Here is a 115,343-nt window from a genome sequence, read left to right on the forward strand (position 1 = left end):
GCAGACCAGGATGGTGAGGTCGTCCACCATCGCCCGGGCGCTGTCGATCAGCATCTGATGGCCGGCATGGGGCGGCATGAACTTGCCGAGCAGGAAGCCGCGGGTCATGTCGGCGCCCGGTCCATCGTGCGGCGCCAGGCGATCAGGCCCCATAGCGCGATGAAGAAGAAGATGGCGTAGAGGATCGACGTCGCGATCAGGCCGCGGCTCCAGAACAGGCCGGTGGCGAGGGCATCGACCGCCACCCACAGCAGCCAGCTTTCGACCTTGCGCTGCGACTGCAATATCTGTGCGGCGACGCTCATGCCGGCGATCATGGCGTCGGCGAAGGGCGCGGCGGCATCGGTGAAGCGGGCCATGCCCATGCCCCAGGCCAGGCTGGCGAGCGCCGTGCCCGCGATCCAGGCGAGGCGGGCCGGCGTGCCGAGGCGGACCACCGCTATGCCGCCATCGGCGACCTTCTCGCTATGCACCCAGTTCCACCAGCCATAGGCATTGATGATCAGGAAGAAGATTTGCAGCAGCGCGTCGCTGTAGAGCTTCGCTTCGAAGAAGACGAAGAAATAGAGCGCGACCATGGCGATGCCGAAGGGATAGTTCCACAGCGAACGGCGCGCCACCAGCACGACATTGATCAGGCCGAGCGCCGCTGCGACCCATTCGATGATGGTCATGAACCGCCCGTCAGTGGCAGGCGCTGCAGGTGCCGCGCACCTCGATCACCGGACGCACCGGCGCGAAGCCGGCCTTTTCCGCCACCGACCTCAGCGATCCGGTGATGGGATCATTGTCGATATGCGTCACCTGGCCGCAATTGTCGCAGACCAGGAAGATGCAGTCATGATGGCAACCGGGATGCGCGTTGGCGATATAGGCGTTCGCGCTTTCCACCCGCATCGCGATATTGTTCGCCACGAACAGGTCGAGGATGCGGTAGACGCTGTTGGGTGCGACCCGCTTGCCGCGCGCCTTGGACACGGTGTCGGCGATATCATAGGCCGATGCCGGCTTTTCCTCGGCCGCCAGCGCGTCGAAGATGGCCGCGCGCATCGGCGTCCACTGCTCATCCTTCGCCTCCAGCGTTGCCTGCGCCGCGTCGGCCAGCTTCTTGCCGGTGGGTTCCTGATGATGATGGTGCGAATGATCTGCCATGGCGATTATCTAGGCGTGTCCAACTGCGGCGGCAAGTGGCTGGCTCAGCCGCGCTGCCAATAGGCAAGGGCCGCCCAGAGCCAGCCGCCGATCATCATCGCGCCGCCGATCGGCGTCACTGCGCCCAGCCAGCGCGGGCAGCCCAGCGCCATGGCATAGAGGCTGACGGCAAAGATCGCCGCGCCGATCAGCAGCAACAGGGCGCCGCCGCGCGTGATACCCATGATCGTCAGGACGGCGACGGCATGGATGAGCTGATAGAGGCCGCCGGTGCGCAGCCACTCCGCCGCCTGCGGGCTGGCGGCGCCATGGGCGCCAAAGGCACCGGCAGCAATGGCAAGCGCTGCCGACAGGGCGGCCAGAATGGCGATCATGCTTCTTCTCCATCTCCGCGCGCGCGCAGGCGCATGCCCCGGCCGGGGCGGTACATCAGATCCTTGGCCGCCAGCAGATTGCCATGCTCGATCTGCAGGGCGAGGCGCTGGCCGTCATTCTCGCGATATTGGCGTTCGACTTCCTCGACCTCTTCCGGCGGCACGCCCAGCGTCTGCATCGCCTGGACGCCCATGCAGATGGCCGATTCGAACACTTCCCGCACCACGCCGGCCAGTTCGATATCCTGCATCGCCAGGATTTGGCGACGATCGAACACGCGCGCCATCAGCGCGGCCTGGGGGAAGGCCTCGGCAATGGGCTGCAGCACGCGTCCATCCAGCGAGGGATCGTCGATGCAGAAGGCGATCAGCCGGGCTTCGTCGGCACCGGCGCGGCGGAGCAGGTCGATCCGCGTGCCATCGCCATAATAGACCTTCATGTCGAAGCGGCTCGACACCTCGATCTGGGCAGGCTTCTTGTCGATCAGCACCACGCCGAAGCCATGGCCCATAAGCATCTGGGCCACGGTCTGGCCGAACCGGCCATAGCCCACGATGATGGCGCTGCCGCGCGGCGCATCCTCCGGCCCCGGCAGATCATCACGATCCTTGGGCTGGGCGAATTCGAAGCGGCGGGCAAACAGCATCAGGAAGGGCGTGGTCGCCATCGAGAAGGTCACGATCGCGCTGAACAGGCTCGCCGCCTGCGGCGCGATCAGATAGGCATTCTGCGCCTGGGCAAAGAGGACGAAGCCGAATTCACCGCCTTGGGAGAGCAGCAGGCCGGCGCTCAGCGCCTGTTGCCAGGCCATGCCGAACAGCCGGGCGAGCAGGGCGATGATCGCGGTCTTGGCGGCCACCAGCATCGCCGCCATGCCGATGACGAACAGGGGATTGGCGGCGACGGCGCGCAGGTCCAGCACCATGCCGACGGCCAGGAAGAAGAGGCCGAGCAGGATCGAGCGGAACGGCTCAACGTCGGACTCGATCTCGTGGCGATAGGGCGAGTCGGCCAGCATCACGCCGGCGACGAAGGCGCCAAGCGCGGTCGAGAGGTGCAGGCTGTGCATCACCGATGCGGCCGCCAGCACGGTGAACAGGCCGACCGCGACGAACAGTTCGCGCTCGCCCTGCCGGCCGACCAGATTGAGCAAGGGGCGCAGGATGAAGCGACCGGCCAGCACCAGCCCGGCGATCGCGGCGACGGTGTAGCCCGCCAGCACCCATCCGGGCGGCCCGCCCGCGTCGGCCGGATTGCGGGAAAGAGCCGCGACGATGGTGATCAGCGGAACGATCGAGAGATCCTGGAACAGCAGGATCGAGAAGACCTTCTCGCCAAAGGGCGAATTGATGCGGCCGCTGGATTTGAGGCTCGGCAGCACCTGCGCGGTCGAGGAGAGGGCGAGCGGCAGGCCGAGTGCGATCGCCGCGCCCCAGGTGAAGCCGGTCGAATAGAAGATGATGGCGATGAGGGCGAGGCCGCACAGCACGACCTGCGCCAGGCCAAGCGCGAAGATGTCGCGCTTCAGTCGCCACAGGCGCGCGGGATGGAGTTCAAGGCCGACGAGGAAAAGCAGCAGGACGATGCCGATTTCGGCGATGGCGAGCTTCGATTCCGCGCCGCCGACCAGACCCAGCCCTTGCGGTCCGACCAGCGCGCCAGCGACCAGATAGCCCAGCACGGCACCCAGGCCGAAGCGGCGGAACAGCAGGACGAAGGCAACGGCGACGCCGAGCAGGATCACGCCTTCGGACAGGAGGACGTCGGTAGCCGACATCGCGGTTTCGGCGACCGGCATCAGGCGTCCGCCATCCGGGCGGCTTCGGCGATCGCCTCGAAGCCCAGACGGATCGAGGGGTGCCGCGCGGGATAGGCGCGGGCCGGCGCCAGCACGGCAAGGCCGGGCCAGAAGTCCAGGTCCTCGCTCTCGCCCGACAGATAGGCGGTAAGCTTGTCGCGTGCCTCCGCCAGTTCTTCGGCGGTGAGTCCGATCGCCTGCGCCGCCATCAGCGCGGCGGAGGCCTGGCCCAGGGCGCAGGCCTTCACGTCCAGGCCCATTTCGGCGAGCCTGCCGTCGGCCATGCGGACATCGGCCGTGATGCGCGAGCCGCAGGTCGGTGACCGCTTCTCCACGCTGGCGTGCGGATCGGCCAGCCGCTGGTGGTGCGGGATGCTCGCCGCGAGGCGAAGAATGTCGTTATTGTAGAGGGATGCGCTCATTATCCCTCCATGTAGGACAGTTATCACCTCGGGAGAAGGCGGCAAAATGGCCTAGGGTCAATCGACATTCAGCCCTGACGGCCTGCAAATGGCGGCCTTCCGCACTTCCGGTGCTCACGTACTTTAAGTACGCTGCGCTCCGGATTACGGAAAACCACCATTTTCGTCACATCATCATCTGAATGTCGATCGCCCCTAGGGGCCGCGATAGCGCAGCGCGTCGACCAATATGCTGAACGCAGCGGCGGGCTGGCGGCGGCTGGGATAATAGAGATGATAGCCGGCAAAGGGCGGGCACCAGTCCTCCAGCACCGGGATCAGCCGGCCTTCGTCGATGTCGGCGCGCACCTGATCCTCCATCACGAAGGCGAGGCCGAAGCCGGCGAGCGCGGCGCGGCGGATCATCTCTATGCTGTTGAAGGCCAGTTGCCCCTCCACCCGCACCCGGATTTCATGGCCGTCCTTTTCCAGTTCCCAGGCATAAAGGCCGCCGGCGCTGCGCAGGCGCAGATTGATGCAGTCATGCGCGGCCAGATCCTGCGGCGTGCGCGGCACTGGGCGGCTGGCGAAATAGGCGGGCGCGCCGACCACGATCATGCGCAGGTCCGGGCCGATGCGCACGGCGACCATATCCTTGGCGATCGCCTCGCCCAGCCGCACGCCGGCGTCGAACCGTTCCTTGACGATGTCGACAAAGCCGGAATCGATGCTCAATTCAACATGGATGTCAGGGTAGCGCGGCAACAGCCGTTGCAATGCTGGCCAGACGACCGTGTTGCTGGCATGTTCGGCGGCGGTGATGCGGATGGTGCCGGCCGGCCGTTCGCGCAGATCGCCGAGCGAGGCGAGTTCGGTCGCGATGCTGTCGAGCGCCGGGCGCAAGGTGGCGGACAGGCGATCGCCCGCCTCCGTCAGGGACACGCTGCGGGTGGTGCGGGTCAACAGACGCACGCCCAGGCGCGTTTCCAGCCGCCTGATGGTATGGCTGAGCGCGGACTGCGATGTGCCGAGCAGCGCGGCCGCTCGGGTGAAATTGCCGGTGTCGGCGACCATCAGGAAGGCGTTGAGGTCGACCAGCTCTTCGCGCCGCATTCATGAACTCCAGGTATAAAGTCTTGCCGCTTTTATGATCTAATCCGCCGCTTGGCGACAGCCTATCTTCCGTTCGGACATCAAATCGGAGTGACCGCTATGGAAAAGCGACTTTTGGGCAAGAGCGGGCTGGAGGTTTCGGCCATTGGCCTGGGCTGCATGGGCCTCAACTTCGGCTATGGCACCGCCGTCAGCCAGGATGAAGGGATCAGATTGATCCGTGCAGCTGTCGACTTCGGTGTCACCTTCTTCGACACGGCGGAGGTCTATGGCCCCTATACCAATGAAGAAATGGTCGGCGCCGCGCTGGCGCCGGTGCGCGATCAGGTGGTGATCGCCACCAAGTTCGGCTTCGATATCGGCGCCGGTCTTGGCGCGCTCAACAGCCGGCCGGACAATATCCGCGCGGTGGCGGACGCCTCGCTCAAGCGGCTGGGCGTCGAGGTGATCGATCTTTTCTATCAGCATCGCGTCGATCCGGCCGTGCCGATTGAGGACGTGGCGGGTGCGGTCAAGGATCTGATCGCCGAGGGCAAGGTCCGGCATTTCGGCCTGTCGGAACCGTCGGCCGCGACGGTCCGCCGTGCCCATGCGGTGCAGCCGGTCGCCGCACTCCAGAATGAATATTCGCTCTGGACCCGTGGCCCCGAAACCAACGGCATCCTTGAAACCTGCGAGGAACTGGGCATCGGCTTCGTGCCCTACAGCCCGCTTGGCAAGGGCTTCCTGACCGGCGCGATCGGCAAGGATACGGCGCTGGCCGAAGGCGATTTCCGCAACAGCCTGCCGCGCTTCGCGGCCGAGGCGCGGGAGAAGAATTTGGCGCTGGTCGATCTGCTCAAGGGCATCGCGGCCGAGAAGGGGGTGACCCCGGCGCAGATCGCGATCGCCTGGCTGCTCGCGCAGAAGCCGTGGATCGTGCCGATCCCTGGCACCACCAAGCTCCATCGGCTGGAGGAAAATCTGGGCGCGGCCAAGGTCGAACTGAGTGATGCCGACCTGACCCGTATTCGGGAGGCGGCCGACGCCATCCCGGTCGAGGGCGAGCGCTACCCGCCGCATCTGCTCGAAATCGTCGGGCGCTAACTACGGATGGGCCGGGGTGTTTCCCCGGCCCATTGCACGTTGGTCCCTGTCCGCCTATCGCCGCCGCGAACGGCCGGAATGAAAGGACAGCGCGGCGATGCACATATTGGTCGATGCCGACGCCTGCCCGGTGAAGGAGGAAATCTACAAGGTTGCCTTCCGCCATGGCGTGCCGGTCACCATCGTCAGCAACAGTCCGATCCGCATTCCCGCGCATGAACTGATCGACCGCGTGGTGGTGAGCGACGGGTTCGACGCCGCCGACGACTGGATCGCCGAGCGCGCCGGCGTCGATACGCTGTGCATCACCGCCGACATCCTGCTCGCCGATCGTTGCCTCAAGGCCGGGGCCGGGGTGATCGCGCCCAATGGCAAGCCCTTCACCAGCGCCTCGATCGGCAGCGCGATCGCGGTGCGGGCGATCATGGCGGACCTGCGCGCCGGCGCGGTCGGCGATCCGGTCGGCGGCCCACCGCCCTTTTCCAAGGTTGATCGATCCCGCTTCCTGTCCGCGCTGGACGAGGCGATCATGCGGATGAAGCGGGGGCGGTGATGGGCGATTATGACGCGATAATCCTGGGCGCGGGCGCCGCCGGCATGATGTGCGCGGCGACCGCCGGCCAACGCGGCCGCAGGGTGCTGCTGGCCGACCATGCCGACGCGCCGGGCAAGAAGATCCTGATCTCCGGCGGCGGGCGCTGCAATTTCACCAATATCCATACCGCTGCCGATCGCTATCTGTCGGCCAATCCCCATTTCGCCAAATCGGCGCTGGGCCGCTACACGCCGCAGGATTTCCTTACCCTGATCGGCCGCTATGGCATTGCCTGGCATGAAAAGACGCTGGGGCAGCTTTTCTGCGATGGATCGGCGAAGCAGGTCGTGGCGATGCTGGAAGAGGAATGCACGGCCGGCGGCGTGACCATGGCGCTGGGCCAGCCTGTGACGGATATCAGCCATGGCGATGGCCTGTTCCGCGTCAAACTGGGCGATCGTATCGTGTCGGCGCCGTCTTTGGTACTCGCGACCGGTGGCCCGTCCATCCCGAAACTGGGCGCTACCGGCTTCGCCTATGAGGTCGCGCGCCAGTTCGATCTCAAGGTGGTGCAGCCCCGGCCGGCGCTGGTGCCCTTCACCCTGGGGCCGGACGACGCGCTGTTCCAGTCGCTGTCGGGCGTCTCGGCCGAGGTGGAGGTGCGCTGGAACAAGACCCGGTTCCGCGAGGCGGCGCTGTTCACCCATCGCGGCCTCTCAGGGCCGGCGATGTTGCAGATTTCCTCCTATTGGGAGCATCGCACGCCGATCCACGTCAATTTCCTGCCCGATCTCGATGTTGACTGGTTGCTGGCCGAGAAGCGCAACCGCCCACGCACCGGCTTGCGGCGCGTGCTGGTCGAACGCTTCCCCGAGCGCATGGCCGATGCCCTGCTCGAACGGATCGGGGCGCAGGGCGACCTTGGCAATCTGCCCGACAAGACCCTGCGCCAGATTGGCGAGCGGCTGGCGGGCTGGTCCTTCATACCGTCCGGCACCGAAGGCTATGCCAAGGCGGAGGTCACGGTCGGCGGCATCGCCACCGCCGGCCTGTCATCGCGGACGATGGAAGCCGCCAAGGTGCCGGGCCTCTATGCCATTGGCGAGGCGGTCGACGTCACTGGCTGGCTGGGCGGCTATAATTTCCAATGGGCCTGGGCCAGCGGCTGGGCGGCCGGGCAGGCGCTCTAGGGGCAATCGACATTCGGCCCTGACGGCCTGCAAATGGCGGTTCTCCGCGCTTCCGGTGCTCACGTACTTTGAGTCCGCTGCGTTGAAACGAGGCACGTGACTCGTTTCAAGGGTCACGGAAAACCACCATTTTCGTCACGCGATCATCTGGATGTCGATCTCCCCTAGGCACGCCCCACGGTCTGGGCCTGCGCGGCTGCGATGCTGGCCTGAAGATGCTGGCGGCGGAAGGGTTTGGAAAGGCGCGGAATATCCGGTGCGATCAGGTCGACGCCTTCGTAGCCGGATATGATGAGCAACGCGATTTCGGGATGGTCGACGCGCAGCCGCAGCGCCAGTTCGGCGCCGGTCATGCCGGGCATGATATGGTCGGTGACGACGATGTCGGGCCGGAAATCGGCGGCGATCATGCTGAGCCCCAGTTCGGCATTGTCGATATCGACCACGTCATAGCCTAGGTCGGTCAGCATTTCCCGCGTGCCATGGCGGACCAGGGCATTGTCGTCGATCAGCAGCACCTTGCCTTGCGTTGCTGCGATCTCGCCGCCATCGCCATCCGCCACCACGGCTACTGGCTTCTGCTTCTCGATCGGCAGCCAGAGCTGGATTTCCGTGCCCTGGCCCACTTCGCTGACGATTTCCAGCGCACCGCCCAACTGGCCGGCCAGGCCATGCGCCATCGACAGGCCAAGGCCGGTGCCATGGCCGACCGGCTTGGTCGTGAAGAAGGGCTCGGTTGCGGACGCCTTGACCGCTGGGGTCATGCCGATGCCGGTGTCGGTGATGCGCAGGCAGACGAATTGGCCGGGGATCAGCGGCACGGGGAGGCGGCTCTTGCACCGTTCGGCGGAAATGATGACCTGCCCGCCGTTCGGCATCGCGTCGCGCGCGTTGACCACCAGGTTGAGGATCGCCAGTTCCAGCTGATGTCGATCGGCGCGCACCGGCGGCACATCCGGCGCGGCGTCGACATGGAGAATGATCTGCGGGCCGACCGTGCTGACCAGCAAGGTCTGCATATTCTCCAGCGTCTCGGAAAGATTGACCGATGTCGGTTGCAACGGTTGGCGACGGCCGAAGGCCAGCAGCCGCTTGACCAGCGTCTGCGCGGTTTCCGCCGCCTGCATCGCGATATTGGCGGTGCGGGCGACCGCTTCGGCGGATCGGCCGCCGGCGATGATCTGGTCCAGCCCGCCGATGATCGGCGTCAGCAGATTGTTGAAGTCGTGCGCGACATGCCCGGTCAACTGGCCCAGCACGTCCATCTTCTGGATTTGCCGCAGCTTGTCCTGCGCGCTTTCCAGTTCGCTGGTGCGCTCGCGCACGCGCTGGTCCAGATGATCGTTCAGGGACTCGAGCGCGCCGAAGAGCCGGCCATTTTCGAGTGCGGTGGACGCCGCCCGTGCCAGCGCTTCGAGCAGCGAAATCTCGTTGTCGGTCGGCATGGCCGGCTCGGACCAATAGGCGCCTACGGCGGCGATCGAGTCGACTCGGCCGATGGGCACCATGATCATGCTGCGGACGAAGGTCTGACTATAGGCGTCCACCGGCACCCGGACATCGTCGAATATGTCGGCGATCACCGCGGTTTCCTGGTTCATCATCGCCCAGCCGGACACGCAGGTCTCGGCCGGAAAGCGTTGCCCGGCCCATAAAGGCGCCTTGGCATCTTCCGCGATATAATAGCATTTTTCGCCTTCGCGCAGGACGATCGCGATACCGTCTGCGCCGACGGCGCGGCGGGCAAAGGCGCGCAGGACGCTGACAACTGCATCCAGGGAGCGCGCGCCGGCCAGAGCCTCCAGGGCCTCGGCGGCTATGGTCCAGCGGGCCGCCAGCGCCTTCTGCGTCGAATGGTCTTCCCGGCCAAATGCTCCATTCATCGTGTGACCTCTGAAGTGGAAGGGAATCGCACTATATCATCGATCGGATGGGCAGGGGAAATGGAGATTTGTCAGTAGGTTAAGACTAGGTATGATTACATAATATACGCAATTTTACGGCCTGTTCGCGCGGGCGCGAAGCCATGAAATGCGGGTCATCGAAATCGCCGTCATGGCTGTGGCGGCTCATTCTCCTGCGGTTGGGTCGGCGCGATCCGCGGTGGGGGCACGCCCTGCGGCGGCAGCGGCAAGGGCTGGTCGGACGGAATGCGAAGCTGGTTGCCATCTATGGTGACGGTCATTCCGCCCTGATCCATGCCGACGCCGACATTGCCGATGTCGGTTTCGACGCTGACATTGGCGATGGCGTTGACCAGATCGGGATCCTGCTCTTCCTCGGGCACCTTCTCGACCGGCTCGTTGATCGCGCCAGCCATGAAATTGCGCCAAATACGTGCTGGCACACCGCCGCCGGCCGCGCCGCCGGGCAGCGGGGCGTTATCGTCATTGCCGATCCACACCGCCGTCACCAGTCCGCCGGCATAGCCGACGAAAATCGCGTCGCGACTATCCTGGGTCGTACCGGTCTTGCCAAAGGTGCTGGTGCGCAGCGCCGCCGCGCTGCCGGTGCCGCGATTGGCGGCGGACGACAGGAGGTCGCGGATCATTTCGAGCTGGCCGTCGCTGAAATGGCGCTGGCGCTTCATCAGTCGGTCGAACCAGCCCTGTTCCTCGGGCGGCAGGCCATGGGCGAGCACCGGATAGGCACCGGCCGCCACCGACGCATAGGCCTCGGCCAGCTCCACCAGCGGGATTTCCGACGTGCCGAGCGCGAGGCTGAGATCTTCGGTCAACGGCGCGGTAACGCCCAGATCGCGGGCAACCTTGATGACATTGTCGACGCCGACCTTCTGGGTCAGGCGCACCGCTGCCACATTGCTCGACGCGGCAAAGGCCTGGCGCAACGTGATGCGGCCGCGATATTTGCCGCCATGATTGGCCGGGCGATAGGTGCCGGTGGTGATCGGCGTATCCTCGATCATGTCGTCGGGCGTCATGCCGGCGCGGAAGGCGGCGAGATAGACGAACAGCTTGAAGGTGGAGCCCGGCTGGCGCTTCGCCTGCACGGCGCGGTTGAAACTGCTCTTCTCGTAATTCTTGCCGCCGATCATGGCGACGACGCTGCCGTCTGGCTTCATCGCCACCAGCGCCACCTGTGCCCCGCCCAGCGGCGCGCGCCGGATCGCGGCTTCGGCGAGGCGCTGGATGCGCCAGTCGAGCGTCGTCTTCACCTCCTGCGCGCCATAGACGGCGCCGGCGCGGTCGCGCGCTTCGGGCAGCACCCAGTCGGCAAAATAGGTGCCGCTGGTGGCATCCGGCGACTCGCGCACATCAAGGCGGGCCGGGGCGAGCTGATCGCGCTGGGCCTTGCTGATATAGCCGGCCTCGACCATCGCCTGCGTCACCAGTGCGGCGCGGGCACGCGCACCCTTCAGGTTGCTGGTCGGCGCGAGGCGCGAGGGCGCCTTCAGCAGGCCGGCCAGCATCGCGGCCTGAGGAATGGTCAGCCGTTCGGGCTGGCGATCGAAATAATGGAGCGAGGCGGCGCGCAGGCCATAGACATTGTCGCCGAAATAGACGTTCGAGAGGTAGCGTTCGAGGATCTGGTCCTTGGTCAGCCAGGCCTCCAGCCAGAAGGCGATCAACGCTTCGCGCGCCTTGCGGCCCATGGTCCGGTCGCTCGACAGGAATACGCCCTTGGCCAGCTGCTGGGTGATGGTGCTGCCGCCCTGCGACGATCCATCGGACCAGATATTGTGCCACATGGCGCGGGCGATGCCGCGCGGATCGACGCCCCAATGGTCATAGAAGCGGCGATCCTCGATCGCCATGAAGGCCTGGGGGACATGGGCGGGCAGCTTGGCCACCTCCACCGGCTTGTCGATGATGGCGCCGCGCCGGGCGACCAGATGCCCGTCGGCCGACATCAGGCTGATGCTGGGCGGGGCAATGGGCTGCAGCGAGCGCGACATGGGCGCCGTTACCGCCAGCCAGGCGATGATCAGCATCAACAGGGCCAGCCCCGCCGCCACGATCCAGCCGAAAATCTGCAGCCGCCGCTTCCACGGGGTGGGCGGGGCAAAGGCGCTGGGCGGGCCGGCGCCGAACGGGCGCGCTTGGTCAGCAGCCGGGGCGGGCGTGCCGGTGGGGGCGGGGTTGGGCAATTCGGTCATCGGCACGGCCATGCTGTATTATGTTGTTGATACGGTCAAGTCTGTCCCGCGACGGGACATCCCGGATTTTACGAAATTTGCCATGGAACTAATGGTAAATATCGCGTTAACCAATCCTTATGAGAAACCGAGTCCTCGTCCTCACCAACGAAGCCGCCCGCCACCCCTTCCGGCAGCGGCTGCCCCGTCACATCTTCCAGCTGACGGACGATGCGTCGTCGCAGGCGCGCCGCCGCCGCGACGTGGCCGTCTCCGACGACAATGACTGGAAGCTGTTCGTGCTGAGCTTCTCGGCCTTCTTCACGGCTTTCTACAGCTTCATCTTCTAAAGCTCGCCGCTGCAGGCCGGGCCGTCACAGGCCTTGTGCAGCCGCCAGGCCAGCCAGGCGCAGGGCAGGCACATCGCCGCCACCAGCAGCAGCTGATAGACCACCTCCAGGCCGGCCAGGGTCAGGCCGATCGCGATCAGCGATCCGACCACCATGGCGCCGGAATTGACGATATTGTTGGCCGCCACGGTGCGCGCCGCCTCGCACTTCTCGACCGTGGTCGTGAGGAAGGCGTAGAGCGGCACCACGAACATGCCGCCAAAGGTCGCCACGCCGAGCAGGCAGAGCGACAGCGGGATCGCCATCGGATGGGCGAGGAAGCCGGCGAGCGGCAGCATCTGGCCACCGGGTGCCGGCGTCCACAGGTCGCACACCACATGGAAGGCGATGATGCAGCAGCCCATGCCGATCACCGACGCGGGGGCATATTTGGCCGAGACATGGCCGGCGAGCAGCCGGTTGATCGCGATCGATCCGATCGCGATGCCGATCGAGAAGATCGCCAGGAACAGGCTGGCAACCGACTTGTCGGCGGTCAGGACATTCTTCACCAGCGGCGGGAACTGGATGAACAGCACCGATCCCACGGCCCAGAAGAAGCTGATCGACATGATTGCCAGATAGAGGCGCGGAATGTGCATCGTGCCCCGCACCAGCGCGACCGAGGATCGGATGACGTGGAAGTCGATCGGCTGCTTGGCGAGCAGCGACGGGGCGGGTGGCACGGCCCGGCTGGCAAAATAGCCGATGAAGGCGGTTACCACCACGCCGATGGCCGCAGCCTCGATCGGGATGATGCCGGCCAGGATGGTGCCGGCCAGGATCGCGATATAGGTGCCGGCCTCCACCAGGCCGGTGCCGCCCAGAACCTCGTCATCATGCAGATGCTGGGGCAGGATCGCATATTTGATCGGGCCGAAGAAAGTGGAGTGGATGCCCATCGCGAACAGCGCGGCGAGCAGCAGCGGGATCGCCAGGATATGGACGGCAATGCCGCTCCAGATCAGCGCCAGGCCGGTCGCGCCGACCGTCATGATGACGATTTCCGCCGCCTTCACCCAGCGGATGATGACGGCCTTGTCGCGCTGATCGGCCAATTGGCCCGACAGGGCGGACAGCAGGAAGAAGGGGATGATGAAGATGCCGGTGGCCAGCGCACTGAACCAGGTTTCGGACCGCTCGTCATTATAGACCTGATACACCACGAACAGCACCATGGCGTTCTTGAACAGGTTATCGTTGAAGGCGCCGAGAAGCTGGGTGATGAAAAGCGGCAGAAAACGGCGCTTTTTGAGGAGCCTGAGTGAGGCTTGCATGAGTGCGTTTGGCTTTTCGCTGTGGACGACCGGGGGGCGGTCTAGCCGCTGCAGGCGGGCCTGTCCAATTTCCTGTTCACTTCTTGCTGCCTTCGCTTGTGCCCGATGCGGGACTGTGGCAGGTCGCCCTGATGCTGACGCTGCCCAATTTGCTGACGCTTTCGCGCATCATCACCGTGCCCTTGCTGGTGGCCCTGTTGTGGCCCGGCGAGATGGGCGCGCGCTGGACCACGGGCTATGGCCTTGCCTTCGGTCTCTACTGCCTGATGGGCATCACCGATTATTTCGACGGCTACCTGGCCCGTGCGCAGGGCGCCGTGTCGAAGCTCGGCGTGTTCCTTGATCCGATCGCGGACAAGATCATGGTTGGCGCGGTCATCCTGATGCTCGCCGCGACGCGCGATATCGCCGGCATCCATATCGCGGCCGCGATGATCATCCTGCTGCGCGAGATCGCCGTGTCGGGGCTGCGGGAATTTCTGGCCGGCCTTCAGGTGTCGGTCCCGGTGTCGCGCCTGGCCAAGTGGAAGACGACGTTCCAGTTGATCGCGCTGGGCGCCCTGATCCTGGCCGGTGCCGTGCCGCAATTCCCCTTCGTGCAGAGCGTTGGCATCCTGACCCTGTGGGCCGCGGCCATCCTGACGCTGATTACCGGCTGGGATTATCTGCGCGTCGGCATCAAGCATATGGACTGACCGGGATGGCGACTGTGACCCTCGTCTATTTTGCCTGGGTGCGCGAAGCCATTGGCCGCGATGAGGAGCTGGTCGAACTGGCTTCGCCGGATGAAACGATAGCGGAACTGGTGGCGCGACTGGCGGCACAGGGCGGTGGCTATGCCGAGGCGCTGGCCGATCCGGATCGGTTGCGCGCGGCGCTGGACCAGCAATTTGTCGGTTTCGATCAGGCAATCGGCACGGCGCGGGAACTGGCGCTGTTCCCGCCGGTCACGGGTGGATGAAACGGGTCGCCATCCAGGCGGATGATTTCGATATTTCGGCCGAGCTTGCCGCACTCGAAGCGCTGGGCGGCGGCGGGGTCGCCAGTTTCACCGGTATCGTCCGCGGCGAAGAGGGGCTGGTGGCGCTGGAACTGGAACATTATCCGGCGATGACGCAGCGCCAGGCCGAACGGATCGCGGAGGAGGCGATGGCGCGCTGGCCGCTGCTGGGGCTGTCGATCATCCATCGCCATGGTCGGTTGCTGCCGGGCGAGCGGATCGTGTTCGTCGGCACGGCGTCACGGCATCGCGCGGCGGCGCTGGAAAGCTGCGCCTTCCTGATCGACTGGCTGAAATCGCGCGCGCCTTTCTGGAAGAAGGCGCATTATGCCGATGGCGCAGGCGCCTGGGTCGCGCCCCGCGCCGAGGATGAGGCCAAGGCGCAGGACTGGGATCGCTGATCGATCAGGCGGCGTTGGCGCGGATTGCGGGATGGTCCGCCGCGTCGCGCAATATCTCGGCGAGCAGATGGAATTCCTTTTCGCGCGGGCTGTTCTTGCGCCAGACCAGGGCAATGTCGCGCCAGGCATGATCGGACTGCAGCGGGCGCGCGGTGATATTGGTATGTTCCAATATGCCGCCGGCCAGCGCCATTTCCGGCAGCATCGTGACGCCCAGCCCATTGTCCACCATCTGGATCAGCGTGTGGAGCGAGGTGCCCATCATCGTCGCGCTGGCGCGCAGGTCGGGGCGATTGCAGGCGGCCAGCGCATGGTCCTTCAGGCAATGCCCGTCCTCCAGAAGCAGCAGCTTGTTCTCGTCGATCATGTCCGGCTTGATCCAGTCCGGCGGATTGGTCGGATCGTCGCGCGGGAAGGCGACATAGAGCGGATCCTGGAACAATATCTCGCTGTCCAGTTCGCCGGTGGGATAGGGCAGGGCCATCAGCACGCAGTCGACATTGCCATGGCGCAGCGAATCGATTGCCGCCTGGGTCGTTTCCTCGCGCAGATAGAGTTTCAATTCCGGCCGGTCGGCGCGCAGGCGGGGCAGCAGGCGCGGCAGCAGGAAGGGCGCGATCGTCGGGATGACGCTCATCCGCAATTCGCCGGTCAGCGGCTTGCCCGATGCCTCGGCGATCGCCGCAAGCTCCTCCGCCTCGCGCAGGACGCGGTGCGCCTTTTCGACGATGCGATCGCCCAGCGCCGTGAAGCGCACGACGCGGCGCGTTCGCTCGACCAGGGTGACGCCGATCAGGGACTCCAGTTCGCGGATGCCGGCCGACAGGGTGGACTGGGTCACATAGCAGCTGTCGGCCGCCTTGCCGAAATGGCCATGTTCCTTCAGCGCAACCAGATATTGCAGCTGTTTGAGCGTGGGCATGTAGTTCGACATTTATCGGATTCCTGAATTAGAAATCCGAATATAAGCGAATTATCCGATATAACCAAGATATTTGGCGATGCCGAAGGCCGACGTCAGGGTCAGGATGATGCCCACGGCCACGAACAGCACCTTTGGCGCGACATGACGGGCCAGCATGGCGCCAAAGGGAGCCGCCACCACGCCGCCGATCAACAGGCCGATCGTGTAGGTGGTGAAGCTTTCCCAGCCCAGATGGAACAGGAAGGTCAGGCTGATCGACAGGGTCAGGATGAATTCGACGCTGTTGACCGTGCCGATGGTGTGGCGCGGGCTCGATCCCTGGATCAGCAGGTTGGAGGTCACGACCGGCCCCCAGCCCCCGCCGCCCGACGCATCCATGAAGCCGCCGACCAGGCCGAGCGGTGCCACCCATTTGGGGCTCTTGCTGTGCGGGGGGAAATGGAAGCCGCGCCAGATCAGGTAGATGCCGATCGCTGCCAGATAGAATTGGACGAAGGGCTTGATGATCGCGCCGTCGATATTGGACAGCAGATAGGCGCCGGCCACGCCACCGATCACGCCGGGAATGACGAGCCGGGCGAACAGGCCCCAGTCGACATTGCGGTGCAGGATATGGCTGATCGCGGACACGCCGGTGGTGAAGGTTTCGGCGGCATGGACGCTGGCGGACGCGCGGCTGGGTGGCACGCCCATGGCCAGCAGCAGGGTGCTGGAAATCACGCCATAGGCCATGCCAAGGGCGCCATCGATAATCTGCGCGCCGAAGCCGATCAGGATGAAGGGCAGTATTTCGCCAAAATGGGCGATAAATGTGTCGATCATCCAAACACCTTCGTTCTAATTGTCTACCTCAATGATTGGTATATCTTGAGGCGCCAAGCAAGTTTCTGTTTTGGGCCGGGAAGGCGAATTAGGGCGCGCTCTGGAAAAATTGCCGCTTAATCTCTATGTTGCTGGCAACAGGGTAAAAGGGGCGCGCCAGCAGGGCGGGTCCGTTCAGGGACGTTTCGATGCTGCGTAATCTCATCGCCTATCTGGATTCGGTCAAGTCGCGCGACCCTGCGCCGCGATCGCGGGCGGAAATCCTGCTCTATCCCGGTATCTGGTCGCTGGCCTTCCATCGCGTGGCGCACCGTCTCTATCGGGCGCGGCTCTATTTCCTGGCGCGGGCGGTCAATCATCTGTCGCGCTTCCTGACCGGCAATGACATTCATCCCGGCGCGAAGATCGGCAAGCGCTTCTTCATCGATCATGGCTTCACCGTGATCGGCGAAACGGCGGAGATTGGCGACGACGTCACTCTTTATCAGAATGTGACGCTGGGTGGGACCGATCCCGCCAACGGGATCGCCGGCAAGCGCCATCCGACGCTGGAAAATGGCGTGATCGTGGGATCGGGCGCGCAGGTTCTGGGGCCGGTCCGTGTCGGCGCTCGTGCCCGTGTCGGCGCCAACGCGGTGGTGACCAAGGATGTGGCGGAGGCCGCGACCATGGTCGGTATTCCCGCGCGCGCGATGCTGGTCGATGTCACCGCCTATCAGCGCGACTTCCTGCCCTATGGCACGCCTTGCTCCGATTGCTTTGATCCCGAAAAGCAGAAGCTGGAATTGCTGCAGTGCGAAGTAGAGCAGTTGCAGAAGCGGCTGGCCGAGTTGCTGGCGCAGAAGCAGGCGCCTGAACTGCCTGCCGATGACGTCGCCCTGTTCAAGGAGCGTGGCCGGGCCTGATGTCCAATGTGACGCCGTTCCCAGCACCCAACGGCCAGCAACAGGGGCAGGTCGGGTTCGATCGCCTGGAATTGCAGCGGATCATGGATCTCTATGGCCGCATGGTCGCCGCCGGACACTGGCGCGACTATGCCATGGACCTGGGGCGCGAGGCGGCAATTTTCTCCGCTTTCCGGCGTTCTGCCGAGCGTCCTGAATATCGGATCGAGAAGCGGCCGGCGTTGCGCAACCGCCAGGGCATGTGGGCGCTGGTGGGTGAAGCGGGTCATGTGCTCAAGCGCGGACAGGAGTTGCAGGGGATATTGGCGCCTGTCGAACGCAAATTGATGCGGATCGTCGAGGACTGATCCGCCGATCCGGTTAATTGCGCCCGCGCGCTGCGGCAGTTCGGCGCATTTTCCATTCGCCCCACGTCCACATGTGCCCGCCTAGCGCCAAGTCGCGTTGCAACAGCGTCATGACCCGACTTATGCTGCATCGCGTCAACAGGTGGCTGGTTCCACTGACGCGGCAACTGTCCGAACAGGCCGGGGGCTTCGATCTTTGTCAGGGCGAGAGGTGCGCGCATCCGGATTTTCCGGAGCGCTCTGTCGCGTCCTGTCCGGGTCGGGGCGATCGGTTGCGGGCATATTGTCGATTAGCTTGCACATTGGACAAGGAGAATTGTCATGCGGATCGTGATGACCGGATCTGGTTATGTTGGTCTGGTATCGGGCGCCTGCCTCGCGGATTTCGGCCACGAAATCATCTGCGTCGACAAGGATGAGCGCAAGATCGCCAAGTTGCGCGAAGGCGGCGTGCCGATCTATGAGCCGGGCCTCGCCGATCTCATCGCGCGCAACGTCAAGGCGGGCCGGTTGAGCTTCACGACCGATCTGGCAACGTCCGTGGCGGACGCCGATGTCGTCTTCATTGCGGTCGGCACCCCGGCGCGTCGGGGCGATGGCCATGCCGACCTCAGCTATGTCTATGATGCCGCGCGCGAGATTGCCGGGGCGCTCAAGGGCTTTACCGTTGTGGTTACGAAGTCGACCGTGCCGGTCGGCACCGGTGACGAGGTCGAACGGATCATTCGTGAAACCAATCCCGACGCCCAGTTTGCGGTCGCCTCCAATCCCGAATTCCTGCGCGAGGGGGCCGCGATCGAGGATTTCAAGCGCCCGGATCGCATCGTCGTCGGCATCGAGGACGAGCGCGCACGCCCGGTTATGGAAGAGGTCTATCGCCCGCTCTACCTCAACCAGGCGCCACTGCTGTTCACCGGTCGTCGTACCAGCGAACTGATCAAATATGCCGCCAACGCCTTCCTGGCGATGAAGATCACCTATATCAACGAGATGGCCGAACTGTGCGAACGGGTCGGCGCGGATGTGCAGCAGGTGGCGCGCGGCATTGGCCTGGATAACCGGATCGGTTCGAAATTCCTGCATGCCGGACCCGGCTATGGCGGCTCCTGCTTCCCCAAGGATACGTTGGCGCTGGTCAAGACGGCGGAAGATTCCGGCGCGCCCATTCGTCTGATCGAAACCACCGTCGCGATCAACGAAAGCCGCAAGCGCGCCATGGCGCGCAAGGTGATCGGCGTGTGCAATGGATCGGTGCGTGGCAAGACGATCGCGGTGCTGGGCCTGACCTTCAAGCCCAATACCGACGATATGCGCGATGCGCCGTCGCTGTCGATCATCCAGGCACTGCAGGACGGCGGTGCGCAGATCCGCGCCTTCGACCCCGAAGGGATCGAGGCCGCCCAGCCGCTGCTGCAGAATGTCGATTTCTTCCACGATCCCTATGCCGCGGCGCAGGGTGCATCGGCCGTCGTGCTGGTCACCGAATGGGATGCGCTGCGCGCGCTCGACCTGTCGCGCCTGCGCGGCGTGATGGCCGGCAATGGTCTGGTCGACCTGCGCAACATCTATCGGCCCGAAGTCGCTGAAGCGGCTGGATTTATCTATGACAGCGTTGGCCGTGGCATGGCGCCGGAGCCTGAAATGCTGGTTGAAGCTGCCGAGTAAAAGTTCCTCGCCTCGTCGCAAAAATGGCTGATTTGCGACGAGGCGAGCTTGTCTGGAAGCAATTGTTAACCCTCGTGGCGGACCCTTTAGGGACACCAAAACGGGGGTTGCATTATGCGCAGCAAATCGGCCGGCTCCATGATCGGAGCCGGAGCAATCATTACGTCTGTCTTCGCGGCAGGCGCCGCCACGATCCTGTCGGGCGGAACCAGTACGACCAGCAGCTCATCGACCAGCACGGCCGATAGCGGCACGGTCACCATCTCCAGCAGCAGTGCGAGCAGTGCGACGACGACCAGCACGGCGACGACCAGCAGCACCAGCAACAGCTTTGCCGACTTCGACTTCGCCAATGGCACGGTGTTGCCGGGCAAGGCGACGCTCTGGATCGGCAACGCCACCTACAAGCCGGGCAGCAGCACCGCCTATGTCCCGGTCTATCTCGATCGGGCGACGCCCAACACGGTGATCGCACGGATCACCACGGTGAACGGCACCGGCACGCTGAAGGCGACGTCGGGCACCAATTACAAGACGGTCGACACCGTCGTCATCTTCCGGCCGGGCGATCCGCTGGAACAGACGGTGGAAGTGCCGGTTATTAGTGCCGCAGAAGGCCAGCAGTTCAGCGTGAAGCTGCGTGAGGCGCCCTGGGGCGCATTGCAGGGGCAGTCGACCGCAACCGTCACGGCCAAGGCCTATGTCGCGGCCACCGAGAAGGCGACCGGCACCTTCCGAGAAGCGCGGACCTTCGCGGCCTCGGGCACGCTGCAGTTCGAACTGCTCAAGGACACGCACAAGCGGTCTGTCGATGGCGGCTGGGACCGCTGGGCCACGACCCTGTCGCATGGCCGGGCGCAGACCGGCAATGGCGAGACCGGCCTCTATGTCGACACCACCACCTATCCGGGGATCGAAGGGCCGGTCTACTGGAGCAACAAGGGCCTGGTGCTGCACAGCCAGGTGCTCAAGACGCCGATCAGCTATCAGGGCGTGACCTATAATTATGGCGCGTCGATCCTGGATGGCCGCAACTTCCTCGCCTCGCAGATCGGCTATGGCCAATATGAGTGGGAAGCGAAGATGCCCAACCGGCGCGGTTCCTGGCCCGCTTTCTGGCTGATCTCGACCAGCGGCTGGCCGCCGGAAATCGATGTCTATGAAGGCTTTGGCTATCAGAGCTATTGGGATTTCGATCGCCATGTCGGCCAGACGATCCATGTCGGCGCCAACAGCACCCGCTATGACCAGCGCGGCATCGTCATCCAGACCGAACAGGCCTATGGCCTGTCTGGCTATTCGCAGGATTTCCACAAGTTCGCGGTCGACATCCAGCGTGACTACATCACCTGGTTCGTCGACGGCAAGGAAACCTACCAGTCGGTCAACCCGTTCAAGGGCTTCCGCTTCTATCCGCTGATGAATGTCGCGGTGAAGACGACGGGTGCCTATGACGATGGCAGTGGCGACATGACCATCCGCAGCTTCAAGGTCTATTCCGCGCCATAATAGGCCCGGCTGCCCCGGCCCGTCAGGGCATAGAGGCGGCCCCAGCATTTGATCCACTGCCCGGCGATGTCGACCCGTCGCGCGCCGGGCAGCAACAGGGCGAGGAGACCGGCGGTCCGCATCGCGAACACCGCCAGCGTCCGCCCGAACAGAGTGAGGGTGCCGACGATGCCGGGCCGATGCTTCCGGCGGGTCAGCGTCTCGGTAAAGCCGATCCGCCACATGCGGGACAGTATCCAGCCGAGCCGGACCCGTTCGGGCGGCACCCATTCGCTGACGCGCGCATCTGCGGCCCAGCCGAAACCGATGCCGGCATCGCGCAGGCGGGTGAGGTAATCCAGATCCTCGCCGCCGCTGCAGTTGAAACGCGGATCGAACCAGGGGGCGGGCAGCCGCTCCAGCGCCGCGCGGCTGAGCAGCAGATTGTTGCTGGCCCATAGCATGTCGGTCGCGCCCGAAGGCCGATCCTCGGCCCGGAAAACCAGCGCTTCGCGGGCCCAGTGTGGCGGCGGACGCAGGAAATGGGCGTCGACTGGGCCGCCAACCACATCGGCGCCGCACATCTCTCGAACTGCGAGGAGTGCGTCGAGCCAACCGGGCTGCGGCCATTCATCATCATCGATCATCGCCAGATACTGCATTGCCGGAGCTGCCAGTGCGGTGGCGACGATTGCGTTGCGGACGGAGCAAAGGCCGGGCTCTGGCACATGCAGGATATGGATCGGCAAAGGATAATCGGGGTCATCCTGCATCTCGTGCGCAACCAGCGCGCCTTCCTGCCCGACGGGGTCGTTGTCGGCGACCAGCAACTGGACATCGTCATGTGGCACGACGGCGGTCAGGCTTTCGAGCAGGTGGCGCAACTGGCCCGGCCGGCGGAACGTCGGGATGGCGATCCAGATGGTCGGGGCGGCGGGCATCAGGCAGCAACCTCGACCGGGGTCGGGCGGGCGCGCCCGCCGCGTTGCAGCCATTTGATGATCTTGTGGCCCGGCAGCTCGATCAGGCGATAGCTCGCCCAGCAGAGCAGCCAGGTAGCGACCAGCATGGCGGCGATGAAGATCCAGTCATGGCCGACAAAGCCATGGCGATGGGCGATCCCCATGACGCGGGCCATGATGTCGCGCACCAGCGGATGCCAGAGGTAGATGGAGTAGCTGATCAGGCCCAGATGATAGCTGACCGGGTTGGCCATCACCGCGCGGGCGGCGGCGCCATCATAATAGCAGGTGAGGACCAGCGCCGGCATCAGGCACACGACCAGCACGTCGGCGCCTCGGGGCAGCATCAGGGCGACAGCGATGATGACACATATGGCGGCAAATCGGCCGGGGCCATCGAGCAGGCTGCGGGTCAGCGCCATGTCGCGGATGCGATAGGTCAAGACGCCCAGCGCAAAGCCGGCAAGGCAGCGCAGCAGCGTCAGGACCGTGTCATAATCGTTGACGTCCAGCGGACCGCTGGCGCCGCGGCCCGAACTGGCGACCAGCACCAGAATGCCGATGCACAGCGCCAGCTGCGCCCAGGCCCAGCGGGAAAAGGCCATGATGGCGATCAGCGGGTAGAGGAGATAGGCCGCGACCTCCGTGCTGACCGACCAGCTGTTGCCGGCGATCGGCTGCGTGCCCCATCCCCAGCTCTGGATCATCAGCAGGTTGGTGAGGATATTCGGCAGGTCGAGCGGGATCGCCTGCGTCCCCGAGACATTGACCAGGATGCGGGCCATGAACACCAGCGTCACGATCAGGTGCAGCGGCCAGACGCGGGCGGTGCGGTTGATCAGGAAGTCCATGTAACTGGACCGCCCCAGATTGTGCATCAGCCGGTCATAATAGCCGTAGGAAATGACGAAGCCGCTGAGAATGAAGAAAAGATCGACAGCCAGATAGGCGCGCGAGAAAAGCGGGATCGCGAACGCCTGAAAGGCCGGCGCATGGGGAATATGGTAGAGCAGGACCGAAACGGCGGCGATGCCGCGCAGGCCCGTGAGCGAGGAAATTCTCATGCGGCATGTCTCCCGGCCGGCGGCGCGTCGTCGAAGGCGGCGGCGATGGCGTCCCACAGCGGCTTGCGGCGCAGGGAACCGTCCAGCGGCAATCCGCGCGACAGCTGGCCGTCGGGCCATTTATAATCCTTGTAGTTGGACAGCCAGGAATAGCGGTCCGACAGGCCCCAGCAGAGCACCGCCTGCATCGCCGGATTGTCCAGCGCGACATCGATGAAGGCACGGCCGACACTGGCAACTTCGCTGTCACGCTTGGCCGGGTTGGGCGGGCCGCCAATGTCGGCAATGTCGAACTCGGTAATCTCCAGCTTCAGGCCGTAGCCGCGCAACTGGTCAAGGAAATCGGCGAAGCGGCGCTCGTTGAACTCTTCCTTATAGGGTTTGAGATGCCCCTGGATGCCGATCGCGTCGATCGGCACATCGCGCGCCTTCAGCCGGTCGAGCAGCTTCAGCATCGCGGTCCGGCGCCGTTCGCAACGCGGCGAGTCATGTTCGATGCCATAATCGGTCAGGAACAGGGTCGCCCTGGGATCGGTCTCGCGCGCGGTGTGGAAGGCGATGTCGATATAATGTTCGCCCAGCGCCTGCATCCACATGCTGTCGGCGCGCATCCCGTCGGCGCGGCCGTCATTGGGCTCCAGCGCCTCGTTCACCACGTCCCATTCCTGGATGCGGCCGGCATAGCGGGGCATGGCGGTGGTGATGTAGCTGGTCATCAGTTTCCGGCGGCCGCGATCGCTGGCGGCCTGCAGTGCGGGTTCCAGCCATTTGGGCTGGGCAGCATACCAGACCAAGGCATGGCCACGCGCGCGCATGTCATGCTTCTGGGCGAAATCGATGATCTGGTCGGCACCGCTGAAATCATATTGGCCCGGCTTGGGCTCGGTCGTGCCGCGCTTCAGTTCATATTCCTGCACCAGGATATTGCATTCCTGCGCCACCGCCTGGGTGAAGCCGGCATCCTCGCGCAACTGGCGCGACTTGACCGCCGCGCCGAAATAGCGGCCCTTGGCACGGGCATGGGTGGCGAGGCCGGGCGGCATGGCGGCCGCCGCCACGCCAGCGGGCAGCGTCGCCGCCAGCGCCATGCCGCCGGTCAGAAATTCGCGACGCTTCACAGGCGCGGCCTCCCGCCCACCATCTGGGCCATGTCGATCCAACGGTCGGAAATCCGGCGATAGACGGGATCGGGCAGGATGATCTGCATCAGCACCGTGGCGGCCAGTCGAGGACCGAAGGCGCCGCGCAGCACGGCGCCGACATAATAGCGCATCGCCTGAAACCGGCTGGTCGGCCAGATGCTCTTGGCCGCATGCCAGCCCATATAGGCGGAAAAGGCACGGGCCGAGATATGGGGGCGCAGGTCGCGCAGCCAGATGAGGCTGCCGACGCTGCCGCGCACCGCCGACAGCCGATGTTCGGCATCGCGGTCGGCCCAGATCGTGCCCGGCCGCGCGGTCATCTGGAACTGGCCGCCGGCCAGCGCCAGACGCACGGCAAAGTCGGTATCGTCGCCGAACTTCACATCCTCGCGATAGCGGACCTTGTTGGCGAGGCCGCGACTGAGCGCCAGGCTGCTGGTCTGGATGAAGCCGCGATCGCACATGAGATAACGGTCGATCGTCTCGCCGGTCGCGATCGCGCGCGGGGGCTTCAGGAAATTGCGGCCCTGGCCGCGATCGACCAGCACCTGGCCATAGGCGACCACATTTTCGTCCTGTTGCAGCAGGGGCAGCAGGTCGGCCAGATGATGGGGCAGGAAACGGTCGTCGCAGTCGAGGAAGGCGATATAGCGCCCGCGCGCCTGCGCGATTCCGGTGTTGCGCGCGGCCGAAGCGCCGCGATTGGGCTGGACGATGACACGCAGGCGCGGGTCTGCGATCCCGGCCAGCACCTGTTCGGTGTCGTCGGTCGATCCGTCGATCACCACGATCACCTCGATCAGCGCGATCGTCTGGTCGAGCGCGGACAGCACCGCGTCGACCACCTTGTCGCGGCGCTGATAGGTCGGGATGACCACGGAAAAGAGCGGCGAGGCCGCCTGTTCCTGCAGCGCGGACGGAGGTTGCCAGGCCGCCATCACGAACGGGCGCCGCTACTGAGGGCATCGGCCTTGCCGAAACGCAGGACGAAGCCGTTGACGAGCGAACGATAGAGCGACTTTGGCATGTAGGAGCGCAGCAGCTGGCGCGCGATCACCCGTGGCGGAACACCGCCGGCGGTCAGGCCGATGGCGAGGTCGCGGATCGCCGCGACCGGGCGGATCGGCGCCATATGATAGGCGAGCACGGTGGCGCGATAGCCACGCCGCGCCCGGTTGGTCAGCATATGGCCGCAGCGATCGAGCCAGTCGAGCGAGGTTTCATAGCCGCGCACATAGGAGGTGCGGCCGACTTCGGTCGCGTCCAGCCAGATGGTGAGCGGGCGCTCGATCATCCGGAAGCGTGCGCCGGCGCCCTGAAGCCGGACGCAGAAGTCGAGATCCTGCCCCTTCTTGAGCGCGGGGTCGAACAGCACCTGCTGGGCCATCCGGGTCGGTACGACCATCGTCGAGGTCTGCATGAACTGGTTGGCACAGAAGAGATATTCGCCGACATCCTCATCTTCCCGAATGCCGCGGTCGGGGCGGATCCAGTAGCGGTCGACGCCTCGATCGACCTTCATGCGCGAATAGAGAACCGTGCGGCCGCCGTCGCCCGCCAGCGCTTCCGCCATGGTCGACAGCTTGCCGGGCAGGAACAGGTCGTCGGAATCGAGGAAGGCGATATAGCGTCCCTCGGCGGCGAGAATGCCCCGGTTGCGCGCCGCGCCACCGCCGGCATTGTCCTGGCGGATGTAACGCAGGCGCGGGTCGCCGATCGCCTCGATCACCGGGCCGGGATCGTCATGCGAGCCATCATCGACGACGACGATCTCGAAATCGGTCCAGTCCTGCGCCAGTACCGACCGGATCGTGTCGGTGACCACGTCGGCGCGGTTGTAGAGCGGGATGACGACGGAGAAGAAGGGGATGCTGGTCATGCGCCATGGACCTTTCGATATTCTTCATAATGGATGCCGGTGAGGCCGGCGATCTTGCCCGCGGCGCGATAGAGCTTGCCGAGGCGCTCCACCCGCTTGCCGCGGTCCAATGTGGTGAGGGGGCCGACCGCGCCGACCAGGAAACCGACCGCGATACGGGGGCTTTCGCTCAGCGCCGCACGAAGGGCGCCGCCATGGGTGCGGGCGACGATCATGTCGGTCATGCCGACGCGATAGCCGCGCATCAGCAGCCATTTGGCGGTGACGCGGCTGGCCGGGATGAGTTCGGTAACCAGCGCTTCCTCCGACCAGGCAAAGCGGAAACCGGCGCGCTGCATCCGGGTGAAGAGCTGCTTGTCCGACCCGCCGGTGAGCGCCATGCGCTCGTCGAACGGACGGGCGCCGATGCGGCGCAATGCGTTGGCGGACATCAGCACATTGGCGGTGCTGTCGACCAGCGCGACCGGGCCGGACTTGTCGCGCCGCTTGGGCTGGAGCAGCGGATGGCGCGAGGCCCAGGCGGGCAGCGGGCTGTCCATCTCGCGCAGCACCGCGCCGCCGACGACATCGGCGTCCCAGCGGTCGGCGGCCGTCACCAGCGCGTCGATCCAGCCAGGGCAGGCCGCCTCGTCATCGTCCATCATCGCCACATGGGTGACGCCGGGCCGGGCGAGAGCCGCCTCGACCAGCGCATTGCGGACTAGGGGGATACCGCGTTCGCGCACCAGCAGCGCCTCGATCGGCCAGCGATAGCCCGATGTCGCCAGCGCCTCCACCACGGCCAGCCCCTGCTGCTCCCTGGCGTCATTGTCGGCGACCAGCACATCGATCCGGTGGCGGGTTTCGAGCGCGGCGAGCGAGGCAAGCGTGCGACGCAGCCCCTGGGGGCGATTGCAGGTCGCGATGCAGATGACGACATTAGCCATGGGAAGCCTCCGGGCGGGCAAGAAAGCGGCGGCGCCACTGCGGCAGCGGGCGGGCCTTGTAGGTGGCGTGGGCAGCGGCGATGGCCGCCAGGAAGATCACCCAGACCTGCCGATCCTTGTCGAAGAACGAGGTTTCCAGCAGATTCTGGTAGAGGACGAAGACCCAGATCGCGAAGCAGGGCACCATGATCGGCCGGTTCTGCGGCGTCGCCCCGGTCAGGAACCAGATGGCGGGCAGCGCCAGAAAGGTGAGCAGCAGCATGATGAGGCCCAGCGGTCCGGTCGTCACCAGGATTTCCAGATAGCCATTGTGCGAATGGGCGGTCAGCGTCTGGAACGCCTGGTTGAGATAATCGAGCGAGGGGCTGCGATCGCCGACCTGCCAGAAGCCGCCGAAACCCGCACCCAGGAAGGGATGATCCTTGAGATAGGCAAGGTCTACTTCCCAGATGGACACCCGGCCGGTGAAGGAGGTGGGGTCGGCGAAGATCCGCTCCACTACCGGCTGGAAGGCGACATAGAGCCACAGCACCCCGACCATGCCGAGCGCGACCATGATCAGCAGCACGGCCCGTTTCTGGGTGGAATCGCTCAGTGCCCGATAGACGGCGCAGACGCCCAGGATGGCGAAGGACAAGGCGAGTGAGGTCTTGCTCTTGGTCCCGATCACGAAGACGAAGGCCATTACCGAGAAGAGGGCATAATACCATTTCTTGGTATCGACCCAGGCATTGGCCGCGACCATGAAGGTAAGCGCCATGACCGCACCGGCAATATTTTTGTGGAAGAAGAAGCCGCGCCAGGCGCCGATCAGCGCCTTGTCGCTCTCGGTCGGTGGATGGACCGCCGCCGAGGTCAAGGGCAGCGAGACCCAGCAGATGATGAGGGACAGGATCAGCGCGTAGCGCAGTGCCTGGAGCAGCCTTTCGGGGCCGATCAGGCTGAGCGCGCTGAAGGTGATGTAGATCACGATCAACTGTTGCATCGCCCGCTTGAACGATACGAAGGGATCGACGCCCCAGCTGCAGGTGATGAAGAACCAGGCGAGCATGATGGCCAGCGGCCAGAGCGTGAAGCGATAGCGTGGCGGATAGCGGCGGATCAGCTGCACGCCGGTCAGCAGCATGGCAAAGCCGATGAACAGGGCCTGCTTGAACAGGTCCGATCCGTTATTTTCCTGCGCCATGGCCACCAGTTCATCCTGGGTGCGCGAGGCGAAGGGCTGCTGGCCGATGAAGACCAGCATCAGGAAGGTGAAATAGAAGATCTGGGCGACCAGGATCAGCCGTGCGCTTTCGGTCTTCTTGATGGCGGCGACGCCCGGCCGGGTCAGGACCGGGGCGGGAATGTCACGGTGCCAGGGGGTGCTTGCCATCGCTCAACCCTCCGCCTGGTTGCGGCGCCAGCTGCGGTCGAGCTGCCAGATGCCGAGCATCATGACGAGCTGCGACAGCACGACGCCGGCGATGGAGAAGACGGGCGCGACCAGCAGGGTCAGCAGGGTGACGGCGGCAATGCCGACGCCGCAGCTACGCAGGCTCTGGGCGGCGAGCGGACGGAACGCCTTGCGTGCCTGGGTCATGACGCTCATCGGCGTCTGCACGCACTGGACCAGCGAGAGCAGCGCGCAGAGCGCCACGGCAGTGATCACCAGCTGATGATCGAGCGTGGGCTTGAGGATCAGGCCGGGGAAGAAATAAAGCGCGCCGGCCGCGACGACGCAGGTGCCGAGCCACAGGAAGACAAGGGCGCCCATGAAGATGCGTTCCGACTGGATCGCCGCCTGATGATCGCCGCGCGCGACGGCACGGGTCATGCGCGGGCGTTCCAGCTGGGTGAGGGCGGTGATGCAGACATTGACCGGGCGGAAGAACAGCATGCCGACGGCGATCGGCGCGAAGGCGGTCGGTCCCGCCAGCAGGGTCACGGCATAGCTGTGCGCGTTCGACGTTGCCTCGGTCGACAGCACGCCGACCAGTGTCCAGGCCGATTGTTCCTTCCACACCGGGCGATAGGCGCGCAGGGCGGCCAGCGGCGACATGGCGACATGGCGGCGCAGATAGGGACTGCCGAAGGGCAGCAGGCCGGCGAGGCTGGCGGCGACCAGCATCGTGCCGATGCCGGTGAGGTCCGCGCCGGTGCGCATCGCGACCAGCAGGCCAATGAGGATCGTCGCGGCATAGGCGATGTCGGATCGGGCCGCCTGCATCGGCGCATGATGGGCATAGGCGTTGGACCGGCCGAACCAGCGGATCAGCGACAAGGTGCCGGCGAGGCCGAAGACCAGGGCGGCCTGCGGCGTCGCGGTGGTCCAGGCGACGGCGGCGCAGATCAGCCCCTGGCTGAGTGACAGCAGCAGGTTGACCGGAAAGAAGAAGCCATGCGCCGCGCGATCGACATCCTCGCCCTGATTGACGGCGATCGTATAGGGCGTCGACACCAGCGCGTTGGACAGGCTGTAGCCGAACTGGATGATGACCAGCAGGAAGGCAAGGACGCCGATGCCGGTGGTGGCGAGATGGTGGATCGAGAAAAGCTGGACCAGCAAATGGCTGACCGAGACGATCGCCGAGGAGAAGCTGGCGAGGCCGAAGCGGCCGAAGATGGTGCCCAGGCGCTGGGTACGGCCGGAAGCCGCCTGCGCCTCAGCCATGGCGGTGCTTCCAGATCAGCCACAGGGCATGGGGATTGGTGGTGATATAGCGCCAGGCCAGTTCCTTGGGCCGGGTGCCCATGCGGTGCAGCCATTCCAGGCCATTGCGCTGCATCCACATCGGCGCGCGCGGATAGTCGCCGGTGATATAGTTGAACAGGCCGCCGCAGGTTACGATCCAGCCGGCCTTGATGCGATCGCGATTACGCACGCAAAAGGCCTGCTCGCGCGGCTTGCCGGTGCCGACCCACAGGACGTCGGGCGCGGCCGCGTTGATCGCGTCGATCACCGCATCTTCTTCCTCCGGCTTCCAGAAGCCGTTGCGGCGCCCCGCGACGGTAAGGCCCGGTGCCATCTCGACGATCCGATCGGCGCAGGCGGCGTTCACCTTCTCCTCGCCGCCGAGCAGATAGTAGCTGACCCCCGCCTTGGCTGCGGGCACCAGGCTGTCGATGAACATGTCGGTGGTGCTCGACCGATCGGCGATCGGCGGCTGGCCGACCCAGCGCGAGGCGGCGACGACGATCTGGCCATCGGCATGGATCAGGTCCGCCTGGGCCAGATTGTCGCGAAAGCCCTTGTCCGTGGCGTTCATCGACAGGCCCTGGCCATTGCAGTCGAAGATCAGCAGCGGGCGCTGCTCTAGCGCGCGGCGCAGCGGCGCCTCGCCCAGCATCCGGTCGATCAGCGCGTCGAGCGACAGGGTCGACACCGGAATGCCGCCGATCAGGGCGATTTCCTCCGGCGTGGATACGGGCTGTTGCAGCGGCTGACGGGGAATGGCCTGCTCCAGGCTCATGCGATCACGCTCCCTGCGATGCTGATATTATGACGGTCCAGATCGTCGATCACGCGGCGCATGTCGGCGATCGCGGTCTCGCCGCGCCGGGCGACGATAGTGACGGCATCGAAGCCCGCCAGAATGGAGCCGAACGGCGTCTGCTCGCCGCGCCGCTGGGCGAGGTAGAAGAGCATCGACGTGTCATGCAGGCCCCAGCCGGCGGCGGTGTCCGCCAGCGGCCCCTTGGTCACCAGGCTGGATGCGCTGCCCGATGCCCGGCCGGCGGTCATCAGCCAGAGGCCATCGACCGCCGTGCGTGCGGCAGGCAGCAGCGCGGCGCTGCCCAGCAATTGTTCGGCCAGGCCGGCCTTGTTGGCGACGCGGAACAGCCGGTCGAGCGAGGGACGGTCGATATCGACATCGACCAGCATCGTCTGCCCGTCCATCTGCGCCATCACGACGGCGAGATTGGCGGCAAGGATTGCGGCCTCGTCACCCGCATCGATCGACAGGATGGCAAGGCGCAGGGCCGCGCCGTCGCTGTCCTTTGCCGCCGCGCGCATCTTGGCGCGGATGGTGCGGACCTTGGCGGCATAGGCATCCGCGGGGTCGAAGGCGCTGACCACCAGCGGATCGACCCGCTGGTCGCCGGCCGCCAGCAGCGGGAAGCCGCCCTGCATGGCGAGGATGATGCCCGCCGTCTCGGGATCGAGCAGGCCAAGGTCGATCGCCGCCTGCTGGAAGGGCTGGCCGGCGGCATGGCCATGGGCTTCGATCCGGCCGATGTCGGTTTCGGCGAGGAAGCCATGTTCGACCGCGAGTTGCGCGAAATCCTTGGTATCGCGGGCGCGGGGCTTGAGGCCGGTCGTGGCGCCGGCGGTCAGATGGGGATGGGCACTAGCCGTGGAACGCAGTCTCATGCGGCCTCCTGTCGCTTGGGGAGCCAGCCGCCCCGTGCGGGGGCAGGCAGCAATTCGGTGATGACTTCGACCTCGGTCGCGCGGGCCACGCCGGCGGCGGAGCGGACGCGGGGCTGGGCGATTTCGATCAGGATGACCGCCGCGATGCCGCCGACCAGGCCAAGGGCGATGCCGCCCACCAGCCAGAGCAGCAGGTTGGGCTTGGCGGGCAGCAGCGGCACGGTGGCCTCGTCGAGCAGGCTGGCATTGGGCTGCGAGATCTGGCTCTTGAGCGCCGCTTCGTTGAAGCGCTGGCGCACCGTGTCATAGGTCTGGCGGGCCGCATCGACGTCGCGCTGCATGACCATCAACTGGTCCTGCACGTCCGACATGCGGATCATGCGGTCTTCCTGCGACGCCATGTTCGACTTGAGGTCGCCCTCGCGGCGGCTGGCGGCGACGCTGTTGGCGCTGACCGCACCGGCCTGGCTGGCGCGGGCGGCGCCAAGCTTGGCCTGGAGTTCGGACAATTGCGCCGAAGCGGCGGCCATGGTCGGATGGTTCGGACCAAGCGTCTTGCCCAGTTCCTGCACCTTGGCCGACTGGGCCGCGACCTGTTCCTGCAAATTCTGGACGATCAGCGAGCCTTCGATGTCGGACACCGAACCGGCGCCGGCCTTGCCGCGCGCGGCGGCGGCTTCGGCCTGGGCCTGGGTGAGCTGATAGGACATGTTCTTCAGCTTCTCGGCCTCAAGATCCATGCGGTTGATGCCGATAATGTCATGGGCACGCTGGAAGTCGGACAGGCGCTTCTGCGCATCCTCATAGCGGCGGCGCACGTCGGCGGTCTGTTCGTTGAACCATTTGGCCGAGGTGCGCGCCGGCGAGGCGCGCAGTTCCACCTGCTCGCGCATGTAGATCTGCGCGGCGAGGTTGGCGACGCGGGCGGCGACCTGCGGATCGGGATCGAGATACTGGATCTGCAGCACGTTGCTCTGGCGGCCGGTGGTCACCAGCAGCCCGGCCCGCACGCGCGCGGCGGCCTGTTGCAGGCGGGCATCGGCCGGCATGTCCGCGGGCAGCGCGTCGATGAAGCCCGCTTCCTTTGCGACCGCATTGATCACCTTGGCGCTGCGGATGATGTCGGTCTGGGTGCCCAGGATCGAGTCCACCTCGACCCGGCCCTGATTCTGGGTCGTGTCGGTCGGATCGGTCTGCGACAGGTCCAGCATCAGCGAGGTCGTCGCCATATATTGCCGCGACTGCATGAAGGCCGCGACTGCGATCAGCAGGAACAGGGCGCCGCCGATCATCGCGGCGACCCGCCAGCGCGCCTTGACGGCGGCGGCAAGGTCCAGGGGGTTCATCGTCATAGTCCGTCCACTCCTCGGAGCATGGCGCGCATTTCCTCGGCCGGCGTCGGCGCGACGGTGCGCGGCGCGGGCTGCTTGGCCATCAGCAGCAGAAATTGCGGCGCCAGCGTATCTTCAAACATCCACAATTCGCCGCCCGGCGTGGGCGTAAGGGCAGGCTCCAGCCGGGTCAGCGCATCGCTGGCATCGGCCTCCATGCCCGGATATTCGCCCAATATGTCGCTGCCGACGCGCAGCAGCCGCTCCAGCGAAATCGCCGACATCTGCGATGCGACGATGCCGGCCAGCGCGATCATCCGGCGCCCGGATGCGCTGTCACGCAGGGCGCGGGTGAACAGGCCATGGCTGGCGCTGCTCATTTCCGCCCAGTCGTCCAGCGCGCTGGCCAGCCCCTGTTCGACATCGCTGGCAGTCACCTGCTCGCGGCCGCCGGCCTCGGTAACAAGCGCCGCCTGCATGCCGAACAGCCGGGCGTGATAGGGCGACCCCATCGCCGCGCCGGCCAGTGCCTCGACGGCTTCGGGCGTGATCGACAGTCCTGCCTTCTCGCCGCAGCTTGCCAGCAGCAGTTCCAGCTCGGGGCGGGCGATCGGGCTGACCCGCTGGGGCGCGATATGGCGGCGGAGCGAGGGATGGGCGGCGATCAGGCCGTCGACGTCCCCGGCGATGCCAACCAGCACCACCTGCACCGGCGAATGGATATCGGTCAGCAGCTTGAGCAGCGTTGCGACATCCTGCTTGGCGGTGTCGGAGCGGACCCGGTCATACTCGTCGAGGATCAGGATGGAGCGCTGGCGCACCTCCTCGACCAGCAGGGTCGCAAGGCCATTCACGTCCAGCGGACCGGTAGCGAGCTTGCGGGCCCGTTCCTGGCCCGCGCCGCTCATCGGCAGTTCGGTCAGGAACGGGCGGAACAGCGAGTCGAAATCGGCCTCGCCGCTCGCGGACCCGTAAAGGGCGACGCAGCCTGCCTCGTCCGCCAGATCGCCGAAGACGCGCGCAAGCGAGGTCTTGCCCGATCCGCGCGTGCCGAAGATGATTGCATGCTTGCGCTGGACCACGATCGCCTCGACCAGCTTTTCCAGCTCATTGTTGCGGCCGGCCAGGCCATGGCGGTCGGTCACCGGCATGGCGGTGTTGAAGGCGCTGTAGATCGAATCCCGGCGCAGGCTGATGGGCTTGAGCGGCGTTGCCATCGCGCCCATCGAAAGCGGTCGCGGGGTGTCGTCGGGCACCGGTTCGGGCTCGGCCGTCCGGTGGAAGCTCGGTGCGACCGGTTCCTCCAGCAGCAACGGGGCCTGATCGGGGATGACACGGGCGGAGGGGCTGGAGCCGCCGGCCAGTCGGCGCGGCAGGGACCAGAGCCAGTCGAGCGTGCCCGCCGAGCGGGCGCCGAAATCATGTTCCATCGCGGTCAAAACAGCTTCTCCCGGATGATGAGGACGTCTTCGGGCTTGACCGGATCATCCAGCTTGGCCTGGACCTCCTGGCCGCCGCGCTTCACCTTGATGCTGCGGGTCGAACCGGCGAGGGTCGGACCACCGGCCAGGGCAAGCGCCTGGCGGAAGGTCTGGCCCGCGACATAGGAGAAGGCGCCGGGTTGCTGGACCTGGCCATAGACATAGACCTTCTCGGCCGGCGGCACGAACAGGATGTCGCCGGCCTGGAGCGGCCGGCCGGCGCCCGCGCTCATGTCGGTGAGCGAGATGCGCACCGCGCCGCTGCCATCGGCCGGGGTCAGGATGACGGCGTTGGCGCCGGCCGTCGTCGCGCCGCCGGCCTTGGCCAGCATCGACGCCACGGTATAGTTGCGGTCGAGCGGATAATTGCCGGCCTGGGGCACATTGCCCAGCACGGTGACCGAGCGGCTGACATAGTCGCTCACCTCGACGCTGACCGAGGGCTTGGTCAGATAGCCGCCACCGGCATAGCTCGCCGCGATGTCGGACGCGAGTTGGGACGTGGTCTTGCCCTTCGCATCCACTGGCCCGACCAGCGCGAGCAGCACCGTGCCGTCGGCCTTGATCCGGGTTTCGGTCGACAGGTCGGGCTGGCCGAAGATCGAGATCTTCAACTGATCGTCCGGACCGAGCAGATAGCCGGCGGGTGCGGACGTCGCCGGCCGCGCGGGCGTGGCGGCAACCGCCGCGGCTGCGGCGGCACCGGCAGGCGCTTGTGCGGTTTGGGTTTGGGCCGACAATGCGGTCGGCACCGCCAGCAGGGGGAAGGCGGCAAGGATATGGAAGCGTGTCGCTATTCTCATGGGTCAGGCTCCCTTCGGGTCAAAAGCGCAGCAGGGCTGAGAGCGTCACCTGCGTGCCGCTATAGTTGGAGACATCGGTGTCGGTACGGCGGCGGTAATGCTGGGCGTCGAGGCTGAGATCGAAGCGATCGGTCAGCTTGCGCTTGAGCGTCGCGCCGAACTGGCGATTGCGGTCCGCCTCGATCGAGAAGGGGCGTAGCGCCGCATCCTGCCGGAACTTGCGCCTCTGCCAGTCGGCATAGAGGCCGGCCGAGGTCAGCTCGCTGATCGCGAACTCCCCCTCGATCCGATAGCTGGACCGGATCGCGAAGCCGCTGGCGATCAGGCTGTCATTCATGATGTCGCGGGCGGTGGAGGCGGTCAGCTTCACGCGCGGGATGATGCTGGTCGACAGCCGCACATCCCAGCCCATGCCATTATAAGTGCCGACGGCGGCGGAATCGCTGCTGACATCCAGCCATTGCAGATCGGCATCGATCTGGGTGATCGGCGTCACCGACCGCTGGAAGCGCAGGCCATAGGCGTTGATGCGGTTCTTGATGCCCAGCGTGCGCCGGTCGCTGACCGTCCGCTCATAATAAGTGGTGAGCGTGCCGAAGCTGGGCTTGTTATAGCCCAGGCCGACCTTGAAGCTGTCGCTGTCCTGGTCGGCATAGTCGAAATCATCGGCATTGCGGGTCGTGTCATGCTGGTAGCCGGCGACCGGGAAGAAGCCTGGCCGTTCGCACGACAGGTCGGCCCCCAGCGTGGAGAAGCGCTGGAGATTTTCGGTCGCGGCGTTGATGTCGCCATAATCGGCCCGCTGCTGGCGATAGCTGGCGCGCGGCGTGATGCCGCAGGTCGCTCCGAATCGAATCGTCGCCCTGGCCTCCGCATCGAGTCGCAGCTTGCTGCGCTGGGTCTCCGACACGAACTGGTCATAGCCGGCCTTGGCCCGGATCTGGATGTCGTGCCGCCCGATCGGATGGGCATAGGTCGCCTCGATCGAGGGCGTGACGATCAGGTCGCCGGTGGGGTCTTCGACCCGGTCGTCGACGCGATAGACATTGTCGTCATAGAGAAGATCGAGCCCGGCCGTCAGGTGCAGGCCGAGCGTATCTATGCGCTTGTCATCATCCTGGGCCTGCGCTGTGGAGGGCAGGCCGGCGAACAGCATTGCGCCGCCAAGAGCGGCCATGGCGGCCGCGTGCGGCCATGCAAAATCATTTGCTGCGGGCGCACAGGGGCGCGCCCGCAAACACGGGTTATGGGCATTATCCAAACGCATGAATCCTTATTGCATTGCAGCAACAAGGGGCATGCTAATCGTATTTTTACGTAATGCACACGGGTCCGGACGCGACTTGTCGCGCCAAAACAACGGCTCGTTTCATCGACGAAAGGAGCCGTTAACAGCCGATCCCGGCTGTTAATCTGAGGGCAAGGAAACTGGCCCCGATCAGAAGATCAGATAAGCGATCACGCCGATTGCCGCGCAGAAGGCGAGGATGCCCGCCCAGCGCGAAACAAACTGAATCGGTCCTTCCGCGCGGTCGCCGATCGACAGCGCATGGCCGTTATCGGGGAGATCGCGGACGGCGATGCCCGCATCGGAAAAGGAGGTTTTCGTTGCGGCAACTGCCGCCAATTCATCAGCCACGACCGTCATCCTGGGAACTTTATGAACGGTCGTTAATATAGGATTTTAGGGTTCACAAATAGTTTACATCGGCATGAAAGCCGGCTCAGCTCATCGCAAAAGCCGGCTTCTGATGCGGAAAATCCTCAATCCTGGTCAAAGCCCCTGTAAACATTGGGGCTTCACCAGCAGGCGGGATCAATAGGCGTTGCGGTGAACCAACACGCGGGCCGTGCCGACCAGGATGCCGATGTCGCGCATCAGGCTCCAGCCGTGCAGATATTCCAGATCCGCCTCGACCCGGTTCAGAATGTCGCGCCGGGTTTCGGTCGCGCCGCGGAAGCCGCGGATCTGGGCCAGGCCGGTGATGCCGGGCTTGAGCGCATGGCGATGCCAATATTGACGGTCGACCTGCCAGAACAGCTGGTCCTCGGCGGTCGAACCCAGCGCATGAGGGCGCGGGCCGACCAGGCTCATCTCGCCGAGCAGCACGTTGAGCAGCTGGGGCAACTCGTCGATGCTGGTGCTGCGGATGAAGCGGCCGACGCGGGTGATGCGGTTATCGTCGCGCTGGGTGGAGGTGGCGCCGGCGGTGTCGCACTGTTCCACCCGCATGCTGCGGAACTTGAGGATGTGGAACAGGCGGTTGCCGCGGCCGATCCGTTCCTGACGGAAGAAGACCGGGCCCGGCGAGTCCAGCCGGATGGCGACGGCCACGGCGATCATCAGCGGCGCCAGCGCGATCAGCACCGGCACGGTCAGGATGATGTCGAGCAGCCGCTTCTTGGCGCGATTGGCAAGATTGAGCGGGCCGCGAGCGACCACCAGCGTCGACACGCCGCGATGGCTCTGCACCGCGAGCGGCGCCATCGGGTCGAGCTCCGGCACGATGATCTCGCCCAGGATATTGCCGCCCTTGAGCATCTGAGCCCAGTCGGCCTTGCGCTCCAGCGGGCAGGAAATGACCACCCGATCGAAATCGCGCAGCAGCATGCCGAGGCGATGCAGCATATAGGGATCGTCAAGATCGGCGCGCAGGCCGAGCGTCGGTGCGTCCACGATCGTCATGCCATTGACATCGTCGGGGATCAGGCCGTCGTCGATGATCAGCAACTGGGCGAACAGCCCTTCGGCGAAATGGCGACGAACGGCGCGGACGACCAGCACCCGCTGCATCACGATCAGCGCGCCGCTGAAGAACAGACCCGTGCTGATGCCCAGGCGCGAGAAATTGTCGGTGACCTTCAGCGAGAAGACGACCAGCAGGAAGATCAGCAGGGTTCCGGCGAAGGCCATTACTGCACTGCGGCATGACGCTGTCATGCTGGTCAGGCAACGTGGGTTATAGGCCTGGTTGTGAAAGGCGATGGTGCCATAGACCAAGATGCCGCCGGCGAGCGGCTGCCAGACCTCCATCGACAGGATCGGAATACCCGCCACGCGCAGGCCGATGACGAACCCTGCGGCCAGGGCCATCATGTCTGCAAGCAGCAGAACCAGGCTCAGCCACAGGCGCGCGTTCCGCTGGAAAGCGGCGGTGGCGGGCTGGCGACTGGGGGTTCCTGCAATCGCCAGATCTATTTTGGACATCGGCAACCCTTTAAATGCGTCGTGACGTCATGGTCCGCCCGCCCGTCGTCAGACGGTGGCGATCTTTCCCCAGGACATCCGCTGCCTTTGATTTATGTTGCGTAGCAGCAGGGCATAGTTGCTCGGTTGTTACAATTGGGGGAGGGATATTCGGACGCACATTTCCGACGATCCGTTGAGCGCGCATTTTTCATCCTGCCGCCCCTTCGTTCTGTCGCAGGGAAAATCGATCAGACGCGGTGAGCGGCCTTGCCGGCCTGATGGAAACGACGTCGAATCAAATCGCTCAGCGAAACAGCCACCAGCCGATCAGAAGCAGCGCGCCGACGAGGGCCGCGGGGCCGGCCCAGCGTGACAGGAACTGCACGCCGGCTTCGGCCAGATGATGGGGGAAAGGCCAGATTCTGGGGCCATCCGCATCCTCGCCATGATGCGGGACGGGATCATGCCGTGGCGCCGGCCGGGCGCTGTCGTGTCCGGCATTGCGATCCTGCGGTGGCGGAAACAGATCGACCATCATCATTCCCGATGCGATGCGAGGATAGCGACCGCAGATCACGATAACCTGCGGCCGGGCAAAGATAAACCATTATCCCTGCCCGGCCGCGTTCGGTTCAATAGCGGAAACGCGCCGATGCATAGACGGTGCGTCCCGGTTCGGGAAAACCATCCGTCAGCGTGTAATAGTCATCGAACAGATTGCGGCCGCCAATGCTGAGGTCGATCTGGTCGGTCAGCGCCAGATCGACGCGTAGGCTGGCATTCACATAGGCGCCGGTGCGGTCATAGCGGGCGGGCTGTGAGGCCGGGGTTGCGGTGAACAGGGTCCAGCGGTTCGATGCCAGATCGACGCTGGGGACGATGTGCAATCGTTCGACCGGTGCCCAGTCGAGATAGGCAAAGCCCTTGTGCGTGGGCACGCCGGTGGGGCGGAAGCGCGCGTTTGACGGATCGGTCAGGTCGCGCTTGATCCCGGTATAGTTGATGCCCGCGTCCAGCCCCGGCAGCAGCGTCGCCGACGCCGACAGTTCGATGCCATAATATTCGCCCTTGCCGACATTGCGGCTCTGGCTGAGGTTGGTGAGGGCGCAGCCCGTGGCCGGCACGGCCGGCGGCGTGGTCGATGCGGTGCAGGGATAGGCTGGCGTCGGTACGCTGAAGATCGCGTCCCGCACCCAACTGTAGAAGAGCGCGCCCTCCAGCCGGATGGATCCCTGGCTCCAGCTGCCGCCGATCTCCGCATTGGTCGCCCGTTCCGCCTTCAGGTCGGGGTTGGGAATGGCGGTGTTGAAGCGCTGGCTGAACCGTTCGAAGATGGTCGGGAAGCGGGCACGCGATGACAGGCTGGCGTGGAGCGCAAGAGCGTCGCCTGCCTGCCAGTCGAACCGGCCTTGCGCATTCCAGGTGTCGGCGTCCCTGCGCGGGTAGTTGTAGATGACCGATGGCGTGCCCGACGTGCCGAGCGGGGCGCCATATTCCTCGGCCCGTTCAAGATTGCGCCAGTCGTAGCTGCCACCCAGGGTGAAGCGGAGCGTGGGGCTCAGCGCCAGCTCATTTTCCAGCGCGATGGAATAGGTGGCCTCGCTCTGGGTCTGTTTCGGCTCCGTGGTGGCGACGCCGGCCGTCGAAAAGCTGGTCTGGAACTCGACATGCTCATCATGGCGATAATGGAAGGCGAGGCGGAGTGTGTCCGCATCGGTCGCACTGAAATCGAGTTGGGCAGATCCGCCCCAGGCCTTGTCCTCATAGGGGCTGTCAAAGGCGTAGGGCCGGCTCTGCGTGGTCTGTGTCCGGTCGTTGAACGAGCGAAGCATCGAATCGAACTGGTTATAATAGGCGCGGGTCTTGAGCGTCGCCCGGTCGCCCAGCGCCGTGGTCGACAGGAAATAGACGCTGGTGATGTCCCAGGATGGCCAGTCCCAGAAACGGGCCGTGGTGACCGTGTCGCTGATATGCAGCGGTGCGCCCTTCGATCCTTCCTGATGGGTATAGCTCAGCGCATATTCGTCGGTGGCATTGGGGGTGAAGCCCACCTTGGCATTGACCCGCCAGTCCTCCGCTCGTGAAAAGTCGCGCGCGCCGCCATCTTCCAGCGTCGGCACGCGCGGCGTGAAACCATTGGGCAGATCCCAATGATCGGTAAAGCTGCGGGCATAGCTGGCCTGCGCATACCAGAGATCGTGTCGGGTGCCGACCTTGGCCGAGGTGGTATAGCCGGCATAGTCCATGTCATTGTCGAAGCTGACCTGTCCGCGCAGGTCGATGTCGAGCGCCTTGGTCGGCTTGCTGGTCACCAGATTGATGGCGCCGCCCATGGCGCCGGGTCCGTCCAGCACGGAGGCATAGCCCTTGGCCACTTGGACCTCGGCAATGTCGGTGGTCAGGAAACGGCCATAATCGAGCCGGTTGTCGGCGGGCAGATAGACACGGATGCCATCGATCGAGAGCGGCACCTGGAACCGGTCGAAGCCACGCACGAAGACCAGCCGCTCGTTGCGGGTGCCGCCGCTGTTGCCGGCGGACACGCCGGGCATGAGGTTGACCGCATCGTCGAGCGAGGTGCGGTTGAAACTGTAGATGGCGTTGGAGGACAGGGTGCTGCCGTCAATCTCGATCCCGTTGGTGCGGGGGGCGGTGACGATGATCTGGCCGAGCGAGAAGCGATCGCTGTCGCCGGTCGCATCGGGCGCACCCTGCGCCTGGGCCATCGCAGTCCAGCAGCAGGCGCTGGCCAGCAAAATGCGCATCATGGTCTGTCGCATGAAAATCCCCCTATTCTTGGTCGTTCGACTCGCTATATCCCGCCGTATATAGTTTTGCCTTCGGGAGGGAAGCCCGTGCGTCAGCCACTATTCCTGCTGTTTCCGGCCCTGTGCGCGGCTGTGGTGCCGGCATCGGCCTTCGCGCAAATGTCGGTCATGCCGGCCTGCGCTGCCCCGGCCGATCCGCCGGCGGAGATGGCATCGTGGCGCGCGCCGCAGCCGATGAAGGCGGCGGCGGATGCCAAGGGAGCCGGCAAGGTCAAGCTGAAAGCCGGGCAGGCCGCGGCGCTGACCCTGCTGCCGACACCCAGGATCAGCTATCCGCTTCGCCCGGCCAAGCCGGGCGGCAGTGTCAGCTTCGGTGGCATCGTCCATTTCACCGTCGATCAGTCCGGCACCTGGCGGGTGGCGCTGAGCAGTGGCGCCTGGGTCGATGTGGTGAAGGACGGCACCGCCGCGACCTCGACCGCGCATGGCCATGGCCCCGATTGCACCGGCATCCGCAAGATGGTCGATTACAGCCTGGAACCAGGCGACTATATCCTGCAACTCGCGGCCAATGGCGATCCGCAGATGATGGTACTGGTGACCCGCCTGCCGTGAAGCCGGTGCGCTGGCCGCTATTGCTCGCGACGCTGCTGCTGATCGGGGCAGGGCGGCCATGGCATTGGAGCTTGCCCCTGGGCGAAGCACCGCCCCCGGTCCCGGTCGGCAACGCAATGAGCGGGGCGAAGGTCGAGCTTGGCCGCCGCCTTTTCTATGACGCCGACCTGTCGGCCAATGGCACGTTGAGCTGTGCCGGATGCCATGAGCAGCATCGTGGCTTTGCCGACGGCAATCGCACGCGGCCCGGCGTCCATGGTGATCCGGGCCTGCGCAATGTGCCGGGCCTGGCCAATGTCGCCTGGTTGCCGCGCCTCACCATTGCTGATCCGGCGATCACCAGCCTGGAGGCGCAGGTCGCCGTGCCGCTGCTCGGCGAGCATCCCGTCGAAATGGGGATGAAGGGGCTGGAGGCGGAACTCCCGCGTCGGCTGGGCGCCGATGCCTGCTATCGCCGGATGTTCGCGCGCGCTTTCCCGGAACGTCGCGGCCGGATCGACATCGCGACGGTGTCGGCGGCGCTGGCGGCGTTCGAACGCACGCTGATTTCGCGCGACAGCCCCTATGATCGCGATCGACGGGGGCAGGCCGATGCCCTGTCGCCATCGGCCCGGCAGGGCGCACATCTGTTCGCGGACAAGGGCTGTGCGTCATGCCATGCGGGGCGGGATTTCAGTGACGGCGCCTATCATCGGCTGGAACCGGCGAAGGCCACCGATCCGGGGCTGGTGGAAAAGACGGGGCTGACCAGTGATGCCGGGCGTTTTCGCACGCCCCCGCTCCGCAATGTCGCGGTGACCGGTCCCTGGTGGCATGATGGGTCCGCGCAAACGCTGGACGCGGCGATCCTGCGCCATGGCCAGAAACTGACCGACGCCGAACGGATCGCGATCACGGCTTTCCTCGACAGCCTGACCGATCAGGCGTTCCTCACCGATCCACGCTTCTCCATGCCGGACGAAGCCTGCGGCAAGAGATTATGAAGGATTGGCGGGCAGGGGGATCGGCCGCAGCAGGGCGTCAAGCTGGCCCTGCGCCCGTCCTCCCGTCGCGGTGAGCGCCGCCTCTTCCAGCGCGCGATAGGCGGCCAGCACGGCCTGACCTGCTTCCGTCACCCGCGCCCCACGATCACGCCCGCCGCCGGCGACCGTCTCGACCAGCCGGTCGTTCCAGCAGCGGTTCATCGTGTCGACCAGCAGCCAGCTGCGCCGATAGCTCATGCCCAGTGCTCGTCCGGCCGCCGATATGGAGCCGTGCAGCGCGATCGCATCGAGCAGATCGGCCTTGCCCGGTCCCATGGCGATCTCATCCCCGCAAAGGATCTGGATCTTGAGCTTGAGCGTTCCGGTCTGCATGGCCCTGCCTGATTGCGTGCGATTTGCCCCTCTTAGCCCGTTGTCGCAGGTTCAGCGAGGGGGTGGCATGAGCCGCATTTACTACCGCCTTGGAATTGCCGAAATCCTGTGGGACAGGCGCAACGGTCGCCGAAAAACATAGATAGCCGGATAGAGAGACATGCCCCAGCCTTCCGCCCCGATCCAGACCGCGCGCCTGCGCCAGCCGATCGGCCTGTTGATCGGAACGGCATTGGGGGCTGCATTGCTGACGCCGGGCCTTGCGGCCGAGCCTGCGCCGTTCGAGCTGACCGGGCCGGACCTAAAGGTCAGCGTGACCCGCGGCACGACCAGCTTGCCGATCAGCCAGGTGCCGAGCCTGCGGGCCGGCGACAAGCTGCTGATCGAGCCGAACCTGCCCAAGGAACAGGGCGCCAATTTCGTGCTGATGTCGGCCTTCCTGCGGGGCGCGACCAACCCGCCGCCCAAGGACTGGATCGACAGCGCGGAAACCTGGAAGAAGAAGGACAAGGATCGCCGCCTCGCCCTGACCGTGCCGGACGGCGCGCGACAGATGGTGCTGTTCCTGGTGCCCGAGACCGGCGGTGGCGAGGGCACGGTCAGCGACGCCGTGCGCGGCAAGCCGGGCGAGTTCGTGCGGGCAACGCAGGAACTCAATCAGGCGTCGCTTGATCGCTCGCGGCTGGATGCCTTCATGACGGCGATCCGGACGCAGGAAAACAGCCATCCCGAATTCCTGCGCAGTGTCGCCCCGGCGCTCGCGCGCAGCCTGTCGATGAAGCTCAACGAGGATTGCCTGTCCAAGGTGATCGAGCTTCAGGCGGCCTGCCTGCTGGAGAATAAGGACCAGCTGGTCCTCGCCGATGTTCACAGCAGTTCGATTGCAGAGACGCTGAGCGGCACGCCGACCGACCTGGCCCTGCAACTCGCCTCCACGCGTGAAGCGGGCTATGGCTATTACAGCCCCTATATCGGCGTGGTGCGCGATCTGGCCCGGATGTTCGGGGCCTTCAGCAGCCCCAGCTTCGAATATCTGCCGACCGTCAGCCTGCGCCGCGACGACAATATCGGGCTGATGCTGAACAAGGCGCCGTCCTTTGCCAAGCCCAAGTCGGTGATGGTGGTCGGCATGCCCTCGATCGAGGCGGACAGCCCGCCGCGGCTGCGCAGCGGTGCGCAGGCGCCGATCTGCGCCGCGCTGCCCGGCACGGTGCTGCCGGTCGAGGGGGCGCCGCTCATTTATTCGACCAGCTATGCGCGCGGCATGACGGTGCAGTTGAAGGCGGCGTCGGGCCAGACGATCGAATATCCGCTGGAGGCACGGGCCGATCGCGGCGGCTATGTGATCCGCGCGGATGGTCCCTGGCCGGCCGACTTCAGGGGATCGATCGAGGCTCATGTCTATGGGCAATGGGGGTTCGATCGGTTCGAAGGGCCCGATTACATCCTGCAGCGGCCCGATGACGCGGCCTGGCAGGTGAAGGGCGAGGCGCCGACGCTGGTCGTCGGCCGCGACAATGGCCTGACGCTGACGGGCGGTGCGCCTTCTTGCGTCGAAAGTGTCACCCTGCGCCAGGGCAATGCAGCGCCCCAGGCGATCGGCTGGAAGGTGCAGGGCCGCGATGCGCTGGACCTGACCCTGCCGCTTGCTGATCGGCGCGCCGGACCTGTCACTGTCGATGTCAAATATCAGGGCGTCGCCAAGCCATTCTCCATGGCGCTGCGCGCCTATGCCCAGGCGAGCAAGCTGGACGGGCTGACCGTGCATCAGGGCGATGCCTGGGGTGAAATGACGGGGCAACGGCTCGATCAGGTGGCGAGCGTCGACCTTGGCGGGCGTAGCTGGAAACCCGATGGCCTGACCCGCGACGGCTCGGTCGATCGGCTGCGTCTGACGGCCGCCGGCGATGGGACTGTGCCAGCCGCAGGCGCCAGCGCCCGCGTGCAGCTGGAGGACGGGCGGACCGTATCCGTGCCGGTCACGATCGCTCCCGCGCGGCCCCGTGTGACCCTGCTCAACAAGAGCGTCACGCCAGCCGCGGCAACGGGTCTGCCGGTGACGCTGGGTGGATCGGACGTGCTGCCCAATAATGGCCGCCTAATCTTTTCCGTGCAGGCGCAGGACGGCACCAAATTGGCCATGACCGATGCGATCGAGGTGGCGACGCAGGATGGCGGCGCCAGTGTCCGGCTGACGGCTGGCTCGGGCCTGCAACTGCAAGGCCCGCAGGTGATGGTGGCGACCCTTGATCCGGCGGCGCTTGGCCCCGCCTTTGGCCCGCTGCAATTCCGCATCGTGCGGGGCCGCGAACAGGGGGATTGGCAGCCGCTGATGCCGCTTGCCCGCCTGCCGCGGATCGAGGCGGTGGATTGCGCGAGCAAGGAGCAGAAGGATCAGGGCTGCACCATCAAGGGACGCGACCTGTTCCTGGTCGATGCCGTCGCCGGCAATCCCGCTTTCGATCAGCCGGCCCCGGTGGCGCAGGGCTTCACCGGATCGACCCTGACGGTCCCGGCGCCGACGGATGGCAAGCTCTATGTCCGCCTGCGCGACGCGCAGGGCGCGATGCTGGTGGTGCAGGCGCCATCGCCCGCCGCCTGATCGCCTTCCCGATCAAGGCTGGCCGCGCTAGGTTGGCAGAATAGAATGATTTCGAGGCCCGAATGACCGTCATTGCCGCCTATCTCTATCGAAACGGCCAGCGCGTGCGCGAAGTGTCGATTACCGAACGGATCGACTGCGCCGAAGACAAGTCGGAGTTCGTCTGGATCGGCGTTGCCAGCCCGACGGCCGAGGAAATGCGGACGCTACAGCAAAATTATAACCTCCATCCGCTGGCGGTGGAGGATGCGATCAAGGCGGACCAGCTGCCCAAGGTCGACATTTATGGCGAGCAATTGTTCGTCGTGGCCCGCACCGCCCATGTCGAGGAGAAGACGATCGCCTATGGCGAAACCGCGATCTTCGTCGGCCACAGCCATATCATCAGCGTCCGCCACGGTTCGGCACGGGGGCATATCGAATTGCGTCACGCGCTGGAGGCGGTGCCGGATCGGCTGGCCCATGGCGTCGACTATGTGCTGCACGCCATCCTGGACTTCATCGTCGACGGCTATCTGCCGATCGTCGAGGGGATCGAGGAGGAAGTGCTGACGATGGAGCAGCATACGGTCGACAATTTCCTCGGCCGCGACGAGATCACCCGCATCTTCAACCTGCGGCGCCAGTTGATCCGTTTTCAGCGCATATTGGGGCCGATGCAGGAGGTCGCGACCAAGTTCGTCAAGATCGACCTGCCCTGCATCGATCCGGAAACCCGGCCCTATTTCAGCGACGTGCGCGACCATGTGCGGCGGGTGCAGACGATGGTCGACGATCTGCGCGAGGTGCTGAATTCCGTCTTCGAGTTCAGCAACCTGCTGGAGCAGCAACGCACCGGCACGATCACCCGCCAGCTGGCCGCCTGGGCCGCGATCCTGGCGGTGCCGACCGCGATCGCCGGCATTTATGGCATGAATTTTGAGCATATGCCTGAACTCAAGACCCGCTACGGCTATTTCGTCGTGTTGGCGGTGATCCTGCTGATCTGTTCGATCCTCTATCGGCGGTTCCGCAAGCTCAACTGGCTCTGAGTGCATCGCCCCGCCGAAATGGGGTGGCGGCCGCTTGACCTATTCGGACAGGCGGTGCCAGCCTGTCCGAATAGGAGGTCAGGCGATGGATGAGCGGCGCGACGCGTTCGAGGCGATCAATGCCCATATGCTGCGGTTCCTGCCGGAACTCGTCGCGGAACTGGGCGGGGAGGCGCCGGACAGCAGCGGTGCGTCGCCCAGCTATCGCCAGACCATCGCGCTGATCGAGGAGGCTGCGCATCGGCTCGCCTGTCCGGACTTCGGCATGCGCCTTGCCCTGCGGCAGCGCGGCGTCGACCTGTTCGGGCCGCTGGGCGACGCGATGCGCAACGCGCCGACGTTCGGCGCGGCGATCGATTATGTGTGCAGCCATAATTATGCGCATAGCCTGGCGGCGTCGGTCTGGCTCCGCCGCTTTCCCTCGGTCCGCCATGTGTTCGTCGGGCATGACATATTGCTCGACGGCGTGCCCAATAGGGCGCAGGCGATGGAGCATATCCTGCTGGTCGGCCATCTCTTCGCAATGGAACTGACCGGCGGGCGGGCACGGGCGCGGCGGGTGCATTTCCGCCACCAGCCAATCTCGCCGGCGCGCATCTATCGCCGCTATTTCGGATGCCCGGTCCATTTCGGCCAGAATGAGGACGGGATCAGCTTTTCCGAGCGCGACATGGCAAGCCCGGTGATCGATCGGGACGCTGCGGTCTTTGCCGCGGTCACCGCCTATATCGAACGGGAATTTCCCTATCGCCACCCGCCGCTGCATGCGCAGGTGCGCGGCATCGTCATGCAATGGCTGTGGACCGCCCATTGCTCGAACGATCGGGTCGCGGCCGAACTGGGGCTGCATCCGCGCACGCTGCACCGCCGGCTGGCAACGGAGGGCACGAGCTTCCAGAAGATCAAGGATGAGGTGCGGCGCGACATATTGCGCTATTATCTGGAGCAGACCGACATCGATTTCGCCCATGTGTCGGAGAAGCTGGGCTTTTCCGAACAGTCGGTGATGACGCGCAGCTGCAACCACTGGTTCGGCGCGTCGCCGACGCGGTTGCGGGCGCGGTTGCACGCGCCCGCCTGATCCTTCAGCCCGCAATCGAGGTGCGGTGCATCATCCGCCCGGAATCGCGGGCATAGGGCACCACCCGGTGCAGCGCGCCGGTATTGCTCCAGATGACGAAGTCGCCCGCCTGCCATTGATGCTGATAGACGAAATCGGGTTGGGTCGCCCATTCGTTGAGCCGGGCGATATAGGCGCGGCCATAGGCCAGCTCCATGCCGACGATCCGGTCGGCGGTCGACCCGACGATCAGGCTCTTGCGGCCATTCTTGTGAAGCTGGACCAGCGGCCGTTCCTTCTCGACGCCGATCGCCAGCTTGCCCTTTTCCGCCTCGGGAATGGCGTCGGCGATCGAGCGCAGACTGGCGGCGACGCTATGGATGATGCGCAGATCCTCGATCTCGGCGCGCTGTGCTTCCGGCATCTGCTCATAGGCGGCGAAGCTGTTGGCGAACTCGGTCTGGCCGCCCTTGGGCGCCAGTCGGCGGGCCGAGAGCAGGGTCGCGAGCGGCGGCGGCATTTCCATCGGCATGCCGTCCATGTGCCAGAAGAAGGTGCCCAGCACATATTCCGGCGCGCGGTTGATCTTGCGATCCAGCGTCACCTGATAGACGTCCTCGTCCTTGTTGGTCGTCGCTTCGCTGGTGAGGTTCAGGCGCCCGCCGAGCAGGTCGGTAAAGGCCAGTTGCTCCTCATTGGTGAAATGGACCTGCGGCATGACCAGCACGGTCCGTTCCTCCAGCATGTCGCGGCACTGGGCGACCACTTCGGGATCGAACAAGGCCTCCCGATCGGCCTCGACCACTGCGCCGATCAGCGGCTTGACCGGGCGGAAGGTGACGCGGCTCTTGCGAATGACGTTCATGATCCTGCTCCTTCGATCTCAACCTTGTTCGGCGGCCATGCCTGAAAAACCGATGCAATAGCCGCCATCGACCGGCAGCAAGGTGCCGGTGATGTAGGACGCCTCGTCACTGGCGAGGAATAGCGCGGCATTGGCGATTTCGCTGGCGAGGCCCCACCGGTCCATCGGGATGCCGGGCACGCGGAAGATGCCGGGGGGCGGCTCGGGATGATCCTTGGCCATCGGCACCAGCCCGGTCCAGATTGATCCGGGCAGCACGGCGTTCACGCGGATATGGTGCGCGGCATAATCGAGCGCGGCGCATTTGGTCATCTGGCTAACCCCGCCCTTGGCAGCGGCATAGACGCCATGGCCTTTCCACCCGACCATGCCGGTGGCCGATCCGATATTGACGATCGCGCCGCCGCCGCTTTCCAGCATGGCGATCACGCCATATTTCATGCCCAGGAAGACGCCCTTCAGATTGACGGCATGGACCCGGTCCCAATTGTCGCTGCTCTGTTCGTGCAACGGCATGATGCCGCCGCCGAAACCGGCATTGTTGACCAGGATGTCGACCCGGCCAAAGGCGTCGCGGGCAGTGGCGATCATCGCCTGCACATCCGCTTCCTCGGCCACGTCGACATGCAGGCCGACGGCGCCGTTGCCGATGGCGGCGGCGACCTCATCCTGTGCGCCGCTGATGTCGGCGCACAGCACCCGCGCGCCTTCCTGCGCGAAACGTTCGGCCATGGCCTTGCCCATGCCCGATCCCGCGCCGGTGATGACCGCGCTCTTGCCCGCCAGCCTCATGGCATCGGCTCCGTGTCGATGGTCGGCTGGATCAGGATGCGGCTCACATTGGCGCGGCGCGGCAGGCTGACGGCGAGCAGGATGCCGGCGACGACATCATCCGGCGCCATTGCCCCGTCCTTGTGGGTGTGTTGCTGGATCATGTCGCGCCATTGCGGGTCGGAAATGGAGCTGGCGATCTCTGTCGCGGTGGCGCCCGGTTCGATGATCGACACGCGGATTCCGGCCTGGCCGCCTTCCTGTCGCAGGCTTTCGGTGAAGCCGGTCAGGCCGAACTTGCTGGTCGAATAGGCGGCGAAGCGCCAGCCCGAACGGCGTCCGGCGGTCGAGGAGATATTGACGATGTCGCCGCTGCCCTGTGCCTTCATCACCGGGAAGGCGGCACGGCAGGCATGGATAGTGCCCATCAGGTTGATGTCGATCACCCGCTGCCACTGGCCGCTGGTCAGGCTTTCGATGCCGCCCGCTTCGTTGACGCCGGCGGAGTTGACGAGGATGTCGAGCCGGCCGAACCGCGCCATCGTGTCGGCAACGACGGCCGCTGCATCCGTCTCGACCGAGACGTCGCCGGGCAGGGCGAGCGCGGTGCCGCCCGCCGCTTCGATCCGGGCGACCAGCGCGTCGAGCCGGTCGCGACGCCGTCCGTTGACAGCGATGTTGACACCCTCAAGCGCCAGCGCGAGCGCCGCCGCCTCGCCAATGCCAGAGGATGCGCCGGTGACCAGCGCGACCTTGTTTTCCAGTGCTGTCATGACCTCTCCTTGCCCCGCTGGCCTGTGTCGGGCCGCGATGCTGAACAGGTTATTAGCAGGGGTGGGGCAGGGGGCGCGATGCCGGTAATGGCAATAGCGCCGGGGCGATCATTTGGCTTCGAGCTGGTCCAGCATGGCCTCGATCATCGCCAGGGCCTGGTCATGGCCTTCGGTGAGGCCAAGCGCGGTCTCGCTGACCAGCATGCGGGCGAGCGAGGCGGCGATCATTACCAGGCCGCCGGCCTGACCTGCCTGATCGGCCGGGAGCAGCGCCGCAACGGCCTGCGCCTGATGCGCGCGGAACGTCTGGGCGGCGGTGACGATTTCCGCCCGCACGGCCTCGCGATGATGGGCGATGGCGCTGAGTTCTGCGGCGAGGGCAGCGGTCGAGGGATCGCGCATCATCTCCCACATGGCACGCAGCGGGCGGGGGGCGGCCAATGCTTCGGCGAACCGGGTCATGCGCCGGTCGTTGATCCGCTGCACCACGGCGCGGAGCAGATCGTCCATGGTGCGGAAATAATAATAGAGAAGCTGGGTCTTCAGGCCCGCCTGCTGCGCCACCTGCCGCGCGGAAATGCCATGTTCGCCGACCTCTGTCAGGATCGTTTCGGCCGCATCGATGAAGCGGGCGCGGTTCTGCGATCCTTCGGCGCCAAGTCTGCGAGCGGTAGCCATATCGTCCTTTCCGTCCTTCTCCGCCTTCGCTTCTGGGCAATTTTGCGAGGCGCGGCAATGGCCGGGCACCTGTCCATTTTGGTCAAGTCGCTGCGCCGGGGCGTCGCTAGCCTTGGCGTCAAACAAGGCCTTTGCGGAGAGACTATCCATGACCAGCCCGACGCTCGATTGTTCGGATATCGACAATTATCTGGGCAAGCCGATCCAGCCCGCGCGGATGGTCGAACCGATCAACAATGGCGATATCCGCCGCTGGGTGCAGGCGATGCATTATCCCAACCGGCTCCATTATGATGCGGGCTATGCCGCACAGAGCCGCTGGGGCGACATGGTCGCGCCACAGAGCTTTGCCGTGACGATGGACTGTGCCCATGGCTCCGCGCCATCCTGCATCGGCCGCGTGCCCAATTCGCACATGCTGTTCGGTGGCGACGAATGGTGGTTCTACGGCCCGCGCATGGTGGCGGGCGACCGCATCCTCAATGAACGCATCCCGTTCGACTATATCGTCAAGGACACGAAATTTGCGGGGCCAACCTGTTTCCAGCGCGGTGACAATTTCTATTATAATCAGCAGGGTGACCTGATCGCCAAGCAGCGTTCCACCTCAATCCGCTACAGCCAGGAAGCGGGTAAGGATAATGTGCCGACTGAGGGTTTTGACGATCCGGTCTGGACCGACGACCAGTTGGAGGAACTGGAAGAGCGCAAGATGCAGTGGGTCCAGATGCTCCACGACCTTGGCCATGACCGGCGCTGGTGGGATGATGCGACGGTCGGCGCGGCGCTGCCCGAGCGGGTGGTCGGCCCGCATTCGATCGTGTCCTTCGCCACCGAATGGCGGTCCTATATCTTCACCCAATGGGGCGGCACCCACCGGCGCACCGACCTCGACATGGAGGCGCTGGGTTTCGTCAAGGAAATGGCGGGGCATGAGAATGATCCGGTGATGGAAGCGATCAATCCCGAATTCACCGATGGCGCCTATGTCGGCCCGTCGCGCGGCCACCTCTTCCCGCGCTGGGCGCGCTTCATCGGCATGCCGCGCGGCTATGGCTATGGCGCATCAATGGGGGCCTGGATTACCGATTATTTCGCGGGCTGGGCGGGGGAGTGGGGGATGATCCGCCATTCCGCCTGTAATTATCGCAGCCCGGCGCTGACCGGCGACATCACCATCACGACCGGCACCATCCTCGACAAGTTCGTGGATGAGGACGGGCGGCACATGGTGCAGGTCGATTGCCGCATGGCCAATCAGGCCGGTGCCGTGCTGGCCACGGCCAAGGCGGAGATCGAACTCCCCAAACGGCCGGCCTGATCCGTCTGGTCAAGCGCGCCGCGCTGTGGGATAGCGCGGCGATGGATTTAGACGATCAGTTTCGCCATTATTTCGGCACCGACGACCTTGCCAGCGTACCACCCGAGGGCATGGCGGCCGGGATCGAGCGGATGCAGGTGGCTTTCGGGCTGGAGACCGACCGTCCCCGGCGCTTCGCGCTGTGGACGTTGCTCTACATGCTGGGCGCGGCGCCCGACCTGGATGTCGCCTTCGAGGATGAAGCCGATCGCAATGCCGCGCGCGACGTGATGGACATGCTGGACGAATAGGCCGCAGGCGCGATGGAAAAAGGCATCACCAGCGCCGGCAGGAAGGAACGCGCATCGGCGCGCGGCGCCATACTGGCCGCGACCGAGAGGCTGATGGTTGAGGAGGGCTATGCCGCCGTCACCACCCGCCGCGTGGCGAAGATCGTCGGTGTGACGGCGGCGCTGGTCCATTATCATTTCGCGACGACCGACGACCTACTGCTGGCGCTGTTCCGTAGCCTGTCGGCCCGGTTCAAGGAAGAGCTGGCGAACCGGCTGGATACGCCCGATCCGCTGCGCGCGCTGTGGCGGCTCAATTCCGATCCGGACGGCAGCGCGATCGTGCTGGAGTTCATGGCGCTGTCCAACCATCGCAAGGCGATCCGGCAGGAAATCGCCGCCTTTGTCGAGGAATTGCGCGATATCCAGACGCGGGCGATCGGCGCGGCCGATGGCGCGGGGCTGTCGCCGGTCGGCCTTTCCGTGCTGGCGGCGGGCATGGCCCGGTCGATCGTGATGGAACAGAGCCTGGGTGTGACGCTGGGCCATGACGAGGCGCTGGCCATGGTGGAGGCGTTGATGCGCCACGCCACAGGCAGGGATGCCGACGGACACGCCGTCTAGCCGGTCAGCCGGCGCGACGATGCGCGCCGGCCTTATCCTTATTTCTTGGCCGGGATCTTGTTGAGGTCGGCCTGCACCTTGGCCAGAGCGGCGTCGGTCAGCGTGTCGGCCGCATATTGCTGCACGCCCTTCAGCGTCATCGAACGCGCCATGTCGATCTGCGGATTGGCGGTGAAGCCCGGCAGATTCTTGTCGAGCACCGCCTTGGTCGCGGGATTGTCGAGCAATGTGCCGATGTCGGTCGTCTCCACGCTATAGGCCGGAGCGGGCGCGGCGGCAGGGGCCTGCGCCATGGCGACGTGCGGCGCGGCGGTAGTGAGCAACAGGCTGGCGGCGATCAGGGCAGTTTTCATCGGCATCCTCTCAAGGCAACAGGTCTGGTCCCGACGTCCGGTGGCCGTGAGACGATCTGTATCATAAGCGGGGCCGAGCAGGCAGGGAACCGGGGCGCGATCCAACCGCCCCGGCGATGTTTGGCTCAGTAGCTGCCGCCAATCCAGCTGCGCACGACGGCGCCCTGGGTATCCAGTTGCAGCAGGTCGGCGCGCAGGCCCGGCGCGATGCGGCCGGTTTCGGCGGTAAGGCCGAGGAAGGCGGCGGGGGCCGCCGATGCCATGGCGATGGCGCGCTCGATTGGGACGTCCAGCATGGCGACGCTGTTGTGGACGGCGGTGATCATGTCGAGATTGGAGCCGGCGAGCGTGCCGGCATCATCGGTGCAGGCGCCGTTGCGGACCAGGATATGGCGGCCCTGGAGCATGAACTCGTCCGCGTCGGAGCCGACCGAGGGCATGGCGTCAGTGACCAGCATCAGCTTGTCGCACGGCTTGCAGCGCAGCGCGATCTTGAGCGCGGTGGCGCTGACATGATGGCCATCGACGATGATGCCGCAGGTCACGCTGTCCTGCTCCAGCGCGGCGCCGACGATGCCGGGCTTGCGCGACCCCAGTGGCGACATGGCATTATAGAGATGGGTGACGCCCGACAGGCCGGCCTCGACCGCGCCAATCATGTCCTCATAGCGGCCATTGCTGTGGCCCGCCGCGACGATTACGCCGCGCTCCACCAGCTGGCGCACCATGTCGGGCGAGGTCCGTTCGGGCGCCAGCGTGACCAGGGTGCGGCCGCGCTTGAGCGAAGACAGCACTTCCAGCCCCTCGGCATCGAGCGGCCGGATCTTGTCGCCGTCGTGAATGCCCTTGCGCTCGATATTGAGATAGGGGCCTTCGATATGGATGCCGAGCACGCCCGGCACGCCGGCCTCGATCGCGGCGTCGACGGCGGCGACTGCCTGGCGGATGACGGCCAGATCGTCGCTGATCAGCGTCGGCAGGAAGCCGGTCGTGCCGAAACGCCGATGGGCGGCGCCGATCGCGGCGATGCCTTCGACCGTCGGGGCATCATTGAACAGCACGCCGCCGCCGCCATTGACCTGCGTATCGATGAAGCCGGGCACCAGCCGGTCGCCGCCCAGGTCGCGCCGCGCGACATCAGCCGGGACATCGGCGTCGGCCAGGATCGCGGCAATGCGATTGCCCTCGATCAGCAGCGCCTTGCCGGCATGGAAGTGGCCGTCGATCAGGATCGACCCGTTGACCAGAGCGTGACGCATCAGAGGGTCTCCGTCACCTTGGCAAGGTGCGGGGGCTGGTCCGGATTGAAGCCGCGCCGGACCGACAGCGCATTGACCGCGCGGTAGAAGGCTTGGACCTGAAGCATCGGCTCGATCGCGGGATGGGCGGCGGGCACCGGCAGGTGGATGGCGCCATCGACCGGCTCCCCGGCGATCAGCACCTGGCCGCCGCGCGCGACAACCTCGCGCACCAGTTCATCGACGCTCTCGGCGGTCTCGTCCGCCTGGCGGAAGACCAGCAGCGGGAAATCGGGGCCGACCAGCGCCATCGGGCCATGCTTGACCTCGGCCGCGCTGAACGCTTCGGCGTGAAGACCACTGGTTTCCTTGAATTTGAGCGCGGCTTCCTGCGCGATGCCAAAGCCGATGCCGCGGCCGATGACGTAGAGGCCACGCGCGGTGGCGAGTTGTTCGACGAGTGGTGTCCAGTCGCAGGCCCAAGCCTGGGCGAGCAGGGCAGGGGCCGTCTCCAGCGCCGCCAGCAATTCTGCATCCTCGCTCCAATGGGCGGCAAGGTTCAGCAGGCTGGCGATCGATGCGATATAGGATTTTGTGGCGGCGACGCTGCGTTCCGGCCCGGCATGGAGCGGCAGCAGCGTATCGACCTGGCCGGCGAGCGGCGAGTCGGCGACATTGACCATCGCGACGGTCCTTGCGCCTGCGCTTTTGGCGGCATCGACCGTGGCCAGGATGTCGGGGCTCTTGCCCGACTGCGAGATGGCGATGGCCAGCATGTCGGCGAGCGCCGGGGCGGTGCCATAGACCGAGGCGATCGAGGGCGCGGCCGACGTGGTCAGCAGGCCCAGGCGGGTTTCGAACAGATATTTGGCGAAGGTCGCCGCATGGTCGGAACTGCCGCGGGCACAGGTGACGATGCCGCGCGGCGGATTTGCGCGCAGGCTGGCGGCCAGCGCCTTGACCGTTTCGGCGTTGGCGGCGAACTGGCGGGCGATGACGGCGCCGGCCTCTGCGGCCTCGGCGAACATCAGGGTATCTTGCGGATTGAGCATCGTGTCAGGCATCTTTTCGGTCAGGCGCGCATGTCGAGTTCGGCAACGAAGTCATAGGCATCGCCCCTGTACCAGCTTTGCGTCGCTTCGATGACGCGGCCATCGTCCAGGAAGCCGCGCCGTTCGATATAGAGGCCGGGCGCCCCTGCCTCGATGCCCAGCAGCTTGGCCTGTTCGGCGTTGAACAGGACGGCGCGCAGGCGCTGGAGGGCGCGGACCGGACGGTTGCCGGCGGCTTCCAGGGCGGCATAGAGCGAGGCGCCGACGACATCGGCACCATCGAGGCCGAAGCCGGGAATGGTCGAATATTCGAGCGCCATCGCGACATCGTCGGCATAGCGAATGCGGTTGAAGCGGTAGACCGCCGCGCCAGGGCTGAGGCTCAGCGTCAGCGCGTCATCGGGCGTCACCGCCCCGACGCTGCGGCCCAGCCACTCGCTGCGCACGGTGCGGCCGCGCGCCGCCATATCCTCGGAAAAGGAGGAGAGCTTGGCGAACTGCTTTTCGACCCGGTTGGCGACGAAGGTGCCGGCGCCCTGCTTGCGCACCAGCAGTCCTTCTTCGACCAGCGAATCCAGCGCCTTGCGCAGGGTGATGCGGGACACCGAGAGTTCCGATGCCAGGTCGCGTTCGGGCGGCAGCGCTTCATTGGGCTTCAGTCGCTGGGTGCGCAGCGCTTCGCGCAGCGCGTCTTCGAGCCGGCGATAGAGCGGGCCACCGCCCAGCGCGTCGAGCGGTCCAATCTGTTCGGCAAGCAGCGGCATCTCGTCTCCACCAGCATCTGTGTTGTTTGCACACTAAGACCAATTAAATACCATATGCCAGTGAAAAATTTCAAACGCCGTCACAATTTTGAAAATATCCCTCTTGACGGCGATATGACTTCGGCGGATGGTCTGCTTATTGGTATGCAGTTGGTCCGCCCAATTGGTGCCATGCATCAAATATAAATAAGGGGTGAGATATGGGGATTCGGACTTTTCTGGTCGGTACCGCCAGCGCCATCGCGCTGTTTTCCGGTGCCGCGCATGCGCAGGGAAGCGATGCTTCCGCGCCGGACGCCGATGCAAATGCCAGCGATATCGTCGTCACCGGCTATCGTGCCTCGCTCGCCAAGGCGATCGACGTCAAGCGGAACGCTGACGCGATCGTCGACAGCATTTCCGCCGAAGATGTCGGCAAATTCCCCAATACCAATGTCGCCGAAGCGCTGACGCTGGTGCCCGGCGTCACCGTCGACCGCCAGTTCGGCCAGGGCGAAAAAGTGTCGATCCTGGGCACCGATCCGGCGCTCAACCGCACCCTGCTGGACGGCCAGACGGTGGCGTCGGCCGACTGGTTCATCCTCGACTCGCCGGGCCGCACCTTCAACTATGCGCTGCTCGCGCCGCAGCTGGTCGGCCGGGTCGATGTCTACAAGTCGCCCGAACCGCGCATCGACGAAGGCTCGATCGGCGGCACGGTCAATGTCGTGACCCGCAAGCCGCTGGAGCTGAAGCCCTTCACCATGGCGGGCCAGCTTGGCTATCTCTATAATGACCGCTCGAAGAAGGGTGATATCCAGGGGTCGGCGCTGGTCAGTTGGCATAATGAAGAGGGTACGTTCGGCATTCTCGCCTCGTTCCAGCGCGCCAAGGACCGGCTGCGCCGCGACGGCGTCGAAACCTATGGCACGATGAAAGCCGACCAGTGGGCCGGCGGCAATGCCGACAATCCGGTGGACTCGCGCGACAATGGTTGCGTCGGCGAATGCGCCACCACGCTGAGCAATAATCTCGACGCGATCAGCCCCAACGCCTTTGGCACCTCCTATTTCGAACAGGGCCGTGATCGCCTGACCTATTCGGCCACCGCCCAGTGGAAGCCGGTCGACGAGCTGACCCTGGAAGCGAGCTGGCTCAAGATCGACGCCACCTACAACAACCTCAACCAGTCCATGTATGCCTTCCAGGGCAATACCTGGAACAGCCTGGGCGCGCTGACCGGGATCGAGGTCAATAACGGCATCGTCACCAGCGCGAGCTTCAAGAATGCGCTGTCGGTGCTGGACGTCCAGTATCGTGAAGCCGAGATGAAGTCAGATACCTATCGCGGCAAGGCGAGTTGGGACGGCGGCACCTGGGATCTGACGGTCGAAGGCGGCCTGTCCGACGCGGACGGCGGCACCAAGCGTCAGGTCTTCCTCGAATTCCTGAACTGGGCGGATTATACCGTGAATATTGGCGGTGCGCCCAAGTCGCCGGGTTCGCTGAGCTATGCCACCGATGTTCAGGGCAACCCCAATGCCTTCGTGACCGATCCGGGCTGGAGCGGTAACACCGTCACCAAGCCGACCAGCGACAAGGAGCGTTACGGCCAGGCCGACCTCGGTTTCGACTTTGACGGTGCTTTGAAGCGCATCCAGATCGGCTATAAATATCGCCATCACGAGACCGGCCAGCAATATGCGGGCATCGCGCTCAATGGCCTGGGCGTCGCCGCTGCACAGTTCGATCCCAAGACGGTCGCGGGCAATTATCTGCGCGGCTTCAGCGGCGTGAACGACCAGATGACCGACCGCTTCATCATCAGCGGCCCATCGATGGTCGACTATCTGGAAGGCCAGACGCTGCCGACGCCGTCGATCTTCGCGGCGGCGGAATTTACCGCCGGCAACTGGAACATCCAGGAAGATATCAACGCGGTCTATGCCCAGGCCAATTTCGATACCGGCACGCTGCGCGGCAATTTCGGCGTGCGCTATGTGAACACCAAGACCGACAGCGCCGGCTATGTCTGCAACGCCGGCGCGCCCTGCAACAGCGCGGCGGACTGGACCTGGCAGACGACCAAGCGCAGCTATGACAATTGGCTGCCCAGCGCCAACATCGCCTGGACCGCGCAGCAGGATCTGATCCTGCGCTTCTCCGCCGCCAAGGTGATGTCGCGTCCCAACTATGCCGACATGACCAATTATTTCTGGCTGTCGGACACGGTCCTCACCGGCGGTGGCGGCAACCCGAACCTGAAGCCCTATACGTCGGGCAATCTCAACGCCTCGGTCGAATGGTATTTCAAGCAGGGATCGATCCTGTCGGCGGAAGTCTTCTACAAGGATATCAGCAATTATATCCTGCAGAAGACGGCGCCCGAGAGCTATTTCAACCAGTCTCAGGGCCGGGTGACGACCTATCAGATCAGCCGTCCCTACAATGCCGGTTCGGCCGAGGTGAAGGGCTTTGCCGTCGCCTATCAGCAGAACCTGCCTTATGGCTTTGGCATATTGGCCAACTACACCTATTCCGACGGCTCGGGTGAAGGCGGCCAGGCGCTGCCCTATAATTCCAAGCATCAGGCCAGCGTCAGCCCCTTCTTCGAAAGCGGTCCGGTCGCGCTGCGCGCCACTTACACCTGGCGGTCGAAATATTTCACCGGCATCGACCGTGGCGACAATATGTTCGTGCGGGACTCCGACAATCTGGACGTGTCGGCGACCTATAATGTCACGCCGCAGATCGGCATCACCCTGTCGGGCATGAACCTGACCGACGCGGAATATTATGCCTATGCCAACACTACGGCACTGCCGCGCGGCGTCTATCGCTCGGGCCGCAAGTTCCTGGCGACGGTGAACTTCAACTATTGATTGCCTCGCCTGCCAGAAGGCGCATGACTTGAAGACGGCGGGACGGAACGCAACAGCGTCCGCCCGCCGCACGTACCTTGTCGCGTCCGCGCGGCGCGGCAGGGGCACGCTATTTTCGGGAGCCTGTTTCGTGATCCGTGCCCGCCGCCTGACGCTGCTTGCGTCGCTGATGCTGTCCGGCATCGCCACCGCCCCGGCCATCGCCGAACTGCCCCGCCTCTTGCCGGTGCCCGCGCAGATGCGCGAGGGGGAGGGCAGTTTCCAGATTACATCCACCACCCCGATACGGGTTCCGGCCAATGACGCCGCCGCACATAACGCGGCCGAGCGGTTCGCGGATCTGGTCGCGCGCAGCCGGGGCTTTCGTCCCCGGATCGAGACGGGCGCTGACGCCAACAATGCGATATCCTTCCGCCGGGCAAAGACCGGCGCGGCAGAATCCTACACTCTCGACGTGACCGGCAAGGGCGCCGAGATCGCTGCGGGCGACGATGCTGGCCTGCTTTATGGCGCGGTGACGCTGTGGCAGGCGATGACGCAGGATCAGGCCGCCGGCCCGGTGGCGGTCGCGGCGATGCACATTGCCGATACGCCGCGCTTCCAGTGGCGCGGGCTGATGCTCGACAGCGCCCGCCATTTCCAGTCGCCGGCCTATGTCCGCCAGTTGATCGACTGGATGGCGGTCAACAAGCTCAACCGGCTGCATTGGCATCTGGTGGATGATCAGGGCTGGCGTATCGAAATCCCCAAATATCCGCGCCTCACCGAAATTTCCGCCTGGCGCGTGCCCGCCGGGGCGCCCGGCGCGCCGCCGCTGCCCAAGGTCGGCGGCTTTTACACCCAGGCCGAAATCCGCGAGATCGTCGCCTATGCCGCCGCGCGCGGCGTCATGATCGTGCCGGAGATCGAGATGCCGGGTCATGCGCTGGCGGCGATCCGCGCCTATCCCGCGCTGGGCATGGGCGTGCCGATCCCGCCGGGTACGGAGTCCGACTGGGGCGTCTTCCCCTGGCTCTATAATGTCGATGATGCGACCTTCGGCTTTCTGGAGGACGTGCTGACCGATGTGATGGCGCTGTTCCCGTCGCCCTATATCCATATCGGCGGCGACGAGGCGGTGAAGGACCAATGGAAATCCTCGCCGACGATGCAGGCGAAGATGAAGGCGCTGGGCATCAGCAGCGAGGACGCGATGCAGGGCTGGTTCATGCACCGCATCGACGATTTCCTGACGAAACATGGCCGCAAGCCGATCGGCTGGGACGAGATATTGGAAGGCGGTGCCTCGCCCCATGCCACCATCACCTCCTGGCGCGGGATCGAGGGGGCGGTGACCGCCGCCAAGTCGGGCCATGACGCGATATTGAGCCCGGCGCCGATCCTCTATTTCGACAATCGCCAGGGCTTCGGGCCGCTGGAACCGCCGGGGCGTGGCCATCTGTCCGACCTGCGCAGCGTTTATGATTTCAATCCCGAGCCCGAAGGGCTGAGCGCCGCAGAGCAGCAGCATATATTGGGGCTGCAGGGCAATCTCTTCACCGAGCATGTCCGCACCGAGGAGCGCGCCCAGTGGCAGCAATTCCCGCGCGGCAGCGCCGTTGCCGAAATCGGCTGGTCGCCGGTCGCGAGCCATGATTTTGCCAGCTTCATGGACCGGCTGGTGCCACAGATGGCGCGCATGGGGAGGCTTGGCCTCAAGCCCGCGATCAGCGCGCTGACGGTGACGGCGAAGACGGATTATGCGCCGGGCGACAAGGCGGCGCGGGTGACGCTGGAAAGCCAGTCGGGCTTTCCGATCCATTATACGCTGGATGGCAGTGCGGTGACGCCGCGCGCGCCGGTCTACAAGGACGGCCTCAGCCTGCCGGTCGGTACCCGGCTGCGGGCCGGCACTGCCTGGCGCGGCGGGATGATGCCGGGCGCGATCGACATCGGCCTCGACGCGTCCTTCCTGCGCCGCCGCACCGACGAGCAACTGGCGAGCTGCGCCAACAAGGTGGTGTTGTCGCTGGAGGATGATGCCCCGGCGCAGGGCGAGCGGGCGCATTTCCTGACTGATATCCTGCAGCCCTGCTGGCTCTATGTCGACGCCCCGGTCGGCGGCGCGACCAGGATCGCCATCGATGTCGGCCAGCTGCCGTTCAATTTCCAGATCGGCAAGGATCGTGACGCCATTCATTTCCGCGCCCCGGCGACGCCGGCCGGCGAAGTGGAGGTGCGGGCCGGCAGTTGCGAGGGCGAGCGCATCGCGGTGCTGCCGCTGGCGCCAGCGGTCGGCAATCCGGAAGTGACCCGCCTCATCGCGCCGATTGCGCCGCGCAACGGTAAGGCAAATTTGTGCATCACCTATACGGCGAAGGATGTTGAGCCCCTATGGGCGATCAAGCAGGTGGAACTGATCCCATGAGCGGGATGATGGCCAGCGTGACCTTGCGCGCGCCCCTGGCGGGCTGGCTGGCGCCGATCGAAAGCGTGCCCGATCCGGTCTTTGCCGAACGGATGATGGGCGAGGGTTTTGCCATCGACCCGATCGCAGGCGAAGTGCGCGCGCCGGCCGACGCGACCGTGCTGACGGTGGCGCCGACCGGCCATTCGGTTTCGCTGCGCTTGGCCAATGGTGCGGAACTGCTGATCCATGTCGGGCTGGAGACGGTGACGCTGGGCGGCAAAGGCTTTACGCCGCAGGTGAAGCCGGGCGATGCCGTGGCGGCAGGCGATCTGCTGATAGACTTCGACCTCGACGCCGTGGCGCAAGGGGCCAAGGCGCTGATCACGCCGGTGGTGCTGGCGGGCGAGGGCTATGCCCTGTCGCTGGAGCCGCTCGACCGGCTGGTCGGCTGGCAGGATGGCGTCGCGCGGATCACGGCGCTGGCGCCGGTGACGGCCAAAGGTGACAGCGAAGGTGACAGCCATCAACGGGTCGTGCGCGTCGACGCCCCCCATGGCATTCATGCCCGCCCGGCCGCGCGGATCGCGGCGCTGCTGCGCACCTTCGTCGCGCCGGTGGCGATCGTGCGGGACGGCAAGAGCGTCAATGCACGCAGCACGGTAGCGCTGCTTGGCCTGGGCGTGCGTAGCGGCGATGAGATCATCATCCGGGGCGAGGGCAGCGATGCCCGCGTGGCGGTCGAGGCGCTGGTGGCGCTGATCGCAGCGGGGTTGGGCGAGGAGGCGAAGGCCGATTATCCCGCGCCGGCACCGGTCGTGCCGCAGCATGGGCCGGTGACGGCCGCGCCGGGTCTGGCGATCGGCCAGGTGGTGCAGCTGCGCGTCGCCGATGTCGACGTGCCGCGCGACGGGCAGGGCGGGACGACCGAACATGCCGCGCTCGCGCGGGCTATGGCGGCGGTCGATGCAGAATTGTCGGCGGGCCATGGTCTGGCCGCCGAGATCGCGGCGGCGCATCGCGCGCTGCTCGCCGACCCGGAACTGGCCGAGGCGGCCGGGCATCAGATCGATGCCGGGCGCAGCGCAGCCTTTGCCTGGCGCCATGCGACCGCGCATGCGGCCGAGGCGATCCGCGCGACCGGCGACCCGCTGCTGATGGAACGTGTCGCGGACCTGATCGATATCGAGCGGCAGTTGATCGCCGCCCTGCTCGGTAGCGAGCCCAGCGCGGTGCCGGCGCTGCCCCCGCAAAGCATATTGATCGCCGAGGATCTGCTCCCCTCGCAGTTCCTGGCGCTCGATAGGGACCGTCTGGCCGGAATCTGCACGGCGGCCGGCGGTCCCACTTCCCATGTCGCGATCCTCGCGGCGTCGGCCGGCATCCCGATGCTGGTCGCCGCCGGGCGGGATGTGCTGGCCATCGCCGAGGGGCGGACGGTCATTCTTGACGCGGACGGGGCGCGGATCGATGCCGATCCGGGCGTGAACACATTGTCGGAGGTCAGCGAGCGGATCGCCGCCGCACGCGAGCAGCGCAGCCGCGACCGGGCGCAGGCCCATGCCGATTGCCGCATGGCCGACGGCACCCGGATCGAGATTTTCGCCAATCTGGGATCACAGGCCGATGCCGCCGCCGCCGTGGCGGCCGGGGCAGAGGGCTGCGGATTGCTGCGCACCGAATTCCTGTTCCTGGAGCGGGCGGAGGCGCCGGACGAGGCCGAGCAAAGAGAAATCTATTCCGGTATCGCAACGACATTGGGCGACCGGCCGCTGATCGTCCGCACGCTCGACATTGGCGGCGACAAGCCGGTGCCCTATCTGCCGATGGCGGCCGAGGAAAATCCGGCGCTGGGCCTGCGCGGCGTGCGCCTTAGCCTCGCCCGGCCGGACCTGATGCAGGTGCAGTTGCGCGCGATCCTGCGCGCCGTGCCGGCGGACCAGTGCCGCATCATGCTGCCGATGATCGCCGACCTGTCCGACTATCGCGCGGTCAGGGCGATGCTGGACGCGGAAAAGGCGGCGCTGGGCATCGACGTGCCGGTGCCGCTGGGCGTGATGATCGAGACGCCGGCTGCGGCGATGCTGGCCGACATGCTGGCGGCGGAAGCCGATTTCCTGTCGATCGGCACCAATGACCTGACCCAATATACGCTGGCCGTCGATCGCGGCAATGCCGCGGTGTCGCACCGGATCGATGCGCTGCATCCCGCCGTGCTGCGCCTGATCCGCGAAGTCGGCCGCGGCGCGCAGCGCCATGGCCGCTGGGCCGGCGTCTGTGGCGGCCTTGCCTCCGACCCGCTGGCCGCGCCGATCCTGATCGGCCTTGGCATCACCGAATTGTCCGCCACGCCCGCCGCCATTGCCCGGCTGAAGGCGGTGGTGCGCACGCTCGACATGGCCCGTTGCATCGACCTGGCAGAGCGCGCCTGCGCCGCCGAAAGTGCCGCCGCCGTCCGCGCAATGGCTCAAGGAGTCCTGGCATGAGCTTCCGTCCCGCCACCCTGCTGGCCCGGCTGCAACCCCTTGGTCGTGCGCTGATGCTGCCGATCGCGGTGTTGCCTATCGCCGCGCTGCTGCTGCGCCTTGGCCAGCCCGACATGCTCGCCATTCCCTTCATCGCGGCGGCGGGCGACGCGATCTTTTCCAATCTTGGCCTGCTCTTCGCCGCTGGTGTCGCCGTTGGCCTGGCCCGCGAAAATCATGGCGCGGCGAGCCTCGCCGGGGTGATCGCCTATCTGGTGACGACCGAGGGTGCGAAGGTGCTGCTCGTCCTGCCGCCCGACGTGGCGGAGGCGGCGCAGGCGGCCTGGCGCGCCAAGGAAATCGCCAAGGTCTCCGTGCCCGCCGGCATCCTGTCGGGCATCATCGCCGGGCTGCTCTACAACCGCTTTTCCGACATCAAGCTGCCCGATTATCTGGCCTTCTTCGCGGGGCGGCGCTTCGTGCCGATCGTTGCGGGGCTGGCCGGCCTGTTCGGTGCGCTGATGTTCGGCCTTGGTTTCCCCTGGATCGAGGCGGGGATCGATCGCCTCAGCCAGTGGGTGGTGGCGGCCGGGCCGCTCGGCCTGTTCGTCTATGGCCTGCTCAACCGGCTGCTGCTGATTACCGGGCTGCACCACATCATCAACAATGTCGCCTGGTTCCTGCTCGGTGACTTCCATGGCGCGACCGGTGATATCAAGCGCTTCTTCGCGGGCGATCCGACCGCCGGCGGCTTCATGTCTGGCTTCTTCCCGGTGATGATGTTCGGCCTGCCCGCCGCCTGCCTTGCCATGTATCGCACCGCCTTGCCCGATCGGCGCAAGCGGGTCGGCGGCCTGCTGCTCAGCCTCGCGCTCACCTCGTTCCTCACCGGCGTGACGGAGCCGATCGAGTTCAGCTTCATCTTCCTGGCGCCGATCCTCTATGTCGTCCATGCGGTGCTGACCGGCCTGTCGATGGTGGTCATGGACGCGCTGGGCGTGAAGCTGGGCTTCGGCTTTTCCGCCGGCCTGTTCGACTATCTGATGAACTATGGCCTTGCGACCAAGCCGCTGATGCTGATCCCGGTCGGGCTTGTCTATTTCGCCGTCTATTATGTCACTTTCAGCTGGTGCATCCGCCGCTTCGACCTGAAGACGCCGGGGCGTGAGGATGAACCCGCCGCTGCGGCCGAGATGCCCAGCGTGGCCGGTGCGTGCGGGCCGGCGATGGTCGCGGCGCTGGGCGGGAAGGCCAATGTCCGATCGGTCGATGCCTGCACCACCCGGCTGCGGCTGGTGCTGGGCGACAGCACGATCGCGGACGAGGCGCGGCTGCGGGCATTGGGCGCACGCGGCATCGTCCGCCTGCGCGACGGCGGCTTCCAGGTGGTGCTGGGGCCGATCGCCGATCAGGTCGCAGCGGAGATCCGTAACGCATTGGCCGGGCATGATCCGGTACCGATGGCGGCGACGTCCGATCTGATCGCGCTGCTCAAGGGCGCGGGTGTGCGCGCCGTCGAGCAGCGCGGCACGCGTCTGCTGGTGCGCGTCGATAGGCCCGCTGCCGTGGATGCGGCCGCGTTGCAGGGCGCCGGGGTCAAGGCCTGGGTGCTTCCGGCATCGGCCGATGGCTGGCTGCACCTGATCCTGGGCGATCGGGCGGAGCCGCTGGCGGATGCGTTGCGGGCCGCCTAGCCAAGTGCAATCCGGCGCGTGATGCCGATCGCGTCGAGAAAACGCTCGTCATGGCTGACGACCAGCAGGGCGCCGTCATAGCCGCGCAGGCCCGCCTCCACCGCCTCGATCGCTTCGAGATCGAGATGGTTGGTCGGCTCGTCGAGGATCAGCAGCGGCGGCGGCGCGCTGCCCAGCACGCAGGCCAGGCCCGCGCGCAGCATTTGCCCGCCGCTGAGGCTCCCGACGCGCTGCAGCGCGGCATCGCCCCGGAAGCGGAAATGGGCGAGCAGGGCGCGGCGGCCATTTTCGTCCAGTTCGGGATGTAGGCGCGCGAGATTGTCCGCGATCGACAGCGCGGGATCGAGCAGTGCGGCGGTCTGGTCGAGCACGGCGTGACGCACTGGCCGGTCGATCCGCCCGGCGAGCGGCAGTAATGTGCCGGCCATGGTCGCAAGCAGGCTGGTCTTGCCCGATCCATTGGGCCCGGTGATGGCGATCCGTTCCGGCCCTTCGACCAGCAGCTCGACATGTTCCAGCAAGGGCGTCGCGGGATCATGGCCGACGCTGACATCGGTGAGGCGCAGGACGATCCGATCCGGCGCAAGGCCGGTCGAGGGCAGGGTGATGCGGATCGGCTCCAATATCTCGACCCGGCTGCGTGCAGCCTGCGCCTGATCCTCCGCCTCGGCGCGGAGGCGCTCAGCGACATGGCGGCCGGCGGCGGACGATACTTCCGCCTGGTTCTTGCGTGCGCCGATCAGGATGCGGGGCATGTCGCCGCGCGCGCCCTTGCGGGCGCCGACGGCGTCGCGGCGCTGCTGGCGCTCGGTCGCGATCTGGGCCTTGCGCGCGGCCTGCTTCACCTGTCGTTCCGCGATGTCGAGATCATGGGCGGCGGCGGTGAGTTCGACCGCCTTGCGCTCGCGATAATGGGACCAGTTGCCGCCATAGCGCTGAGCGCCGAGGCCGGTGAGTTCGACGATCGCGTCGACCCGCTCCAGCAGTTCGCGATCATGGCTGACGAGGATCAGCCCGGCACGCCAGCCATCGACCAGTTCGGCGACCGCCGCGCGCCCGGCCCGGTCGAGATTGTTGGTCGGTTCGTCGAGCAACAGGAAGTCGGGGGCTTCCAAGATCGCGCCGGCGAGTGCGGCGCGGGTGCGCTGGCCGCCCGACAGGGTGCAGAGCCGGGTATCCGGCCCGACATCGAGCCCGACCCGCTTCAGCGCGGCGTCGATCCGGCTTTCCAGCGTCCAGTCGGCATCGGCCAGCTGTTCGGCGGATGCGTCGCCGCTTTCCGCCAGGCGCAGCAGGGCGATGGCATCGGCGACGCCCCACAGGTCGGCGATCCGTTCATCCGCGCCGAACTGCACGGCCTGGCGCAGGCTGGCGAGCCGGCCCTGCACGGTGATGCTGCCGCTGCTGGGGGTGAGATCGCCGGCGATCAGGCGCAATAGGGTCGTCTTGCCGACGCCGTTGCGGCCGACAAGGGCGGTGCGTTCGCTTTGGAAACGAAGGTCTAGGCCGGAAAGGACGGACTGGCCGTCAGGCGTGGTCCAGCCGAGATTGGAACAGGATATGGCGGGCATGAGCATGAATTTCCCTGGCAGCGTTGCAGATCGGCATTGCGGTCAGGTTGAAATCCACGGCACGGTCTCTTTTCTTGTGAATTGAGGCGGCAATCTAGCTGCGATCGCCGCCCTGTTCAAGCGCCGGGCCGCACAGGGCAAACATCGGCATCGCGATAAACGACGAAAAACCGCGCTTTTCTGCGGCCTGGCGGGATGTTCCCGCTCGTCTGTGCGCATGCTGTTGCCGGTCCTGGACTTGTGCCGGCGGGCGCTGCTCCGCCATGGCAGGGCAGAACAAAGATTTCCTCGGAGGGGAACCATGAGCATAGCCGTCTTCGACTGTTCGGACATCGACCAATATCTCGGCAAGCCGATGCAGCCTGCGCGGATGCGCGAGCCGATCCACAATAATGATATCCGCCGCTGGGCGCAGGCGATGCATTATCCCAATCTGCTCCATTATGATGCCGATTATGCCGCCGAAGGGCGCTGGGGGCGGCTGGTCGCGCCGCAGAGCTTTGCCGTGACGATGGATGATGGCCATGGCGCCGGACCGGCCTGCGTCGGTTCCATCCCCAATTCGCACCTGCTGTTCGGCGGCGACGAATGGTGGTTCTATGGTCCGCGCATCCAGGGCGGCGACCTGGTCCATAATGAGCGCATTCCGTTCGACTATACGGTCAAGGATACCAAGTTCGCCGGGCCGACCTGTTTCCAGCGCGGCGACAATAATTATTACAACCAGAATGGCGAGCTGATCGCCAAGCAGCGCTCGACCTCGATCCGCTATCTGGCCGAGGCGGGGCGCGAGAAGACGACCGATGTGGTCGAGGGCACCGAAGATCCGGTGTGGAGCGACGAGGAACTGGCGCAGATCCAGGATCGCAAGTTCGACTGGGTGCAGATGCTGCACGAACTGGGCCATGGCAAACGTTATTGGGACGATATCCAGATCGGCACGGCTCTGCCCGAGCGCGTCATCGGCCCGCACAGCATCGCCAGCTTCACCACCGAATGGCGCGCCTATCTCTTCACCATCTGGGGCGGCACGCACCGGCGCACCGACCTCGACATGGAGGCGCTGGGATTCGTCAAGGAAATGGCGGGGCATGAAAATGACCCGGTGATGGAGCGGATCAATCCGGAACTGACCGATGGCGCCTATTTCGGCCCATCGCGCGGCCATCTCTTCCCCCGCTGGGCCCGCTTCATCGGCATGCCGCGGGCCTATGGCTATGGCGCGTCGATGGGCGCCTGGATCGTCGATTATCTGGCCGGCTGGGCCGGCGAATGGGGCATGGTGACCCATTCGGTCGCCTCCTATCGCGGGCCGGCCTTCACCGGCGACATCACGATCATGACCGGCACGGTGGTCGACAAGTTCGTCGACGATAACGGACGCGACGTGGTGCAGATTGACTGCCGCATGGTCAATCAGCTGGGCACGACCCTGGCGACCGCCAAGGCGGAAGTTGCGTTGCCGCGCAAATAATCGCGGCAATGGCCGCGGCGCGTTTTTGCGGCTCGCGGCGCCAAGATGTTGAAGCAAAAAGGGGATTTTCCTGCGTGCGACGAACGGTGCGTCGCACGCAGCGCCCGCAATGGCGCAACTTCTTCGAATTTCTAAAGATTTTGTTAACCATTTTACTCTAGGTTTTCCTTGGATATCAGGGAGAACAGGGCCATGCGCTCCGACGCAGAAAGCCTTCTGGCCCGGCTGGGGCGCCGGGATTTTCGCTATCGCGAGTTCGCGGACAGTTTCGCGGACATGGAATTGTGGCCGATCTTCGAGGCCCTGCTGACCGACCCGCGCGTGGTTGGACGCCCCCTGTCCAAACTGGAAGCGCGCGAGGCGGAAGCCGTGCTGGCGATCCGCCGCGCGGAGCCGGAACAGCCTGCGCCCGCACCCCGCGCCAATGTGACCAGCATGTTCGACGCCTATCAGGACGCGCCGCCATCCGCTGCGCCGCGCGGCAATCTGCGCGATTTCCTGGGCCATCTGTCGAACGACCCCGACAAGCGAGATTATTGATGCCGCTGATCCTCTGTCATTCGCCCAAGGGCGGCGTCGGCACCAGCTTCATCGCGGCGCAACTGGCGATCCATCTGGCGCAGCGCGGGCATGACGTCAGCGCGCTCGACTTCACCTATCAGGATTCTCTCAAGCTCTATTTCGGCCTGACCCCGGCCCAGGGCCTGCCGGAACTGAACGACGGCAGCGCGGACCAGATCGCGGTGTCGGGCGTCGCGCTCTTTTCCGCTTATGGCCTGCGCCGTGACGCGACCTTCCAGGATCTGCTGGGCAAGCCGGATCATTCGCCGTTCGCCGGCAAGAAGATCTTCATTGCCGATGTGGCGGCGGGTGACCGCGAGACCAAGGACATGTTGCTGCCGCATGCCGCCCTGCATGTCTGCCCGCTGCATCCGCGCCCCGGATCGCTGGCGGCCCTGCCCAAGGTCGAGCCGGGCACGGCGACGATCGATCTTGCCAAGACCGGGTTCGTGCTCAACCATCTGGACGATACGCATCGCCTGTCGCGCCACACTCATATCTTCCTGCGCGAACTGTTCGGCAGCAAGCTGCTCGGCACGATCCGCCGTGACGAGGCGGTGAACGAGGCAAGCGCGATGTTCGAGCCGCTGGCCCGCTTCGCGCCGGCCAGCGTGGCGCTCAACGATCTGCGCAGGCTGGTCACGACCGTGGAACAGGCGGCTGGCCTGGTTGAGGCGGCCGAGGAGGCTACTTCGTGAAGGCCCGGCAGGCGATCCTGAGCAACGGGTTGCTGGTGCTGGCCGGGCTGTTCGCCCTGCTGGCGATCACCGTGCCGCTCGATCTGGAAGCGCAGTGGATCTTTGCCGGCATCACCATCGTGGGCGCGACCATATTAGGCCGGTTGCGCAGCCGCCGCGCACTGCTGGTGCTGGCGATCCTGTCGATGATCGTATCGACCCGCTACATGTTCTGGCGCACCACCGAGACGCTCGAATTCGGCACATTGGCAGAATTTCTGCTGGGGTCGGGCCTGTATCTCGCGGAAGTCTATGCCTGGCTGATCCTGGTGCTGGGCTTCCTGCAGACTGGCTGGCCGCTCGATCGTGAAGTCGTCGAGATCGAGGGCGAGCCCGATCAATGGCCCAGCGTCGACGTCTATGTCCCGACCTATAATGAAAGCCTGGAGATCGTACGCAACACCGTGTTCGCGGCGATGGACATGGACTATCCGGCCGATCGCTTCCGCGTCTTCATCCTGGATGACGGCCGTCGCCCCGAGTTTCAGGCGTTCGCGCGCCAGGCCGGCTGCGGCTATCTGACCCGCGGCGACAATCTTCATGCCAAGGCCGGCAACCTCAATGCCGCGATGAAGAAGACCAATGGCGAACTGATCGCCATCTTCGACTGCGACCATGTGCCGACCCGCGCCTTCCTGCAGATGACCGTCGGCTGGTTCCAGCAGGATCCCAAGCTGGCGCTGATGCAGACGCCGCACCATTTCTATTCGCCCGATCCCGCCCAGCGCAATCTGGGCACGGTGCGCGACCTGCCGGGCGAGGGCGACCTGTTCTACGGTGCCGTCCAGTCCGGCAACGACCTGTGGAACGCGACCTTCTTCTGCGGTTCCTGCGCCGTCATCCGCCGTGATGCGTTGGCCCAGACCAACGGCTTTGCCGGCGAGACGGTGACCGAGGACGCGCATACCGCGTTGAAGTTGCAGCGCATGGGCTGGAATACCGCCTATATCGGCGCGCGCCTGTCCGCTGGCCTCGCGACCGAGCGGCTGGTGCTGCATATCGGCCAGCGCATCCGCTGGGCGCGCGGCATGACGCAGATCTTGCGGATCGACAATCCGCTGTTCGGGCGCGGCCTCAATTGGCAGCAGCGGCTTTGCTACCTGAATGCGATGCTGCATTTCCAGTTTCCGCTGCCGCGCATCGTCTTCCTGACGAGCCCGCTTGCCTATCTGATCTTTGGCCAGAACATCATCCATGCCTCGGCCTCGCTGATCTTCGCCTATGCGCTGCCGCATCTGGTCTGCTCGATGACATCGTCGGCCAATACGCAGGGCGGGGATCGCCGGCCTTTCTGGGGCGAAATCTACGAGACGATCCTGGCCTTTCACCTGGCGCGCCCGACGGTCATGACCTTCTTCCAGCCGCGCAAGGGCAAGTTCAACGTGACGGACAAGGGCAGCCTGCTCGACCGGACCTATTTCGACCTGTCGACGGTGCGCCCGCACCTGATCTGCATCGGCCTCATCATCTTCGGCATCGGGCTGGCGATCGTGAAGCGGGTCTTCTTCCCGCATCTGTTCAACATCCAGACCGATACGCTGGTGCTGAACGTCGTCTGGGCCGTGTTCAGCCTGATCATCCTGATCGCCGCCGTTTCGGTCGCGCGCGAGACGCGGCAGGCGCGCGAATATATCCGCATCGTCACCGAATTGCCGGTTACCCTCTACATGGCCGATGGCTATGTGATCGACGCGACGACGATCGACATTTCGATGGGCGGTGCCGCGATCGCCGTGCCGCCCGACTTCCCGCTGCGCGACCGGCGTGTCGCCCATATGTCGCTGCCGATGGGTGACGAGAAGCTGACGATCCCGGTCGAAATGGTCCGGTTCGATCGGGGCGAGGTCAATCTGCGCTTTCAGGAACTGGACATGATCTCTTCGCGCCACCTTGTCCGCGCGGTGATGGGCCGTGCCGATGCCTGGCAGCCCGCTGCCCCCCGCAAGCCGGTTTCGGCCCTGCACTCTCTCTGGGATATCATCGTGGTCGACTATATGACCCTCAAGCGCCTGTTCCGCCTCAACCGCACGGAGCGCCGCAAGCATAAGAAGGCCGTTCGCCTGGCCGCCGCGGCGAAAGCCGCCAAGCAGGCCGCGGCCGCATTGCTGGGCCTGGCCGCGATCGGGACGCTGGTGCTCGCAGGCAGCGGTCACGCCTTCGCACAGGCGGCACAGGCGCCTGCGGCCACGCTGGCACCCGCCACCGCAGCGGGCGTGCAGAAGCAGCGGCTCAGCTTCCGTGACCTGCAGGTCAAGATGCCGATCCGCCTGGCCGGCACGCGCGGCGAAATCGGCATTCCCTTCGGCATGCGCCGCAACGAGGTGGTGACCGACAGCAGCCTGACGCTGAATTTCGCCTGGTCGCCGGCGATGCTCGGCGACCTCAGCCAGCTGGTCGTGCTGCTGAACGGCGAAGTGGTGCGCACCATTCGCCTGAACCCCGGCGAGTCCGGTGGTCAGAACCTGACCATTCCGGTCAATCCGGCGCTGTTCCTGCCTGGCGACAACCAGCTGAACCTGCGCCTGGTCGGCCATTATGCGCGCGATTGCGAGGATCCGTTCCACAGTTCGCTCTGGGCCAATATCAGCAATGTCCGCTCCTGGTTCGACCTCAGCGTCCAGACGCTGCCGATGGCGCCGGATCTGGGCCGTCTGCCCGGTCCCTTCTTCGACCGGCACGACAATCTGCCGTTGCGCCTGCCCTTCGTCTTCGCCGGCACGCCGCGCGCTGGCGAAATGGAGGCGGCCGCCAGCCTGGCCTCCTGGCTGGGCGCCCAGGCCAGCTATCGCGGCTTTTCGTTCAAGCCGGTCTACAACCAGATCCCGACCGGAAACGCGATCCTGTTCGCGACGCCGGACCGGCCGATCGCCGGCCTCAACCTGTCGATCACCGGGCCGAGCGCCACGGTCATCCGCAATCCGCGCGACACGTTCGGCGAATTGCTGGTGGTGATGGGCCGCAATGCCAGCGAGTTGAAGCTGGCCGCTGCGGCGATCGCCAGCGGCCGCGGTGTGCTGAGCGGCGCGCGGATGAACTTCGATGGCGTCCGCATCCCGACCTATGCGCGCTATGCCGCGCCGCGCTGGCTGCGCACCGACCGCCCGGTCCAGCTGGGCGAGATCATGGATGCCAATGCGCTGCAGGGCATGGGCCTGCCGCCCGGACCGCTGTCGGCGCGCTTCCGGGTCGCCCCCGACCTCTTCTTCTGGCCGCGCCAGGGCGGTCGCCTGGACCTGCGCTACCGCTATCCGGCGGCCAAATGGCTCGATCGTCGTGCCTCGCGCCTCGATGTCTCGATCAACAACCAGTATCTGCGCACGCTGCCGCTCGCCGGGGCGGGCTGGTGGGACAGCCTGTTCGGGGCGCAGGGCGCATCGTCCAACGATTCCAGCGCCTCGATCGTGCTGCCGCGCTACAATCTGTTCGGCCAGAATGAGCTGATCTTCGACTATAATCTGATCATTGCCGACAAGAAAAAGTGCGAAGGGACGCTGCCTGAGAATGTCCGGGTCAGCGTGCGTCCGAGCAGCAGCATCGACCTCAGCCGCGCCTATCACGCGCTGCATATGCCCGATCTCGCCACCTTTGCGGGCGCCGGCTATCCCTTCACCATTCGTCCCGACCTGTCGGAGACCACGGTGCTGATGGGTGGTCAGCCTTCGGCCGGGGCGGTCGAGGCCTTCCTGGTGCTGATGGGCCGTATGGGCGATTCCACCGGCGCGCCGGTCACGGGCGTCGTGGTCGCCAACGCTGTCGATGGCGAGCGGCTGCAGGGGCGTGACATCATCGTTATCGGTGGCAGCAGTGTCGCGGGTTCCGACCAGCTCTTCGCTGGCGCACCGGTCCGTTATGAAAATGGCCGGCTGCAGGTGACGGAGATGAGCCCGATCCAGCGCATCTTCGCCTTCTTCTCGCCGTTCGATCGATCGGGTGATGGCGAAGCAGACGCGTTCGTGACCTCGTCCAGCGGTTTTGCCGGCATTGTCGGCTTCGAATCCCCGTTCGAGGGCGGTCGCAGCGTCGTGGCCCTGCTGGCGGACGATCCGCGCGCCTTGCCCGATCTGGTCGGCGGCATGGCCGATGCCAAGATCAACGCCCAAATCCAGGGCGACCTGGCCGTTACCAGTGGCGACGGAATGAGCAGCTTTGCTGTGGGGCCAGGCTATTGGGTCGGCTATCTGCCCTTCTGGATGAAGGCCGCCTTCTGGCTGAGCCAGCGCCCTCTGCTGATGGCCGCCTGTGGCCTGCTCGCGGCGCTCATCCTCGCCGGACCGCTCTATCTCTACCTCAGCCGGCAGCAGCGCCGCCGCCTGAGCAAGGAGGATGAGGCATGAGTAGCACCCTCCGTCTGCGTGTCACCTGCGCCGCCCTGGGGCTGGCCTGCATGGCGCCGCTGCCCACGCTGGCCGATGTGCCGGGCGTCGCGCCGTTGATCCAGCAGGGCCGCTACTGGCAGTCCAAGGGGCGACAGGATCTCGCCAACCAGGCCTATCGCCGGGCGCTGGCGCTCGATCCCAATAATGCCGAAGCGCGAAAGGGGCTGGCTGGCCCGCCGCCCAAGGCACAGCCGGCACCGAAACCCACGCCCGCGCCCGCGCCGGCACGGCGCGCCGAAGCGACGCCACGCCCGACGCCCACGCCGGCTGCGGCCCCCTCGGCGGCAAATCGGACGCAAGCAGCGCGCCCGAGCGGCAATGCTGGCGGTGGCGCGTCGCGCGCGAGTGGTTTCAAGGCGCTCGACGCCAATGATCTGGATGGCGCCGAGCGTGCGTTCGAGCGCGCCGTGGCGGCCAATCGCAACGATGCCGACGCGTTGGGCGGTCTTGGCCTGGTGCGCTTGCGCCAGGGGCGCTTTGGCGAAGCGCGTGACCTGCTCGATCAGGCGTCGCAGCGCGGTTCGGCCGGGCAATGGGCGCAGGCGCTGGCCTCCGCCCGCTTCTTTGGCGGGCTTGCCGATGCGCGCGCGGCGCTGGCGCAGGGCCGGCTTGGCGAAGCGCAGGCCGATGCCGAGGCGCTGGTCCGTTCCGGCTATCCGCAGCGTGGCCCGGCGCTCGAATTGCTGGCCGATATCTATGAGCGGCAGGGGCGCTATGCCGATGCGGCAGATCTCTACCGGCAGGCAAATGAAGGGACGAAACAGTCCGATGGTCGGCTGGCGAGCCGGGCGGCGCGCGATCGCGCCCGTGCCGCGGCCGCGCGCGGCGATGATGTCACCACCGAACAGGAATTTCATTCCGGCCTGTTGCTGGACCAGCAGGATCCGTGGATCCGTTACGAGTTTGCCCGCTATCTGATCCAGCGCCAGCGCCTGCCCGAGGCAGAATCGCTGATCAACTCGCTGGGATCGTCGAGCGACCCGGACTGGCTCTATGCGGCCGCGCTGCTCAACGCCGATCGCGGCCGGGCGTCGGCCGCCGATACGCTGATGGCGCGCATTCCCGAAATGCAGCGCACGGAACAGATGCGCAATTTCGCCGTCGGCCTCAAGGTGGACGGTGCGATCGAGCGGGCCAAGGCCATGGCCGCGCAGGGCCGGCAGGCCGATGCGCTGATGGCGCTGCGCCAACTGGCTGCGACCCCCGGCATCGACCCGACCAAGCAGGCGGCGGTGGCCGACGCGATGTTCGAACTGGGTGACCGGGAAGGGGCGGCGCAACTGGCGCAGCAGGCGCTGACCGCCGGCACCATCACCGACCCGGCCGGCTATGAACCGATCGTGCGCGTGCTGGCCAAGACCGGACGCGATGCCTTTGCCACCAGCGCCGTGCAGCGCGCCGCGCAACTGGCGGGCAATACGCCCGACGGCCAGCGTGTCGTGGCGCGGATGAACGGCATCATGGCGGCGTCGCAGGCGGATCGGCTGCGACTGGCCGGGCAGAACGCCCAGGCCTTCGACCTGCTGCAGGGCGCGTGGAACGCTGCGCCGGGCAATCAGGAAGTGCTGGCCGCGCTGGCACGGCTCTATCAGTCCGGCGGCATGCCGGCCCAGGCGGCCCAGACCTACCAACTGGTCCTGGCCCAGTCGCCCAATGACAAGGGCGCGTTGATGGGCCTGATCGAGACGGCGGGCGCAGCGGGCGACAAGGATCTGGCGCGCGCCACGATCGAGCGCGCCTTGCAGCAGTCGCCCAATGATTATCAGATCTACATGGCGGCGGCGCGGATGGAGCAAGCGCGGGGCGACGAGGGCGCCGCGCTGCGCTACCTGAAGCGCGCGAAGGAAGTCTATGCCGCGCAGAGCGGCGCAGGCAATGTCACCGCCAGCAATCCCTTCGCCGCGACGATGCAGGGCAACAACCCGTTCCGCAACCAGTCGGCTGCGGTTGCTCCTGCGGCGGTCAATCCGTTCGCGCTGGGATCGGGCGCCCGGCTGGCCGGACAGGCGCCGTCACCGGCAGGCATGGCGTTCGCGCCGATGCCGCAGGCTGGCGAAGCCGGCGGCTTCCCGCCTGCGGTCGTGGCCCAGTCCGCGCCGATGCCGGGTGGCTATCCGGCCGTTGGTGTACCGGCGTCTGCGCCCGGCGGATCGATGATGACAAGCGGCGATCCGGTGATGGACCGCATCCAGACCGAGATCCGCACCCTGACCCGTGACAGCGGCCCACGCGCCGAACTGCGCACCGGCTATCGCGAGCGATCGGGCGAAGCGGGGCTGAGCGAACTCAAGGAACTGACCGGATCGGCCGAAGTCTCCACCAGCGTTGGTAACGGCCGGATCAAGGCCAGGGCGGAAGCCGTGGTGCTGGATGCCGGTCGTCCCAGCCGGTCGGGCCTTGCCCGCTTCGGTCGCAATGCGACGCCCGAAGCGCAGGGGATCGTCGATCAGGAGGAATCCGCACTGGTGGACGCCGATACCCAGCATGCGTCCGGCGTGGCGCTGTCGGCCGCTTATGAGACGCCGCTGCTGAAGCTGGAGGCTGGCGTCACGCCGCTCGGTTTCGAGGATAGCGACGTGACCTGGCATGCGGCGATCAGCCCGCGTTTCTCGCCCTATGCGACGGCGCGTGCCTGGTTCGAGCGCAAGCCGGTGACCGACAGCGTCCTGTCCTATGCTGGCACACGCGATCCCGTGACCGGGGCGATGTGGGGCCAGGTAATGCGGACCGGCGGCGGCGCATCCTTCTCCTATGATCAGGATGGGGCGGGGGTCTATGGCGACCTGTCCTATTATAAATATGCCGGGCATGACGTCCGCAAGAACCATGGTTTCCAGGCCAATGTCGGTGGCTATCTGCCCTTCTATCGCGGCGATCGGTCGTCGATCACCGGCGGCGTCAATGTGAACTATCAGGATTTCGACAATAATCAGAACTACTTCACCTATGGCTTTGGCGGCTATTTCAGCCCGCAGAGCTTCTTCAGCATCAGCCTGCCGGTGCGGTATGCCTATGCGTCGGACCTGCTGGAGGTGAAGGCCGGCGTGGCGCCTGGCTATCAGAGCTACAGCCAGGATCAGGTCAACGTCTATCCGACCGATCCGGCGGCACAGGCGGTGCTCGATGGCCTCAAGGCCCAGAACAGCGATGTGCGTTCCTATTATGACAGCCTGAGCAAGACCGGCTTTGCCCTTTCGGCGGACGGCTCGATCTATTATCGTGTCAGTCCCAGCACGCGGGTCGGCGGTGAGATGAGCATCAACACCTTCGGCAGCTATGACGAGTTCAAGTCGCTGATTGGGATCAAACAGTCTCTGGGAGGCAATTGATGATCCGGGAAGCCGTGGAATATCAGCCCGCCGAAACCGATCAGTGGACGATGGACGGGCTGTCGCTGCTGACCGCGATGATCGGCAGCGAGGTGTTCGGCACCGCGACCCGTGGCCAGGCCGATGCCTTTTTCGGCGCGGTCGGTCGGCGCATCGCGTCCCTGCTTCAGGTCGCCGACATTTCGGACGGGGACGCGCTGATGGCGCGGATCAACCGGCTGTGGCGGACGTTGGGCTGGGGTGAGGCGCAATTGCGGATGACGGACGATGCAATCATGATCCAGCATGTCGGCTTGCCCGAAACGCTCCAGGGCGATGTCGATGGCCGCTGGGCGGACATGGCGCCGCCGATGCTGCGTGGCGCCTATGACGCCTGGTTCCGGGCGCTGGGCGGCGGCGCGGACCTGCATACATCCGTGCTGCAATGGCGCGACGGCATCATGGAAATACGCCATGGGCGTTGACCGGCGTGCGTTGCTGGTGGGGATGGGACTGGTTTTCACGGCAGCCTGCGCCAAGGCGCGTCAGCCGCGGGGCAGCAGCGTGACCAATGGCGACTGGGCCCGGTTCAAGGCCGCCTTTCTCGATCCGTCCGGCCGCATCATCGACAATGGCAATGGCGGTGTCAGCCATAGCGAGGGGCAGGGCTATGGCCTGGGCCTGGCATTGTGGAACGATGACCGGGAAGCGTTCGACGCCATCCTGCGCTGGACCGATAGCAATCTGGTCCGGCCTGATATGGCGCTTTACGCCTGGCGCTATGACCCGCGGCAGCCCGATCCGGTGGCGGACACCAATAATGCGACCGATGGCGACCTGTTCATCGCCTGGGCACTGGCGGAGGCGGCCAAAAACTGGGGCGAGGGGCGTTATGCCAGCCGTTCGGCCGAGATCCGCGCCGCCATCCGCCAGCATCTGGTGCTGGAACGCCATGGGCGCAAATTGCTGCTGCCCGGCCTGAAGGGCTTCGTCACGCCAGAGGCGGTGACGCTCAACCCTTCCTATTTCGTCTGGCCCGCGCTCGACGCCTTCCGTCGCCTGGATGGCGAGGCGGCCTGGGGGCGGATCATCAGCGACAGCGAAGCGCTGATGGCGGCGGCGCAATTCGGTCCGCTCAAGTTGCCGACCGATTGGGTCGATGTGACGGGCCATGACATGGTCGTGCCGGCCGTGGGCAAGCCCGCCCGTTTCGGCTTCGACGCGATCCGCGTGCCGCTCTACGCCCAGGCCGGGCGCCGGGCGGCGCTGCTGAAGCCGATCCGGGATTATTGGCAGGGCTATGTGACCCGGCAACAGCCGATCCCGGCCTGGGTCGATGTCCAGTCCGGGGAGGTCGCTCCCTATGCCCTGTCGGCGGGTGGCATGGCGATTGCCGGCAAGATCATGGGCCTGCCGCAACCGGCAGGCCTGTCGACCGACTATTATGCGGCCTCGCTGCAGATGCTGGCCGGCAAGCTCGCCTGATCGGGGCTGAGCCGGTGGCTCAGCCCAATATCCCCGGCAGGTCGAGCCCCTTGTCACGGGCACAGTCGCGCGCGATCTCGTAGCCCGCATCGGCATGGCGCATCACGCCGGTGGCGGGATCGTTCCACAGCACCCGCTCCAGCCGCGCGGCCGCTTCCGCCGTGCCGTCGGCAACGATCACCATGCCGCTATGCTGGCTATAGCCCATGCCGACGCCGCCACCATGGTGCAGCGACACCCAGGTCGCACCGGATGCGGTGTTGAGCAGGGCATTGAGCAGCGGCCAGTCGCTGACCGCGTCCGACCCATCCATCATCGCCTCGGTCTCGCGATTGGGGGAAGCGACCGAGCCGCTGTCGAGATGATCGCGGCCGATGACGACCGGGGCCTTCAGTTCGCCCTTTGCCACCATCTCGTTGAAGGCGAGGCCAAGGCGATGGCGATCGCCAAGGCCCACCCAGCAGATGCGGGCGGGCAGGCCCTGGAAGTGGATCTTCTCCCGCGCCATGTCGAGCCAGTTATGGAGATGGGCATTGTCGGGCAGCAGTTCCTTCACCTTGGCGTCGGTCTTGTAGATATCCTCCGGATCGCCCGACAGCGCCGCCCAGCGGAACGGGCCGATGCCGCGGCAGAAGAGCGGGCGGATATAAGCGGGCACGAAGCCGGGGAAGTCGAAGGCATTGTCGACGCCCTCGTCCTTGGCCATCTGGCGGATATTATTGCCGTAATCTGTGGTGGGGACGCCGGCGGCCTGGAAATCCAGCATGGCGCGGACATGAACCGCCATGCTGGCCTTGGCGGCCTTCGCCACCGCTTCGGGCTCGCGCTCGCGCCGCTCGATCCATTCGGCGACGGTCCAGCCGGCGGGCAGATAGCCATTCACCGGATCATGGGCGCTGGTCTGGTCGGTCAGCAGGTCGGGGCGGATGCCCCGCGCGAACATGTCGGGCAGGATTTCGGCCGCGTTGCCAAGCAGGCCGACCGAGACGGGCCTCTTGTCGGCGCAGCTTTTCTCGATGATCGCCATGGCTTCCTCGATCGTCGTAGCGGCGACATCCAGATAGCCGGTGCGCAGGCGCATCTCGATGCGGCTGGGCTGGCATTCGATGGCGAGGCAGGATGCGCCGGCCATGACGGCGGCGAGCGGCTGGGCGCCGCCCATGCCGCCGAGGCCCGCCGTCAGCAGCCATTTGCCGCTGAGGCTGCCGCCATGATGCTGGCGCCCCATCTCGACGAACGTCTCATAGGTGCCCTGCACGATGCCCTGGGTGCCGATATAGATCCAGCTACCCGCAGTCATCTGGCCGTACATGGCCAGGCCCCGCTTATCGAGTTCGTTGAAATGCTCCCAATTGGCCCAGTGCGGCACCAGATTGGAGTTGGCGATCAGCACGCGCGGCGCATCGCGATGGGTGCGGAACACGCCGACTGGCTTGCCCGACTGCACGAGCAGGGTCTGGTCGTCATCCAGCCGCTTCAGCGTCTCGATGATCCGGTCATAACTTTCCCAGTCGCGCGCGGCGCGGCCGATGCCGCCATAGACGACCAGTTCCTCGGGCCGCTCGGCGACATCGGGGTGGAGATTGTTCATCAGCATGCGCAGCGGCGCTTCGGTCAGCCAACTCTTGGCGCTGAGATTGGAGCCGGTGGCGGGCTTGATGATGCGGCTATTGTCGGTGCGGGTCATGGAGGATCAGCCTTCCTGGCGGGTGAAGGCGAGGCAGGCCTTCAATATGGCGTTGAGGGTGGCGGCCAGCGGCGCGGCATGGGCCGGGTCGAGCGGTGGTGGCCAATTGGCCTCGGTCCGCTCGGCGGGCTCGTGGAGATAGCCGCGCATCGCCAGTTCCATCTGGATCGCATGCACGCCCTGTTCGGGGCGGCCATAATGGCGCGTGGTCCAGCCACCACGGAAGCGGCCATCGACGACATGGCTCATGCCGCTTGCCGCGCAGAGGCGGGCGACTTCGGCGGTGAGGTCCGGCGAACAGGTCGTGCCGAAATTGGTGCCGATGTTGAACTGCGGCAATGCGCCGTCGAACAGGCGTGGGACAATGCTGCGGATCGAATGGGCGTCGTAGACGACGACCCGGTCATGCCGGGCGCGCAGCCGGTCGATCTCGGCCTGCAGCGCGGCATGATAGGGTGTGAACCAGTTGGCCCGCCGCCGGTCGATCTCGGCCGCGTCGGGGACGGCGCCGGCATAGAGCGGCGCGCCGTCGAAATCGGTCGTCGGGCATAGTTCGGTCGTCGCCTGTCCCGGATAGAGCGAGGCGCCGGAGGGATCGCGATTGACGTCGATCACGCTGCGCGAAATGGCAGTGCGGATCGTCGTCGCGCCAAGGTCGGAGGCGAAGGCGTAAAGCTGGTCCACCCACCAGTCGGCATCGGCACGGGCGATCCAGGGCGAGCGGAAGGCGTCGCCGACATCGGCGAGATCGGTTCCTGTATGCGGGAAGGCGACGATCAGCGCCGCCTCGCCTCGCCGGATGTCGAGCCAGTCGTTCATCCCAGCACCGGGAGGGCGTGACCAGCGGCCGCTACCAGCGCGCCCGATCGGACGATGCGGTTGGCTGCCTCCATATCCGGGTGGAAATGGCGGTCGTCGGTCAGGTGCGGCACCGACTTGCGGACGCAGGCACGGGCCGCTTCCAACGCGGTGCTGGAGGTCAGCGGGGCGTGGAAGTCCATGCCCTGCACCGCCGCCAGCAGTTCGATACCGATTACCGCCGTCGCATTTTCCGCCATCTCGAGCAGGCGGCGCGCGCCATGGGCGGCCATGGAGACATGATCTTCCTGATTGGCGCTGGTCGGGATCGAATCCACGCTGGCCGGATAGGCGCGCTGCTTATTCTCCGAGACCAAGGCGGCGGCGGTGACCTGCGGGATCATGAAGCCGGAATTGAGGCCGGGTTTCGGCGTCAGGAAGGCGGGCAGGCCGCTCAGCGCCGGGTCGACCAGCATGGCGATGCGGCGCTCGGCGATCGATCCGATCTCGCAAATGGCAAGCGCGATCATGTCGGCGGCGAAGGCGACCGGCTCGGCATGGAAATTGCCGCCTGACAGCGCCTCGTCGCTTTCCGGGAAGATCAGCGGATTGTCCGACACGCCATTGGCCTCGATGCCGAGCGTGGTCGCTACCTGACGCAGCAGGTCGAGCGCGGCGCCCATCACCTGCGGCTGGCAGCGCAGGCAATAGGGATCCTGCACGCGTTCATCGCCCTTCAGATGGCTCGCGCGGATGGCGCTGCCTGCCATCAGGCCGCGCAGCGCATCGGCCGTCTCGATCTGCCCGACATGGCGGCGCAGCGCATGGATGCGCGCATCGAAGGGGGTATCGGAGCCCTTGGCCGCCTCGGTCGAGAGCGCGCCGGTGACCAGCGCCGCCTGGAACAGCGTCTCCGCCTCGAACAGGCCGGCGAGCGCGTTGGCGGTCGAGAATTGGGTGCCGTTGAGCAGCGCCAGCCCTTCCTTGGGGCCAAGCTCCAGCGGTGCGAGGCCGGCACGGGCCAGCGCCTCGGCGGCGGGCAGGCGTTCTTCGCCCAGCATGATGTCGCCGACGCCGATCATCGCGGCAGCCATGTGCGACAAGGGCGCCAGATCGCCGCTGGCGCCGACGGACCCCTGGGCCGGCACCACCGGCGTCAGCCCCTGAACCAGCATCGCCTCGAGCAGGGCGACCGTCTGCGGTTGCACACCCGACGCGCCCTGGCCCAGGCTGGCGAGCTTCAGCGCCATCATCAGGCGGATGACCGGGATGGGGGAGGGGGCACCGGTGCCGGCGGCATGGCTCAGCACGATATTGCGCTGGAGCGTGGCCAGGTCTTCGTCACCGATCCGCACGCTCGCCAGCTTGCCGAAGCCGGTGTTGATGCCATAGACCGGCTCGCCCTTCGCCAGGATGCGCGCCACCGCCGCTGCGCTCTCGGCAATGCGCGGCGCGGATGCGCCATCAAGCCGGGCCGTCGCGCCGCGATAGATGGCGCGCCAGTCGGCCAGCGAGGCTTCGCCGGGGACGAGGATGATAGCGTTCATTGACCACTCCAGATGCGGGCATGGAGCGGGTTATACCCCATGCGATAAACCAGTTCGGCGGGGCGCTCTATGTCCCAGATGGCAAGGTCACAGCTTTTGCCGACCTCCAGTGTGCCGATGTCCTTGTCGAGGCAGAGCGCGCGCGCGGCATTGCGGGTGACGCCCGCCAGGCATTCGTCCACGGTCAGGCGAAACAGGGTCGCGCCCATGTTAAGCACCAGCAGCAGCGAGGTGAGCGGCGAGGTGCCGGGGTTGCAGTCGGTCGCCAGCGCGATCGGCACGCCGGCACGGCGCAGCCCGTCGATCGGCGGCAGCTTCGTCTCGCGCACGAAATAATAAGCGCCGGGCAGCAAGGTCGCGACCGTGCCTGCACGGGCCATGGCGGCGATGCCGTCTTCGTCCAGATATTCCAGATGATCGGCCGACAGGGCGCCATGGCTGGCGGCGAGCGCGGCGCCATGCAGGTTGGAAAGCTGTTCGGCATGGAGCTTCACCGGCAGGCCGAGCGCGCGCGCGGCGGTGAACAGCCGGTCGGTCTGCGCTGGCGAAAAGCCGATCCCCTCGCAAAAGGCATCGACCGCATCCGCCAGCCCTTCGGCCGCGACGGCGGGCAGCAATTCGTCGCACAGCATTGCGATATAGGCGTCGGCATTGCCGGCATATTCGGGCGGCAGGGCGTGGGCGCCCAGGAAGGTCGTGATGATCCGCACGGGCCGTTCGCGGCCCAGTTGGCGCGCGGCGCGCAGCATCCGCAGCTCGGAGGCGGGATCAAGGCCATAGCCGGACTTCACCTCGACCGTGGTGGCGCCTTCGGCGATCAGCGCGTCGAGCCGGGGCAGGGCGCTCGAGACCAGTTCCGCCTCGCTCGCTGCGCGGGTGGCGCGCATGGTCGAGACGATGCCGCCGCCGGCACGGGCAATTTCCTCATAGGAGGCGCCGGCCAGGCGCAGCTCGAACTCGGCGGCGCGATCGCCGCCATGGACCAGATGGGTGTGGCAGTCGATCAGGCCCGGCGTGATCCAGCGGCCGGCACAGTCGATCGTCTCCGTGGGAGCGAAGACCGGGGCATCGGCACGCGAACCGGCAAAGGTGATACGGCCGTCGCGCGCGGCGATCACGCCATCCTCGACCGCGCCGATCCCGTCGCCCGCCATCGTCGCCAGCCGGGCGTTGGTCCATAGCCGGTCGCATATCATCGTCATCGCCAGCCTCCCTTCACAGCCTCCCGCCCAGATTGCATGATTCGATATTTAATGTATAGACATTATATCGGTCCGGGAGATTTGCAGTCCATGACGTCCCTGTTTTTCGACCATGTTTTGCTGCCGGAGGGGTGGGCGCGGGACGTCCGGATGCTGCTGCATGACGGCGCGATCGCGTCGATCGAGCAAGGCGCCGCGCCGCAGGCCAAGGATATCCGTCACGCCGTCGCGCTGCCGGGTCTGCCCAATCTGCACAGTCACGCCTTCCAGCGGGCGATGGCGGGGCTGACCGAGGTGCGCGGCCCGGCGGGCGACAGTTTCTGGACCTGGCGCGACCTGATGTATCGCTTCGTCGATCGCATGACCCCGGACGATATCGCGGCGATCGCGGCGCTGGCCTATGTCGAGATGCTGGAAGGCGGCTTCACCCGCGTTGGCGAATTTCACTATCTGCATCACGCCCCGGACGGCGCGCCCTATGCAAACCCGGCGGAGACCAGCCTGGCGATCATGGCGGGGGCGGCGGAAAGTGGCATCGGCCTGACGCTGTTGCCGGTCTTCTACGCCTGGTCGGGCTTCGGCGCGCAGCCACCGAGCACGGGCCAGCGGCGTTTCATCAATGATCTCGATGGCTTTGCCCGGCTGCGCGAGGCCGCGATTACGGGCGCGCGCGATCTGCCCGATGCCGTGGTCGGCGTGGCGCCGCACAGCCTGCGCGCGGTCGCGCCCGACGAACTGGCGCTGCTCGCCCGGATCGCGGGTCATAATCCGGTCCATATCCACATCGCCGAGCAGCAGAAGGAAGTGACCGACTGCATCGCCTGGAGCGGCCAGAGGCCGGTCGAATGGCTGCTGGACCATGCGCCAGTCAGCAATCGCTGGTGCCTGGTCCATGCGACCCACATGACCGAAGACGAGGCGTTGGCGATGGCGGCCAGCGGCGCGGTCGCAGGCCTTTGCCCGATCACCGAAGCCAATCTGGGCGACGGTATCTTTCCGGCTAAACCCTTCCTCGACGCCGGCGGTGTCTATGGTGTCGGCAGCGATTCCAATGTCCGCGTCGACGCGACCGAGGAATTGCGCCTGCTCGAATATGGCCAGCGCCTGGGCCTGCAGCAGCGCAATGTGCTGGCGCGCGAAGCGGGTATGTCGACCGGCGATCGCCTTTATCGTGCGGCAGTGGCCGGCGGCGCGCAGGCGCTGGGCGTTCCGTCCGGGTTGCGTCTCGGCGCTTCGGCGGACTTCGTCACGCTGGACCTTGATCATCCTTCGCTGGCCCATCGCTCGGTCGAGCGTCTGCTGGACGGGCTGATCTTCGGCGCGGGGCGGGAGGCGATCGATACGGTCTGGCGCCGGGGCGTGCAGATGGTAAGCGGCGGGCGGCATCGCGCCCGCGAGGTCGTCGCCACCCGCTATCGCCGAACGCTGGAGAAACTGACCGCGTGAAACAGCCGCTGCACGAGAAGATCCGCGCCGATTTCGAGGCCCGCATCCTGGCCGGCACGCTGGCGCCGGGCGACCGGCTGCCGACCGAGCAGGAGTTGATGCAGGCCCATGGCTGTTCGCGCATGACCGTGAACAAGGCGCTATCGGCGCTGCAATCGGCTGGCCTGGTCGAGCGGCGCAAGAAGGCGGGCAGCTTCGTCGCCCGGCCGCGCGTCCATTCGATGGTGCTCGATATCCCGGACCTTGCCGTCCAGATCGGCGAGCGCGGCCAGCGCCACAGCTATCGCCTGACCCGGCGGCAGGTGCGTGGCCCGATTGCGGGGCGCGACGAGGAAGCGGCGCTGGCCAATGGCGCGCAACTGCTCGAACTGGATGGCATTCATTGCGCCGATGATCGGCCGCTCGCGGTGGAGCATCGCCTGATCGCGACCCGTGCCGTGCCCGCGATCGTCGATGGCGATTTCGACAGCATCTCGCCGGGCACATGGCTGCTGCAGCATGTGCCCTGGACCGAGGCGGAAAACCGGATTTCGGCCGTGGGCGCAACGCGGGAGGAGGCGACCCTGCTCGGCATCGCGCCCGGCGCGCCCTGCCTGTGCGTCGAGCGCCATACCTGGCGCGGCGGCGATCCGATCACCTATGTCCGCCAGGTCTTTCTGGCCGACGCCTATGACATGGTGGCCCGCTTCGGTCCGGCGGGCGGTTGACGGGACAAAGGCAAATCGGCGCTCTTCCCTGCGGCTGACAAGGGCTGTCGGCAACGGGAAAGAGCGCCCGTCGACAGGCTCCGGTCAGGCCTCAAAGGCCGCCATCTGCCTGTCGCTGCGAAGACCTCATGGTAGCGTAGAGGCCTCCGCATTCTCGATCGTCATGATGCCCGGTGGCATGCCGCGCTCGGCTTTCTGCCGGGCGACCATGGCGCGGACTTCAGCGCGCAACGCCTTTGCATCATAGATGATGCCGTCCTTGATCGTGTAGTCGACGCCGCCGACCCGATCGACCTTGCCGGTCGCATCATCGAGCCTGATCGATCCGGTGCCGAACAGCAGCTTCATGTTGGCCAGCGGGTTGCCCTTGATGACCACGAGGTCCGCCTTGCGGCCGACGCGGATGGTGCCGATCTGGTCCTCATGGCCGAGCAGCCGGGCCCCTTCCTGCGTGGCGGCGTGGATCACCTCCAGCGGGCTGAACCCCGCCTCGCGCAGCAACTCCATCTCCTGGATATAGCCGAAGCCGTAGAGATTGTAGATATAGCCGCTATCGCTGCCCACGGTGACGCGGCCGCCACGGTTCTTGTAGTCGTTCACGAACCGCATCCAGCGGCGATAATTGTCCTTCCACGCCATTTCATGCTCGGTGGTCCAGTCGAACCAATAGGCGCCATGATTGGTGCGGCTGGGGCGATAATAATCCCACAGTGCCGGCATGGTGTAGTCGGCATGCCATTGCGCCCGGCTCATCCGCATGAAGTCTCGGCTGGTGAGATAGGCGGTGAAGGTCGGGTCCAGGGTGAAGCCGCGTTCCAGCAGCTTGTCCATCACCTTGTTCCACTGGTCCGACCCCGGTTCGGCCGCCTGCGCCCACAGCCGCCCGGCCTCGCCGAAGCGCATCTGCTCGTCATTGTTGATGAAGTCGGTGGGAAAGGCCTGGATACGCTGGTCGGTGAACATCGCTTCGGGCAGGCCATACCAATGTTCCATGCTTTCGAGGCCGGCGCCCGACGTGCCCAGCACATTGGCATAGGCGACCAGTTGCTGGGCATGGTGCATGGTGCTGTGCAGGCCGAGCTTCTTCGTCTCGTCAAGCGCGGCATAGAGCACGTCCTCCGGCGCGCCGCCGATGAACTTGATGCCGTCGGCACCGCGCTTCTTGGCTTCCTGGATCACCGCGCGGGCGGTGGCGGCATCGTTCACCGGGCCGCGTATCTGGTGGAACATCGGGTAGATGTCGATGCGTGGGGCGACGATCTCGTTGCGGGCGCTGCGGGCCTTGATGTCGGCCAGCCATTCGATCGGATGGCCGCTGCCCAGGTCGCGCACGGAGGTGATGCCATGCGCCATCCAGAGCTTGAGGATATAGTCGGACGGCACTTTCTGCGCGTCGCTCAGCGAATGGAGATGGACATGCGCATCGACGAAGCCGGGCATGACATAGGCGCCGGCCAGGTCGATCTCATGGTCGCCGGGCGCGACGCGCAGCGCGGGATTGATCGCGCCGGGCGCGCCGATCGACTTGATCTCGGCGATGCGGTCGTTCGACAGGACGATGTCGAACGGCCCCTGGGCCGGGGCCCCGGTGCCGTCGATCATATAGACATGGCGCAGCACCGTGCGCTGGAACGGCCCCACGCCCTGGTTGCGGGCGGGAATGGGATCGGCCGCCTGTGCCGCCGGCGCATTGGATGCTTCGGGCGCCGCAAGCGCGCTGCCGCTCAGGAGCAGCGCCGCCAGGGCGAGAATGGGACGGGACCGGACGGCCATGCGACGCTCTCCTCTATAGCTGTTGTGAAAGGCGGGCCGGAGCGCCACTGCCCCGGCCCGCCTATCGGCCGGATCAGAACTTCATCCGCGCGCCGACGAAGTAGCGGCGACCCAGCGTGTCATAGAGCGACACGTCGGTATTGGCGTCGCCAACCAGCGTCGTGCCCAGGATCGGCGGCTGCCGGTCGAGCAGGTTGTTGACGCCGCCGAAGAAGGAGAAGGTCTCCGTCGCGTCGATCGAGAAGCTGGTGTCGAGATACCAGACCGGGTCTACCGACTTCACCACATTGGTCGCGGTCGGATAGAGTTTCAGATCGCCGATCATCCGGCCCTGCAGGCGGAAGCTCAGCGGGCCGCTGGCATAGGTGGCACCCAGGTTCAGCTTGAAGTCCGGGGTGATGAAGCCGCCGGTGCCGACCGAACAGCCCGCACCATAATAGCCGGCGCAATCCTGCGGGGCGGAGGTGGCGAGCACCTGCGTCGTGCGCTCGAACAGCCAGCTGGCGATCGCCTGCAGCGACAGGCTGGCATCGTCGCCCAGCGACAGCGCACCGGGCAGCGGCACGCGATAATCGACCTGTGCGTCGATGCCGTTGACCTTGAGCGAGCCGATATTGTTGCTCGACACGCTGACATAGTCGAGCTGGCCATTGCCCAGGCGCGTGATCGCCCGGCAGGTGGCGCTGCCGGCATCCATCATCGTGTAGCAGTCGTTCATCGTCTGCTGCGCGTTGACGGTCATGATCGCGTCGTCGACCTTCACGTTGAAATAATCGACCGTGATGTTGAGGCGCGGGATGAAGGGCGGCGAGATGACCGCGCCGATCGTGTAGGTCTTCGACTTTTCCTCGTGCAGGTTCGGATTGCCGCCGCTGTCCTGGTTGAGGCCCAGCGTCGCCTGGGTGAAGTTGGCGATTTCGCCGGCCGGTACGCCGGTGGCGACGCAGAAATTCTTGAGCGCGTCGCTGCGATTGTCGCCGCCCGAGGTCGGGATGGCGCAGGGATCGGTGCCGCTGGAATAGCCGCGAGTCACCGCCGTATAGAGTTCGGCGATATTGGGCGCGCGGATCGCGCTGTTATAGGCGCCGCGGATGCGGATCCAGCTGACCGGGGCATATTCGCCGCCCAGCTTCCAGGTGAAGACCTTGCCGACCGAGCTGTAATCCGAATAGCGGGCCGCACCCTCGATCGCGAGCGTGTCGAAGAAGGGCATGTCGGCCAGGATCGGGATGCGCAGTTCGCCGAACAGTTCCTTGACGTCATAGGCACCCGCCAGCGCCTTTTGCGACACCGCGCCATATTCATTGGCCAGGTCGAGCGGGCTGGGGCTGAACGTGTATTTGTCCTTGCGATACTCCGCGCCCAGCGCGACCGAAACCGGGCCGGCCGGCAGTTCGAACAGGGTGCCGGCGATGCTGGCACCCGCGACCTGGCGGGTGAAGATGTCATGGCTTTCGCGCACCGGGGTCAGGAAGGCGCCGGCTTCCTGGCTGATCGAATTGAGGCCCAGGATCGACACGGGGACGCAGCCCAGCGACTGGTTGCGACAGACGACATTGCCGGAGGAGTCGATGACCGCGTCCAGACCCATCGACAGGCGGGTCTGCGAAATCAGCCCTTCATTCCGGGTGTCGGTGCGGTTGCGCATATATTGGTAGAAGGCGTCCCACTTCCAGTCGCTGCCCAGCAGCGACACATCGCCGCGCAGGCCGGTGGTGATCTGGTAGGATTGCCGTTCGTAGCGATAGTTGCGGGTACCCAGTTCGTCCGCGCGGCGGCCGCCGCCGACGATTTCCGCCGTGCCGTCGCCATTGGTGTCGAAGATGGCGGCATTGTTGGTGAAGAACTGGCGCAGGCTTTCGGGCAGCACCGGGTTGCTGGCATAATTGGGGATCAGCAATGTCGAGGAGGCGGCGCCGGGCGTCAGCGGGGTGAAGCTGTCGGGCGCCAGGATCATGTCATTCTTGGCGTTGACGAAATAGGCCTCGGCATAGGCGGTGATCTTGTCAGCCACCTCATAATGGGCGTTGGCGGCGACGTTGAAGCGATCGAGCGGGCGCTGCAGCAAATTATAGGGCGCGTAGTTGTAGGTGTCCTCCGGCTGGCAATAGGGCAGGACGGTGCCGTTCTCGCCAAAACGAATGCCGGTGACCGAGGTGCAGCTGCCACCGGGAGTCAGGTTGACGCCGGTCAGGGCGGCGCGCTGCGCGGCGCTCAGCGGGACGCGCGTGCCGGGGATGCTGCCCGATCCCGAATAGACCAGCTGGCCATTGACTTCGCCGAGCGGCGTGCGGCTGAAACCACGATCATTCTGGGTGATCGACGACTGGCGCGTCCAGCTGCCCGACAGGGTGATATTGCCCCGGCCATCGGCGGTGCTGGTGCCGAACGTCAGGTCGAGCTTCTTCGATTCGGCGTCGCCGCGATCGCTGATGCCATATTGGGCGCTGGCTTCGACGCCCTCGAACTTGTCGTCGAGGATGAAGTTGACCGCGCCGGCGATCGCGTCGGAGCCATAGACGGCCGACGCGCCGCCGGTGATGATCTCGACCCGCTTGATCAGGGCATCGGGAATGGAGGCAAGGTCGACATTGCCGCTGGAATCGGCGGGGATGAAGCGGCGGCCATTGACCAGCACCAGCGTGCGGGTGTTGCCCAGACCGCGCAGATTGGCGGTCAGCACGCCCGACCCGCCGCCATTATTGACGGTGGAGGTGTTGCCCGATGCCAGCTGCGGCATCTGGTTCAGGGTCTTTTCCAGCGTGACGTTGCCCGACAGCTTCACATCCTCGCTGCCCATGACCGAAATCGGGCTGGGCGCGGTCAGATCGGTGCGAACCAGGCGCGAGCCGGTGACGATGATGTCGGTGGGCGGCTGTATGTGTTCCTGTGCCTCCTGGGCATGGGCGACCGAACCAAAGGCGGCGCCGGCCAGGATGGTCGACAGCAACAGAAAGGCATTGCGGCGGCCGTACAGGCCCGCCGGTCGGATCGTCATCATTGGTCTATCCCCCTGTAATCGCTAGGATTCAATTCATTCGACACAGATTATGATTTTGCATGCGCAGCAATATGGGATGCTGCGCCGATGTCGGCTCCTGCGTACCGGACCGCCTGACGGTCCCCCGGACGGGTGTTCAGCTCCTCTCTCTGTCTCTGCGGCTCTTTGACCGCTTCAATGTATATTGAATATCGTATACTTTAATCATGCTGAGGCTGCAGGAGGCTGTCAAGATTGCAGTTAAATGTCAGTCCGCAGTCGCCGGCGAAAAGCGTCGAACGGGGAGTTAGTATTATGAAAATAAATAGAAAAATTGTTCGTGCCCTGCTGCTGTCGGGCGCGGCTCTGGGGCTGTTCCGGCCCGATATTGTTGCGGCTGAAACAATCTGGATACGCGACGTAACCGTCATCGACGGCACCGGGGGCGCAGCAAAGGCGGGGCAGGACGTGCTCGTTGCGGATGGGCGCATCGCAGCGATCGGCGCAAAGCTGAAGGCGCCGGCCTCGGCCAGGCAGGTCGACGGCCGCGGGCGTTATCTGCTGCCCGGCTTCATCGACTCCAATGTTCACGCAACCGTCTATGGCAACCCGGCTCGCCGCGACACCTCATCGCGCTATGCCGACCGGAACGAGGAACTGGCGCTCGAATTTGCCCAGCGCCAGTTGCGCGCGGGCGTCACCACCATGCGTGACAGCTATGGCGTGCTGCCGCCGCTGCTGGCGGTGCGCGACCGGATCGCCAGCGGCCAGGCGATCGGCGCGCGCATGCTGGTGGCGGGCAATATATTGGGCTGGGGCGGCCCATTTTCGCTGACCTATTCGCTGACCGGCGATCGCGACCTGACCCTGTTTCAGGAACAGTGGAACGACATGCTGGCCCAGGGCATGGGCGAGGAACTGATGGACATGACGCCGGAACAATTGCGCGCCGCCGTCAGCGCCTATCTCGATCGGGGTGTCGATTTCCTCAAATATGGCGGCACCAGCCATTTCATGATGCCCTCGCTGATCGGCTTTTCGCCGCGCCAGCAGGCGGTGATCGTGGCGGAGGCGCACAAGCGTGGCAAGATGGCCGAAACCCATGCCACCAGTTCGGAAGGGCTGCGCCTAGCGGTCGAGGCGGGGATCGACCTGATCCAGCATCCCGAGATATTGAGCCGAGACTATCCCGACGATCTGATTGCGCTGATCCTGTCAAAGGGGACGTTGTGCGCGATGCGGTCCAACATGGTCACCGGCGCGGTGCGGCAGAAGCAGATTGCCCGGCGCGCCAGGGCGGTGGCGGACATTGCGCAGATGCCGCCGGCGCTGACCAGCACCGAATTGCGCCGTCGGGCGACGATGCGCGGCGACGATGCGGAGATCGAGCGGCGCAATGCCGAGCGGCTGGTCGCGGCCGGATGCCCCGTCACGATCGCGACCGACAATTATCTGGGCGATGCGCCCGAGTTTCGCCGCAGCCCCAAATCGCCGGAGCAGGAGCCGGGCGAGGGGAGCCTGCTGGCGATCGAAGGGCTGGTGGAACTGGGCATGACGCCGATGCAGGCGATCGTCGCGGCAACCCGCAACGGCGCACGGGCGGCCGGCCGGCTCCAGGATCTGGGCACGGTGGAGCCGGGCAAGATCGCCGACCTGCTGCTGCTCGATGCCGATCCGCTGGCCGACATTCATAATATCCGCCGCCTCGGCCGGCTGTTCGTTGCGGGCAAGGAGGTCGATCTTCAGGCCCTGCCGCAGACGCACCTGTTCATGGTGGATCAGCCAATGCCCTGAGGGCGTTGCCTGCCGTCTGCAAGCGGCCAAAGCCGGATGTCCATTCCTCCCCTGCAAGGGGAGGGGGACCGGCGAAGCCGGTGGAGGGGTGTTCCGCTATCGAACGGGTGACGCCCCTCGGCCAGGCGCGGGCAGGGGAGGATGATAGGCAAACCATCCCCCCGCCCCCGTCCTGCCGCCTATTCCGTCGCGCTGTCGTAGAAGGCCAGCAGGTCGCGGCGGAGGCCCTTCATGGACTCCGGGTGGATGTAGATCATGTGCCCCGATTCATAATAGCGATAGCTGATATTGGCCTGCAGCGCCTTGTCGAGCTGCATGTGCTTCAGATCATATTCGGCGCCGGCAAAGGGCGTCGCCATGTCATAATAGCCGTTGAGTGACAGCACTTTCAGATGGCTGTTGGTGCGCATCGCGCGGGCCAGGTCCAGCGCGGTGTCCGCCGCCGGCATCGGTCGGCCACCGCCACCCGGTGCGCGATGGCGCTGGTCCCAGGCCGGGCTGATCTCCTTGTAGAAATTCGGGCGGTAGCTGAGCGGCGTCTTGTAGCCCAGCGTGCCGAACAGATAGGAATTGAGCGCCGCGATATAGGCGCCGCTGATCGACGTGTCGGCCGCGTCGAATTCGGGATCGGCGGCGCTGTCATCGACATCGATGCCGACGAAGCGGGAATCGAGCCGGCCGACGGTGCGGCTGCTGTCGCGCATCAGCTCCTTGCGGAACCGGCCGAGGTCGATGCGCAGCTTGTTCTGCAGGATGAAGCCCTTGGACAGGCCGGTATAGGCGGCGAGCTGGGTCGCGATCGCATCGCGCTCGCCATCGGGCAGGTCGTCGCCCTTGGCCAGCGCGGACAGATAGGGGCCAAGGGCAAAGGCGCGCACTTCGCTCAGGAACGGCTCCAGCGTCGCCGGCCGATTGGGCAGGCGGTTATGATACCAGGCGGTCGCCGCATAGCTGGGCAGATAGGTGACGTTGATCTGGTCATAGCCCGGATTGCGGATGCCATAGTTCAGGATCGACGACAGCAGCACCACGCCGTTCATCTGCACGCCGCGTTCCTGCAGCGTGTTGACCAGACCCGCGGCGCGCAGCGTGCCATAGCTTTCGCCGAGCAGGAATTTGGGCGCATTCCAGCGATTGTTGATCGTCAGATAGCGCTGGATGGCGCTGGCAAAGGCATCGATGTCCGGATCGACGCCCCAGAAATCCTTGCCCTGAGCCTTGCCGAGCGGGCGCGACAGGCCGGTGCCGATCGCGTCGATGAAGACCAGGTCGCTGCGGTCGATCAGGCTGTCGGGATTGGGACCGATGGCGAAGGGCGCGGGGCGGGCGGTATCGGGCGTGGGCGTATCCACCCGGACGGGGCCAAAGGAGCCGATGTGCAGCCACATGGTCGACGAACCCGGACCGCCGTTGAACAGGAAGGTGACGGGGCGTTCCTTCGCGCCCTTGGCCCGATCGGCGACATAGGCGGTGTAGAACATGCTCGCGATCGGTTCGCCGGCATCGCTGCGGATCGTCAGCGTGCCGGGCGTGGCCGTATAGTGGATCAGCTTGCCGGCGACCGTCACCGACGCGCGGCTGGGCATCGCCTGTTCCTCGACCGGGGCGACGGCGCTATCGTCCTTCTTGGCCTCTTCCTTCTCCGCCGGAGCGGGCTTGTCGGCGGCGATCGACGGCGCAGCCAGCGCGGCCAGCAGCAGGGGAAGGGCGGAATATGCGATGTTTTTCGGGATCATGACTCTGCCTGTTGCCTAAATTTGCGGCGAACCGTACATCGTATACCAAATCTGTCAAATGCGCATATGCATCATCTTCGTAAAGTTCCAAGGGAGGACCAGATATATGAAAACCCGTTGGCCCCGGCTCGCCGCCGCTGCCGCACTGCTGCTCGCCACGCCGGCACTGGCGCAGGGATTCGATGCCGCGCAGGTCAAGCAGGGCGACCATGTCATCCGCGACTTTGCTTTCCGTTCGGGTGAGAAGCTGCCCGAACTGCGTATGCATTATCGCACCATCGGCACGCCGCATCGCGACGCCAAGGGGCGGATCGACAATGCGGTGATGATCTTGCACGGCACCGGTGGATCAGGCGCGCAATTCCTGCAACCGCAATTTGCCGACGAGCTGTATGGCCCCGGCCAGCCGCTCGACGTGCGCCGCTATTTCATCATCCTGCCCGACAATATCGGCCATGGCGATTCCTCCAAGCCCAGCGACGGCCTGCGCATGGCATTTCCCCATTATGATTATGACGACATGGTCGAGGCGCAGCGCCGCATGCTGGTCGACGGGCTGAAGGTCGATCATCTGCGGCTGACCTTCGGCACCTCGATGGGCTGCATGCACATCTTCGTCTGGGGCGAAAAGTATCCCGGCTTTGCCAGTGCGCTGATGCCGATGGCGTGCCAGGCAGCGCCGATCGCCGGGCGCAACCGGATGTGGCGCAAGGCGGCGATGGACGGCATCCGCGCCGATCCGGCCTGGCAGGATGGCAATTACACGGCGCAGCCGCTGCTCGGTCTGCGCACCGCGTCCAGCCTGTCGCAGATTGCCGGTGCCGCCGCTTGGTACATGCAGGTGCAATTCCCCACGCGCGACGCGGTCGATGCTTATTGGAAGGAACGGTTCGATCGCGACATCGCCAGCCGCGACGCCAATGATTATCTCTACCAGCTCGATTCCTCGCGCGATTATGATCCTTCCGCCGACCTGGAGAAGATCAGCGCACCGATGACCTGGATCAATTCCTCCGACGATTTCATCAATCCGCCGGAAATGGGCATGGCCGAAACAGCGGCCAAGCGGCTGAAGACCACCCGCTACAAGCTGATCCCCTATTCGCCCGAGACGCGGGGGCACAGCACCCACACCTGGGCGAAATTCTGGAAGGATGAACTGGTCGCGCTGCTGGCGCGCAGCTGATCCTTGATGCGCCTGTCGGCGCATGGCGGTAAGGAATGGAAATGCGCTCTTCCGCGCATTTCCCAAAAGACGCTATCGGCCGCCTAGCTTCATGAGGCGGCCGATCCACGGAGAAAGTGCCAGGACGGCAAGGCCGATCAGCATGGCAAGGCCGCCGATCCGGCCATAAGCGGCGAGCACCGTGCTGGCCTGGTCTGCCCCCGCCGATGCGCCGATGGCAGCGGCGATCACGCCCGACATGAAATTGCCGCCCGCCGTCGCCAGGAACCAGGTGCCCATCATCAGCCCCAGCATATGGGGCGGCGACAGGCGCGACATCGCTGCCAGCCCGACCGGCGACAGGCACAGTTCGCCCATGGTGTGGAGCAGGTAGAGCAGCAGGATGAAGAGCATCGGCATCTTCGCCCCCGGCAGCATCATGCCGGCGCCAACCAGCAGCAGGAAGCCAGCCCCGACCTGGATGATGGCCAGGCCGAACTTGGCGGGGGTGGATGGCTCCAGCCCGCGCCGGCCGAGCTTCAGCCATAGCCAGGCGAAGAAGGGCGCGAGCAGGAAGATGGAGAAGGGACCGACCGCCTGGAACAGCGAGGCCGGCACCGTGATGCCGAACATGGTGCGGTCGACATGCCGATCGATGAACAGGTTGAGCGAGGAGCCGGTCTGTTCGAACAGACCCCAGAAGACGGGCTGCACCACCAGCAGGAAGATCGCCACCAGCAATCGTCCGCGCGCCGCCGGATCGAGCTTCAGGCAGGCATAGGCGACCAGGCCGATGCCCATGGCTACACCGCTGGCGCTCAGCAGATAGCCGACCGTCGCGGGGCTGGCGAGCAGGGCCAGCATCGCCGCGGTGAAAGGCATGGCGCTGGCATAGAGCCAATATTCGCGGGGGATGCCGAACAGCGGGCTTGCCAGCCAGGCCGGATCGGGCGCCTCGCCCTGGCCCTGCAACAATGGCCTGCCCATGACGAAGACGATGATGCCCAGGATCATGCCCAGTGCCGCCGCGCCAAAGCCCCAGGACCAGCCGATCGTTTCGCCCAGCAGGCCGCAGACGAGCGGACCGAGCGCGCCGCCAAGATTAATGCCCATGTAGAAGATGGTGTAGGCCGGATCGCGCCGCATGTCGTCGCGGGGATAGAGTTGGCCGACCAGCACCGAGACATTCGCCTTGAGGAAGCCGGTGCCGACCACGATCACCGCCATGCCGGCGAGGAAGATGCGGGTCGCGCTCTCACGGTCGCCGCCCAGCGCATCGAGGCCGAGCAGGATATGGCCGCAGGCGATGACGATGCCGCCGAACAGCACCGCCTTGCGCGCGCCCAGATAGCGATCGGCCAGCCAGCCGCCGACCAGCGGGCTGACGAACACCAGCGCGATATAGGCGCCATAGAGCATGCCCGCGCGCTCGTCGGAAAAGAGGAACTGCTTGGTCAGGTAGAAGATCAGCAGCGCCCGCATGCCGTAGAAGGAGAAGCGCTCCCACAATTCGGTAAAGAAGAGGATGAACAGGCCGCGCGGATGGCCGAGGAAGGTGGTAGTGGTGTGATGATCGGCTGGGGGCATGACGCTCATGGGCAATAGGCGGGGTGGGTCGCATCCGGCTCGAACGCGGACACATGGTTGAGAGCGATCACCCAGCGGCCCTCGACCTTGCGCATCAGCCGCGTGTTGATGCCGGACTGGCCGGGTTTGGCGGCAAGGTGGAAGCGGCTGATCAGCTGGGCCGCGTCGGGTGCCAGCATCTCGATCTGAATGTCGCAGAAATGGAGCGTGCCGCGCGTTTCGGGCGAGGCGCCATAGTCGCGGACATAATGGTCGAGCGTGCCCTGCCAGTCGCGCTGGAACTGGCCGCGCGACACGAAGGTGACGCCGGGGTTGAGGAAGCCCGCCATATAGCCGCGAAAATCACCCCGGTTCCAGGCAAGCTCCATGTCGGCGATCACCTGCCGGATCGCCGCCTTGTCCGTCTCCGCCGAAGGGGGGATCGGCGCGGCGCCCATGCAGAGCGCCGCGCCGATCAGGGGGAGGAGACTGCGCTTACTGCGCCGCACCGGACGCCCCGGCTGCGGCCTTGGCCTTTTCCGCCTGGATGAAGCGGTCAAGCTCCGCCTCCATCACCGGCAGCGGCACCGACCCCATGGTGAGCAGCGTGTCGTGGAACGGGCGCTGATCGAACTTGTCGCCCAGTTCCGCCTCGGCCTTGGCGCGCATCTTGCGGATCGACAATTCGCCCAGCTTGTAGGCCAGCGCCTGCGCCGGCCAGGCGATGTATCGATCGACCTCATTGGTGATGTCGAGCTTCGCGAGCGCGGTGTGGCTGGCCATATAGTCGATCGCCTGCTGCCGCGTCCAACCCATGGAGTGCATGCCGGTGTCGATCACCAGCCGCACTGCGCGCCACATCTCGAACGTCTCGCGGCCGAACTCCTCATAGGGCGTCTCATACATGCCGAGCTTGGTCCCCAGCCATTCGGTATAGAGGCCCCAGCCTTCGCCATAGCCCGAGAAATAGGTCTGGCCACGGAAGGCCGGGCGGTTGGGGGCTTCCAGCGCGTAGGCGGCCTGGAAGCTGTGGCCCGGATTGCATTCGTGCAGCGTCAGCGCGGTCAGATTGTAGAGCGGGCGCGAGGGCAGGTCATAGGTGTTCATCAGGCAGGATTCGAGCCCGCCGCGACCCGAGGTGTAGATGGGCGCGATCTCATCCGGCACCGGCAGGATGGTGAAGCGATAGCGCGGCAGATTGTTGAACGTGTCCTTCAGCCTGCCGTCCATCTTCTTGGTGACATAGGCGGAATAGGAGAGCAGCTCGCGCGGGGTCTTGGCATAGAATTGCGGGTCGGTGCGCATGAATTCCAGGAACTCGGCGAAGCTGCCCTGGAACTTGGCGTCCGCCATCGTCTTCTTCATGTCCGCATCGATGCGCGCGACTTCCTTCAGGCCGATCTCGTGGATCTGCTGCGGCGTCAGGTCCAGCGTCGTATATTCACGGATCTGGTCCTGGTAGAAGGCCTTGCCGTCGGGCAGCGAATAGGCGTCGATCGTCTTGCGTGCCTTGGGCATATATTCGCCGCGCATGAAGGTCAGCAGCTTCTGGTAGCTGGGCGCGATGGCGTCGCGGATCAGCGCCTGTGCCTGTGCCTGCATCGCCTGGCGCTGGTCGGCCGGGATGGTGTCCGGCATCGCGGCGAACGCCTTGTAGAAGGGATTGTCGGTGCCGGCGGCCAGGAACGGCTCGATCGTCTTGTCACGCCCCTCGATCGACACGCGCGGCACGGTATAGCCGCGCTTCAGGCCCGCCTGCATGTTCGCGATCTGCTCGTCGAAATAGCGCGGGATGTCCTTCATCCGGCCGAGATAGCGGCGATAATTGTCGGCGCTGGAAAAGGGCGTGCGCGGGTTGAGGCCGGTCCAGAAGAAGGTATCGCTGTTGAACGGCGCCTCATAGGTCTTGTACTTGATCTTGGTCGCATTTTCCCAGACCGAGGTCTTGAACACCGCCTTGTTGATATATTCCTCATGCGACAGTTGCGCGTCGGGGATCTGATCGAGCTGTTTGAGGATATCGCTCCAATAGGCATAGCGGCGCTGCTGGGTGGCGGCGGTCACGCTGGGCAGATGATCGTCGGCGCCGCCTTCCGTCCGGCCGCTGCCGGGCAGGCGCGCAAATTCCTTCTGGCGCCAGGTCCATTCGGCGTCATACAGCGCCTTGAGCTTCAGGTCGGCGGCGGTCGGTTGTGCGGCCGGTGCGTTGGTGGCCGGCGCGGTCTGGGCAAGGGCGGCCGGGGCCGTGCCGGCGAGCCAGGCGATGGCGAGCAAGGATGCGGCATGGGGCATTTTCATGAATGTCTCTCTTCCCTGTTCGGCGAAGCGATCCGGCGCCCCGCTCCTATCAATAATGTATACGATATACCTTGATTAAGGCGGGTCAAGTGCGCGTTTCGCCCGCGGGCGTGAAAATGCGCGCGCCGAACATCGGGCCGGCCCGCGTCATGCCGGGGGCCGGCTGGACGCGGATCATCACCGTGCTCTTGCCGCGCGTCAGCGCCTCGGGAATGGCGTAGGTGACGTCGAAAAATTCGCCCGGCCGGTCGGCATCCAGCTTCTGCGTCGCGATCTTCTGGCCGTCGACCAATATGTCGAACAGCCGGTTTCGCTCCTCGCCCCAATAAGTGGCCTGCAGGATCAGCGGGCCGGGCTTCACCTTCATGCGGAACTGGAAATGGCCGTCGGTGCGCGCATCGCGCCCATGCCGTCCGCGATAGGTGGTGGTGTAGGAGAGTTTCGCTTCCAGCCCATGGTCGCGCTCGGGCTGCATCTCGCCCAGATGCATGACATCGACGGAGCGCCGCTCCAGGTCACGGAGGCGCGCCTGCTCGACGGCAAAGGCCTGCTGCTCCACGCCCCATTCCTGCTGGGTGAAGCGCTTGAAATAGACGGCGGTGCGGCGATCGCGCTGCTGGAAGAAGGGCGCGAAGCTGAGGTCGGCGGGCTTGCCGATGTCGGCGGTGCGATAGGCGGGGACGGCGCCGGGGGTGGCGGCAAAGCCCTGCGTCACATCGGCGGCGACCAGCGCCGGGGATGGACCGTCAAAGGGCTGGTCGGCCGCGCCCAGATCGGCCGCCAGTACGACCGGGCCGTGCAGCAGCGCGATGGTCCGGGCATCATCCGGCGTTGCTTCGACCCGCAATGCCATCGGCAGGTCCAGCGTCACCTGATCGCCGGCCTTCCACTTGCGACCGATCAGGGCATAGCCATCGGCGATGCGCGGGGCGGGCAGGGGCGTGCCATTGACGGCGATACGCGCGCCCTGGCACCAGCCGGGGATGCGCAGCGCCAGGGTGAAGCGGCCGGCCCGCGCCAGTTTCGGGATCGACAGGGCGATGTGGCCATCGAACGGATAGCCGGTCTCGATCCGCAGCTTCGCGCCCCGCGCCGCCCAGTCGGCTTCGCTGGGGATATAGAGATTGGCGATCAGCATGTCGGCCGGCCGGTCGGCATCTTCCCACCAGATGGATTCTCCGTGCTTGGCATGGCTTTCCATGCCGCTGCCGACGCAGCACCAGAAATCGTCGAACGGTTCCGACCAGACGCGGTGCGACCCCGACATCAGCGGCACCATATAGGCGAACATGCCGGTGGCCGGGTTCTGATGCGCCAGAATATGGTTGATATGGGCGCGCTCATAATAGTCGAACAGGCGCGCCTCGGGCTTCCAGGCATAGAGATGCCGGGTCAGCTTCAGCATGTTGTAGCTGTTGCAGCTTTCGCAGGTCTGTTCGGTAATATGCTTGGAAATGGTGCCGGGATCGGGGAAATATTCCCGGTCGGCATTGCCACCGATGACATAGCTATATTGCCCGACCACGGTCTCCCAGAAGAAGTTGGCGGCGATCGCATCGGCGGCATTGCCGGTGATCTCGTGCAGGCGCGCAAGGCCGATCAGCTTGGGGATCTGCGTATTGGCGTGGATCCAGGGCAGGCTGTTCTGCCGCTGGGCCAGCGGATCGAGCACCTTGCGATGGCGCAGGCGCGTGGCCAACGCCAGCCAGCGCGGATCACCGGTGCGGGCGTGCAGTTCGGCGAAGCTCTCGTTGATGCCGCCATGCTCGCAGTCCAGCACCTGCTGCACCTGTGCATCGTCCAGTTTCGCGAACACCCCGTCGATATAGGCGGCCAGGGCCAGCGCGACACCGCGCGCCTGGCTGTTGCCCAGATGGGTTTCGGCGTCGAACAGGCCGGCGAACAGCTTGTGCCAATTATAGAAGGGCACCCAGCAGCCGTTGAGATCGAACCCGGCCGATCGGATGTCGCCGCGCATGATCTCCGGAAAGATCAGCCTGCCATCCTCGATCACATCGTCGCGGCGACGGGTGAAGCCTGCGACATAGCCGTCGCCAGCCGCCGCCTGACAGGCGGCCAGTTCGTCGATGATATAGGCGGCGCGGCGGGCGCATTCGGCGTCGCCGGTCTGGGCGTGCATCAGCGCCAGCGCGGTCAGATAATGGCCCAGCGTATGGCCGGCGATGGTATCATTTTCCCAGCCGCCATAGATGGCCCCCTTGGGCGTCAGGCCGGCATGTTTGCGGAAATTGTGCAGCAGCCGATCCGGCTCCAGCCGCAGCAGATAGAGGCGATTGCCCTCGACCGCGTCGGCAAAGGGGGAGGGGAGAAGCCGGGTCGCCTGCAGCGGCAAGGCGCGCGCCGATTCGGGCAGCGCACTGCCGGTTGCGGCATGGGCGACGCTGCTCCATCCCTGCCAGGCGGGGGCCGTCGCAACGGCGGTCGCGGCCAGCAACATGGCCCTGCGGCTGAGGGGCGTGTGACGGTGGGACATGGCGGCTCCGGCTTGTCTGCAATCGTTATACCGTATACGATATTGTGATTATGGTTTGGGATCAAGACGGAGGATGCATGTCTATCTTCAACGCTGCGGCATGGGCAATAAAGGCATGAGCGCTGGCGAAAGCGTCACGCTGACGCTGCAGCAGGTCGCGGATCTGGCCCATGCCGTGCTGCGCCGCCATGGTCTGGCGGAGGCACATGTCGGCCCGGTTGCCGCGACGATCATCGCCGGCGAGCGCGATGAATGCGCGTCGCATGGCGTCTATCGCCTGCTCAACTGCGTCCATACGCTCAACAGCGGCAAGGTTGTGCCGGATGCCGTGCCGGTGGTGCATCATGTCTCGCCCGCGCTGCTGCGCGTGGATGCGGCCGGCGGCTTTGCCCAACTGGCTTTCGCTACGGGATTGCCTTTGCTGGTGGAAAAGGCGCGGACGATGGGCATCGCCGCCATGGGCATCAATCGCTGCGTCCATTTTGCCGCGCTCTGGCCAGAGGTCGAGGCGCTGACCGATCAGGGTCTGGTCGCCTTCGCCTGTACCCCCAGCCATGCCTGGGTCGCGCCGGCCGGTGGCACCTCGCCGCTGTTCGGTACCAACCCGATCGCCTTTGGCTGGCCGCGCCCCGGCGGCGATCCCTTCGTGTTCGATTTCGCTACCAGCGCGGTCGCGCGCGGCGAGATCGAACTGCATCGCCGCGCCGGCAAGCCGATCCCGGAAGGCTGGACGATCGATGCCCAGGGCAATCCGACCACCGATGCGGAAGCCGGCCTGGCCGGCGCATTGCTGACCTTTGGCGGGCACAAGGGATCGGCCCTGTCGGCGATGGTCGAACTGATTGCCGGGCCGCTGATCGGCGATATGACCAGTGCGGAATCGCTGGCGCATGACGATGGCGCCAAGGCATCGCCCTATGGCGGCGAACTCATCATCGCCATCGATCCCGCCGGCTTCCTGGGCGCGGCGGCCGCAGAGCATATGCAGCGGGCCGAGGCGCTGTTCGACGGCATTACCAGCCAGGGCGCACGCCTGCCATCGCAGCGGCGCTTCGCGGCGCGTCGCCGCACCCCCGCTCAGGGCTGCCGCATTCCCCGCGCGCTCTATGAGGAACTGGCGGCGCTCAGCTGAGCGCCGCCAGCGATTTCAGGCAAAAGGCTGGTCGATCGCGACCGAGGGCGGGGTGAACCAGGCCGCCCCGGTCTCGGTCACGTAAAAATGATCCTCCAGCCGCACGCCGAAGCGATCCGGCACGACGATCATCGGTTCGTTGGAGAAGCACATGCCCGGCTGCAGCGGGGTCATGTCGCCGCGCACCAGATAGGGCGCCTCATGGATCGACAGGCCGATGCCATGGCCGGTGCGATGGGGCAGGCCGGGCAGGCTGTAGTCAGGGCCAAGGCCCGCCGCCTCCAGCACGCGCCGCGCCGCCGCGTCGATCGCGCCGCAGGGGACGCCGGGCTTGACCGCATCGAATGCAGCTTGCTGCGCCTCCTTCTCCAAGGCCCAGATGCGCCGCTGCTCGGCATCGGCCTCGCCATAGACATAGGATCGGGTGATGTCGCTATGATAGCCGCCGATGGTACAGCCGGTATCGATCAGCACCATGTCGCCCTCGGCCAGCACGCTCTCGCCCGGCAGGCCATGGGGATAGGCGGTCGATCGGCCGAACTGGACGATGCAGAAGCTGCTGCCCGATGCGCCGAGCGCCCGGTGCGCGGCCTCGATGAAGCGGCGCACCTCGGTCGCGGTGATGCCGGGGCGCAGGATGCGGGCAGCGCGGCGATGCACCTCCAGCGTCATCGACTTGGCCTGCTGCATCAGCGCCAGTTCGGCGGCCGACTTGCGGCTGCGGCAACCGTCGATCACGGCCGAGGCGGCAACCAGCGTCACGCCCGGCGCGGCGGCCCGGATGCGCTCGACGAACAGGAAGGCCATGGCCGGGTCGATCCCCAGCCGGGCGACGCCCAGCGTCCGGAGCGCGTCGGCGACGAGCGCGGACGGGCTTTCATCCTCCTCCCACAGGCGCAGGTCGCCGGCGTCGATCTTGAGGTCGGCTTCCAGCGAGCCGCGTTCGAAGCGCGGGCAGATCAGGATCGGCTCGCCGGTGAGAGGCAGCAGCATCGCCACCAGTCGCTCGCTCGCGCCCCAGGGGACGCCAGCGAAATAGGCGAGGCTGGTCCCGGCATCGATCAACAGCGCGTCGAGCCCTTCCTGCGCCATCAGGGTGCGGGCTTTGGTAATGCGCGCCTGATATTCGGACGCCGTGATAGCCGGCGCACGATCGGACCAGGGGGCAAGCCCGGCCAGTTCGGTGGCGGCGTCGGAACCGCCGATCTGCTGTGTCATAATCTATCCTTCAAAGCGGCGGAGCGAAAAGGGCGTGGCATCGGCCGGCGGCGGTGCGCCGGTGGCCAGCGCGGCGATGATTTCCCCGGTCAGCGGTCCCAATGTCAGCCCCAGATGCTGGTGGCCGAACGCATAGAGCAGGTTTTCCGCGTGGTCACTCCGGCCGATCGCCGGCAGATAATCGGGCAGGGTCGGGCGCGCGCCGATCCAGGGCCTGGCATCCGCCTCGATCGGCAGGCCCAGCGCGGCGGCATGGGCGCGCAGCCTTTGCCATTTGCGCGGGTCCGGCTGGGCGGAAAGGCTGGAAAATTCGACGAAGCTCGCTGCGCGCAGGCCGCTTTCGAACCGGGTGACGATCATCGATCGATCCTCGAACACCACCGGCGGCATGTCCATCGGCCAGCCTTCGGGCGGGTTCGGCGTCTGCAGATGATAGCCGCGTTCGGCGATGATTGGCACCTTGTGGCCGAGCGGGCGCAGCAATGCGTCCGATGCGGCGCCGGTCGCGACGATGACATGGTCCGCGTCCAGCGTCCGGCCGTCGGCCAGTTGCACCTGCGCCTTTCCATCACGCGTGGGAAGTGCGGTGACATCTGCCTGTTCGATCCGGCCGCCTGCCGCCAGCAGCACCTCTCTCAGATCCTGCGCCAGCCGGGTCGGGTCGGCGATGCGGCCGCTGCCCTCACAGCGAATCGCGCCGATGATCGGATGGGGGAACAGGGCTTCGAGCAGGGCCATCTCGCGCGCCGTCGCATCGCGGAAACGCGCCGTGCCGCAATCGGCGGCCATCCAGGCGCGGCGCCCGGCCAATGCGCTGGTCTCGCTTTCCCAGACGATGAAATGCCCATCCTCGATCAGGCGGCTCGGCCCGGCGCATAGCGCGTCGATCCGCTGCCAGGCCGGCATCGCCTGACCCAGCAGCGCCTTTAACGCCGCGCGTCCTGCCGCAAAGCGCGACGGGCGCGCGGCGTTCAACAGGCGCAGCGAGAAGGGCAGCCAGCGACCGATGTCGCGCCAGGGCAGGCCGAGCGCGCCGCCGCGCCAGAACAGCCGCCGGGGAAAGCTCTTCACCGTCGCCATCGACGCGAGCGGATCGATCTGCTCCACCGCGACATGGCCGGCATTGCCCCAGGACGCGCCGCGCAGCGGGTTTTCCCGTTCGATCAGCAGCGTTGAAATTCCCTTTTCCTGCAATCGGATAGCGCAGGATATTCCGACGATGCCGCCGCCGATGATGATTGCGTGTTGGGTCAATTGACTTCTTTTCACTTGGCGTTGACAATTAGATACCGTATACGATCCTAAGTTTCAACGGAGGCTTATGTGAATTCCTCAAAATTGACGTGGCGTGGTGTCTACCCTGCCGCCACCACCCAGTTCACCCCCGATCTGGACGTTGATATCCCCGCAACCCAGGCTGTCCTGGATGCGCTGGTGAAGGATGGCGTCGACGGCCTCATCATCGCCGGCACCTGCGGGGAGAACAACTCGCTGGAAGCCGAAGAAAAGCGTGCTGTCGTCAAGGCGGCGGTCGAGGTCGTGGACGGCCGCGTGCCGATCCTGGTCGGCGTGTCCGAATTCACCACTCGCCGCGCCGTCACCTTCGCGCAGGACGCGGAAAAGCTGGGTGTCGATGGGCTGATGCTGCTGCCCGCCATGGTCTATGTGCCGACCGTGGGCGAGCTTTGCACCCATTTCGAGACGGTGGCCAAGGCAACGTCGCTGCCGATCATGCTCTACAACAATCCGCCGGCCTATCGGGTGAATATCGGCATCGACGCGCTGACCCGCCTCGCCGACACGCCCAACATCGTCGCGGTCAAGGAAAGCGCGCCCGACCCGCGTCGCTTCACCGACCTGATCAACGCGTTCGGCGACCGCTATATCCTGATGGCGGGCCTGGACGATGTCGCGTTCGAGGGCCTGTTGCTGGGCGCACATGGCTGGATTTCCGGTCTCACCAGCGCTTTCCCGCGCGAATCCGTGGCACTGGTCGCCGCGATCAACCGGGGCGATCTGGAAGAAGCCCTGCGCATCTATCGCTGGTTCATGCCGCTGCTGCATCTCGATGCCGATCATGATCTGGTCCAGTCGATCAAGCTGGCCGAAAGCATCATGGGACGCGGCACCGAGCATGTCCGTTTGCCGCGCATGCCGCTGGAAGGCCAGCGCCGCGCCGACGTCATCCGCTGGGTCGAGCAGTGCGCCGCCACCCAGCCCAGCCTGACGGCGGTCTGATGTCCGCGGTGCGCCACACCTTCTTCTGCATAGACGGCCATACGGCGGGCAACCCCGTCCGTCTGGTCGCGGGCGGCGCGCCGCTGCTCAAGGGAAAGTCCATGGCGGAACGCCGCCTGGACTTTCTCGACCGCTTCGACTGGATCCGGACCAGTCTCTGCTTCGAGCCGCGCGGCCATGACATGATGTCGGGCGGTTTCCTCTACCCGCCGACGCGCGACGATACCGACATCGGTATTCTCTTCATCGAGACCAGCGGCTGCCTGCCGATGTGTGGTCATGGCACGATCGGCATGGTGACGTTCGGCCTGGAAAATGGCCTGATCCAGCCGGCGACGCCGGGCAGGCTGCGGGTCGAAGTGCCCGCGGGCATCATCGACATCGATTACACGACCGACGGCAAGCGCGTGACATCGGTCAAGATCCGCAACGTCCCCGCCTATCTGGCGGCGGAGGGGATCGCAATCGACGTGCCGGGCTTCGGGCCGCTCAGCGTCGATGTCTCCTATGGTGGCAATTACTACGCGATCGTAGAACCGCAGGGTGCCTATACCGGCCTCGACGATCTCGGCGCATCGCGCATCGTGGAACTCAGCCGCACCATTCGCGAACTGGTGCGCGCGCAATATCAACCGGTTCATCCGCTCGAACCCAGTATCAAGGGGGTCAGCCATGTGCTGTGGGCCGACAAGCCCAAGGGCGAGGGGGCGGATGGTCGCAATGCCGTCTTTTACGGCGAGCGGGCGATTGACCGCAGCCCCTGCGGCACCGGCACGTCGGCGCGGCTGGCGCATCTGGCGGCCAAAGGCAAGCTGAAGGTCGGCGACCGGTTCGTGCATGAAAGCTATATTTGCAGTCGCTTCATCGGCCGGGTCGAGGCCGAGACGATGATCGGCGACCAGAAGGCGATCATCCCCTCGATCGAGGGATCGGCAATCGCCACCGGCTTCAACACCATCTGGGTCGATCGCGAAGACCCGTTCTGGGCCGGCTTCACGGTCGTATGAGGCAGGCATTGCAGAGCGGGCGGGCGGGATCGTCCATCATATACGAAGTTGTATTCCGTCGTTCGCTCTGTGCTATGCTCGCCGCATGAGCCTAGTCATCCGAAACCTCTCCGACCAGTTGGTCGACCTTGTCCGTGAGCGCATATTGTCCGGTCGGGTGCCGCCCGACGGGCCGATCCGCCAGGATGCGCTGGCCGCCGAACTGGGGATCAGCAAGATTCCGCTGCGCGAGGCACTGGCCCGACTGGAGCAGGAAGGGTTGCTCAAGTCGCAGGCCAATCGCGGCTTCTTCGTGCGCAGCCTCAATCGGGTGGAGGCGGACGAAGTCTATGCGCTGCGCCTGAAGCTGGAACCCGATGTTATGGCGTTGGCCGCCGAACGGGCGGACGAGGCGGAGCATCAGGCCGCGATCAACACGCTGGCCACCCTCTATCAGGTCACCGACGAAGGCGGCGACGGGGTGGGCGCGTTCAACCGCGCCTTCCACATGGCGCTGCTGCGTCCCAGCAACCAGCCGCTGTCGGTCAATATTCTCGAACGGCTCCATATTCTGTCGGAACGCTATGTCCGCAAGCATCTGGAGCCGCTCGGCCGCGACGAACGCGCCAATGACGAACATCGCGAGATGCTCGATGCCTGGCTTGCCCGCGACGGCCAACTGATCCGCGAACTCACGGTCGCACATATCCGCAAAACCATGGACGATCTCATGGTTCAGCTCGACGCCGACGACTGAACCATAACCGAGCAACCGGAACGTCCATAAGAACAGGGAAGGAAATTTCGGTTGAGCACTGGATTTTGGGGACCGATCAAGCCGATCGGCGCCGGTCATCACGCGCAGCATCAGCAGTTGCGCAAGACATTGTCCTGGCCGCATCTGATCGCGCTGGGGGTCGGGGCGATCGTCGGCACCGGCATCTACACGCTGACCGGCGTGGGCGCCGACCGAGCAGGGCCGGCGGTGATCCTGGCCTTCGCCATTGCGGGGGCCGTATGCGCCTGCGCTGCGCTGGCCTATGCCGAACTGGCCACGCTGATCCCGACCGCGGGCAGCGCCTATACCTACACCTATTCGGTGCTGGGGGAGACGCTGGCCTGGGTAGTGGGGTGGAGCCTGATCCTGGAATACTCGCTGGCGTGCAGCACCGTGGCGGTCGGCTGGTCGGGCTATCTGGTCGGCTGGGTACAGCAGGCGGGGATCAGCCTGCCGCCGATGCTGCTCGCCGGGCCGCATGGCGGTGGCATCGTCAACCTGCCTGCCGTGCTTGTGGCACTGGCGATCGCCGGCATGCTGATCGCGGGCACGCGGGAAAGCGCGACGCTCAACATCGTCCTGGTGGTCATCAAGCTGACCGCGCTGGCCGCCTTCGTCGCGCTGGCGCTCCCCGCCTTCCAGTCCGACCATCTCCAGCCCTTCATGCCCTATGGCTTCGTCAGTCATGTGGAAGGTGGCATGACGCGCGGCGTGATGGCGGCGGCGGCGATCGTCTTCTTCGCCTTTTACGGTTTCGATGCGGTTGCGACCTCGGCAGAGGAAGCGCGCAATCCTGGCCGTGACCTCACCATCGGCATCGTCGGATCGATGGCGGTCTGCACCCTCATCTATATGGCGGTCGCGGTCGCGGCGATCGGTGCGCTCGACTATCGGGCGCTGGCCGGTTCGTCCGAACCGCTGGCGCTGGTGTTGCGCACGCTGGAGCATCCGGTTGCCGCCTGGCTGGTGGCGGGCGCCGCGCTGGTGGCGCTGCCCTCCGTCATCCTGGTCATGATGTATGGCCAGAGCCGCATCTTCTTCGTCATGGCGCGTGACGGCCTGCTGCCGCGATCGCTCAGCAAGGTGTCGGAAAAGACCGGCTCGCCTGCCCGCATCACCGCGATCACCGGCGTCTTCGTCGCGGCCGTCGCCGGCTTCTTCCGCCTCGACGAGATTGCCGAGCTGGCCAATGCCGGCACGCTGATTGCCTTCATCGCGGTTGCCGGCTGCATGATGGCGCTGCGCCGCAAGGCGCCGGAGATGAAGCGCGTGTTTCGCTGTCCGCAGCCCTATCTGGTCGGCACGCTGGCGATTATCGGCTGCCTCTATCTGCTGATCAGCCTGCCTGAAAAGACGCTGCTGCGCTTTGGCCTGTGGAACCTCGTCGGCCTGGCCCTCTATTTCGCCTATAGCCGGGGTCGCAGCCTGCTGCGCACCACGGGCCATGCGGCTAGCGAGGAAGGCTTGCCGGAATAGTGCAGCCTTGACCCGAGCCGGTCAGCCGCGTCGCCGCGACTGGCCGGCTTGCTCAATAGCCCACAGCATAGCCCATGCGTCGGGGATCGGCGCCGGCCATGCGGGCGCCCGACGCATCGGCCAAAATGCCCTGCACGCTGCCGATCGCATAGGGACCGACCAGCTCGATCTTGTGCCCCATCGCGGTCAGCCGCTGGATCGTGGCGTCCGGGAAGCGCCGTTCCGCCTGCACGGTGATCGCCGCGCCGGGCTTGTAGAAATTGGGATCGGCGTCGAGCGCGAAGCGCGGCGCCTCGATTGCGGTCTGGATCGGCAGGCCGCGATCAACGACATTGACCAGGAACTGGAACTGGGTCTGGCCGATCGTCTCGCCGCCGGGCGAGCCGAAGACCAGTTTCAGCCGGCCCTTGTCGAGCACGATGGTCGGGCCATTGCCGAGCAGGGCGATCTTGCCCGGTGCGACCTTGTTGGGATGGCCGGCATAGGGGGCGGACGACCCCAGGCGCAGGCCGTTGTTGAACAATATGCCGGTATTGCCCATCACCAGGAAGGTGCCGAAGCCGCCGCCGACCGTCGTCGTGACCGCGATGGCATTGCCGTCGGCATCGACCGCCGACAGGCTGGTGGTGTCGCCGCCGCGCGTGTGGTCGTCACCCTGATGCGCGAAATCCTGCCGTGCCCGTTCCAGCGCGGCACGGTCGAAGGCGGCGGCATTGCCGCCATCGGGATAGAGGCCCGCGCGGGCGGCATCGATCAGCTTGCGTCGCTCGGCGGCGAAGCGCTTGGACAGCAGGCCCTCGACCGGCGTCTTGGCGAATTTGGGATCGGCGGCATATTTATAGACATCGGCCTTCGCGACCTTGATCGCCTCGATCAGATAATGGGTGAAGAGCGGATCGTCGGCGGGCAGCGCGGCCAGATCGAACCCCTCCACAAGATTGAGCTGCTCGCACAATTCCAGCCCCGTGCGCGAGGTGAGCGGGCTGCAATAGACGTCCAGCCCGCGATAATTGGTCGTGACCGGATCGTCCCAGCGCGGCTGATAGGCCTTGAGGTCATCGAGCCGCAGCCAGCCGCCCGTCTGTGCCGAGAAGCGAGCAAATTCCTGCGCGATCGGGCCGGTGTAGAAATAGTCATGCGCCGCCTGCAAGGCACGATCGCGATCGGCGCCGCCCTTGAGCGCCTGGCTCTCCGCATCGGCAAGGGCCTGAAAGCTACGGGCGAGATCGGGATTGCGGAAGATGGATCGCGGGGCGGGAGGCTGGCCACCGGGCAGGAAGATCGCGGCGCTGGTCGGATAAAGCGCCAGCGTCTTTTGCGCGCGCGTGATGAACATGGCGATGGAGGCATCGAGCGGGTGACCATCGCGGGCATAGCCGATCGCCGGTTCAAGCAGGGTCGAGAGCGGCAATTTGCCGAACCGGCGGGCCAGCGCGATCCAGCCGCCAAAGGCGCCCGGCACGGTCAGTGCCTTGGGACCATGGTCCAGCGCCTTGGGATCGCCATCGGGATCAAGCAGGCGCGGCGCGCCGCCGGTGAAGGCCAGTGACTGGACCTTGCCGGTCTTGCGATCGAGGCAGGTGGCAAAGCCGTTGCCGCCCGCGCTGGATGCCCAGGGTTCGACCACGTTCATGACCGCCATCGCCGCGACCACGGCGTCGGCCGCGGTGCCGCCTTGCATCAGCATGCGGGTGCCGGCCATGGCCGCCAGCGGATGGCCGGCGGTCACGCCGCCATGCGGCATGGGCACTTCGACCCGGTGCGCGGCGACGCTGGCGCTGCCGGTGCGGGGCGCGTCGGGCGCGCGTGCGCCCGATTGAGCCCAAGCGCGGCCGGGCAGGGCGGTGAGCGCCATGCCGGCAAGGCCGGCGGCCAGCATTTCGCGGCGATCCAGGAAGGATGGGGGCGTATCGGACATGGCGGGGCGACCTTGCAGGGGAAAGGAAAAGGGGGGAATGGGCACGGCAGCATCGCGCCGTGCCCATGTCTTGCAAGCCTTTAGAAGACCTTCTTCAGGCTGGTGTACCAGTAGCGCGCCTGCGGCTGGTAGAGGTTCGACAGATAGCCGCCCGATGCCAGCGGCGGATCCTTGTCGAAGATGTTGCGCGCGCCAATCTGAACGGTGGTGCCGTTCAATGGGCCGTCATTCTTGAACGTATATTGGCCGTAGAGATTGACCGTCGTCTGGCCCTTCACCGTCCAGGGATTGGCGGACGCATCACGCACGCCATTTTCATAGACGCTGTCGATATATTGCGTGAAGGCGCCGATCTTCCACGGGCCGAGCGACCAGTCGAAGGTTGCCGAAAGCCGCCAGCGCGGTTGGCCATCGCGGCCGATGACGTCGCCGCCGCCCTGGATCGGTACGCCGGCATTGATCTCGCCAGCGGCCTGTCCCGCAATCACCTGCTGCACGCCCGCCGGGGCGTCGACATAATAGCTGATCAGGCGCGAGGCATTCACGTTGAGCGAGAAGGTGCCGACCGACGTCGTGGGCAGGAAATAGTCCAGATTGAAGTCGATGCCCTGAACGGTGACCGGCAGCAGATTCTGGAAATTGGCGACGACGTAGAGCAGTTCGCCGACCGGTGCGAGCCCGGTGCCGGCGACGCGGGCGATATCGTCCGCCGTTGGATCGCGGCGGATGACGTTGGGATTGCTGCTGCCCTGGGTGCGCAGCAGATAGTCGAGGTTGAGCGCATTCTGATAGTCGAGCAGGCCCACGACATTCTTCTGCTGGATCTTCCAGCGGTCGACGGTGAAGGTGACCTTGCCGAGGCCATCGCCCAGTTTCGGCGACAGCACGGCGCCGAAGCTCCAGCTGGTCGATTCTTCGGGCTTCAGGTTCGGGTTGCCGCCGCTGCGACGCAGCACCGACACGTTGCAGACCGCGCTGGAGAAGTTGGTCGCGCGCCCGGAGCGGACATCGGCGTCGCACAGCACATAGTCGAAGCCGCCATTGACGCGATCGAGCGTGGAGGTGTTGATGACCTCCAGGTTCGGCGCACGGAAGCCCTGCGACCAGGAGCCGCGCAGCATCATGCCCTCCAGCAATTCCCATGATCCCGCGACCTTGGGCTTCGCCACCGAACCGACGTCGCTATAATCCTCGTAACGGCCCGCGACCTGGAAATTCAGGCGACGGAACATGGGGATTTCCATTTCCGGGCTGAAGATCGGAATGGCGAGTTCGGCATAGGCGGACTTCACGTTGCGCTTGCCGCGCACGTCCGGGCTGGGGCTGGCACCGCCAAGGTCGGAGCCATAGAAGACGCCGGTGACCGCGTCGGTATAGGTGGTGTCGACCCCGGCAATGCCGCCCTGATAGGTGGAGCGATTGTCATGATAGGTCTCGCGCCGCCATTCGATGCCGGCCGCGACGCCGATGCTGTTGTCGGCCCACAGGCCCAGCAGATTGGCGTTCGACACCTTGAAGTCCCACAAGGCCAGCGATGTGCGGGTCTTGCGGGTCGCCTCGATCATGAAGCTGTCGATCGTGGACTGGCTGTTAGGCGTGCAGTCGCCGATCGAGGGCGTATCGACGCAGCCGCCGTTGAACGGGTTGTAGGCGTCGGGCGTGGTCTTGTTGATCGCCTGTTGCAGCAGCGTGTTGGAGAAATTCTCCTGCGTGTCCTTGGCCGTGGCCCAGGTGTAGAGGCCGGCCGATTCCCAGTCGAAATCGCCGATACTGCCGCGCAGGCCGCCCAGGAAACGATATTGGTAATTGGTCACGTCGACCTTGCGCGATCCCACATCGACATAGCTGAGCGAGGTGATCTGGACCGGCAGCCCCTCGGCCGGAACCACCGAAAGATCGAGGCCGGGCAGGCGGTTGGGCGATCCGACCGGGCCGAGCGGGTTCCAATAGGCATTGGCCGCCACGGTGATCGGGATGTTGGCGAGCGAGCCGGGGGCGCCGATCGTCGAACTGGTCTTGCCGCGATAGAAGCCGACCTCGCCGAAGAAGGACAGGGCGTCCGACAGTTCATAGTTGATGTAGGAGAAGATATTGATGCGCTTGACCGAAGGCTGGGCGGTCAGGTCGTCGAAGGTTGCCGGCGAATTGAAGCGCAGGTTGGAATCCGCGCCCGACATTTCCGTCGCGCCATTGCCGTCATCATAGCAGGTGTCCGGCGTGCCCGACGCGATGCGACAACCGGCATTGGTGCTGGGCTGGATGTGGAACTGGCCCGAACTGTTGGTGAAGGCAGTGCCGTTGCTGGTGAGCGTCTGGTTGAGGAAATTGGCGCCGCCGCCGGGGCGGACGACGCGGAAGGTGCCCCAGGGCGTGCTGGTGCTGGTGCCGTTCCAGGCCGCGACATTGGCGAAGGGGGTGCCAGCGACATAGCCGCGCCGATCGACGCTGGCGGTATAATCCTGGTCGCTGAGATAGAGTTTCGACTTCTGGGCATAGCCGCCGAAGATCGAGATATTGCCGCGGCCTTCGTCGAAATCGAAGCCGACCAGGCCATTGGCGGCAAATTCGCGCAGATTGGTGCCTTCCGCGCCGCCATATTGGACGTCGAACTTGGCGCCCTTGTAGTCGGACTGGAGCACATTGTTGACGACGCCGGCAACCGCGTCAGAGCCATAGAGCGCCGCCGCGCCGTCGCGTAGCACTTCGACGCGCTCGATATTGCCGACGGGAATGGTGTTGGCGTTGTAGCCGAAGGTCGGGACGCCGGAATCGACCACGCCGGTGATCGCCTGCGATGTCGGGTGCAGCACGGTGCGGCGGCCGTTGATCAGCAGCAACGTATTGCCCTGGCCCAGGCCACGCAGCGAAACGGTCGATACGTCGCCGCGCGCGGCGTTGGCGTTGCCGCCGCCCAGCACCTGTTCGTTGAAGGTGACGCCGCCCAGTTGCGGGATGGAGCGATAGAGGTCCGCACCCGAAACGGCGGCCACGGCCTCGATCTGCTCTTCGCCGACCAGGCTGACCGGCAGCGCGCCGGCGGTATTGGCGCCCTTGATCTGGGAACCGATGACGACGATTTCCGCAGCGGCCGGTTCACCGGCCTGCGGGGCGGCTTCTGTGCTGGACTGGGCCTGGGCCATGCCGGCCGTCAACGCCCAGAGACTGGCACTGGTTAGGGCGGTGGTTAAGGCGAAAAGCGTCTTTCCTCTTTCTCTCGTCATTATTGTTCCCCTGTGATGAAGCCTTGAGC

At 65.7% G+C, this 115,343-nt stretch carries 94 protein-coding genes (1 of these 94 cut by a window edge); 39 read left to right on the plus strand and 55 right to left on the minus strand.

Features of this window, described 5'->3' with window-relative positions; all coding sequences use genetic code 11:
* From U0025_RS07430 to U0025_RS07460, 7 genes are all read right to left on the minus strand, one after another.
* On the minus strand, nucleotides 1-108 hold the beginning of the coding sequence (locus U0025_RS07430; protein ID WP_004212376.1) for an AAA family ATPase. It extends 915 nt beyond the left edge of the window; 108 of the gene's 1,023 nt are visible here — the first part of the coding sequence; its start codon is at nucleotides 106-108; the stop codon falls past the left edge of the window.
* Nucleotides 105-674, minus strand: coding sequence for a nicotinamide riboside transporter PnuC (gene pnuC / locus U0025_RS07435; protein WP_004212377.1), 570 nt, complete (start codon nucleotides 672-674; stop codon nucleotides 105-107). Before pnuC ends, U0025_RS07430 begins: the two co-directional genes overlap by 4 nt.
* A gap of 10 nt (nucleotides 675-684) precedes the next feature.
* A complete protein-coding gene (locus tag U0025_RS07440; protein WP_004212378.1) occupies nucleotides 685-1,152 on the minus strand; it encodes a Fur family transcriptional regulator in 468 nt (155 codons plus the stop codon).
* A gap of 44 nt (nucleotides 1,153-1,196) precedes the next feature.
* Nucleotides 1,197-1,526 carry a DUF423 domain-containing protein gene (locus U0025_RS07445; RefSeq protein WP_004212379.1) on the minus strand — a complete coding sequence of 110 codons (330 nt, stop codon included), beginning with the start codon at nucleotides 1,524-1,526 and terminating at the stop codon, nucleotides 1,197-1,199.
* The gene (locus U0025_RS07450; protein WP_004212381.1) at nucleotides 1,523-3,325 is read right to left on the minus strand and encodes a cation:proton antiporter domain-containing protein; all 1,803 of its coding nucleotides are present in this window, start codon (nucleotides 3,323-3,325) and stop codon (nucleotides 1,523-1,525) included. The genes U0025_RS07445 and U0025_RS07450 overlap by 4 nt, the downstream gene beginning before the upstream one ends.
* Nucleotides 3,325-3,747 carry an iron-sulfur cluster assembly scaffold protein gene (locus U0025_RS07455; RefSeq protein ID WP_004212383.1) on the minus strand — a complete coding sequence of 141 codons (423 nt, stop codon included), beginning with the start codon at nucleotides 3,745-3,747 and terminating at the stop codon, nucleotides 3,325-3,327. The genes U0025_RS07450 and U0025_RS07455 overlap by 1 nt, the downstream gene beginning before the upstream one ends.
* A 195-nt stretch (nucleotides 3,748-3,942) precedes the next feature.
* Nucleotides 3,943-4,839: a LysR family transcriptional regulator gene (locus U0025_RS07460; protein WP_004212385.1), complete on the minus strand. Its 897-nt coding sequence runs from the start codon at nucleotides 4,837-4,839 to the stop codon at nucleotides 3,943-3,945.
* Nucleotides 4,840-4,938: 99 nt separating this feature from the next.
* Here U0025_RS07460 and U0025_RS07465 point away from each other — a divergent pair, with 99 nt between their 5' ends.
* From U0025_RS07465 to U0025_RS07475, 3 genes are all read left to right on the plus strand, one after another.
* Nucleotides 4,939-5,925 (plus strand): aldo/keto reductase, encoded by a 987-nt coding sequence (locus U0025_RS07465; RefSeq protein WP_004212387.1) that lies wholly within the window; start codon nucleotides 4,939-4,941, stop codon nucleotides 5,923-5,925.
* A gap of 97 nt (nucleotides 5,926-6,022) precedes the next feature.
* Nucleotides 6,023-6,478, plus strand: a complete 456-nt coding sequence (locus tag U0025_RS07470; protein ID WP_004212388.1) for a YaiI/YqxD family protein — start codon at nucleotides 6,023-6,025, stop codon at nucleotides 6,476-6,478.
* Entirely contained in the window at nucleotides 6,478-7,650 is a 1,173-nt protein-coding gene (locus tag U0025_RS07475; RefSeq protein WP_004212389.1) for a BaiN/RdsA family NAD(P)/FAD-dependent oxidoreductase, read from the plus strand. Before U0025_RS07470 ends, U0025_RS07475 begins: the two co-directional genes overlap by 1 nt.
* A gap of 164 nt (nucleotides 7,651-7,814) precedes the next feature.
* On the opposite strand, the gene U0025_RS07480 is transcribed toward U0025_RS07475, so the two are convergent.
* A complete protein-coding gene (locus tag U0025_RS07480) occupies nucleotides 7,815-9,533 on the minus strand; it encodes an ATP-binding protein (protein ID WP_004212391.1) in 1,719 nt (572 codons plus the stop codon).
* A gap of 170 nt (nucleotides 9,534-9,703) precedes the next feature.
* Nucleotides 9,704-11,779: a transglycosylase domain-containing protein gene (locus U0025_RS07485; protein WP_004212392.1), complete on the minus strand. Its 2,076-nt coding sequence runs from the start codon at nucleotides 11,777-11,779 to the stop codon at nucleotides 9,704-9,706.
* Between the two features lie 107 nt (nucleotides 11,780-11,886).
* Here U0025_RS07485 and U0025_RS07490 point away from each other — a divergent pair, with 107 nt between their 5' ends.
* Nucleotides 11,887-12,096, plus strand: a complete 210-nt coding sequence (locus U0025_RS07490; RefSeq protein ID WP_004212393.1) for a hypothetical protein — start codon at nucleotides 11,887-11,889, stop codon at nucleotides 12,094-12,096.
* Here U0025_RS07490 and U0025_RS07495 read toward each other — a convergent pair.
* Entirely contained in the window at nucleotides 12,093-13,412 is a 1,320-nt protein-coding gene (locus tag U0025_RS07495) for an MFS transporter (RefSeq protein WP_004212394.1), read from the minus strand. The two genes, U0025_RS07490 and U0025_RS07495, sit on opposite strands and share 4 nt — an antisense overlap.
* 131 nt (nucleotides 13,413-13,543) lie before the next feature.
* Here U0025_RS07495 and pgsA point away from each other — a divergent pair, with 131 nt between their 5' ends.
* Genes pgsA through U0025_RS07510 form a run of 3 tightly spaced genes read left to right on the plus strand, consistent with a single transcriptional unit; the run spans nucleotide 13,544 to nucleotide 14,813 of the window.
* On the plus strand, nucleotides 13,544-14,107 hold the full coding sequence (pgsA, locus tag U0025_RS07500; protein WP_004212395.1) for a CDP-diacylglycerol--glycerol-3-phosphate 3-phosphatidyltransferase: 564 nt from the start codon (nucleotides 13,544-13,546) through the stop codon (nucleotides 14,105-14,107).
* Nucleotides 14,108-14,112: 5 nt separating this feature from the next.
* A complete protein-coding gene (gene moaD / locus U0025_RS07505) occupies nucleotides 14,113-14,373 on the plus strand; it encodes a molybdopterin converting factor subunit 1 (protein WP_004212398.1) in 261 nt (86 codons plus the stop codon).
* Nucleotides 14,370-14,813 (plus strand): molybdenum cofactor biosynthesis protein MoaE, encoded by a 444-nt coding sequence (locus U0025_RS07510; RefSeq protein WP_004212400.1) that lies wholly within the window; start codon nucleotides 14,370-14,372, stop codon nucleotides 14,811-14,813. Before moaD ends, U0025_RS07510 begins: the two co-directional genes overlap by 4 nt.
* Nucleotides 14,814-14,817: 4 nt before the next feature.
* Here U0025_RS07510 and U0025_RS07515 read toward each other — a convergent pair whose 3' ends face one another.
* Nucleotides 14,818-15,747 carry a hydrogen peroxide-inducible genes activator gene (locus U0025_RS07515; RefSeq protein ID WP_004212401.1) on the minus strand — a complete coding sequence of 310 codons (930 nt, stop codon included), beginning with the start codon at nucleotides 15,745-15,747 and terminating at the stop codon, nucleotides 14,818-14,820.
* Between the two features lie 39 nt (nucleotides 15,748-15,786).
* Complete coding sequence (locus tag U0025_RS07520; protein WP_004212403.1) at nucleotides 15,787-16,560, minus strand: sulfite exporter TauE/SafE family protein; 774 nt, start codon at nucleotides 16,558-16,560, stop codon at nucleotides 15,787-15,789.
* 188 nt (nucleotides 16,561-16,748) lie between these two features.
* Here U0025_RS07520 and epsC point away from each other — a divergent pair, with 188 nt between their 5' ends.
* From epsC to U0025_RS07540, 4 genes are all read left to right on the plus strand, one after another.
* A complete protein-coding gene (gene epsC, locus U0025_RS07525) occupies nucleotides 16,749-17,465 on the plus strand; it encodes a serine O-acetyltransferase EpsC (protein WP_004212405.1) in 717 nt (238 codons plus the stop codon).
* Nucleotides 17,465-17,812 carry a DUF2794 domain-containing protein gene (locus U0025_RS07530; RefSeq protein WP_004212406.1) on the plus strand — a complete coding sequence of 116 codons (348 nt, stop codon included), beginning with the start codon at nucleotides 17,465-17,467 and terminating at the stop codon, nucleotides 17,810-17,812. Before epsC ends, U0025_RS07530 begins: the two co-directional genes overlap by 1 nt.
* Nucleotides 17,813-18,133: 321 nt before the next feature.
* Complete coding sequence (locus U0025_RS07535; protein WP_004212408.1) at nucleotides 18,134-19,477, plus strand: UDP-glucose dehydrogenase family protein; 1,344 nt, start codon at nucleotides 18,134-18,136, stop codon at nucleotides 19,475-19,477.
* Between the two features lie 114 nt (nucleotides 19,478-19,591).
* The gene (locus U0025_RS07540; RefSeq protein ID WP_004212410.1) at nucleotides 19,592-20,986 is read left to right on the plus strand and encodes a family 16 glycosylhydrolase; all 1,395 of its coding nucleotides are present in this window, start codon (nucleotides 19,592-19,594) and stop codon (nucleotides 20,984-20,986) included.
* On the opposite strand, the gene U0025_RS07545 is transcribed toward U0025_RS07540, so the two are convergent.
* From U0025_RS07545 to U0025_RS07630, 18 genes are all read right to left on the minus strand, one after another.
* The gene (locus U0025_RS07545; protein WP_004212412.1) at nucleotides 20,971-21,906 is read right to left on the minus strand and encodes a glycosyltransferase family 2 protein; all 936 of its coding nucleotides are present in this window, start codon (nucleotides 21,904-21,906) and stop codon (nucleotides 20,971-20,973) included. The genes U0025_RS07540 and U0025_RS07545 overlap by 16 nt on opposite strands.
* On the minus strand, nucleotides 21,906-22,991 hold the full coding sequence (locus tag U0025_RS07550; RefSeq protein WP_004212414.1) for an acyltransferase family protein: 1,086 nt from the start codon (nucleotides 22,989-22,991) through the stop codon (nucleotides 21,906-21,908). Before U0025_RS07550 ends, U0025_RS07545 begins: the two co-directional genes overlap by 1 nt.
* Entirely contained in the window at nucleotides 22,988-24,109 is a 1,122-nt protein-coding gene (locus tag U0025_RS07555; RefSeq protein ID WP_004212416.1) for an endo-1,4-beta-xylanase, read from the minus strand. Before U0025_RS07555 ends, U0025_RS07550 begins: the two co-directional genes overlap by 4 nt.
* A complete protein-coding gene (locus U0025_RS07560; protein ID WP_004212417.1) occupies nucleotides 24,106-25,071 on the minus strand; it encodes a glycosyltransferase family 2 protein in 966 nt (321 codons plus the stop codon). The genes U0025_RS07555 and U0025_RS07560 overlap by 4 nt, the downstream gene beginning before the upstream one ends.
* The gene (locus U0025_RS07565) at nucleotides 25,071-26,012 is read right to left on the minus strand and encodes a glycosyltransferase family 2 protein (protein ID WP_004212418.1); all 942 of its coding nucleotides are present in this window, start codon (nucleotides 26,010-26,012) and stop codon (nucleotides 25,071-25,073) included. The genes U0025_RS07560 and U0025_RS07565 overlap by 1 nt, the downstream gene beginning before the upstream one ends.
* Complete coding sequence (locus U0025_RS07570) at nucleotides 26,009-26,938, minus strand: glycosyltransferase family 2 protein (protein WP_004212419.1); 930 nt, start codon at nucleotides 26,936-26,938, stop codon at nucleotides 26,009-26,011. Before U0025_RS07570 ends, U0025_RS07565 begins: the two co-directional genes overlap by 4 nt.
* Nucleotides 26,931-28,313, minus strand: a complete 1,383-nt coding sequence (locus U0025_RS07575) for an O-antigen ligase family protein (protein ID WP_004212420.1) — start codon at nucleotides 28,311-28,313, stop codon at nucleotides 26,931-26,933. Before U0025_RS07575 ends, U0025_RS07570 begins: the two co-directional genes overlap by 8 nt.
* Before the next feature lie 3 nt (nucleotides 28,314-28,316).
* Nucleotides 28,317-29,591, minus strand: coding sequence for a hypothetical protein (locus tag U0025_RS07580; RefSeq protein ID WP_004212421.1), 1,275 nt, complete (start codon nucleotides 29,589-29,591; stop codon nucleotides 28,317-28,319).
* Nucleotides 29,584-30,390 carry a WecB/TagA/CpsF family glycosyltransferase gene (locus U0025_RS07585; RefSeq protein ID WP_004212422.1) on the minus strand — a complete coding sequence of 269 codons (807 nt, stop codon included), beginning with the start codon at nucleotides 30,388-30,390 and terminating at the stop codon, nucleotides 29,584-29,586. Before U0025_RS07585 ends, U0025_RS07580 begins: the two co-directional genes overlap by 8 nt.
* Nucleotides 30,387-31,292 (minus strand): P-loop NTPase family protein, encoded by a 906-nt coding sequence (locus tag U0025_RS07590; RefSeq protein ID WP_004212423.1) that lies wholly within the window; start codon nucleotides 31,290-31,292, stop codon nucleotides 30,387-30,389. The genes U0025_RS07585 and U0025_RS07590 overlap by 4 nt, the downstream gene beginning before the upstream one ends.
* Nucleotides 31,289-32,644: a GNVR domain-containing protein gene (locus U0025_RS07595; RefSeq protein WP_004212425.1), complete on the minus strand. Its 1,356-nt coding sequence runs from the start codon at nucleotides 32,642-32,644 to the stop codon at nucleotides 31,289-31,291. The genes U0025_RS07590 and U0025_RS07595 overlap by 4 nt, the downstream gene beginning before the upstream one ends.
* A complete protein-coding gene (locus U0025_RS07600) occupies nucleotides 32,641-34,053 on the minus strand; it encodes an AAA family ATPase (protein ID WP_037491451.1) in 1,413 nt (470 codons plus the stop codon). Before U0025_RS07600 ends, U0025_RS07595 begins: the two co-directional genes overlap by 4 nt.
* A gap of 5 nt (nucleotides 34,054-34,058) precedes the next feature.
* The gene (locus U0025_RS07605; protein WP_004212427.1) at nucleotides 34,059-34,907 is read right to left on the minus strand and encodes a polysaccharide biosynthesis/export family protein; all 849 of its coding nucleotides are present in this window, start codon (nucleotides 34,905-34,907) and stop codon (nucleotides 34,059-34,061) included.
* A gap of 19 nt (nucleotides 34,908-34,926) precedes the next feature.
* The gene (locus U0025_RS07610; RefSeq protein ID WP_037491454.1) at nucleotides 34,927-36,084 is read right to left on the minus strand and encodes a hypothetical protein; all 1,158 of its coding nucleotides are present in this window, start codon (nucleotides 36,082-36,084) and stop codon (nucleotides 34,927-34,929) included.
* A gap of 261 nt (nucleotides 36,085-36,345) precedes the next feature.
* A complete protein-coding gene (locus tag U0025_RS07615; protein ID WP_037491457.1) occupies nucleotides 36,346-36,555 on the minus strand; it encodes a hypothetical protein in 210 nt (69 codons plus the stop codon).
* Between the two features lie 168 nt (nucleotides 36,556-36,723).
* Nucleotides 36,724-38,115 (minus strand): sugar transferase, encoded by a 1,392-nt coding sequence (locus U0025_RS07620; protein ID WP_004212431.1) that lies wholly within the window; start codon nucleotides 38,113-38,115, stop codon nucleotides 36,724-36,726.
* Between the two features lie 286 nt (nucleotides 38,116-38,401).
* Entirely contained in the window at nucleotides 38,402-38,632 is a 231-nt protein-coding gene (locus U0025_RS07625; RefSeq protein ID WP_004212433.1) for a hypothetical protein, read from the minus strand.
* Nucleotides 38,633-38,729: 97 nt separating this feature from the next.
* Complete coding sequence (locus U0025_RS07630; protein WP_004212434.1) at nucleotides 38,730-40,877, minus strand: TonB-dependent receptor plug domain-containing protein; 2,148 nt, start codon at nucleotides 40,875-40,877, stop codon at nucleotides 38,730-38,732.
* A 75-nt stretch (nucleotides 40,878-40,952) separates the two neighbouring features.
* Here U0025_RS07630 and U0025_RS07635 point away from each other — a divergent pair, with 75 nt between their 5' ends.
* Together U0025_RS07635 and U0025_RS07640 are read left to right on the plus strand one after the other, a co-directional pair.
* A complete protein-coding gene (locus U0025_RS07635; protein ID WP_004212435.1) occupies nucleotides 40,953-41,480 on the plus strand; it encodes a hypothetical protein in 528 nt (175 codons plus the stop codon).
* Nucleotides 41,477-42,463: a cytochrome-c peroxidase gene (locus U0025_RS07640; RefSeq protein ID WP_004212436.1), complete on the plus strand. Its 987-nt coding sequence runs from the start codon at nucleotides 41,477-41,479 to the stop codon at nucleotides 42,461-42,463. The genes U0025_RS07635 and U0025_RS07640 overlap by 4 nt, the downstream gene beginning before the upstream one ends.
* Here U0025_RS07640 and U0025_RS07645 read toward each other — a convergent pair.
* Nucleotides 42,458-42,835 (minus strand): winged helix-turn-helix domain-containing protein, encoded by a 378-nt coding sequence (locus tag U0025_RS07645; RefSeq protein ID WP_004212437.1) that lies wholly within the window; start codon nucleotides 42,833-42,835, stop codon nucleotides 42,458-42,460. The genes U0025_RS07640 and U0025_RS07645 overlap by 6 nt on opposite strands.
* A gap of 160 nt (nucleotides 42,836-42,995) precedes the next feature.
* Between U0025_RS07645 and U0025_RS07650 the strand changes: the two genes are divergently transcribed.
* The 3 genes from U0025_RS07650 (at nucleotide 42,996) to U0025_RS07660 (ending at nucleotide 47,549) form a co-directional block, all read left to right on the plus strand.
* Nucleotides 42,996-45,437: a hypothetical protein gene (locus tag U0025_RS07650; RefSeq protein WP_004212439.1), complete on the plus strand. Its 2,442-nt coding sequence runs from the start codon at nucleotides 42,996-42,998 to the stop codon at nucleotides 45,435-45,437.
* A 62-nt stretch (nucleotides 45,438-45,499) separates the two neighbouring features.
* Entirely contained in the window at nucleotides 45,500-46,468 is a 969-nt protein-coding gene (locus U0025_RS07655) for a magnesium and cobalt transport protein CorA (protein WP_004212440.1), read from the plus strand.
* Nucleotides 46,469-46,553: 85 nt separating this feature from the next.
* Nucleotides 46,554-47,549, plus strand: a complete 996-nt coding sequence (locus tag U0025_RS07660) for an AraC family transcriptional regulator (RefSeq protein WP_004212441.1) — start codon at nucleotides 46,554-46,556, stop codon at nucleotides 47,547-47,549.
* Nucleotides 47,550-47,553: 4 nt separating this feature from the next.
* On the opposite strand, the gene U0025_RS07665 is transcribed toward U0025_RS07660, so the two are convergent.
* From U0025_RS07665 to U0025_RS07680, 4 genes are all read right to left on the minus strand, one after another.
* Nucleotides 47,554-48,393, minus strand: a complete 840-nt coding sequence (locus U0025_RS07665; RefSeq protein ID WP_004212443.1) for a TauD/TfdA dioxygenase family protein — start codon at nucleotides 48,391-48,393, stop codon at nucleotides 47,554-47,556.
* Between the two features lie 18 nt (nucleotides 48,394-48,411).
* Nucleotides 48,412-49,185, minus strand: coding sequence for an SDR family NAD(P)-dependent oxidoreductase (locus tag U0025_RS07670; RefSeq protein ID WP_004212444.1), 774 nt, complete (start codon nucleotides 49,183-49,185; stop codon nucleotides 48,412-48,414).
* Nucleotides 49,182-49,937, minus strand: a complete 756-nt coding sequence (locus tag U0025_RS07675) for an SDR family oxidoreductase (RefSeq protein ID WP_004212445.1) — start codon at nucleotides 49,935-49,937, stop codon at nucleotides 49,182-49,184. Before U0025_RS07675 ends, U0025_RS07670 begins: the two co-directional genes overlap by 4 nt.
* Before the next feature lie 108 nt (nucleotides 49,938-50,045).
* The gene (locus U0025_RS07680) at nucleotides 50,046-50,615 is read right to left on the minus strand and encodes a TetR/AcrR family transcriptional regulator (RefSeq protein WP_004212446.1); all 570 of its coding nucleotides are present in this window, start codon (nucleotides 50,613-50,615) and stop codon (nucleotides 50,046-50,048) included.
* Nucleotides 50,616-50,763: 148 nt separating this feature from the next.
* Between U0025_RS07680 and U0025_RS07685 the strand changes: the two genes are divergently transcribed.
* The 3 genes from U0025_RS07685 to U0025_RS07695 are packed head-to-tail and all read left to right on the plus strand — an operon-like array spanning nucleotide 50,764 to nucleotide 52,829.
* Nucleotides 50,764-51,936: an FAS1-like dehydratase domain-containing protein gene (locus U0025_RS07685; RefSeq protein WP_004212447.1), complete on the plus strand. Its 1,173-nt coding sequence runs from the start codon at nucleotides 50,764-50,766 to the stop codon at nucleotides 51,934-51,936.
* Nucleotides 51,937-51,977: 41 nt separating this feature from the next.
* The gene (locus U0025_RS07690; protein WP_004212448.1) at nucleotides 51,978-52,226 is read left to right on the plus strand and encodes a hypothetical protein; all 249 of its coding nucleotides are present in this window, start codon (nucleotides 51,978-51,980) and stop codon (nucleotides 52,224-52,226) included.
* 12 nt (nucleotides 52,227-52,238) lie between these two features.
* Nucleotides 52,239-52,829, plus strand: a complete 591-nt coding sequence (locus U0025_RS07695; RefSeq protein ID WP_004212449.1) for a TetR/AcrR family transcriptional regulator — start codon at nucleotides 52,239-52,241, stop codon at nucleotides 52,827-52,829.
* A gap of 38 nt (nucleotides 52,830-52,867) precedes the next feature.
* Here U0025_RS07695 and U0025_RS07700 read toward each other — a convergent pair whose 3' ends face one another.
* The 4 genes from U0025_RS07700 to U0025_RS07715 all read right to left on the minus strand — a co-directional run bounded on the left by U0025_RS07700 (nucleotide 52,868) and on the right by U0025_RS07715 (nucleotide 56,236).
* Entirely contained in the window at nucleotides 52,868-53,182 is a 315-nt protein-coding gene (locus tag U0025_RS07700; RefSeq protein ID WP_004212450.1) for a hypothetical protein, read from the minus strand.
* A 125-nt stretch (nucleotides 53,183-53,307) separates the two neighbouring features.
* A complete protein-coding gene (gene nagA, locus U0025_RS07705; protein ID WP_004212451.1) occupies nucleotides 53,308-54,441 on the minus strand; it encodes an N-acetylglucosamine-6-phosphate deacetylase in 1,134 nt (377 codons plus the stop codon).
* Entirely contained in the window at nucleotides 54,441-55,484 is a 1,044-nt protein-coding gene (locus U0025_RS07710) for an SIS domain-containing protein (RefSeq protein WP_004212452.1), read from the minus strand. The genes nagA and U0025_RS07710 overlap by 1 nt, the downstream gene beginning before the upstream one ends.
* Nucleotides 55,485-55,492: 8 nt before the next feature.
* Entirely contained in the window at nucleotides 55,493-56,236 is a 744-nt protein-coding gene (locus U0025_RS07715; protein ID WP_004212453.1) for a GntR family transcriptional regulator, read from the minus strand.
* Between the two features lie 200 nt (nucleotides 56,237-56,436).
* On the opposite strand from U0025_RS07715, the gene U0025_RS07720 reads away from it, so the two are divergent.
* The 4 genes from U0025_RS07720 (at nucleotide 56,437) to nagE (ending at nucleotide 65,642) form a co-directional block, all read left to right on the plus strand.
* Complete coding sequence (locus U0025_RS07720; RefSeq protein ID WP_004212454.1) at nucleotides 56,437-59,097, plus strand: TonB-dependent receptor; 2,661 nt, start codon at nucleotides 56,437-56,439, stop codon at nucleotides 59,095-59,097.
* A gap of 130 nt (nucleotides 59,098-59,227) precedes the next feature.
* Nucleotides 59,228-61,504 (plus strand): beta-N-acetylhexosaminidase, encoded by a 2,277-nt coding sequence (locus U0025_RS07725; protein ID WP_004212455.1) that lies wholly within the window; start codon nucleotides 59,228-59,230, stop codon nucleotides 61,502-61,504.
* Nucleotides 61,501-63,969, plus strand: coding sequence for a phosphoenolpyruvate--protein phosphotransferase (gene ptsP / locus U0025_RS07730; RefSeq protein WP_004212456.1), 2,469 nt, complete (start codon nucleotides 61,501-61,503; stop codon nucleotides 63,967-63,969). Before U0025_RS07725 ends, ptsP begins: the two co-directional genes overlap by 4 nt.
* Nucleotides 63,966-65,642, plus strand: coding sequence for an N-acetylglucosamine-specific PTS transporter subunit IIBC (gene nagE / locus U0025_RS07735; RefSeq protein ID WP_004212458.1), 1,677 nt, complete (start codon nucleotides 63,966-63,968; stop codon nucleotides 65,640-65,642). The genes ptsP and nagE overlap by 4 nt, the downstream gene beginning before the upstream one ends.
* Here nagE and U0025_RS07740 read toward each other — a convergent pair.
* Nucleotides 65,639-67,219, minus strand: coding sequence for an ABC-F family ATP-binding cassette domain-containing protein (locus tag U0025_RS07740; RefSeq protein WP_004212460.1), 1,581 nt, complete (start codon nucleotides 67,217-67,219; stop codon nucleotides 65,639-65,641). The two genes, nagE and U0025_RS07740, sit on opposite strands and share 4 nt — an antisense overlap.
* A gap of 295 nt (nucleotides 67,220-67,514) precedes the next feature.
* On the opposite strand from U0025_RS07740, the gene U0025_RS07745 reads away from it, so the two are divergent.
* The 7 genes from U0025_RS07745 (at nucleotide 67,515) to U0025_RS07775 (ending at nucleotide 79,154) form a co-directional block, all read left to right on the plus strand.
* Nucleotides 67,515-68,687: an FAS1-like dehydratase domain-containing protein gene (locus U0025_RS07745; protein ID WP_004212462.1), complete on the plus strand. Its 1,173-nt coding sequence runs from the start codon at nucleotides 67,515-67,517 to the stop codon at nucleotides 68,685-68,687.
* 192 nt (nucleotides 68,688-68,879) lie between these two features.
* On the plus strand, nucleotides 68,880-69,227 hold the full coding sequence (locus U0025_RS07750) for a hypothetical protein (RefSeq protein WP_004212463.1): 348 nt from the start codon (nucleotides 68,880-68,882) through the stop codon (nucleotides 69,225-69,227).
* On the plus strand, nucleotides 69,227-69,946 hold the full coding sequence (locus tag U0025_RS07755; RefSeq protein WP_004212465.1) for a ParA family protein: 720 nt from the start codon (nucleotides 69,227-69,229) through the stop codon (nucleotides 69,944-69,946). The genes U0025_RS07750 and U0025_RS07755 overlap by 1 nt, the downstream gene beginning before the upstream one ends.
* Entirely contained in the window at nucleotides 69,943-74,319 is a 4,377-nt protein-coding gene (bcsA, locus tag U0025_RS07760) for a UDP-forming cellulose synthase catalytic subunit (RefSeq protein WP_004212466.1), read from the plus strand. The genes U0025_RS07755 and bcsA overlap by 4 nt, the downstream gene beginning before the upstream one ends.
* Nucleotides 74,316-77,690, plus strand: coding sequence for a cellulose biosynthesis protein BcsC (locus U0025_RS07765; protein ID WP_004212468.1), 3,375 nt, complete (start codon nucleotides 74,316-74,318; stop codon nucleotides 77,688-77,690). Before bcsA ends, U0025_RS07765 begins: the two co-directional genes overlap by 4 nt.
* Entirely contained in the window at nucleotides 77,690-78,154 is a 465-nt protein-coding gene (gene bcsD, locus U0025_RS07770) for a cellulose biosynthesis protein BcsD (RefSeq protein WP_004212469.1), read from the plus strand. Before U0025_RS07765 ends, bcsD begins: the two co-directional genes overlap by 1 nt.
* Entirely contained in the window at nucleotides 78,144-79,154 is a 1,011-nt protein-coding gene (locus U0025_RS07775; RefSeq protein ID WP_004212470.1) for a glycosyl hydrolase family 8, read from the plus strand. Before bcsD ends, U0025_RS07775 begins: the two co-directional genes overlap by 11 nt.
* 19 nt (nucleotides 79,155-79,173) lie before the next feature.
* Here U0025_RS07775 and hutU read toward each other — a convergent pair whose 3' ends face one another.
* The 4 genes from hutU to hutI are packed head-to-tail and all read right to left on the minus strand — an operon-like array spanning nucleotide 79,174 to nucleotide 84,382.
* Nucleotides 79,174-80,841, minus strand: coding sequence for a urocanate hydratase (gene hutU, locus U0025_RS07780; RefSeq protein WP_004212471.1), 1,668 nt, complete (start codon nucleotides 80,839-80,841; stop codon nucleotides 79,174-79,176).
* Nucleotides 80,842-80,847: 6 nt separating this feature from the next.
* Nucleotides 80,848-81,660 carry an N-formylglutamate deformylase gene (gene hutG / locus U0025_RS07785; RefSeq protein ID WP_004212472.1) on the minus strand — a complete coding sequence of 271 codons (813 nt, stop codon included), beginning with the start codon at nucleotides 81,658-81,660 and terminating at the stop codon, nucleotides 80,848-80,850.
* Nucleotides 81,657-83,186 carry a histidine ammonia-lyase gene (hutH, locus tag U0025_RS07790; protein WP_004212473.1) on the minus strand — a complete coding sequence of 510 codons (1,530 nt, stop codon included), beginning with the start codon at nucleotides 83,184-83,186 and terminating at the stop codon, nucleotides 81,657-81,659. The genes hutG and hutH overlap by 4 nt, the downstream gene beginning before the upstream one ends.
* A complete protein-coding gene (gene hutI, locus U0025_RS07795; protein ID WP_174320776.1) occupies nucleotides 83,183-84,382 on the minus strand; it encodes an imidazolonepropionase in 1,200 nt (399 codons plus the stop codon). The genes hutH and hutI overlap by 4 nt, the downstream gene beginning before the upstream one ends.
* 96 nt (nucleotides 84,383-84,478) lie before the next feature.
* On the opposite strand from hutI, the gene U0025_RS07800 reads away from it, so the two are divergent.
* Together U0025_RS07800 and hutC are read left to right on the plus strand one after the other, a co-directional pair.
* Entirely contained in the window at nucleotides 84,479-85,834 is a 1,356-nt protein-coding gene (locus U0025_RS07800; protein ID WP_004212475.1) for a formimidoylglutamate deiminase, read from the plus strand.
* On the plus strand, nucleotides 85,831-86,541 hold the full coding sequence (gene hutC / locus U0025_RS07805) for a histidine utilization repressor (protein ID WP_004212476.1): 711 nt from the start codon (nucleotides 85,831-85,833) through the stop codon (nucleotides 86,539-86,541). The genes U0025_RS07800 and hutC overlap by 4 nt, the downstream gene beginning before the upstream one ends.
* A gap of 126 nt (nucleotides 86,542-86,667) precedes the next feature.
* Here the strand turns inward: hutC and U0025_RS07810 are convergent, their stop codons facing one another.
* Nucleotides 86,668-88,314, minus strand: a complete 1,647-nt coding sequence (locus tag U0025_RS07810; RefSeq protein WP_004212477.1) for an amidohydrolase family protein — start codon at nucleotides 88,312-88,314, stop codon at nucleotides 86,668-86,670.
* A 73-nt stretch (nucleotides 88,315-88,387) separates the two neighbouring features.
* Nucleotides 88,388-91,315, minus strand: a complete 2,928-nt coding sequence (locus tag U0025_RS07815) for a TonB-dependent receptor domain-containing protein (RefSeq protein WP_004212478.1) — start codon at nucleotides 91,313-91,315, stop codon at nucleotides 88,388-88,390.
* 294 nt (nucleotides 91,316-91,609) lie between these two features.
* Here U0025_RS07815 and U0025_RS07820 point away from each other — a divergent pair, with 294 nt between their 5' ends.
* Nucleotides 91,610-93,088 (plus strand): amidohydrolase family protein, encoded by a 1,479-nt coding sequence (locus tag U0025_RS07820; RefSeq protein ID WP_257011039.1) that lies wholly within the window; start codon nucleotides 91,610-91,612, stop codon nucleotides 93,086-93,088.
* Nucleotides 93,089-93,267: 179 nt separating this feature from the next.
* Here the strand turns inward: U0025_RS07820 and U0025_RS07825 are convergent, their stop codons facing one another.
* Nucleotides 93,268-94,824 carry a S10 family peptidase gene (locus U0025_RS07825; protein ID WP_004212480.1) on the minus strand — a complete coding sequence of 519 codons (1,557 nt, stop codon included), beginning with the start codon at nucleotides 94,822-94,824 and terminating at the stop codon, nucleotides 93,268-93,270.
* A gap of 106 nt (nucleotides 94,825-94,930) precedes the next feature.
* Here U0025_RS07825 and U0025_RS07830 point away from each other — a divergent pair, with 106 nt between their 5' ends.
* A complete protein-coding gene (locus U0025_RS07830) occupies nucleotides 94,931-96,010 on the plus strand; it encodes an alpha/beta fold hydrolase (RefSeq protein WP_004212481.1) in 1,080 nt (359 codons plus the stop codon).
* Nucleotides 96,011-96,082: 72 nt separating this feature from the next.
* On the opposite strand, the gene U0025_RS07835 is transcribed toward U0025_RS07830, so the two are convergent.
* From U0025_RS07835 to U0025_RS07850, 4 genes are all read right to left on the minus strand, one after another.
* A complete protein-coding gene (locus tag U0025_RS07835) occupies nucleotides 96,083-97,585 on the minus strand; it encodes a peptide MFS transporter (protein ID WP_004212483.1) in 1,503 nt (500 codons plus the stop codon).
* Nucleotides 97,582-98,013: a YybH family protein gene (locus U0025_RS07840; protein ID WP_037491465.1), complete on the minus strand. Its 432-nt coding sequence runs from the start codon at nucleotides 98,011-98,013 to the stop codon at nucleotides 97,582-97,584. Before U0025_RS07840 ends, U0025_RS07835 begins: the two co-directional genes overlap by 4 nt.
* Nucleotides 98,014-98,050: 37 nt before the next feature.
* On the minus strand, nucleotides 98,051-99,853 hold the full coding sequence (locus U0025_RS07845) for a DUF885 domain-containing protein (RefSeq protein WP_004212486.1): 1,803 nt from the start codon (nucleotides 99,851-99,853) through the stop codon (nucleotides 98,051-98,053).
* An 85-nt stretch (nucleotides 99,854-99,938) separates the two neighbouring features.
* Complete coding sequence (locus tag U0025_RS07850; RefSeq protein WP_004212489.1) at nucleotides 99,939-102,347, minus strand: glycoside hydrolase family 127 protein; 2,409 nt, start codon at nucleotides 102,345-102,347, stop codon at nucleotides 99,939-99,941.
* Between the two features lie 115 nt (nucleotides 102,348-102,462).
* On the opposite strand from U0025_RS07850, the gene U0025_RS07855 reads away from it, so the two are divergent.
* The gene (locus U0025_RS07855) at nucleotides 102,463-103,479 is read left to right on the plus strand and encodes an Ldh family oxidoreductase (RefSeq protein WP_174320759.1); all 1,017 of its coding nucleotides are present in this window, start codon (nucleotides 102,463-102,465) and stop codon (nucleotides 103,477-103,479) included.
* A gap of 15 nt (nucleotides 103,480-103,494) precedes the next feature.
* On the opposite strand, the gene U0025_RS07860 is transcribed toward U0025_RS07855, so the two are convergent.
* Both U0025_RS07860 and U0025_RS07865 read right to left on the minus strand, forming a co-directional pair.
* Complete coding sequence (locus tag U0025_RS07860; RefSeq protein WP_004212491.1) at nucleotides 103,495-104,697, minus strand: M24 family metallopeptidase; 1,203 nt, start codon at nucleotides 104,695-104,697, stop codon at nucleotides 103,495-103,497.
* 3 nt (nucleotides 104,698-104,700) lie between these two features.
* Nucleotides 104,701-105,951 carry an NAD(P)/FAD-dependent oxidoreductase gene (locus U0025_RS07865; protein WP_174320760.1) on the minus strand — a complete coding sequence of 417 codons (1,251 nt, stop codon included), beginning with the start codon at nucleotides 105,949-105,951 and terminating at the stop codon, nucleotides 104,701-104,703.
* A gap of 69 nt (nucleotides 105,952-106,020) precedes the next feature.
* Here U0025_RS07865 and U0025_RS07870 point away from each other — a divergent pair, with 69 nt between their 5' ends.
* The 4 genes from U0025_RS07870 to U0025_RS07885 all read left to right on the plus strand — a co-directional run bounded on the left by U0025_RS07870 (nucleotide 106,021) and on the right by U0025_RS07885 (nucleotide 110,175).
* Nucleotides 106,021-106,935, plus strand: a complete 915-nt coding sequence (locus U0025_RS07870; protein WP_004212493.1) for a dihydrodipicolinate synthase family protein — start codon at nucleotides 106,021-106,023, stop codon at nucleotides 106,933-106,935.
* Nucleotides 106,935-107,942: a 4-hydroxyproline epimerase gene (locus U0025_RS07875; RefSeq protein ID WP_004212494.1), complete on the plus strand. Its 1,008-nt coding sequence runs from the start codon at nucleotides 106,935-106,937 to the stop codon at nucleotides 107,940-107,942. Before U0025_RS07870 ends, U0025_RS07875 begins: the two co-directional genes overlap by 1 nt.
* An 85-nt stretch (nucleotides 107,943-108,027) precedes the next feature.
* Complete coding sequence (locus U0025_RS07880; RefSeq protein ID WP_004212495.1) at nucleotides 108,028-108,678, plus strand: GntR family transcriptional regulator; 651 nt, start codon at nucleotides 108,028-108,030, stop codon at nucleotides 108,676-108,678.
* A gap of 51 nt (nucleotides 108,679-108,729) precedes the next feature.
* A complete protein-coding gene (locus U0025_RS07885; protein ID WP_004212496.1) occupies nucleotides 108,730-110,175 on the plus strand; it encodes an amino acid permease in 1,446 nt (481 codons plus the stop codon).
* A 52-nt stretch (nucleotides 110,176-110,227) separates the two neighbouring features.
* On the opposite strand, the gene U0025_RS07890 is transcribed toward U0025_RS07885, so the two are convergent.
* Together U0025_RS07890 and U0025_RS07895 are read right to left on the minus strand one after the other, a co-directional pair.
* Nucleotides 110,228-112,093: a gamma-glutamyltransferase gene (locus tag U0025_RS07890; RefSeq protein WP_004212498.1), complete on the minus strand. Its 1,866-nt coding sequence runs from the start codon at nucleotides 112,091-112,093 to the stop codon at nucleotides 110,228-110,230.
* An 80-nt stretch (nucleotides 112,094-112,173) separates the two neighbouring features.
* Nucleotides 112,174-115,233 carry a TonB-dependent receptor domain-containing protein gene (locus tag U0025_RS07895; protein WP_086012845.1) on the minus strand — a complete coding sequence of 1,020 codons (3,060 nt, stop codon included), beginning with the start codon at nucleotides 115,231-115,233 and terminating at the stop codon, nucleotides 112,174-112,176.
* Nucleotides 115,234-115,343: the final 110 nt, after the last annotated feature.

The organism is Sphingobium yanoikuyae (genome assembly GCF_034424525.1).
Classification (GTDB): domain Bacteria; phylum Pseudomonadota; class Alphaproteobacteria; order Sphingomonadales; family Sphingomonadaceae; genus Sphingobium; species Sphingobium yanoikuyae.

Coding starts and splice junctions, on each gene's coding strand:
- U0025_RS07820 (WP_257011039.1), top strand. CDS start 91,610: ATGAAAATAAATAGAAAAATTGTTCGTGCCCTGCTGCTGTCGGGCGCG.
- U0025_RS07810 (WP_004212477.1), bottom strand. CDS start 88,314: ATGGCCGTCCGGTCCCGTCCCATTCTCGCCCTGGCGGCGCTGCTCCTG.
- U0025_RS07615 (WP_037491457.1), bottom strand. CDS start 36,555: ATGACGGTCGTGGCTGATGAATTGGCGGCAGTTGCCGCAACGAAAACC.
- U0025_RS07875 (WP_004212494.1), top strand. CDS start 106,935: ATGTCCGCGGTGCGCCACACCTTCTTCTGCATAGACGGCCATACGGCG.
- U0025_RS07515 (WP_004212401.1), bottom strand. CDS start 15,747: ATGTCGAACTACATGCCCACGCTCAAACAGCTGCAATATCTGGTTGCG.
- U0025_RS07480 (WP_004212391.1), bottom strand. CDS start 9,533: ATGAATGGAGCATTTGGCCGGGAAGACCATTCGACGCAGAAGGCGCTG.
- U0025_RS07530 (WP_004212406.1), top strand. CDS start 17,465: ATGTCCAATGTGACGCCGTTCCCAGCACCCAACGGCCAGCAACAGGGG.
- U0025_RS07895 (WP_086012845.1), bottom strand. CDS start 115,233: ATGGCCCAGGCCCAGTCCAGCACAGAAGCCGCCCCGCAGGCCGGTGAA.
- U0025_RS07550 (WP_004212414.1), bottom strand. CDS start 22,991: ATGAGAATTTCCTCGCTCACGGGCCTGCGCGGCATCGCCGCCGTTTCG.
- nagA (WP_004212451.1), bottom strand. CDS start 54,441: ATGCGTCACGCTCTGGTCAACGGGTCGATCCTGATCGACGGCCACTTC.
- U0025_RS07670 (WP_004212444.1), bottom strand. CDS start 49,185: ATGAGGCTGGCGGGCAAGAGCGCGGTCATCACCGGCGCGGGATCGGGC.
- U0025_RS07600 (WP_037491451.1), bottom strand. CDS start 34,053: ATGGAACATGATTTCGGCGCCCGCTCGGCGGGCACGCTCGACTGGCTC.
- U0025_RS07685 (WP_004212447.1), top strand. CDS start 50,764: ATGACCAGCCCGACGCTCGATTGTTCGGATATCGACAATTATCTGGGC.
- U0025_RS07750 (WP_004212463.1), top strand. CDS start 68,880: ATGCGCTCCGACGCAGAAAGCCTTCTGGCCCGGCTGGGGCGCCGGGAT.
- hutH (WP_004212473.1), bottom strand. CDS start 83,186: ATGAACGCTATCATCCTCGTCCCCGGCGAAGCCTCGCTGGCCGACTGG.
- U0025_RS07605 (WP_004212427.1), bottom strand. CDS start 34,907: ATGAGAATAGCGACACGCTTCCATATCCTTGCCGCCTTCCCCCTGCTG.
- epsC (WP_004212405.1), top strand. CDS start 16,749: ATGCTGCGTAATCTCATCGCCTATCTGGATTCGGTCAAGTCGCGCGAC.
- U0025_RS07495 (WP_004212394.1), bottom strand. CDS start 13,412: ATGCAAGCCTCACTCAGGCTCCTCAAAAAGCGCCGTTTTCTGCCGCTT.
- U0025_RS07715 (WP_004212453.1), bottom strand. CDS start 56,236: ATGCCGCTGCTTGCCGAACAGATTGGACCGCTCGACGCGCTGGGCGGT.
- U0025_RS07765 (WP_004212468.1), top strand. CDS start 74,316: ATGAGTAGCACCCTCCGTCTGCGTGTCACCTGCGCCGCCCTGGGGCTG.
- U0025_RS07800 (WP_004212475.1), top strand. CDS start 84,479: ATGACGTCCCTGTTTTTCGACCATGTTTTGCTGCCGGAGGGGTGGGCG.
- U0025_RS07660 (WP_004212441.1), top strand. CDS start 46,554: ATGGATGAGCGGCGCGACGCGTTCGAGGCGATCAATGCCCATATGCTG.
- U0025_RS07520 (WP_004212403.1), bottom strand. CDS start 16,560: ATGATCGACACATTTATCGCCCATTTTGGCGAAATACTGCCCTTCATC.
- U0025_RS07665 (WP_004212443.1), bottom strand. CDS start 48,393: ATGAACGTCATTCGCAAGAGCCGCGTCACCTTCCGCCCGGTCAAGCCG.
- pnuC (WP_004212377.1), bottom strand. CDS start 674: ATGACCATCATCGAATGGGTCGCAGCGGCGCTCGGCCTGATCAATGTC.
- U0025_RS07625 (WP_004212433.1), bottom strand. CDS start 38,632: ATGGTCGATCTGTTTCCGCCACCGCAGGATCGCAATGCCGGACACGAC.
- hutI (WP_174320776.1), bottom strand. CDS start 84,382: ATGATATGCGACCGGCTATGGACCAACGCCCGGCTGGCGACGATGGCG.
- U0025_RS07580 (WP_004212421.1), bottom strand. CDS start 29,591: ATGGCTGAGGCGCAGGCGGCTTCCGGCCGTACCCAGCGCCTGGGCACC.
- U0025_RS07775 (WP_004212470.1), top strand. CDS start 78,144: ATGGGCGTTGACCGGCGTGCGTTGCTGGTGGGGATGGGACTGGTTTTC.
- U0025_RS07650 (WP_004212439.1), top strand. CDS start 42,996: ATGCCCCAGCCTTCCGCCCCGATCCAGACCGCGCGCCTGCGCCAGCCG.
- U0025_RS07455 (WP_004212383.1), bottom strand. CDS start 3,747: ATGAGCGCATCCCTCTACAATAACGACATTCTTCGCCTCGCGGCGAGC.
- U0025_RS07440 (WP_004212378.1), bottom strand. CDS start 1,152: ATGGCAGATCATTCGCACCATCATCATCAGGAACCCACCGGCAAGAAG.
- U0025_RS07485 (WP_004212392.1), bottom strand. CDS start 11,779: ATGGCCGTGCCGATGACCGAATTGCCCAACCCCGCCCCCACCGGCACG.
- U0025_RS07675 (WP_004212445.1), bottom strand. CDS start 49,937: ATGACAGCACTGGAAAACAAGGTCGCGCTGGTCACCGGCGCATCCTCT.
- U0025_RS07590 (WP_004212423.1), bottom strand. CDS start 31,292: ATGAGACTGCGTTCCACGGCTAGTGCCCATCCCCATCTGACCGCCGGC.
- U0025_RS07720 (WP_004212454.1), top strand. CDS start 56,437: ATGGGGATTCGGACTTTTCTGGTCGGTACCGCCAGCGCCATCGCGCTG.
- U0025_RS07595 (WP_004212425.1), bottom strand. CDS start 32,644: ATGACGATGAACCCCCTGGACCTTGCCGCCGCCGTCAAGGCGCGCTGG.
- U0025_RS07815 (WP_004212478.1), bottom strand. CDS start 91,315: ATGATGACGATCCGACCGGCGGGCCTGTACGGCCGCCGCAATGCCTTT.
- U0025_RS07700 (WP_004212450.1), bottom strand. CDS start 53,182: ATGAAAACTGCCCTGATCGCCGCCAGCCTGTTGCTCACTACCGCCGCG.
- U0025_RS07565 (WP_004212418.1), bottom strand. CDS start 26,012: ATGACCAGCATCCCCTTCTTCTCCGTCGTCATCCCGCTCTACAACCGC.
- U0025_RS07535 (WP_004212408.1), top strand. CDS start 18,134: ATGCGGATCGTGATGACCGGATCTGGTTATGTTGGTCTGGTATCGGGC.
- U0025_RS07620 (WP_004212431.1), bottom strand. CDS start 38,115: ATGTCCAAAATAGATCTGGCGATTGCAGGAACCCCCAGTCGCCAGCCC.
- U0025_RS07645 (WP_004212437.1), bottom strand. CDS start 42,835: ATGCAGACCGGAACGCTCAAGCTCAAGATCCAGATCCTTTGCGGGGAT.
- U0025_RS07860 (WP_004212491.1), bottom strand. CDS start 104,697: ATGACACAGCAGATCGGCGGTTCCGACGCCGCCACCGAACTGGCCGGG.
- U0025_RS07470 (WP_004212388.1), top strand. CDS start 6,023: ATGCACATATTGGTCGATGCCGACGCCTGCCCGGTGAAGGAGGAAATC.
- ptsP (WP_004212456.1), top strand. CDS start 61,501: ATGAGCGGGATGATGGCCAGCGTGACCTTGCGCGCGCCCCTGGCGGGC.
- U0025_RS07475 (WP_004212389.1), top strand. CDS start 6,478: ATGGGCGATTATGACGCGATAATCCTGGGCGCGGGCGCCGCCGGCATG.
- bcsD (WP_004212469.1), top strand. CDS start 77,690: ATGATCCGGGAAGCCGTGGAATATCAGCCCGCCGAAACCGATCAGTGG.
- U0025_RS07825 (WP_004212480.1), bottom strand. CDS start 94,824: ATGATCCCGAAAAACATCGCATATTCCGCCCTTCCCCTGCTGCTGGCC.
- U0025_RS07630 (WP_004212434.1), bottom strand. CDS start 40,877: ATGCGACAGACCATGATGCGCATTTTGCTGGCCAGCGCCTGCTGCTGG.
- hutU (WP_004212471.1), bottom strand. CDS start 80,841: ATGACCCGCACCGACAATAGCCGCATCATCAAGCCCGCCACCGGCTCC.
- U0025_RS07850 (WP_004212489.1), bottom strand. CDS start 102,347: ATGTCCCACCGTCACACGCCCCTCAGCCGCAGGGCCATGTTGCTGGCC.
- moaD (WP_004212398.1), top strand. CDS start 14,113: ATGGCGACTGTGACCCTCGTCTATTTTGCCTGGGTGCGCGAAGCCATT.
- U0025_RS07830 (WP_004212481.1), top strand. CDS start 94,931: ATGAAAACCCGTTGGCCCCGGCTCGCCGCCGCTGCCGCACTGCTGCTC.
- U0025_RS07490 (WP_004212393.1), top strand. CDS start 11,887: ATGAGAAACCGAGTCCTCGTCCTCACCAACGAAGCCGCCCGCCACCCC.
- U0025_RS07695 (WP_004212449.1), top strand. CDS start 52,239: ATGGAAAAAGGCATCACCAGCGCCGGCAGGAAGGAACGCGCATCGGCG.
- U0025_RS07745 (WP_004212462.1), top strand. CDS start 67,515: ATGAGCATAGCCGTCTTCGACTGTTCGGACATCGACCAATATCTCGGC.
- U0025_RS07560 (WP_004212417.1), bottom strand. CDS start 25,071: ATGGCGGCCTGGCAACCTCCGTCCGCGCTGCAGGAACAGGCGGCCTCG.
- U0025_RS07460 (WP_004212385.1), bottom strand. CDS start 4,839: ATGCGGCGCGAAGAGCTGGTCGACCTCAACGCCTTCCTGATGGTCGCC.
- U0025_RS07710 (WP_004212452.1), bottom strand. CDS start 55,484: ATGCCTGACACGATGCTCAATCCGCAAGATACCCTGATGTTCGCCGAG.
- pgsA (WP_004212395.1), top strand. CDS start 13,544: ATGCTGACGCTGCCCAATTTGCTGACGCTTTCGCGCATCATCACCGTG.
- U0025_RS07445 (WP_004212379.1), bottom strand. CDS start 1,526: ATGATCGCCATTCTGGCCGCCCTGTCGGCAGCGCTTGCCATTGCTGCC.
- U0025_RS07570 (WP_004212419.1), bottom strand. CDS start 26,938: ATGGCTAATGTCGTCATCTGCATCGCGACCTGCAATCGCCCCCAGGGG.
- U0025_RS07575 (WP_004212420.1), bottom strand. CDS start 28,313: ATGGCAAGCACCCCCTGGCACCGTGACATTCCCGCCCCGGTCCTGACC.
- U0025_RS07450 (WP_004212381.1), bottom strand. CDS start 3,325: ATGCCGGTCGCCGAAACCGCGATGTCGGCTACCGACGTCCTCCTGTCC.
- U0025_RS07540 (WP_004212410.1), top strand. CDS start 19,592: ATGCGCAGCAAATCGGCCGGCTCCATGATCGGAGCCGGAGCAATCATT.
- U0025_RS07510 (WP_004212400.1), top strand. CDS start 14,370: ATGAAACGGGTCGCCATCCAGGCGGATGATTTCGATATTTCGGCCGAG.
- nagE (WP_004212458.1), top strand. CDS start 63,966: ATGAGCTTCCGTCCCGCCACCCTGCTGGCCCGGCTGCAACCCCTTGGT.
- U0025_RS07655 (WP_004212440.1), top strand. CDS start 45,500: ATGACCGTCATTGCCGCCTATCTCTATCGAAACGGCCAGCGCGTGCGC.
- U0025_RS07880 (WP_004212495.1), top strand. CDS start 108,028: ATGAGCCTAGTCATCCGAAACCTCTCCGACCAGTTGGTCGACCTTGTC.
- U0025_RS07845 (WP_004212486.1), bottom strand. CDS start 99,853: ATGAAAATGCCCCATGCCGCATCCTTGCTCGCCATCGCCTGGCTCGCC.
- U0025_RS07690 (WP_004212448.1), top strand. CDS start 51,978: ATGGATTTAGACGATCAGTTTCGCCATTATTTCGGCACCGACGACCTT.
- U0025_RS07610 (WP_037491454.1), bottom strand. CDS start 36,084: ATGGCCGCTCTTGGCGGCGCAATGCTGTTCGCCGGCCTGCCCTCCACA.
- U0025_RS07740 (WP_004212460.1), bottom strand. CDS start 67,219: ATGCTCATGCCCGCCATATCCTGTTCCAATCTCGGCTGGACCACGCCT.
- U0025_RS07755 (WP_004212465.1), top strand. CDS start 69,227: ATGCCGCTGATCCTCTGTCATTCGCCCAAGGGCGGCGTCGGCACCAGC.
- U0025_RS07855 (WP_174320759.1), top strand. CDS start 102,463: ATGAGCGCTGGCGAAAGCGTCACGCTGACGCTGCAGCAGGTCGCGGAT.
- U0025_RS07545 (WP_004212412.1), bottom strand. CDS start 21,906: ATGCCCGCCGCCCCGACCATCTGGATCGCCATCCCGACGTTCCGCCGG.
- U0025_RS07890 (WP_004212498.1), bottom strand. CDS start 112,093: ATGTCCGATACGCCCCCATCCTTCCTGGATCGCCGCGAAATGCTGGCC.
- U0025_RS07465 (WP_004212387.1), top strand. CDS start 4,939: ATGGAAAAGCGACTTTTGGGCAAGAGCGGGCTGGAGGTTTCGGCCATT.
- U0025_RS07585 (WP_004212422.1), bottom strand. CDS start 30,390: ATGAGCCTGGAGCAGGCCATTCCCCGTCAGCCGCTGCAACAGCCCGTA.
- U0025_RS07680 (WP_004212446.1), bottom strand. CDS start 50,615: ATGGCTACCGCTCGCAGACTTGGCGCCGAAGGATCGCAGAACCGCGCC.
- U0025_RS07840 (WP_037491465.1), bottom strand. CDS start 98,013: ATGGGCGCCGCGCCGATCCCCCCTTCGGCGGAGACGGACAAGGCGGCG.
- U0025_RS07835 (WP_004212483.1), bottom strand. CDS start 97,585: ATGAGCGTCATGCCCCCAGCCGATCATCACACCACTACCACCTTCCTC.
- hutG (WP_004212472.1), bottom strand. CDS start 81,660: ATGAACGACTGGCTCGACATCCGGCGAGGCGAGGCGGCGCTGATCGTC.